104 protein-coding genes and 5 pseudogenes (1 of these 109 only partly in view) are annotated in these 112,626 nt (G+C 70.0%); 41 read left to right on the plus strand and 68 right to left on the minus strand.

What is annotated here, in order from left to right; translation table 11 throughout:
* From IPZ69_RS08570 to IPZ69_RS08580, 3 genes are all read right to left on the minus strand, one after another.
* The coding region (locus IPZ69_RS08570) for an alpha/beta hydrolase (protein ID WP_235453413.1) at nt 1–787 on the minus strand (787 nt) is incomplete at its 3' end.
* Nucleotides 788–987: 200 nt separating this feature from the next.
* Nucleotides 988–1,581 carry a TetR/AcrR family transcriptional regulator gene (locus IPZ69_RS08575; protein ID WP_235453414.1) on the minus strand — a complete coding sequence of 198 codons (594 nt, stop codon included), beginning with the start codon at nt 1,579–1,581 and terminating at the stop codon, nt 988–990.
* A gap of 79 nt (nt 1,582–1,660) precedes the next feature.
* Nucleotides 1,661–3,691: a SpoIIE family protein phosphatase gene (locus IPZ69_RS08580; RefSeq protein WP_235453510.1), complete on the minus strand. Its 2,031-nt coding sequence runs from the start codon at nt 3,689–3,691 to the stop codon at nt 1,661–1,663.
* Between the two features lie 445 nt (nt 3,692–4,136).
* On the opposite strand from IPZ69_RS08580, the gene IPZ69_RS08585 reads away from it, so the two are divergent.
* The gene (locus tag IPZ69_RS08585) at nt 4,137–4,649 is read left to right on the plus strand and encodes a hypothetical protein (protein ID WP_235453415.1); all 513 of its coding nucleotides are present in this window, start codon (nt 4,137–4,139) and stop codon (nt 4,647–4,649) included.
* A gap of 58 nt (nt 4,650–4,707) precedes the next feature.
* On the opposite strand, the gene IPZ69_RS08590 is transcribed toward IPZ69_RS08585, so the two are convergent.
* Nucleotides 4,708–5,664 carry a LysR family transcriptional regulator gene (locus IPZ69_RS08590; protein WP_235453416.1) on the minus strand — a complete coding sequence of 319 codons (957 nt, stop codon included), beginning with the start codon at nt 5,662–5,664 and terminating at the stop codon, nt 4,708–4,710.
* Nucleotides 5,665–5,775: 111 nt separating this feature from the next.
* Here IPZ69_RS08590 and IPZ69_RS08595 point away from each other — a divergent pair, with 111 nt between their 5' ends.
* From IPZ69_RS08595 to IPZ69_RS08605, 3 genes are all read left to right on the plus strand, one after another.
* Complete coding sequence (locus tag IPZ69_RS08595) at nt 5,776–6,819, plus strand: zinc-dependent alcohol dehydrogenase family protein (protein WP_235453417.1); 1,044 nt, start codon at nt 5,776–5,778, stop codon at nt 6,817–6,819.
* A 51-nt stretch (nt 6,820–6,870) separates the two neighbouring features.
* Nucleotides 6,871–7,554: an NAD(P)H-binding protein gene (locus IPZ69_RS08600; RefSeq protein ID WP_235453418.1), complete on the plus strand. Its 684-nt coding sequence runs from the start codon at nt 6,871–6,873 to the stop codon at nt 7,552–7,554.
* A gap of 646 nt (nt 7,555–8,200) precedes the next feature.
* Nucleotides 8,201–9,379, plus strand: coding sequence for a hypothetical protein (locus IPZ69_RS08605; protein WP_235453419.1), 1,179 nt, complete (start codon nt 8,201–8,203; stop codon nt 9,377–9,379).
* A gap of 12 nt (nt 9,380–9,391) precedes the next feature.
* Here the strand turns inward: IPZ69_RS08605 and IPZ69_RS08610 are convergent, their stop codons facing one another.
* On the minus strand, nt 9,392–10,855 hold the full coding sequence (locus IPZ69_RS08610) for an RICIN domain-containing protein (protein ID WP_235453420.1): 1,464 nt from the start codon (nt 10,853–10,855) through the stop codon (nt 9,392–9,394).
* Between the two features lie 320 nt (nt 10,856–11,175).
* Here IPZ69_RS08610 and IPZ69_RS08615 point away from each other — a divergent pair, with 320 nt between their 5' ends.
* The gene (locus tag IPZ69_RS08615) at nt 11,176–14,031 is read left to right on the plus strand and encodes an AAA family ATPase (RefSeq protein ID WP_268834381.1); all 2,856 of its coding nucleotides are present in this window, start codon (nt 11,176–11,178) and stop codon (nt 14,029–14,031) included.
* A 41-nt stretch (nt 14,032–14,072) separates the two neighbouring features.
* Here IPZ69_RS08615 and IPZ69_RS08620 read toward each other — a convergent pair whose 3' ends face one another.
* Genes IPZ69_RS08620 through IPZ69_RS08630 form a run of 3 tightly spaced genes read right to left on the minus strand, consistent with a single transcriptional unit; the run spans nt 14,073 to nt 15,129 of the window.
* Nucleotides 14,073–14,354: a putative quinol monooxygenase gene (locus IPZ69_RS08620; RefSeq protein ID WP_235453421.1), complete on the minus strand. Its 282-nt coding sequence runs from the start codon at nt 14,352–14,354 to the stop codon at nt 14,073–14,075.
* Entirely contained in the window at nt 14,354–14,815 is a 462-nt protein-coding gene (locus tag IPZ69_RS08625) for an SRPBCC domain-containing protein (protein ID WP_235453422.1), read from the minus strand. The genes IPZ69_RS08620 and IPZ69_RS08625 overlap by 1 nt, the downstream gene beginning before the upstream one ends.
* Nucleotides 14,812–15,129 carry an ArsR/SmtB family transcription factor gene (locus IPZ69_RS08630; RefSeq protein ID WP_235453423.1) on the minus strand — a complete coding sequence of 106 codons (318 nt, stop codon included), beginning with the start codon at nt 15,127–15,129 and terminating at the stop codon, nt 14,812–14,814. The genes IPZ69_RS08625 and IPZ69_RS08630 overlap by 4 nt, the downstream gene beginning before the upstream one ends.
* Nucleotides 15,130–15,224: 95 nt before the next feature.
* Here IPZ69_RS08630 and IPZ69_RS08635 point away from each other — a divergent pair, with 95 nt between their 5' ends.
* Nucleotides 15,225–15,425 carry a hypothetical protein gene (locus IPZ69_RS08635; RefSeq protein ID WP_235453424.1) on the plus strand — a complete coding sequence of 67 codons (201 nt, stop codon included), beginning with the start codon at nt 15,225–15,227 and terminating at the stop codon, nt 15,423–15,425.
* Nucleotides 15,426–15,565: 140 nt separating this feature from the next.
* Nucleotides 15,566–18,598, plus strand: a complete 3,033-nt coding sequence (locus IPZ69_RS08640; RefSeq protein WP_235453425.1) for a SpoIIE family protein phosphatase — start codon at nt 15,566–15,568, stop codon at nt 18,596–18,598.
* Nucleotides 18,599–18,673: 75 nt separating this feature from the next.
* Here the strand turns inward: IPZ69_RS08640 and IPZ69_RS08645 are convergent.
* Nucleotides 18,674–18,772: pseudogene (locus tag IPZ69_RS08645) on the minus strand (class F sortase); the annotation flags it as partial.
* Between the two features lie 137 nt (nt 18,773–18,909).
* Nucleotides 18,910–19,305: a hypothetical protein gene (locus tag IPZ69_RS08650; RefSeq protein WP_235453426.1), complete on the minus strand. Its 396-nt coding sequence runs from the start codon at nt 19,303–19,305 to the stop codon at nt 18,910–18,912.
* Between the two features lie 307 nt (nt 19,306–19,612).
* On the opposite strand from IPZ69_RS08650, the gene IPZ69_RS08655 reads away from it, so the two are divergent.
* Nucleotides 19,613–20,062, plus strand: a complete 450-nt coding sequence (locus IPZ69_RS08655; protein WP_235453427.1) for a TetR/AcrR family transcriptional regulator — start codon at nt 19,613–19,615, stop codon at nt 20,060–20,062.
* Between the two features lie 155 nt (nt 20,063–20,217).
* On the opposite strand, the gene IPZ69_RS08665 is transcribed toward IPZ69_RS08655, so the two are convergent.
* The gene (locus IPZ69_RS08665; protein WP_374293022.1) at nt 20,218–21,738 is read right to left on the minus strand and encodes a cellulase family glycosylhydrolase; all 1,521 of its coding nucleotides are present in this window, start codon (nt 21,736–21,738) and stop codon (nt 20,218–20,220) included.
* 163 nt (nt 21,739–21,901) lie between these two features.
* On the minus strand, nt 21,902–22,249 hold the full coding sequence (locus IPZ69_RS08670) for a VOC family protein (RefSeq protein ID WP_235453429.1): 348 nt from the start codon (nt 22,247–22,249) through the stop codon (nt 21,902–21,904).
* A 229-nt stretch (nt 22,250–22,478) separates the two neighbouring features.
* On the opposite strand from IPZ69_RS08670, the gene IPZ69_RS08675 reads away from it, so the two are divergent.
* The gene (locus IPZ69_RS08675) at nt 22,479–23,327 is read left to right on the plus strand and encodes a thermonuclease family protein (RefSeq protein WP_235453430.1); all 849 of its coding nucleotides are present in this window, start codon (nt 22,479–22,481) and stop codon (nt 23,325–23,327) included.
* A gap of 33 nt (nt 23,328–23,360) precedes the next feature.
* Here the strand turns inward: IPZ69_RS08675 and IPZ69_RS08680 are convergent, their stop codons facing one another.
* From IPZ69_RS08680 to IPZ69_RS08715, 8 genes are all read right to left on the minus strand, one after another.
* Entirely contained in the window at nt 23,361–24,623 is a 1,263-nt protein-coding gene (locus tag IPZ69_RS08680; RefSeq protein ID WP_268834383.1) for a DUF418 domain-containing protein, read from the minus strand.
* 129 nt (nt 24,624–24,752) lie between these two features.
* A complete protein-coding gene (locus IPZ69_RS08685) occupies nt 24,753–26,006 on the minus strand; it encodes an MFS transporter (protein ID WP_235453431.1) in 1,254 nt (417 codons plus the stop codon).
* Entirely contained in the window at nt 26,003–27,127 is a 1,125-nt protein-coding gene (locus IPZ69_RS08690) for a PLP-dependent cysteine synthase family protein (RefSeq protein ID WP_268834384.1), read from the minus strand. Before IPZ69_RS08690 ends, IPZ69_RS08685 begins: the two co-directional genes overlap by 4 nt.
* 126 nt (nt 27,128–27,253) lie before the next feature.
* Nucleotides 27,254–27,682: a hypothetical protein gene (locus IPZ69_RS08695; RefSeq protein WP_235453433.1), complete on the minus strand. Its 429-nt coding sequence runs from the start codon at nt 27,680–27,682 to the stop codon at nt 27,254–27,256.
* Nucleotides 27,683–27,756: 74 nt separating this feature from the next.
* Nucleotides 27,757–28,479, minus strand: a complete 723-nt coding sequence (locus IPZ69_RS08700; protein ID WP_235453434.1) for a Type 1 glutamine amidotransferase-like domain-containing protein — start codon at nt 28,477–28,479, stop codon at nt 27,757–27,759.
* 174 nt (nt 28,480–28,653) lie between these two features.
* A complete protein-coding gene (locus tag IPZ69_RS08705; RefSeq protein WP_235453435.1) occupies nt 28,654–29,874 on the minus strand; it encodes an esterase/lipase family protein in 1,221 nt (406 codons plus the stop codon).
* Between the two features lie 735 nt (nt 29,875–30,609).
* A complete protein-coding gene (locus IPZ69_RS08710) occupies nt 30,610–30,960 on the minus strand; it encodes a carboxymuconolactone decarboxylase family protein (protein WP_235453436.1) in 351 nt (116 codons plus the stop codon).
* An 87-nt stretch (nt 30,961–31,047) separates the two neighbouring features.
* Entirely contained in the window at nt 31,048–31,830 is a 783-nt protein-coding gene (locus tag IPZ69_RS08715; RefSeq protein WP_235453437.1) for an SDR family NAD(P)-dependent oxidoreductase, read from the minus strand.
* Between the two features lie 249 nt (nt 31,831–32,079).
* Between IPZ69_RS08715 and IPZ69_RS08720 the strand changes: the two genes are divergently transcribed.
* Together IPZ69_RS08720 and IPZ69_RS08725 are read left to right on the plus strand one after the other, a co-directional pair.
* Nucleotides 32,080–32,454, plus strand: a complete 375-nt coding sequence (locus IPZ69_RS08720; protein WP_235453438.1) for a glyoxalase — start codon at nt 32,080–32,082, stop codon at nt 32,452–32,454.
* 497 nt (nt 32,455–32,951) lie between these two features.
* Nucleotides 32,952–33,938, plus strand: coding sequence for a L,D-transpeptidase (locus IPZ69_RS08725; protein ID WP_235453439.1), 987 nt, complete (start codon nt 32,952–32,954; stop codon nt 33,936–33,938).
* Nucleotides 33,939–34,087: 149 nt separating this feature from the next.
* Here the strand turns inward: IPZ69_RS08725 and IPZ69_RS47705 are convergent, their stop codons facing one another.
* Both IPZ69_RS47705 and IPZ69_RS47710 read right to left on the minus strand, forming a co-directional pair.
* A complete protein-coding gene (locus IPZ69_RS47705) occupies nt 34,088–34,348 on the minus strand; it encodes a hypothetical protein (RefSeq protein ID WP_374293028.1) in 261 nt (86 codons plus the stop codon).
* A 41-nt stretch (nt 34,349–34,389) separates the two neighbouring features.
* Entirely contained in the window at nt 34,390–34,626 is a 237-nt protein-coding gene (locus tag IPZ69_RS47710) for a hypothetical protein (RefSeq protein WP_374293030.1), read from the minus strand.
* Nucleotides 34,627–34,823: 197 nt separating this feature from the next.
* On the opposite strand from IPZ69_RS47710, the gene IPZ69_RS08735 reads away from it, so the two are divergent.
* Nucleotides 34,824–35,729, plus strand: coding sequence for a poly-gamma-glutamate hydrolase family protein (locus IPZ69_RS08735; protein WP_235453440.1), 906 nt, complete (start codon nt 34,824–34,826; stop codon nt 35,727–35,729).
* Nucleotides 35,730–35,914: 185 nt separating this feature from the next.
* Here IPZ69_RS08735 and IPZ69_RS08740 read toward each other — a convergent pair.
* Nucleotides 35,915–36,570 (minus strand): annotated as a pseudogene (locus IPZ69_RS08740) (alpha/beta hydrolase); the annotation flags it as partial.
* A gap of 595 nt (nt 36,571–37,165) precedes the next feature.
* Here IPZ69_RS08740 and IPZ69_RS08745 point away from each other — a divergent pair.
* A complete protein-coding gene (locus IPZ69_RS08745) occupies nt 37,166–37,744 on the plus strand; it encodes a chloramphenicol phosphotransferase CPT family protein (protein WP_235453441.1) in 579 nt (192 codons plus the stop codon).
* Between the two features lie 596 nt (nt 37,745–38,340).
* Nucleotides 38,341–38,709, plus strand: a complete 369-nt coding sequence (locus IPZ69_RS08750; RefSeq protein WP_235453442.1) for a nuclear transport factor 2 family protein — start codon at nt 38,341–38,343, stop codon at nt 38,707–38,709.
* 330 nt (nt 38,710–39,039) lie between these two features.
* Here IPZ69_RS08750 and IPZ69_RS08755 read toward each other — a convergent pair whose 3' ends face one another.
* The 3 genes and pseudogenes from IPZ69_RS08755 to IPZ69_RS46900 all read right to left on the minus strand — a co-directional run.
* Complete coding sequence (locus IPZ69_RS08755) at nt 39,040–39,399, minus strand: hypothetical protein (RefSeq protein WP_235453443.1); 360 nt, start codon at nt 39,397–39,399, stop codon at nt 39,040–39,042.
* A gap of 368 nt (nt 39,400–39,767) precedes the next feature.
* Entirely contained in the window at nt 39,768–40,235 is a 468-nt protein-coding gene (locus IPZ69_RS08760) for an SAM-dependent methyltransferase (protein WP_235453444.1), read from the minus strand.
* 115 nt (nt 40,236–40,350) lie between these two features.
* A pseudogene (locus tag IPZ69_RS46900) lies at nt 40,351–40,578 on the minus strand (IS5/IS1182 family transposase); the annotation flags it as partial.
* A 685-nt stretch (nt 40,579–41,263) separates the two neighbouring features.
* Here IPZ69_RS46900 and IPZ69_RS08770 point away from each other — a divergent pair.
* From IPZ69_RS08770 to IPZ69_RS08795, 7 genes are all read left to right on the plus strand, one after another.
* Entirely contained in the window at nt 41,264–42,313 is a 1,050-nt protein-coding gene (locus IPZ69_RS08770; RefSeq protein WP_235453445.1) for an LLM class flavin-dependent oxidoreductase, read from the plus strand.
* Entirely contained in the window at nt 42,306–43,337 is a 1,032-nt protein-coding gene (locus IPZ69_RS08775; protein ID WP_235453446.1) for an LLM class flavin-dependent oxidoreductase, read from the plus strand. Before IPZ69_RS08770 ends, IPZ69_RS08775 begins: the two co-directional genes overlap by 8 nt.
* A gap of 4 nt (nt 43,338–43,341) precedes the next feature.
* A complete protein-coding gene (locus IPZ69_RS08780; protein WP_235453447.1) occupies nt 43,342–44,079 on the plus strand; it encodes an NADPH-dependent F420 reductase in 738 nt (245 codons plus the stop codon).
* 635 nt (nt 44,080–44,714) lie between these two features.
* Complete coding sequence (locus IPZ69_RS08785; protein ID WP_235453448.1) at nt 44,715–44,879, plus strand: hypothetical protein; 165 nt, start codon at nt 44,715–44,717, stop codon at nt 44,877–44,879.
* An 8-nt stretch (nt 44,880–44,887) separates the two neighbouring features.
* Nucleotides 44,888–45,583 carry a hypothetical protein gene (locus IPZ69_RS08790; protein WP_235453449.1) on the plus strand — a complete coding sequence of 232 codons (696 nt, stop codon included), beginning with the start codon at nt 44,888–44,890 and terminating at the stop codon, nt 45,581–45,583.
* A 280-nt stretch (nt 45,584–45,863) separates the two neighbouring features.
* A complete protein-coding gene (locus IPZ69_RS46905; RefSeq protein ID WP_268834385.1) occupies nt 45,864–45,986 on the plus strand; it encodes a hypothetical protein in 123 nt (40 codons plus the stop codon).
* A 163-nt stretch (nt 45,987–46,149) separates the two neighbouring features.
* Nucleotides 46,150–46,383, plus strand: coding sequence for a hypothetical protein (locus IPZ69_RS08795; protein ID WP_235453450.1), 234 nt, complete (start codon nt 46,150–46,152; stop codon nt 46,381–46,383).
* Between the two features lie 82 nt (nt 46,384–46,465).
* On the opposite strand, the gene IPZ69_RS08800 is transcribed toward IPZ69_RS08795, so the two are convergent.
* Nucleotides 46,466–47,428 carry a DMT family transporter gene (locus IPZ69_RS08800; RefSeq protein WP_235453451.1) on the minus strand — a complete coding sequence of 321 codons (963 nt, stop codon included), beginning with the start codon at nt 47,426–47,428 and terminating at the stop codon, nt 46,466–46,468.
* A gap of 168 nt (nt 47,429–47,596) precedes the next feature.
* On the opposite strand from IPZ69_RS08800, the gene IPZ69_RS08805 reads away from it, so the two are divergent.
* A complete protein-coding gene (locus IPZ69_RS08805) occupies nt 47,597–48,544 on the plus strand; it encodes a LysR family transcriptional regulator (RefSeq protein ID WP_235453452.1) in 948 nt (315 codons plus the stop codon).
* Between the two features lie 44 nt (nt 48,545–48,588).
* Here the strand turns inward: IPZ69_RS08805 and IPZ69_RS08810 are convergent, their stop codons facing one another.
* The 4 genes from IPZ69_RS08810 to IPZ69_RS08825 form a co-directional block, all read right to left on the minus strand.
* On the minus strand, nt 48,589–49,050 hold the full coding sequence (locus tag IPZ69_RS08810; protein WP_235453453.1) for a MarR family winged helix-turn-helix transcriptional regulator: 462 nt from the start codon (nt 49,048–49,050) through the stop codon (nt 48,589–48,591).
* A 75-nt stretch (nt 49,051–49,125) separates the two neighbouring features.
* Nucleotides 49,126–49,908: a DUF899 family protein gene (locus tag IPZ69_RS08815; protein WP_235453454.1), complete on the minus strand. Its 783-nt coding sequence runs from the start codon at nt 49,906–49,908 to the stop codon at nt 49,126–49,128.
* Between the two features lie 320 nt (nt 49,909–50,228).
* Nucleotides 50,229–50,978, minus strand: a complete 750-nt coding sequence (locus IPZ69_RS08820) for an SDR family oxidoreductase (protein WP_235453455.1) — start codon at nt 50,976–50,978, stop codon at nt 50,229–50,231.
* Nucleotides 50,979–51,134: 156 nt separating this feature from the next.
* A complete protein-coding gene (locus IPZ69_RS08825) occupies nt 51,135–52,040 on the minus strand; it encodes an AraC family transcriptional regulator (protein WP_235453513.1) in 906 nt (301 codons plus the stop codon).
* Nucleotides 52,041–52,307: 267 nt separating this feature from the next.
* On the opposite strand from IPZ69_RS08825, the gene IPZ69_RS08830 reads away from it, so the two are divergent.
* Entirely contained in the window at nt 52,308–53,285 is a 978-nt protein-coding gene (locus IPZ69_RS08830; protein ID WP_235453456.1) for an alpha/beta hydrolase, read from the plus strand.
* Nucleotides 53,286–53,430: 145 nt separating this feature from the next.
* On the opposite strand, the gene IPZ69_RS08835 is transcribed toward IPZ69_RS08830, so the two are convergent.
* Complete coding sequence (locus IPZ69_RS08835) at nt 53,431–55,752, minus strand: GH92 family glycosyl hydrolase (protein WP_235453457.1); 2,322 nt, start codon at nt 55,750–55,752, stop codon at nt 53,431–53,433.
* A 123-nt stretch (nt 55,753–55,875) separates the two neighbouring features.
* Nucleotides 55,876–56,667 carry a rhomboid-like protein gene (locus IPZ69_RS08840; protein ID WP_235453458.1) on the minus strand — a complete coding sequence of 264 codons (792 nt, stop codon included), beginning with the start codon at nt 56,665–56,667 and terminating at the stop codon, nt 55,876–55,878.
* A gap of 118 nt (nt 56,668–56,785) precedes the next feature.
* Here IPZ69_RS08840 and IPZ69_RS08845 point away from each other — a divergent pair.
* Nucleotides 56,786–57,322 (plus strand): annotated as a pseudogene (locus tag IPZ69_RS08845) (lipid II flippase MurJ); the annotation flags it as partial.
* Nucleotides 57,323–57,504: 182 nt separating this feature from the next.
* Nucleotides 57,505–58,257, plus strand: a complete 753-nt coding sequence (gene yczE, locus IPZ69_RS08850) for a membrane protein YczE (RefSeq protein ID WP_235453459.1) — start codon at nt 57,505–57,507, stop codon at nt 58,255–58,257.
* Nucleotides 58,258–58,278: 21 nt separating this feature from the next.
* On the opposite strand, the gene IPZ69_RS08855 is transcribed toward yczE, so the two are convergent.
* Nucleotides 58,279–58,680, minus strand: a complete 402-nt coding sequence (locus IPZ69_RS08855) for a DUF2867 domain-containing protein (protein WP_235453460.1) — start codon at nt 58,678–58,680, stop codon at nt 58,279–58,281.
* A 44-nt stretch (nt 58,681–58,724) separates the two neighbouring features.
* Here IPZ69_RS08855 and IPZ69_RS08860 point away from each other — a divergent pair, with 44 nt between their 5' ends.
* The gene (locus tag IPZ69_RS08860) at nt 58,725–59,315 is read left to right on the plus strand and encodes a TetR/AcrR family transcriptional regulator (protein WP_235453461.1); all 591 of its coding nucleotides are present in this window, start codon (nt 58,725–58,727) and stop codon (nt 59,313–59,315) included.
* Nucleotides 59,316–59,385: 70 nt separating this feature from the next.
* On the opposite strand, the gene IPZ69_RS08865 is transcribed toward IPZ69_RS08860, so the two are convergent.
* The 6 genes from IPZ69_RS08865 to IPZ69_RS08890 all read right to left on the minus strand — a co-directional run bounded on the left by IPZ69_RS08865 (nt 59,386) and on the right by IPZ69_RS08890 (nt 65,345).
* A complete protein-coding gene (locus IPZ69_RS08865; protein WP_235453462.1) occupies nt 59,386–59,667 on the minus strand; it encodes a hypothetical protein in 282 nt (93 codons plus the stop codon).
* 243 nt (nt 59,668–59,910) lie between these two features.
* Nucleotides 59,911–60,933, minus strand: coding sequence for a histidinol-phosphate transaminase (locus IPZ69_RS08870; protein WP_235453463.1), 1,023 nt, complete (start codon nt 60,931–60,933; stop codon nt 59,911–59,913).
* 3 nt (nt 60,934–60,936) lie between these two features.
* Entirely contained in the window at nt 60,937–61,956 is a 1,020-nt protein-coding gene (locus IPZ69_RS08875) for a 3-oxoacyl-ACP synthase III family protein (protein WP_235453464.1), read from the minus strand.
* Entirely contained in the window at nt 61,953–62,606 is a 654-nt protein-coding gene (locus IPZ69_RS08880; protein ID WP_235453465.1) for an SRPBCC family protein, read from the minus strand. The genes IPZ69_RS08875 and IPZ69_RS08880 overlap by 4 nt, the downstream gene beginning before the upstream one ends.
* Nucleotides 62,578–64,332 (minus strand): thiamine pyrophosphate-binding protein, encoded by a 1,755-nt coding sequence (locus IPZ69_RS08885; protein ID WP_235453466.1) that lies wholly within the window; start codon nt 64,330–64,332, stop codon nt 62,578–62,580. The genes IPZ69_RS08880 and IPZ69_RS08885 overlap by 29 nt, the downstream gene beginning before the upstream one ends.
* Nucleotides 64,329–65,345: a GlxA family transcriptional regulator gene (locus tag IPZ69_RS08890; RefSeq protein ID WP_235453467.1), complete on the minus strand. Its 1,017-nt coding sequence runs from the start codon at nt 65,343–65,345 to the stop codon at nt 64,329–64,331. Before IPZ69_RS08890 ends, IPZ69_RS08885 begins: the two co-directional genes overlap by 4 nt.
* 312 nt (nt 65,346–65,657) lie before the next feature.
* Here IPZ69_RS08890 and IPZ69_RS08895 point away from each other — a divergent pair, with 312 nt between their 5' ends.
* Nucleotides 65,658–68,321, plus strand: a complete 2,664-nt coding sequence (locus tag IPZ69_RS08895; protein ID WP_235453468.1) for an ATP-binding protein — start codon at nt 65,658–65,660, stop codon at nt 68,319–68,321.
* Here IPZ69_RS08895 and IPZ69_RS08900 read toward each other — a convergent pair.
* Entirely contained in the window at nt 68,283–68,663 is a 381-nt protein-coding gene (locus tag IPZ69_RS08900; protein WP_235453469.1) for a DUF2255 family protein, read from the minus strand. The genes IPZ69_RS08895 and IPZ69_RS08900 overlap by 39 nt on opposite strands.
* Before the next feature lie 107 nt (nt 68,664–68,770).
* Here IPZ69_RS08900 and IPZ69_RS08905 point away from each other — a divergent pair, with 107 nt between their 5' ends.
* Both IPZ69_RS08905 and IPZ69_RS08910 read left to right on the plus strand, forming a co-directional pair.
* Nucleotides 68,771–69,058 carry a hypothetical protein gene (locus IPZ69_RS08905; protein ID WP_235453470.1) on the plus strand — a complete coding sequence of 96 codons (288 nt, stop codon included), beginning with the start codon at nt 68,771–68,773 and terminating at the stop codon, nt 69,056–69,058.
* Between the two features lie 157 nt (nt 69,059–69,215).
* Entirely contained in the window at nt 69,216–70,715 is a 1,500-nt protein-coding gene (locus IPZ69_RS08910; protein ID WP_308407438.1) for an MFS transporter, read from the plus strand.
* Here IPZ69_RS08910 and IPZ69_RS08915 read toward each other — a convergent pair.
* Nucleotides 70,609–71,661, minus strand: coding sequence for an ABC transporter permease (locus tag IPZ69_RS08915; RefSeq protein ID WP_235453471.1), 1,053 nt, complete (start codon nt 71,659–71,661; stop codon nt 70,609–70,611). The genes IPZ69_RS08910 and IPZ69_RS08915 overlap by 107 nt on opposite strands.
* A 346-nt stretch (nt 71,662–72,007) precedes the next feature.
* Between IPZ69_RS08915 and IPZ69_RS46910 the strand changes: the two genes are divergently transcribed.
* Nucleotides 72,008–72,928, plus strand: a complete 921-nt coding sequence (locus IPZ69_RS46910) for a calcium-binding protein (RefSeq protein ID WP_268834387.1) — start codon at nt 72,008–72,010, stop codon at nt 72,926–72,928.
* A 110-nt stretch (nt 72,929–73,038) separates the two neighbouring features.
* On the opposite strand, the gene IPZ69_RS08930 is transcribed toward IPZ69_RS46910, so the two are convergent.
* The 5 genes and pseudogenes from IPZ69_RS08930 to IPZ69_RS08950 form a co-directional block, all read right to left on the minus strand.
* The gene (locus IPZ69_RS08930; RefSeq protein WP_235453472.1) at nt 73,039–74,595 is read right to left on the minus strand and encodes a M4 family metallopeptidase; all 1,557 of its coding nucleotides are present in this window, start codon (nt 74,593–74,595) and stop codon (nt 73,039–73,041) included.
* Nucleotides 74,596–74,896: 301 nt separating this feature from the next.
* On the minus strand, nt 74,897–75,445 hold the full coding sequence (locus tag IPZ69_RS08935; RefSeq protein WP_235453473.1) for a DUF1062 domain-containing protein: 549 nt from the start codon (nt 75,443–75,445) through the stop codon (nt 74,897–74,899).
* Between the two features lie 257 nt (nt 75,446–75,702).
* Nucleotides 75,703–76,446, minus strand: coding sequence for a class I SAM-dependent methyltransferase (locus IPZ69_RS08940; RefSeq protein WP_235453474.1), 744 nt, complete (start codon nt 76,444–76,446; stop codon nt 75,703–75,705).
* Between the two features lie 110 nt (nt 76,447–76,556).
* Nucleotides 76,557–77,076, minus strand: a pseudogene (locus IPZ69_RS08945) (transposase); the annotation flags it as partial.
* Between the two features lie 137 nt (nt 77,077–77,213).
* Nucleotides 77,214–77,807 carry a TetR/AcrR family transcriptional regulator gene (locus IPZ69_RS08950; protein WP_235453475.1) on the minus strand — a complete coding sequence of 198 codons (594 nt, stop codon included), beginning with the start codon at nt 77,805–77,807 and terminating at the stop codon, nt 77,214–77,216.
* Nucleotides 77,808–77,962: 155 nt separating this feature from the next.
* On the opposite strand from IPZ69_RS08950, the gene IPZ69_RS08955 reads away from it, so the two are divergent.
* The 4 genes from IPZ69_RS08955 (at nt 77,963) to IPZ69_RS08970 (ending at nt 80,379) form a co-directional block, all read left to right on the plus strand.
* Nucleotides 77,963–78,871: an NADP-dependent oxidoreductase gene (locus tag IPZ69_RS08955; RefSeq protein ID WP_235453476.1), complete on the plus strand. Its 909-nt coding sequence runs from the start codon at nt 77,963–77,965 to the stop codon at nt 78,869–78,871.
* Between the two features lie 82 nt (nt 78,872–78,953).
* On the plus strand, nt 78,954–79,319 hold the full coding sequence (locus tag IPZ69_RS08960) for a winged helix-turn-helix transcriptional regulator (RefSeq protein WP_235453477.1): 366 nt from the start codon (nt 78,954–78,956) through the stop codon (nt 79,317–79,319).
* A 7-nt stretch (nt 79,320–79,326) separates the two neighbouring features.
* Complete coding sequence (locus IPZ69_RS08965) at nt 79,327–80,118, plus strand: alpha/beta fold hydrolase (RefSeq protein ID WP_235453478.1); 792 nt, start codon at nt 79,327–79,329, stop codon at nt 80,116–80,118.
* A gap of 54 nt (nt 80,119–80,172) precedes the next feature.
* Nucleotides 80,173–80,379 carry an LLM class flavin-dependent oxidoreductase gene (locus IPZ69_RS08970; RefSeq protein WP_235453479.1) on the plus strand — a complete coding sequence of 69 codons (207 nt, stop codon included), beginning with the start codon at nt 80,173–80,175 and terminating at the stop codon, nt 80,377–80,379.
* 178 nt (nt 80,380–80,557) lie between these two features.
* On the opposite strand, the gene IPZ69_RS08975 is transcribed toward IPZ69_RS08970, so the two are convergent.
* Nucleotides 80,558–81,175 (minus strand): TetR/AcrR family transcriptional regulator, encoded by a 618-nt coding sequence (locus IPZ69_RS08975; protein ID WP_235453480.1) that lies wholly within the window; start codon nt 81,173–81,175, stop codon nt 80,558–80,560.
* Between the two features lie 364 nt (nt 81,176–81,539).
* Between IPZ69_RS08975 and IPZ69_RS08980 the strand changes: the two genes are divergently transcribed.
* On the plus strand, nt 81,540–82,976 hold the full coding sequence (locus IPZ69_RS08980; RefSeq protein ID WP_235453481.1) for an aldehyde dehydrogenase: 1,437 nt from the start codon (nt 81,540–81,542) through the stop codon (nt 82,974–82,976).
* A 73-nt stretch (nt 82,977–83,049) separates the two neighbouring features.
* Nucleotides 83,050–84,663 carry a GMC family oxidoreductase gene (locus tag IPZ69_RS08985; RefSeq protein ID WP_235453482.1) on the plus strand — a complete coding sequence of 538 codons (1,614 nt, stop codon included), beginning with the start codon at nt 83,050–83,052 and terminating at the stop codon, nt 84,661–84,663.
* Between the two features lie 43 nt (nt 84,664–84,706).
* Here IPZ69_RS08985 and IPZ69_RS08990 read toward each other — a convergent pair whose 3' ends face one another.
* Nucleotides 84,707–85,384 carry a GntR family transcriptional regulator gene (locus IPZ69_RS08990; protein ID WP_235453483.1) on the minus strand — a complete coding sequence of 226 codons (678 nt, stop codon included), beginning with the start codon at nt 85,382–85,384 and terminating at the stop codon, nt 84,707–84,709.
* Nucleotides 85,385–85,548: 164 nt separating this feature from the next.
* Here IPZ69_RS08990 and IPZ69_RS08995 point away from each other — a divergent pair, with 164 nt between their 5' ends.
* The 3 genes from IPZ69_RS08995 (at nt 85,549) to IPZ69_RS09005 (ending at nt 88,611) form a co-directional block, all read left to right on the plus strand.
* On the plus strand, nt 85,549–86,082 hold the full coding sequence (locus tag IPZ69_RS08995; RefSeq protein ID WP_235453484.1) for a YbhB/YbcL family Raf kinase inhibitor-like protein: 534 nt from the start codon (nt 85,549–85,551) through the stop codon (nt 86,080–86,082).
* 33 nt (nt 86,083–86,115) lie between these two features.
* Nucleotides 86,116–87,000 carry an SCO6745 family protein gene (locus tag IPZ69_RS09000; RefSeq protein WP_235453485.1) on the plus strand — a complete coding sequence of 295 codons (885 nt, stop codon included), beginning with the start codon at nt 86,116–86,118 and terminating at the stop codon, nt 86,998–87,000.
* A 147-nt stretch (nt 87,001–87,147) separates the two neighbouring features.
* Nucleotides 87,148–88,611, plus strand: coding sequence for a membrane-associated oxidoreductase (locus IPZ69_RS09005; protein ID WP_235453486.1), 1,464 nt, complete (start codon nt 87,148–87,150; stop codon nt 88,609–88,611).
* A 1-nt stretch (nt 88,612) separates the two neighbouring features.
* Here IPZ69_RS09005 and IPZ69_RS09010 read toward each other — a convergent pair whose 3' ends face one another.
* Together IPZ69_RS09010 and IPZ69_RS09015 are read right to left on the minus strand one after the other, a co-directional pair.
* Nucleotides 88,613–89,098, minus strand: coding sequence for an SRPBCC family protein (locus tag IPZ69_RS09010; protein WP_235453487.1), 486 nt, complete (start codon nt 89,096–89,098; stop codon nt 88,613–88,615).
* Nucleotides 89,099–89,197: 99 nt separating this feature from the next.
* A complete protein-coding gene (locus tag IPZ69_RS09015; RefSeq protein WP_235453488.1) occupies nt 89,198–89,857 on the minus strand; it encodes a TetR/AcrR family transcriptional regulator in 660 nt (219 codons plus the stop codon).
* A 58-nt stretch (nt 89,858–89,915) separates the two neighbouring features.
* Here IPZ69_RS09015 and IPZ69_RS09020 point away from each other — a divergent pair, with 58 nt between their 5' ends.
* On the plus strand, nt 89,916–91,346 hold the full coding sequence (locus IPZ69_RS09020; protein ID WP_235453489.1) for an aldehyde dehydrogenase family protein: 1,431 nt from the start codon (nt 89,916–89,918) through the stop codon (nt 91,344–91,346).
* 75 nt (nt 91,347–91,421) lie between these two features.
* Here IPZ69_RS09020 and IPZ69_RS09025 read toward each other — a convergent pair whose 3' ends face one another.
* Nucleotides 91,422–92,027, minus strand: coding sequence for a hypothetical protein (locus tag IPZ69_RS09025; RefSeq protein WP_235453490.1), 606 nt, complete (start codon nt 92,025–92,027; stop codon nt 91,422–91,424).
* Nucleotides 92,028–92,448: 421 nt separating this feature from the next.
* On the opposite strand from IPZ69_RS09025, the gene IPZ69_RS09030 reads away from it, so the two are divergent.
* On the plus strand, nt 92,449–93,153 hold the full coding sequence (locus IPZ69_RS09030; RefSeq protein WP_235453491.1) for a phosphatase PAP2 family protein: 705 nt from the start codon (nt 92,449–92,451) through the stop codon (nt 93,151–93,153).
* A 7-nt stretch (nt 93,154–93,160) separates the two neighbouring features.
* On the opposite strand, the gene IPZ69_RS09035 is transcribed toward IPZ69_RS09030, so the two are convergent.
* The 16 genes from IPZ69_RS09035 to asnB form a co-directional block, all read right to left on the minus strand.
* Nucleotides 93,161–94,495 carry a glutamate-1-semialdehyde 2,1-aminomutase gene (locus IPZ69_RS09035; RefSeq protein WP_308407439.1) on the minus strand — a complete coding sequence of 445 codons (1,335 nt, stop codon included), beginning with the start codon at nt 94,493–94,495 and terminating at the stop codon, nt 93,161–93,163.
* A gap of 7 nt (nt 94,496–94,502) precedes the next feature.
* Nucleotides 94,503–95,054, minus strand: a complete 552-nt coding sequence (gene rfbC / locus IPZ69_RS09040) for a dTDP-4-dehydrorhamnose 3,5-epimerase (RefSeq protein WP_235453492.1) — start codon at nt 95,052–95,054, stop codon at nt 94,503–94,505.
* Entirely contained in the window at nt 95,051–96,292 is a 1,242-nt protein-coding gene (locus IPZ69_RS09045; RefSeq protein ID WP_235453493.1) for a polysaccharide pyruvyl transferase family protein, read from the minus strand. Before IPZ69_RS09045 ends, rfbC begins: the two co-directional genes overlap by 4 nt.
* Entirely contained in the window at nt 96,289–97,236 is a 948-nt protein-coding gene (locus IPZ69_RS09050) for a glycosyltransferase family 2 protein (protein ID WP_235453494.1), read from the minus strand. The genes IPZ69_RS09045 and IPZ69_RS09050 overlap by 4 nt, the downstream gene beginning before the upstream one ends.
* Nucleotides 97,233–98,531: a hypothetical protein gene (locus IPZ69_RS09055; RefSeq protein ID WP_235453495.1), complete on the minus strand. Its 1,299-nt coding sequence runs from the start codon at nt 98,529–98,531 to the stop codon at nt 97,233–97,235. The genes IPZ69_RS09050 and IPZ69_RS09055 overlap by 4 nt, the downstream gene beginning before the upstream one ends.
* 5 nt (nt 98,532–98,536) lie before the next feature.
* Nucleotides 98,537–99,811, minus strand: a complete 1,275-nt coding sequence (locus tag IPZ69_RS09060) for a DUF4910 domain-containing protein (RefSeq protein WP_235453496.1) — start codon at nt 99,809–99,811, stop codon at nt 98,537–98,539.
* Nucleotides 99,808–100,833: an NAD-dependent epimerase/dehydratase family protein gene (locus IPZ69_RS09065; protein ID WP_235453497.1), complete on the minus strand. Its 1,026-nt coding sequence runs from the start codon at nt 100,831–100,833 to the stop codon at nt 99,808–99,810. The genes IPZ69_RS09060 and IPZ69_RS09065 overlap by 4 nt, the downstream gene beginning before the upstream one ends.
* Before the next feature lie 3 nt (nt 100,834–100,836).
* Nucleotides 100,837–101,484 (minus strand): PIG-L deacetylase family protein, encoded by a 648-nt coding sequence (locus IPZ69_RS09070; protein WP_235453498.1) that lies wholly within the window; start codon nt 101,482–101,484, stop codon nt 100,837–100,839.
* Entirely contained in the window at nt 101,481–102,302 is an 822-nt protein-coding gene (locus IPZ69_RS09075; RefSeq protein ID WP_235453499.1) for a glucose-1-phosphate cytidylyltransferase, read from the minus strand. The genes IPZ69_RS09070 and IPZ69_RS09075 overlap by 4 nt, the downstream gene beginning before the upstream one ends.
* The gene (locus tag IPZ69_RS09080) at nt 102,299–103,534 is read right to left on the minus strand and encodes a class I SAM-dependent methyltransferase (RefSeq protein ID WP_235453500.1); all 1,236 of its coding nucleotides are present in this window, start codon (nt 103,532–103,534) and stop codon (nt 102,299–102,301) included. The genes IPZ69_RS09075 and IPZ69_RS09080 overlap by 4 nt, the downstream gene beginning before the upstream one ends.
* Nucleotides 103,531–104,772 carry a glycosyltransferase gene (locus tag IPZ69_RS09085; RefSeq protein ID WP_235453501.1) on the minus strand — a complete coding sequence of 414 codons (1,242 nt, stop codon included), beginning with the start codon at nt 104,770–104,772 and terminating at the stop codon, nt 103,531–103,533. The genes IPZ69_RS09080 and IPZ69_RS09085 overlap by 4 nt, the downstream gene beginning before the upstream one ends.
* A gap of 2 nt (nt 104,773–104,774) precedes the next feature.
* A complete protein-coding gene (locus tag IPZ69_RS09090) occupies nt 104,775–106,025 on the minus strand; it encodes an O-antigen ligase domain-containing protein (protein WP_235453502.1) in 1,251 nt (416 codons plus the stop codon).
* Nucleotide 106,026: 1 nt separating this feature from the next.
* The gene (locus IPZ69_RS09095) at nt 106,027–107,547 is read right to left on the minus strand and encodes a right-handed parallel beta-helix repeat-containing protein (protein WP_235453515.1); all 1,521 of its coding nucleotides are present in this window, start codon (nt 107,545–107,547) and stop codon (nt 106,027–106,029) included.
* 172 nt (nt 107,548–107,719) lie between these two features.
* The gene (locus IPZ69_RS09100; RefSeq protein WP_235453503.1) at nt 107,720–109,705 is read right to left on the minus strand and encodes an alginate lyase family protein; all 1,986 of its coding nucleotides are present in this window, start codon (nt 109,703–109,705) and stop codon (nt 107,720–107,722) included.
* Nucleotides 109,702–111,891, minus strand: a complete 2,190-nt coding sequence (locus tag IPZ69_RS09105) for a bi-domain-containing oxidoreductase (protein WP_235453504.1) — start codon at nt 111,889–111,891, stop codon at nt 109,702–109,704. Before IPZ69_RS09105 ends, IPZ69_RS09100 begins: the two co-directional genes overlap by 4 nt.
* A gap of 29 nt (nt 111,892–111,920) precedes the next feature.
* A protein-coding gene (gene asnB / locus IPZ69_RS09110) for an asparagine synthase (glutamine-hydrolyzing) (RefSeq protein ID WP_235453505.1) crosses the window boundary here: on the minus strand, nt 111,921–112,626 show its end. The gene runs 1,229 nt beyond the window's last position; 706 of the gene's 1,935 nt are visible here — the last part of the coding sequence; the start codon falls outside the window, past its right edge; its stop codon occupies nt 111,921–111,923.

A 112,626-nucleotide genomic window follows, 5' to 3' on the forward strand; every position in this document is an offset into this window, starting at 1 on the left:
CGTAGTCGGCGACCTCCTCCCAGCCGTCCTGGCCCACGATGTAGTGGGAGCGGCCGGGAAACTCCCGGTAGGCGGTGACGGCCGTGGACCTGCGGTACAGGCGGACATTCGCCTTGTTCACCTTCGGCGGGACGATCCGGTCGGCTCCGCCGGCGACGAACAGCAGGGGCGCGCGGTCGTTGTTGCGGAAGTCGACGCGGGTGATCGCGCGGGGGTTGAAGTTGGCGAAGGCGCCCTGGAAGAGGACGCGTGCCGAACCCGGGACGTGGTGGCGGTCGTAGACCGCCTGCGACGCGGTGCTGTCCAGGGTGTTGGTGAAGGCGTAGTGGAACTGACGCGGGGTCAACCCCACCGCCTTGTTCCTGTTGGCCGGGTTGCGCAGTACCGGCCACGCCGATCGGAGTGTGGACAGCGGCAGCGGCAGTACGCCCTTGACCGGGGCCGAGTCGATGGCCACGCCCGCTGAGCCCAGGCCCCGGTCCAGCAGCATCTGCACGATCGCGCCGCCGAAGGAATGGCCCATGAGGATCGGGGGCTCGTCCAGGTCGCGGATGAACCGCTCGTAGTGGTCGACGATCTCGCTCAGCCCGACGCCCGCGATCGGGCTCGGGTCCCGCTGGAGCTGTTCGACGTCGCCGTCCACCCCGGGCCAGGCGGGTGCGAACACCCGGTGGCCGGCCGCGGTGTAGCGGTCGATCCACTGCTCCCAGCTGCGCGGAGTCATCCACAGGCCATGGATGAGAACGATGGTGCCGGTGCCGGGCTGCGGCCTCGTTGAAGGGGTCACGGTTCCTCAATCGAGATAGAACGTTCTGTCTACTTGGACGCTAGAGGCGCTTTGGTTGGCCTGTCAACAGAGGGAAGGAACGTTCTGTACGTGCAGACGTATGTCACACGCCGATGCCGGCGCGGCGCTCACCGGCACGCGAGCGGATGGAGTGCGTCGAACCCCGAGGACGACCGGGGAGGCAGCGGTCCGTGCCCAGGTCAGCGGGCTGCGGCCAGCAGTACCTCGGTGCCGCGGGCCAGAGTGTTGCGAGCGGCCTCGGGGTCGCCGAGGTAGCCGGCCACCATGGCGCCGTCACGCAGGGCGACCGCGATGTCCGCGGCCTGCTCGGGGTCGGGATGGCCTTCGGCGCCGAACGCGTCGACGAGGGTCTGGCGGAACCACGCCCGATGGGTGAGGACGGCCTGATGGACCGGGCTGTCCGGGTCGGGGTATTCCGCGGCGGCGTTGATGAAGGGGCAGCCGCGGAACCCCGGGCTGCACACCTCCTGGCCGATGCCCTCCACGAGCAGAGTGAGCAGACCGTGGGAATCGGCGGCCTGCCGGGCGCCGGCCGCGACGCCCGCCCTGATGGCGTTGTCCCTGCCGGTGAGGTATGCGGTGACCAGGTCTTCCTTGCCGGGGAAATGCCGGTAGAAGGTCGCACGGGTCACCTGCGCCTCGGCGATCACCTTGTCGACGCCCACGGCGCGGATGCCCTCGCCGTAGAACAACCGCTCCGCCGTGGCCAGCAGGCGGTCACGCGCCTCGGACGGCCGCGCGGGGTCATTCAGGGCGGAGGGTGTTGCAGGCATGCCTTGAGCATACAGAACGGTCGGTCCACCTCGAAGAAGGTCAGCCCTACGCCGTCGTCGGGCCATCCGGCTTCCCCCGTCACTGTGAGGGTTCGGGTTCCTGGGCGGACGCCAGTGGCTGGGCGCGGGCGACGAGGAGGGCGACGTCGTCGTGGCCGTCAGGGTGCTGGAGCTTGTGGAGGAGTTGGTCGCAGGTCTCCTCCGGGCTGCGGTGCGGGGGTGACAGGAGGCGCAGGAGGTCGGCCAGGCGCTCGTCGATGGGGTCGTTGCGGGTTTCGACCAGTCCGTCGGTGTAGAGGATCAGCTGATCACCGGGCTTCAGGCTGAGTGCGGTGGTCTGGAAGGGGACGCCGCCGACCCCCAAGGGCGTGCCGGTGGGCAGGTCCAGGAGTTCCGGTGGACTGTCGGCCCGTACCAGCACCGGGGGCAGGTGGCCGGCGCAGGCCACCTGCAGCTGGGCGCGGTGCGGGTCGTAGATCGCGTACACGCAGGTGGCGATGTAGGGGTCCAGACCCCGAGTGATCCTGTCGAGGTGGGTGAGGATGCGTGCGGGGTCGAGGTCCAGGTCGGCGAGGGTGGAAGTGGCGGTCCGCAGGCGGCCCATGGTGGTGGCGGCAGGGATCCCGCTGCCCATCACGTCGCCCACCGCCAGGGCGGTCCGGTCGGCGTCGAGGGGGATGACGTCGTACCAGTCGCCGCCGACCTTGCTGAAGGCCTGCGCGGGCCGGTAGCGGGTGGCGACCTCAAGGCCCGGACGGCGGGGCGAGGGCTGTGGCAGCAGACTGCGCTGGAGGGCTTCGGCGGCGCTGCGGATGTGCTGGTGCAGGACGGCGTTGTCGATGCTCAGCGCGGCGGTCGCGGCGAGTTCGCAGGCGAGGGTCAGGTCGTCCTCGTCGAACGGCAGGGGGTTGCGGGCGCGGGCCTGGCCCATGACGCCGATGACTTGTCCGCGGGCGATGAGGGGCACTGCCATGGCGGTGTGGACACCGGCCTGCTCAAGCAGGGCGGCGGCGTCGGAGTCGGCGGCGACGCGGGTGAGGTCGCCGCGCTCCAGGTGAGTGATCATCAGGGGGCGACGGGAGCGGATGCAGTGGGCCGCCGGGTGGTCGCCGTGGTACGTGGTCAGGCTGCCGGGTGGAATGAGCGCTTGAGCGGCGTCGGTGGGGTACGCGGTCTGCACTGCCAGGGCGCGGAACAGCGGCGGGTCCTCGCCGATGTCCGTGCGGCCGGTGCGCAGGACGGAGTCCAGAAGGTCCACCGCGACCATGTCGGCCAGGTCGGGCACGAGCACGTCGGCCAGTTCCTGCGCCGTTCGCTCCACCTCCAGGGTGGTGCCGATACGGGCCGAGCCGTTGGCCACCAGGCGTAGGCGCCGCTGGGCCCGGTCGGCCTTTCTGGCTGCCTCGTAGCGATCGGTCACGTCCACCACGACGTTGGCGATGCCGAGCACGTGCCCGTGGTGGTCCTCCAGCCGGTACAGCGACACGGCCCAGGCGTGGTCGTGCTCCGGGTCGGCGATCGTACGGCCCACCGCCTGCCGGTCCACGACGGGGACGCCGGATGCCAGGACCTCGCGCATCGCTGCTTCCGCACTCGTGAACGGCGCACCGGGCAGGATCTCGCCGAAACGCCGGCCGATGTGGTCGGCCTCGCTGATGCCGTGCATCGCGGCGAGGGCCGGATTGACCGCCACGTACCGCAGGTCGGTGTCCAGGACGGACAGTCCGATGGGGGCCTGGGCGACCAGCCGGGTCGACAGGGCCAGACTGCGCTCCACCTGCCGCACGGTGGAACGGTCGATGGCCAGCCCCAGGGCGTAGTGGTCGCCGATGTTGTCCGTGAGTCGCATGTTGCGGAACTCGACCATTCGGGTCCTGCCGTCCTTGTGCCGGATCGGGAACGCGCCCGCCCAGCCCCGGCCCGTCTCCATCACCTCGGCGAACAGCCCGATCGCGGCCTCCCGGTGCTCGGGGTGCAGGAGCAGCGGCGCCACGTACTGACCGACCGCCTCGTCGCAGGCATAGCCGAACAGCGCCTCGGCCGCAGGGCTCCACATGTCGATCCGGCCGTCGGCCTCCACGAGCACCGCGGCCACACCCAGCAGATCCATCAACCCGCTCGGGTCCGACGCCCGGTCCTGCGGACGTTCCTCCCCGTAGGTCACGAACACTCCTCCCTCTCAGGCCGCCGGCGCGGCATCGAGGTACAACCACCGGGTACCCGGCCTCACGACGACCATGGCGCGGGCCGCGGGCGGCCTCGCCGGCTCACGTCGTCGTGCCACGACAGGGCGATCGATCAGACGGCGCTGTCGAGCGGGCGGGCGGCGCGGCGTCACGTTTCTTGGTTCTGGCGTCGGACGAGACCCGTGCGATCCGGCCCCGGCTCCGGCACCCGCATGCCGTGACGTTGCGTGACGTGACGTGAATCATTCCGCTTTCCGGATGAGCTGCCTACGCTGGTACGTCACGAGCGGGGCAACGCGGCTCCGCGAAACAGCTCGCGGAACCGATCAGCCGGACACAGGCGAGCACGCTCCAGAGGGACCGATCGCCGTGCCCCACACGCTGACACCTGTCATAGCCGCCTCCACTCGCTGGCTCCTGGCCGCCTACCCCGCGCCCACGGGTGCGCTCAGCCACGCGCTGGCCGAGGCCCAGGCCCGGCAGGCCGCGACACTCGCCGCCGTCCTGCGCTACCCCACACCCCTGGATGTGGAGCTGCTTCATCTGCTCGCACCGAGCGGGTCCCACCGGCTGGACTGGCTCGTCGGCAGTGCCCCGTACCCCGAGGACGCCGACTGGCGGACCTGGGTCGACGAAACCGTGGTCAGCTGGGCGGCCTGCTTCCTGGCCGACCCCGCCCTTGCCGCCCGCGCCCACCAGGCCCTCACCGCAACCGAGCACCACGCCGAAGTCGGCAGTCCGCGGCGGCTCATCGATCCCGGCGACCGGGACACCGAAGCCGCCGCCTTGCTCCGCCACCCCGACCTGCTGAAAAGCGTCGCCGACCTGCACCGGCCCCAGCTTGAGGAGCTGCTGAACGCCAACAGCGCGGGGCTGCGATGACGCCTCTACGGTGGCGGCTACGGTGGCGACGGAGCCGGGGCTGAGTGTCGGCAGACGGTCATCCATCGGCACTGCTGTCAGCCGCGCTGGCCGCGATGCCGTCGTCTCGGATGCTTGCGGTCAGGGTCCGCAGCGCTCTGAGACAGGCGGCGATCGGGGGTTCCCGCGTCGCGTTGGGCCGGGCGGCGATCTCGATCGTGCGGGCGAGCGTGTCGTCGGCGACCGGTCGCGTCGTGACCGTGGGCGGTACGTGGGCGGCTGCCATGCGGGGGAGGAGGACAGGGTGGCCACCGCTTGCGGCCAGGGCGATCATGGCGGTGAAGTCGGAGCAGGTATGCCGTATCCGCGGGGTGAATCCCGCCGCCCGGCAGGCCTGAAGGACGGCTGCCCCGCATGCGGTGTGCGCGGGGGCGGTGATCCACGGCGCCTGCGCGAGCTCTCGCAGCTCGACGGGAGATCCGTCCGCGCGAGCCGCTGCGTGGTCGCGTGGCAGTACGGCGACCAGCGGGTCGACGTGCAGGACGCGGGTCTCGACGCCCGGGGGCGGGGGCGTGGCCAGATTCGTGTAGCGGTAGATCAGTGCGAGGTCGGCACGGCGCTGAAGCAGCAGACGCCCGGCGGGTTCGGGTTCGGCTTCGGTGATGTGCAGCCGCAGACCTGGGTGAGCGCGTTCCAGTGCGTTGCTGAGGGGAGCGGCCAGCGGGGCGAGGGCGCTGGGGAAGCAGGCGAGGTGCAGGGGCCCGGCGGGTTCTTCGGTACCGCTGTGCAGGCGACTCTGTGCCTGTTCGAGAGCGGCGAGGACGCGCTCGGTGTCCTCCGCCAGTCGGTGCGCGGCGGCGGTGAGGTGGATGGAACGGCCTGTGCGTTCCAGCAGGCGGGTGCGGGTCTCCTCTTCCAGGAGCCGTAGCTGCTGCGAGACGGCGGAGGGCGTGACGCCGTGCAGTTCGGCCACGGCGGTCACCGTGCCGTGGGAGGCCAGATCGCGCAGGAGGACGAGGCGTCGAACATCGAGCATTAGCTCATCTTAAAAGACGGCTGTAGGTGATGTAGCTGGACGGGAGGGGCCCGCGGCAGGGAGGCTGAGCAGCCCCCACCGCCCGCGTCCAGCAGTGTCAGGAGCTCTTTCGTGCGCGCCACCGTGATCCACGGCCCAAACGACATCCGGATCGAGGAGGTCCCCGATCCCCGAATACAGCACCCCACCGACGCGGTGGTGCGCGTGATCAACGCCTGTATCTGCGGCAGTGATCTCTGGGCCTACCGCGGCGTTGCCTCGCGCGTGCCCGGGCAGCGCATCGGCCATGAGTTCCTCGGGATCGTCGAGGAGACCGGCTCCGCGATCACCGGCTTCGCGCCCGGCGATTTCGTGGTCGCGCCCTTCGTCTGGTCCGACGGTACGTGCGACTACTGCCGGGAGGGCCTGCAGACCTCGTGTCCGCACGGCGGGTTCTGGGGTGAGGTCGGCTCAGACGGCGGCCAGGGCGAGGCCGTCCGCGTGCCGTACGCCGACGGGACTCTGGTGCAGCTGCCCAAGGACGCGGCCACCGACACCAAGCTGCTTCCGGGCCTGCTGGCGCTCTCCGACGTGATGAGCACCGGACACCACGCCGCCGTTTCCGCCGGAGTCCGGCCCGGGGCCACCGTCGCCGTTGTGGGCGACGGCGCGGTCGGCCTGTGCGGCGTGCTCGCCGCCCGCCGCCTTGGCGCCGGCCGGATCATCGCGCTCGGCCGCCACGAGGCCCGCACGGCCATCGCCCGCTCGTTCGGGGCCACCGACGTGGTCGCCGAACGCGGCCAGGCGGCGATCGAGGCGGTCAGGGAACTGACCGGCGGCCAGGGCGCACACGCCGTCCTGGAAGCCGTCGGCACCGAAGAGTCGATGCGTACCGCGATCTCCATCGCCCGCGACGGCGGCGCGGTCGGCTATGTCGGCGTCCCGCACGGCGGCAGCGCCGGCGTGGAGATCAGCCAGATGTTCGATCGCAACATCACGCTCGCCGGTGGCGTCGCCCCGGCCCGCGCCTACATCCCCGAGCTGCTCACCGACGTGCTCGCGGGCGTCATCGACCCGGGACCGGTCTTCGACCGCACCGTCGACCTGGAGGGCGTGCCGGACGGCTACCGCGCGATGGACGACCGATCGGCGCTGAAGGTTCGCATCACCTTCTGAACAGCCCCGAGGACCGAACAGCCAGGACCGAACAGCTCCAAGGAGAAGCCTGTGAGGATCGTCATCGTCGGCGGGCACGGCCAGATCGCTCGACGCCTGGGCCGACTGCTCACCGCCCGGGGCGACAGCGTCGCCGGCCTCATCCGTAACCCGGCCCACAGCGACGACCTGCTGGCCGACGGCATACAGCCGATCGTCTGCGACCTGGAGGCGGCAGCACACGACGACGTCGTCGCGGCCTTGTCCGGGGCGGACGCCGTGGTCTTCGCGGCCGGTGCCGGGCCCGGCAGCGGCGCCGCCCGCAAGCACACCGTCGACCATCGAGCCGCCGTCCTGGTGACCGAGGCCGCCGTGCGCGCCGGGATCCGGCGGTACGTGATGGTCTCCACCCGGGGCGCGGGCAGCCCGACTCCCGCCCACGCCGACGAGGTCTGGGCGGCCTACGTGCGCGCCAAGACCGCCGCCGACGAGCACCTCATGGCGCAGGACCTCGACTGGACCGTCCTGCGCCCGGCGGCCCTCACCAACGAGCCCGGCGCCGGCCTGGTGCGCCTCACCGCGGAGCGGAGCGTCGGGGAGATCACCCGGGACGACGTCGCCCAAGTGCTGCTCGCCCTCCTCGACACGCCCGCCAGCGCGGGACTCGTCCTGGAACTCGCCGCGGGACCCGACCCCGCCGTCGAAGCCGTGGCACGCGCGGCGAGCGCCCGCACAGGCGAGGTGGCCGACGCCTGATGGGTCCGCTCGGCGACGGCGGCCTGGGCGAGACCCCCTCAGGGCCGGTCGACTTACGACTCCGAGCCAAGTCGGCGGGAGAGGGCGCGGTGGGCCAAGGCGAGCCCGCCCACGAACCGGCCGAGCATCCCGTCCACCCGCAGCGGGCGCGCCGCGCTCACCTCGTAGCGGACAGCATCGACGGTGCGCGCTTGCGGGGCGTCGGCCTGGGTTCCGAACGCCTGCCGCGCCCGTACCCGCGCCCGCAGAACGCCCCCCTTCCCGCCGAAGTCGACGCCGCGGACGCCAAAGGGCTACGTGACCGACGCCGCCTACGGCACCAACGCACCCTGCGGGCCGCCCTGTCCGACCGCAGGATCGACCACGTGCCGGCCGTCCGCGCGGATCGCCCCTTCACGGCCCGCCTCCTCCGCCGCCGACACGAAGGCCTGTACCACCCCGAACTCCGAGCCAGGGTCACACATTTGTTCGGCGTGCCGCTCCGTTGTGCACTACGGTCTTGCCCGACGGCCTGCCACTCAGGCGCCCCTCGCCACGCGTGCCCCACGCGGAGCGCCACGGAGTCCCGAATCGACCGTTCGCGTCCTCGCACTGCAGCTCGGATTCCCGGGCGTTCCGCACGAGACAGAACCAGAGGAAGGCACTTGTGAGCAATCAGCATCCCTCGACCCACCGACGTCCGAGGCGCGCCCCGTCCCGGACAAAGGTCCTGCTGGTCGCGCTCCCCGTGGTGGCGGCCACTGCCGGCGGGGCCTATGCGTTCAGCGCGTTCGGCAGCGAGGCTCCCAGCGGCAAGCAGCGCACGGTCGCCGCCGGCGCGGAGTCCACGCCCACCCTCGTACCCTCGACGGCCAAGCCCTCGGCGAAGCCGAGCACCGGCCCGTCCACGGCCGAGCCGCAAGCGACCAGGTCTGCCGCGAGCAAGCCCAAGAGCGCCGCCACGCCGCAGGTGAGCAACGGCGGTTGCGCGGTCGCGCCCGCCGACAGCATCTGGCGCAAGAAGGTGAACTCCCTTCCGGTGCACCCGAAGTCCAGCGCGTACGTGAGGAGCATCGGCGCGAGCAGCCACGTCCACCCGGACTTCGGCTCCGGTGAATGGGACGGCAAGCCCTTCGGTATCCCGATCACCGAGCTGAAGCCGGGCCAGGCCCCGGTGTCGGTCTCCTTCGACTACGCCGACGAGAGCGACAAGGGCCCGTACCCGATCCCGCCGAACGCCAGGATCGAGGGCGGCCCGCGGGGCGACGGTGACCGGCACGTCATCGCGTGGGACAAGTCGGCCTGCAAGGTGTACGAGCTCTACGACGCCCACCGTCGGAGCAACCGTCACTGGACCGCCCAGTCCGGAGCCATCTTCAACCTGCGGTCCGACGAGCTCCGTCCGCAGGGCTGGACGTCGGCGGACGCCGCAGGCCTGCCGATCCTTCCCGGCCTGGCCCGTTACGACGAGGCCGGTACCGGCACGATCAACCACGCCCTGCGCATCACCGTGCCGCGCAGCCAGAGCGCGCACCTGTGGCCGGCCCGTCACGACGCGTCGGACAGCTCCAACAGGTCCCTGCCGCCCATGGGGCTCCGGCTGCGCCTCAAGGCGAGCACGAACATCTCCGGCCTGCCGCCGCAGGCCCGCGCGGTGGCCCAGGCCCTCAAGACGTACGGCGCGATCGTCGCCGACAACGGCTCGGCCTGGTACATCAGCGGTACGCAGGACGCCCGGTGGAACAACGAGCAGCTGAACGCGCTGAAGAACCTCCGCGGTTCGGACTTCGAGGCCGTCGACGTCTCGCGACTCCAGACCTCCCCGAACTCAGGAGCCGCGCGCTAGGCGAGAGTTGTCTCAGGGGTGGACGATCTGCCAGTCCGGTTCCGTCGGGTTGACGATCTGCCACCTCTGGGCCTCGCCGTCCGCACATTCGTGAATCACGAGACGGGCGGGATCGCCGCTCCCGCTGCCGGCCATGTCCAGACACGCGCTGTTGCTGGAGTAGTTGCGGATCCAGTAGGTGTCCCTGTCCTGCGCGTCGAGCCACCACAGCTGGTTGTCGCCGGTGGTGCCGTTGCAGCCGTACGTGGACAGTGCGGTGCCGGCGGGCTTGGCGCCCAACCCCGGCAGGTCGATGCACTGTCTGCCCCTGACCTGACGGATCTGGAACAGGGCGGAGCCACCCGGCCCCATGGTCGGGTTCACCACCTCCAGGTTCCAGCGTTCGTTGTCCTCGGTGCTCGGATTGCAGATGGACGCGTTGGCCGGACCGCCCCGCTGACCCGGGTCGTGGCCCGGGGTGTCGGCGCACTTCCTGACGGCCCTGAGTCTCAGCAGGACGTTGCTCACCGACCGCTGCTCGGGTTTCTTCTTGGCCGTCGGGGGCTTCGCGCCCCCTCCGCCGCCCGAACCCTTCGGAGCCTGTGACGCCTTCGGTTCGGCAGCCGGGTCCGGGGCCGAGGAGGGCACCGCGGCCTCGCTCGGAGCTGTGGCCGCGCTCGGCGCGGCACGCTCGCTCGGACCGGGCTGCGGGAGCGTGCTCGCGGCGGCTTCCTTGAGCTGCTCCGCGGCGGAGCTGCGGACTTGGGGTTTGTACGCGATCCAGAGCATCACGAACGCGATGGTGAGAGCCAGGAGAACGCCGAGTGCGGTGGCGAGCCAGCCGGGCAGGAACCCGCGCTGGATGTACCTGCCGTCGACCTCCAGCGGCGCCACCCCCGACCGTTGCACGGCCAGCTTGTACGGTCGCTGTTGCTTCGCGCCGAACCAGATGATCTCGCGTGGCTTGAGCGTGGTGTTCACGAACGCGGCGCGGCCCGGCTTGATCTGCACGTTGCTCGGAAGGATGTCGTACGACAGCTCGTCGCCGTTGTCGCTGCCACTGACGGACGCCGTGAGCGTGGTGTTGCCGATGTTGTCGATGGCGAGCCTGGGACGTGCGCGGAAGCGGCCCTTGACGGTGGGCGGCACCAACTCCGCGCGTACCTCGCTGAACGGCGTGATGGTGAGGTTGCCCTCGGGAACGGCGACCGCCTCGGGATGCTCGGTCGGCGTGACGCGCACGGCGTACGGGTTCGGGCCGGCTGTCGCGTCGGGCGTACGGGGCGGCGCGAACGTCAGCTCCACCGCCCCCGTGGTCCCCGGATACAGCCGGAGCACGGCCGGTTCCACGGTGGTCCACGGTGCGATGTCGCCGACCGGCTCGATGCGGTACTCGTCGACCACATCAGCGGTGTTGCGCAACCGCAGCCGAACGGTGGTACTGCCACCCGGATCCACGGTCGCGGAGGCAGGTTCCAGAGAAGTCCAAAGGCTCACGCGACGAAGCTACGACGACGCCCTCCTGCCGGTCAGGGCCCCTGGGGCAGGCTTCCCTGCCCGAACGGGTACGGTCCGCGACCGCGTCGGTGTGCGGACGGCCAGGAGTCCCGGCGCGTGGACCACGACCCAATCCGCCGCCCCGGATGCGCCGTTCCCCTGTCTATGTGCCCCCATGTCCACGTACCACCCGCCTTACGGATCCATGACGTACAGACGCGCATCGCCTTTCCGTACCGGTGATACGCCGACAATCGTGTCGAACCACGAGACGCACGACAGGGCCGACCACGGCACAACCACGACAGCAGGAGGCAGTCTTGTCCGGACCGGGACCGATCCACGAGCGTCAGGAGGCCGTGGCGATGGTCGCCGCCGAGGCCGAGCGCGCCCGGTCCGGCTCCGGTGGCCTGGTGCTGCTGAAGGGGGCCACCGGCACCGGCCGCACCGCGCTCTTGGAGGCGGTCGCCGACGACGCCGCGGCGCACGGCATGCGGGTGCTGCGGGTCCGGTGCACTCCCGAGCCTCTCGCGCCGTTGACCGCCGTATGCCAACTCCTCGGCGACAGGCTGGAGTTGGCGTACCCCGTCCTCGGATCACCGGACGACGCCGCGGCCGACTTCGCCTTCCACCGCGACCGTGCCGCACGGCTGTGGCGCGCACTGCTGAAATGGACGTCCGAGGCCCCACTGTTCATGGCGGTGGACGACGTCCACCTCGCGGACAAACCCTCGCGCGGCTGGCTCATCGAGGCAGCCCGGCTGGCGGAACGCCTGCCGGTGCTGCTGGCGGCGACCGAGCGCAGCCAGTACGACGTCGAGCCGCCCGCGTCCGGCCTGGCCCACGCGCTCTCGCCCGGCCTCGTCCGCACCCACACCTTGACCCCGCTCAGCCCGCACGCGGCGGCGGAACTGGTCCGTTCGGTCGTCGGCGCGGCGCCTGCCCAGGCATGGGTCGACGACGTCGTACGTGCCGGCGCGGGCAATCCGTTGCTCCTGAAGGCCCTGCTGGACGATCTGCGCGCACAGGCCCCAGGCCGCACCGGCACCATGACCGTGCCGGACACCTGCGCCGCGCTGTATCCGGGCGCCTACCCGGCCGCCATCTCCTGGTGGCTGGACTGCGCGGGGACCGGCACGGCCGAGGTCGCCCGCGCGTTCGCCGTCGTCAACGGCGGGCGGGACGGCGACGGCGACCACCACCGGGACACCCACGACGACGGTGACGCAGGCCTGCTCGCCGACATGACGGGCACCGATCCCACCCGGGTACACGGCTGGCTCACCGCGATGACCCGTCTCGGGCTGCTGCGCCCAGGCCCGGACGGCCGCCCCCGCTACGCCCATCCGCTACTGCGGGACGCCGTACTGGGCGGCTGGTCCGGTGCCCGGAAGGGCGCCGCCCACGCCAGGGCGGCAGAGGTGATGCTGCGCCGCGGCGAGAGCACCGAGGCCGTGGCCGGACAGCTGCTGCGGGCGCCCGCGCCCAGCGGGGCATGGGCCGTCGACATCCTGCTGGACGCCGCGGCCCGCGCGGTCACGGAGAGCCGTACCGACGACGCCGTCGCCTTCCTGCGCCGCGCGCTGGACGAAGCGTTGACACCGGCCCGCCGGGCGGCGGTCCTCACCGAACTGGGCTCCCTGGAATTCGCCGCCGTCGGGTCGGCGGCCGGCATACCCCGGCTCACCGAGGCCGTACGGCTGGCGGACACGCCCAGGGACCGGGTGCGTTCGGCGATGGCGCTCGGTACGGCGCTGGCCGGACGAGGCGAGCAGCGGGCAGCCGTGGCCGTACTGGACTCCCTGGACGCACAGTTGACGGGCCATCAGGACCTGACCCGCACGCTGCGGACCGCCTCGGTGCTGCTGTCGGACCACGACCAGGCCGCACGGCGCGAGGCGTACGGGCGGCTGCGCGACATGGCCGCGCGCTCGCCCCATCTGGTCGGCACGGCCGGGCTGGCGTTGCTGGTGCGGTACGAGTCGCAAGCCGGTCTGCTCTCGGCCCAGGCGGCGATGGAACGCATCCGGGCCCTGCTGCACGAACCCGCGGACCCACTCGCGGAGCCGATTCTGCTCGGCGCGGCCGCCGCCGTCGCCCAGTGGGCCGACGAACTGGACGAGGCCGCGCGCCTGGTCGAACGGGGCCTGGCCGGGCAGCGCACCTCGCTGCTGCACCCCATGCACGCGGCCCTGCTGAACGTACGGGGGGACATCGCCGCCGCACGCGGCGGCTACGCCGAACTGCTTGCCGAGCCCGACATACGGCAGGCCATCGAGGCGCCCGACGACCGGCGCCCCCCGACGAACACACATGCCCTCGCCGTCGTCGCACTGGTCGAGACGGGCCGTACGCGAGAGGCCGCGACGCTCGTGGACCGCTGCGACCCGCGCGACGCGCCCGACTCCTTGGAGCCGTCCCCCTTCCTCTACGCACGCGGCCATCTGCGCGCCGCGTGCGGCGATCCGGCCGGCGCGCTCGACGACTTCCTGGAGTGCGGGCGGCGCCAGTCGGCACGGGATGTGGTCAGTCCGGTGGTCACTCCCTGGCGGACCGCCGCAGCCGAATGCCGACTGGCCCTTGGCCGGCCGGACGAGGCCCTTGCCCTGGCCCAGGAGGAGCTACGGCTGGCCACGGTCTGGAACACGCCACGGCTGCTGGGGCGTGGCCTGCGCGTCCTGGGCACGGCGACCGGCGGTCTGCGCGGCCTGGAACTGGCCGAGCAGGCCGTACGACTGCTGCGGGACACGCCGGCCGAGACGGAACTGATCCTGGCGCTGACCGCTCAGGGGCGGCAGTTCGCCGCCGCCGGAGAGCGGACCAGGGCCCGCGATCCGCTGCGGGAAGCCGCCGAGCGCGCCGAACGCCTCGGTGCGGTCCGTCTTCGGTCCGTGGCCGAACAGGTTCTGCGGGAGAGCGGCGCCCGCCGCACCGCGAAGCCGTACACCGGACCGGCCGCGCTGACCGACAGCGAGCGCCGCATCGCCGAACTCGCCGCGGGCGGCCGGACGAACGCCGAGATCGGTGAACTCCTGCACCTCGCCCGACGTACCGTCGAGACCCACCTGACCAACGTCTACCGCAAGCTCAGCATCCGCCGCCGCGCGGAACTCCCCACGGCCCTGGACCGACTTCCGGCCGACGGGATATTAGGTGCGTGCCGTTGTGCTCAGTGACGCGGTGGCCCAACAGACCTCCCGGTGCGTGTGGTTGTGGGTCAGGGCTTGGTGAGGTGGAAGACGTCCGGCGGTTGCCGGCACCACTCGTCGAAGGGGTCGCCGGCGACGGCTTGGAAGATCTGGCCGGCGGAGGCTTCGAAGGCTTCCTGCGATTCCCAGAGGGCGAGGCCGACGAGGCGGTCGCTGCGCTGATCGCGCCAGGCACCGATCTGGATCAGGCCGGGGGCGCCCTGGGCGGCGTCGTCGACGCGGTGCATGGAGGCGAGCAGGTCGTCGGCGTGCTCGGGTTTGGGGTGGTGGACGGCAAGGTGCACGAACATCAGCGTGCCCCCGCCTTCTCGGCGTAGAGGCCCAGGAGTTCGGCCCAGCCGTGGCTGTAGCCCTCGGCCATGCCGGTACCCGCGGAGGGGACACGGTCCCAGCCGCCATGCTCCACGGTCACCCGAGTGCCTCCCTCGATGCTCTCGAAGCGGACCTCGACGTCGGTGGTGGCGGATGCGTCCCAGTCGCCCTGCCGCCAGGTGAACACCAGCCGCTGACCGGGCTCCCAGACCAGCACCCGGCCGATCTCGAAGCCCTCGCCGGAATCAAGATCGTGGACTTCGACAAGGCGGCCGCCGACCCGCGGCTCGAAGCGCAGTTCCTGCGCCTTGTCGGGCTCGTTCCAGTAGCGGGTGCCGCGCTTCCACCACCTACCGATGTCGGCGGTGAACACGTCGAAGGCCGTGGCCGGGTCGCAGGCCACCTCGACGGTGGCGGTGGCCGTTGCGGGCGTACTCATGGGGCGGTTCCTTTGTTCATGCGCTCGGCGTGCTCCTTGAACGCACCGAGCTGATCGGTCCAGAACGCCTGCACCTGGTCCAGCCAGGCCTGCAGGCCAATGAATGGTTCGTGCCGCAGCTGATAGACCCGGACCCGGGCGTCGTTCTCCAGGCCGTGCTCGACGACCAGCCCACTGCGCCGCAGTACCCGCAGGTGCCGGCTTATCGCCGGGGCGCTCACCTCGAACGCGGCCACCAGCTCACCGGCCCGCTGCGGCCGCTGACGCAGCAGCTCCACGATCCGCCGCCGAGTCGGGTCTGCCAGAGCCGTCAACGTCGCATCGATATCATTAACCATGCTGTTAATAATTAACAGCCGGTGCACACATGTCAATCGCCGGTGCCGAACGGCACGGGGAGGGGGTGTCAGTGGACGTCGATCACGATCTTGCCTCGGGCGGTGCCCCGGGCCACACCATTCCCGAGGGTGCCGACCGGGCGGTCGCGACCGAGGCGCAGGCGCAGGAACTCATCAGCGCCCGCTTCCCCGTGTCCCGTTACTGCACCTTCCTGGGGCGGCCGGCGGTAGCTAAGCGCGAGTCAATGCTACGTAAAGTGATCATATGTTAAAGGTTACCGATGAGAGATGAAATCGCCTAGGTTGTTCCAATTAAGATGGGTTCCGCGGATGTAGATCGCTGCGGGTCCACATCCGATCGCATGTGGTCCAGCGGGTACCCGAGCGGTGAGGGAGGCGAGGGTCGGCAGTGGTGAACACCAGAGACGGCGATCCGGACAACACCGGCCCGTCCATACCCCACGTCCCCCATCCGCTGCATCAGCCGCAGGGCCTGCGGACCATGCAGGCCGTGCGGCCCATGGAGCGACACCGCATGCGGATGCTGCTGCTCGACGCCGTGGACGAGGACCGGCGTGATGTCGACGTGCTGCTGACCGCGCTCCAGCAGGCGGTGGCCGAGGTGCATGGCCTGGGCGGCATGGTGCATCTGCCGGGCGGCGGCATGAGCGGCATCCTCTACCTCGTCGCCGACAGTGGCCTGCCGGAATCGATGACCCGGCCCTGGCTGATCATCCCGGCACGGGGTACGGCGCCACCCAGCAGGGCCGCCCGCAACGACACCATCACCTGGCAGCCCGACCTGGCTCCGCCCGACCCGGTGCCGGGCCGGGACCCCGCCTCCCTGTGGCCTGCCGAGCTCCCCGCCGGCATCGGTCACCTGTCCGTCCCCATTGCGAGCAGCGGCTGGCGACGCGGCGCGCTCTCCGTCCTCTTCGCCCCGGGCACCGAGCCCGGCGCGGCGGAGCTCGCGTTTCTGAACGAGGTGGCGGCCTGGATGTCCGGGAGGCTCAGGTCGTCCGGGATCCTCAATCCGTCGCCCACCCTGCTGCGCGCCCTGGACAACGGTCCGGGACCGCAGGAAGCCGGCTCACCGTGGGACGCGGAGGGGGGGCCCGCGATCACGTACACCTGGGACCTGCGCACCGGCGAGCTGACCTCCGACCTGCCCGTCGAGGAGGTACTGGCCGGCATCGATCCGGAGGTGATGAGCGGCGGTATCGAGGCGTGGGCGGAGCTGATCCACCCGGACGACCTGCCGGGGGCGGTGGCCGGCTTCGACACGGGCATCCAGCTGCGCGGCGGCTTCGAGAACGAGTACCGGATCCGGCGCCAGGACGGCACGTACGTCTGGATCGAGGCCAGCGCCCGGACGATCACGGACGAAGAGGGAACGCCGATGAAGGTGATCGGCACCCTCCGGGACAGTAGCGAAACGCATGCCGCCGCCGAGTCGGTGGGGCGGGCCCTGCAGCACATGAGCGACGGCTTCGTCTCCCTGGACAAGGACTGGCGCATCGGATTTCTCAACCAGGCCGCCGAGCGGCTCCTCGGCGCCGCGGGCGACGTGGCCGGAACCCTGCTCTGGAACATTCCCGCCGTACGTGCCGTACCGGGCCTGGAGGAGCGGTGCCGGGCCACGGTGGCCGAGGGCCGGCCGGGCGGATTCGACGTGCCGGGGCCGGACGGGACGTCGTGGTACCACCTGCGGCTGGTGCCGGTGCCGGAAGGCCTCACGCTCTACATCACCGACACCACCGAGCGGCATCTGCGAGAGGCCGAGCGGGCCGCCGCGGAGCGGGCGGGCGCGGAGCGGGCAGCCCTGGTGCAGCGGATCACGCGGGAGCTGGCCGAGGCCGTCACGGCCCAGGACGTGATGACGGCGGTGGCGGACGGCGTGATGACGCCCCTCGGGGCCACCGGACTCATCATGGTCGGCGTGGTCGGCGACCGGATGACCGTGCTCGGCTCCAGGGGACATTCGGAGCACTTCACCCGACTCCTGAACGCGCAGTGGACCGCGGGGGACACCGCGGACCCGGTGGGGGACGCCCTGAACACCCGCGCTCCCCTCTACATCTCCTCGCCGGAGGAGTTCCTGAAGCGTTACCCCGAGACCGAGATCGTGGTCCGAGAGAGCGGCACGCAGGCGTGGGCCATTCTGCCGCTGGCGGTATCGGGGCGCGGTATCGGCGCGGCCGTGATCTGCTTCGGCCGACCGCGGGTGCTGGACGATGACGAACGAACGCTGCTGACCGCGCTCAGCGGACTGATCGCACAGGCCCTGGAGCGGGCCGGACTCTACGACGAGGCGACGACCCGGGCCCGTACCCTCCAGCGCAGCCTGCTGCCGCAGGCGCTGCCCAAGCTGCCCGAGGTGACGGCGGCGGCGCGCTACCAGCCGGCCAAGCAGGGAGCCGACGTCGGCGGCGACTGGTACGACGTGATCCCGCTCTCCGCGGCCCGGGTGGCGTTCGTGATCGGCGACGTCATGGGTCACGGCATGGCCGAGGCCGCCACCATGGGCGCGCTCCGTACGGCCGTCCGCACCCTCTCGGAGCTGGAACTCCCGCCCGACGAGATCCTCGGCCACCTCAACGACATCGTCGGCGAGCTGGGCACCGATGCCTTCGCCACCTGTCTGTACGGCATCTACGACCCGGTGACCCGGCGCCTGTCGTACGCGAGCGCCGGTCAGCCGCCCCCGGCGGTCGCCCATCCCGACGGGACCGTCACCTTCCTGTCCATGACCCCGGACCCGCCACTGGGGGTGGCCGCGCCGCCCTTCGAGACCCGCGAGACCCTGCTGCCCGCCGAGAGCCTGCTCGCTCTCTACAGCGACGGCCTGGTCGAGAGCAAGGACAGGGATGTCACCACCGGCATGAACCGCCTCGCCGAGCTGCTCTTCGAGTCCGTGAACGCCATGCCGACCTCACCGGCGGACGCGTCCGACCTGGACGCCCTCTGTGCCGGCCTCACCTCCGCTCTCCTCCCCGACTACGGCGAACTGGTGGACGACGCCGCCCTGTTGCTGGTCCGCACCCACCCGCTGGACGCGGAGAACGTCGCCGAGTGGCCGTTGCCGGAGGACCCGGTGGCGGCAGGCCAGGCCCGCGAGCTGGTCCGCGCCCAGCTCACCGACTGGGACCTGGCCGACGAGGACCTGATGATGACCACCGAACTCCTGGTCAGTGAGCTGGTCGGAAACGTCGTCCGGCACGCCGTCGGCCCGATGCGGCTGCGCATGCTCCGCAGTCGCGCACTGATCTGCGAGGTCTCCGACGCCAGCCTGACCACGCCGCACATCCGCCACACCTCCGCCACCGACGAGGGCGGTCGCGGCCTGCAGCTCATCTCCGCACTCTGCCAGCGCTGGGGCACCCGGCACACCCGCACCGGCAAGGCCATCTGGACGGAACAGCCCTTGCCCAGCGCCCCAGTTTGATCCTCGACCTCGCAGGTCCGGTGCCGGGTGCCGGGTCAAGAGCGGCCCCGTTGCGCGCCGCTGCCTGCTCCGATGTCAGCCGATGAGGTCCCCGTAGACGATGATGTTGTCGGGGTGGTGACCGTTCTCGACCGGCCCACCACAGGTGATCAGCCTCAACTCGGGCCGCGTGGTGCGGAAGGGTGAGTTCCCCGTCACTGCCGTGTCACAGGCCACACCTGAACAGCCTTGTTCTCGGCGCGCGTTGGGATGCATGCGGGGGTACGCGTCCCAGTCGAGATCTCACCCGGACTGAGCCTCCACACGACGCATCAGTCACTAGTGGTGGAACAGTCCTCCGGCTTCGTGCCGGTGAGATCACACAGGGCGGCGTCGGCTTGGCCCTCCGAAGGGTATTCATGAAGCAGGGTGGCTGCCGCACGAGCGCCGACGTCGAAGCATGTGGGGTTCTGTTGCACGATCAGGCCGAGGATCTTCGCTCGCGATGCGTCGATGGTGGTCTGGTGGGAGTCGATCTCCTCCGCTTGGGACCCTCGACGCAGTTGCTCGCGGATCTGATCGGCTCGTCGATCAAACTCGTGCTTGGTCTGTTCACACGCAGCGGACCGCTCGGATGCGCCGTCCTGTTGCCCAGCCCCGACGGCGTAGCCGCCCGTGGCGAGAGCGATTGCCGCTGCGCCGGCCAGCGCGATCAACGAAGGTCTCATGGCGAGGGATGTTATCTGCCCAGGTCAGGAAGCCAGTAGGCGGGTCCGCATCACGGATATCGCCACAGCATGGGCCCCGGGTGCTGTCACCACATCCCGGGGTCATGCATCCACTTCCTTGACCACGCGGTTCAACGACTGGCAGGGGCAAGGGTTACGCCCAAGGTCCCACCCACGCACAGCGCTCCCTCGTTGAACTCGACGGGCAGACTCACCTGTTTAGGAACGATCGTTCTTGACTGGTCGTTCTTTTACTCCGTAGGGTCGGGGCATGGGACGACCACGCGCCTTTGACACGGATCAGGCTGTGACGACAGCGGCCGCCCTCTTCGCCGCTCGCGGCTATGAGGGCACCTCGGTGGACGACCTGGTCACTGCCACCGGCATCCACCGGGGCAGCCTGTACAAGGTCTTCGGCTCCAAGCGGAGCCTGCACCTGACGGCCCTGCGCAATCACCTCGACCGCGAGATCCTCCCGACCACCGCCGCCGTCGCCACCCTCACCGACCCCACGCAGGCCCTGACCGCGGCCATCGCCTCGTACGACAACGGCCCGGCCGCAGGCCTCCTGCTCATGGCCGCGGTCGAACGGGCGCCCCACGACCCGGAGGTCGCCACGCTGGTCACGAACGCGATCACCGCACTCGAAGACGCCCTGCGCCCCTCCCACGGCGAGGCCGCCCCTCATATCGCCTCCACCGTCCTCGGCGCCCGACTGCGCCTGCGCGCCCAGCCCAGCACCCCCAAGGAGCACTGACATGGCCCGGATCTCCATCGATCGTGAACACGGCCTCCTGGACGCCGAATTCCAGGGCCTGGACAAGCTCTGGACCTTCAAGAGCCGCCTGGAAGTCCCCCTTGTCCACGTGCGAGGCGCCACCCACGACCCCGGCATCGCCCGCGAGCCGAGACCTACGACCGCCTCGTCATCGAGGTCGACGATCCGCGCGCCGCTGTCGCCCTCATCGAGCAATCCATCGCCCAGAGCTGATGATTCAGGGGATCTCGGGTGCCGGCGCAGGCCACTCCGGCCTTGGGTGTCACAACCACCGTCACATCGCGGTCGGCAGCGGCGCTTGTGGTGAGTCGGACCGTTGCCGCCTTCCCTGCAGGTACCGCGGAGGGTTGGGCAGTGGCTGGGCCGTCGACGGCGATCCGCCAGCCCGCCGGGCTTGGGGGCAAGGACAGTTCGGTCGTTCCGCCGCGCCGCGGTTCGTAGCTGAGCCGGTAGGTTCGTGTGGCCGGGGTGTAGCTGTCGACGTGGACCGAGCCCGCGACAGCTCGGGCGTACGGCCGTACGGTCCGCTCTTTGTTGGGGCGCAGCTGACCGTTCGCGTCCACCGCGCAGTAGCCGCCGCCATAGCACCACTCCCAGCCTGCCCAGCCGCCGCTGTAGCGGTCCATGGATGTCAGGGCGTCGTCGTAGAAATGGTGCATGTTGGGCAGGTCGCCGTTCAGCGGCCCCCACTCACCCACGACGACCGGGGTGCCGTACCGGCGCGGATAGCCGACCACGGCGGCCTCGTACGCCTCCAGCCAGCCTCCGTCCGGGTCGTAGTCTCCGCCCGCCTCCATCACGGCGTTGTACAGGTGAGGGGCGTACACCACCTTGGGGTCGTCGATCCGGCCCAGACCGGTCGGCACTCCCTCGCCCACGATCGGGGTCGGCTCGACGAACAGCCAGTTGTCCGAGCCGACCTGCCGGACGGCGTGGGCAATCCGGTTGTACATGGGAGTGAGCTGCTGGGCTTCGATTCGCCCCGCGGCGGTCGGCAGGTCCTCGCCCGCGTTGATGCGGCCCATCGGCTCGTTGATGAGGTCGTAGCCGAGAACGGCGGGGTGCCGGCCGAACCGTGCGGCAAGCAGTCGCCACATGCGTCCCTGCGCCCTTCTCAGATCGGCGTCCTGGTAGAGGTGCTGGAACGCGGCCTGCACCGCCGGCTCGAAGTACTCGGAGAACCAGTCGTCCGGGTGAGGTGTGAACGGCAGACCGTCCGTGCGCGTCGCCCACTCGGGGATGCCGCGGTGTCCGAACCGGGGGCCGAATACGTCCTGGTGGGCATCGATCACCACATGGATCCGGTAGCGGTGGGCCCAGTCCAGGATCCGCTCGATCTTGCCCAGATATCGTTGGCTGTAGTGGCCGGGTTGCGGCTCCAGGTCGTCCCAGAAGACCAGTAGCCGGGCGAAGTCGAAACCCTGGGTCGACAGGTCACGGAAGTGCCGCTCCGTGATCGCGGACAGCGCGTCGGCACCGCGGTGCGCCTTGTCTCCCACGTTCCAGCCCCGCAGGGTGAGTGCCCGGCCTCGGTCATCGGTGACAGGGTGCCCGGCAGCGGCAGGCTCGACGGCACCCGCATACGCGGGACCGGGATGCACCAGGGCCGCGAGGATTGCCAAAGCGGCCATGGCGGCGACCGCGCACCTGCGCATCAACACCTCCGGGTCATGGCGCGAACTCGCGCCGAGTTCGCAACCACTCGACTGCGCAGCGAGCTAACCGGGTCGCCCGGCTCTCCACAAAGGCGAGAACCGGACGACGTCAGGTGCGGGTCGGCGTCGGTCAGCTTCGGGCGGGCGCGTGCTCGCCCCAAGTTCAGCGGTGGCTCAGAACGTTGACCACGCGGCCGTTGGGGTCGCGGACGAAGAACCGCCGTACGCCCCAGTCCTCGTCCTGCAAAGGGTGAACGATCTCCGCGCCGCTGTCCCGCATGACCGCATAAGCCGCATCCACGTCGTCGACTTCGACGCTCATTTCGGGGGTGATCGGAGCGGTCTTGTCGCCGGTCATCACGCTCACCTGGGCCGACGGACTGGACGGCGAAGCAAGGGTCATGATCCAGCCGTGGTTCATGACTTCTTCAAAGCCCAGCAGGCCATAGAACTCCCGGCTCTCTGTCGCGGCCTCTGACTGGATGACGGGCATGACACGGCGAACGGCCATCGATGACTCCTCAAGAGCACGAACGGATCCAGGACGGTCCAGGGGTACCACGGTCCGTCCGCCGCCACCGGTTGACGGCGTCCAGGCTCAATCCGCGCGCCTCACGGACAAACTCCCCATTCGACCCCTACTTTGGTCACTACGCGCAAATTGTCCGTATGTTCGAGTTGCATCCGTGTGTGCGTACGGCGGTGCTACCCATCCTCCTTCGTTCCCCCTAGGAGTCGCCATGCCTCTGCTGCTGGTCCAAGGCACGTTCCATCTGAAGAACACTCAGCCGGACGGCGATACCGTCCACTTCGTCGCGGACAACGCGAGTGACTGGAAGCTGGTCAAGGGCAGGAACCCGGTGCAACTCACCGGCACGGGTGAAGCCAAACTCCGGCTGGAGGGCATCGACGCGCTGGAGACGCACTACCACGACGAACACCAGCCGCTGCAGTTCGGCCATGCCGCTGCCGCCGAACTCCTCACCTGGCTCGGCTTCAACGACGTACAGCGTCGGCCGGACGAGACTGTCACCGCCTCGACCCCCGAGAGCACGCCCGGGTACGTCCTCACCGGGGGCGCCGACCTGTACGGCCGCGTCGTTTCCCTCGTCGGCCGGGGCACTCCGCCCGCGGCCAGTGGCGCGGCCGTCACCGTCGACGTGCCGCTGCTGCGGCAGACCGCCAACCATTACCTGGCCGCACAGGGGCTGGTCTATCCGACCTTCTACGCCGGCCTCTTCCGCGACCTGCGAGAGGAACTCACCACCGTCGCGCAGAGCGCCCGGGCGGCCGGTCAGGGGCTGTGGCCCCAGGACGTGACCACCACCGGATTCAAGGTCACCGGGCCGTCCACCATCACCGACGACGTCGTGATCCTGCCCAAGGTGTTCCGGCGACTGATGGACCACTTCCACGCCGGCATGTCGATCTCCTGCTTCCCCGCCTACCTCGCGGGCAAGGAGGACAAGTTCACAGTCCTGTCCACCAACGAGCGCTTCGCGGGTCTGCAACACGTCGTCACCGTCACCAACAGCGGAACCGTCCGCGTAACCCGCCCGGTCGACGACCTGATCTTCGACGAGGAGTGAGAAGCCGGGCCGCGTGTGCGCACTGCGTCCGCTCTATTTGACGATCCGTGCCGACCGGGTCGCCGTGTGGAGGAGTTGTTCCAGGGGGCCTCGCCGAAACAGTCGCGTCCAGACGGTCGCCAAGAGCATGGCTCCTGCGATGAAGGCGAGCAGCACCGGTAGAGCGGAGAGGCCGTCCCCGTCGACCGCGGCCACGTACCAGACATCGCTGAAGAACCACAGCGCCACGATGTGCAGGACGTACACGGTCAACGCTGTCATGCCGACCGCGGCGACGGGTGTGGCCAGGCGCGTGAGGCGCGGCATCCGTTCGGCAACGGTCAGGCACGCGGCGACCACGGCAAGGGCAACTCCGGTGTTCCCGACGATCGAAAAGGTCGTCTGGCTGTGCGGTGCCGCCACCAGCAGCCAGGCGAGCGGGGTTCGGCCCTCGGGCGTGCCGACGGTGTCGGACCACCAGGCGGACGATGCCGAGCCGCCGTCCGTGGCGGAGGCGACGGCGGACAGGGCGTGGGGGACCAGGCGCAGGGCCAGCCAGGAGCCGCCGTAGCCCAGCAGGGCGAGCGCCCCGCCGATGAGCGCGAGCCGGGATCTGATGCCTGGCCGAGTGAGGTCCAGCCGGGCCACTGCCATGCCCGCGATCAGGAAGGGGATCCAGGTGAGCACGGGATACTCGCCGGTGAACAAAAGTTCGACGATGCCGTCCGTGCCACTGAGCAGGGCCAACGGGTCATGGCTGGTGATGGCGTCTGCCCAGTTCCCGTCCTCGATGGATCTTCTGATCACGTACAGGACCTGGGGCAGGACCAGCGCACTCGCGGCAGCGACGAGGACGAGCGTCCCCGCCCGCAATCGGCGCAGCGGGAGGACGGTCAGGAAGAGCAGCCCGTAGAAGCTGAGGATCACGTCGACGTCGGTGTCCAAGGCGGTCAACGCGTAACCGAGCGCCAGCAGGACGACGGCCCGGATCACTATCCTGACCGTCGCCTGACGGCCTGCGCGCCCGGTATGGGGGTCCGGGCGCCCGGTGATGATCACCAGCGAGAAGCCGGCGAGCAGGGCGAAGAGGGCGGAGGAGCGGCCACGTGCCGTCTCCAGCAGGAATCCCATCGGGCCGCCGACCGTCACATCGGGCCCGACGTGGGCGGAGTACATGCCGAGGACCGCGAGTCCGCGAGCCAGGTCGATGCCGATCAGCCGCCCCGTCGAGGGCCGTTCGGCGGCAATGGGGGAACGGTCGTCCAAGAGCGAGGGGGACACGTCTGCCGACTCGACCGAGGGCGCATTCTGGGTCATACCTCAAGGATTCACCACCCGAGCGCCCGAGACACCCCGGCAGCCTTCCGGAAACACCCCGCCGACCGGCCGACGTCATGTCTCCGATCGGCGGGTGCTCCGTGCCCGTCGCCGGGAGGACGGCCCACCTCATCCGGTCACCGGCACCGGTACGGGCGCGAGGTGCCCGGTGCGGTGCAGACGTGCCACCAGTCCGGCGCACAGGAATCCGGTGGCGGCCAGCGCCGCCCAGGGCAGCCAGCGCACGCCCGTGTCGAACAGCGCCCCGACCACGAGGTTCCCGAGCGAGATCGCGATGCCGGAGACGGTGTTGTAGGCGCCGTAGTAGGTCGCGATGAGCCGGTCGCTGGAGAGGCGGACCACGGTGTCCATCTCGAAGGGGTAGAGCAGGGCCCCGCCCCAGGCCAGCAGCGCGGCGCAGAGCAGGAGCGCGAGGACGCCGGCCGCGAGGCCGACGGCTCCGTCGTAGGGGCCGGGCAGGACCAGCAGGAACGCGGCCCCCATCATCGCCAGCCCGTAGGCGATGGCCCGCGGCCCAGGCAGAGTTCGCTTCGCCCAGGCGGTCAGCTTCAGCTGTCCCGACAGCGCGGCGAGCGCGGAGACGGCGAAGACCGCCCCGGTCACCAACCCTGTCCGGTCACCGAAGAGTTCCCGGGCACGGAGAGGGAGAGCGAGATAGACCTGGAAACCCAGGACGTACGAGCCCGTCATGGCGGCGGTGAACAGCAGGAAGGGCCGGTTGGCGGCGACGGTGCGCCAGTCCGCGGCCACGGCGCGCCAAGCCGGTTCCGCGCTCCGGTCGGCCGGGGGGCGGGCCGACAGGGCGCGGGCCTGGAGGACGGCCAGGACGGCGAAGATGAGCGCCGCGACCGTACACACCGCGCCGAAGTCCCAGGTCAGCAGGGCGAGTCCCATCAGTGGGCCGATCAGGATTCCGGCCTGGTAGAAGACGTTGAAGGCGGCGAAGGCCTCGACCCGGCGTTCCTCGCCCGCGTCGGCGGCCAGATAGGCCCGCACGGCCGGGTTGAACAGCGCACCCGCCAGCCCGGTCAGAGCAGAGGCCATCAGCAGCGCGGGCAGCGTGTCCGCCAGCGCGAGCAGTCCGAAGGCGATCGTCCGCAGCGTGCATCCGATGAGAATCATCGGCTTGCAGCCGTAGCGGTCGGCGAGGGTGCCGCCGACGAGGAACATGCCCTGCTGGGAGAGGTTGCGCACGCCGAGAACCAGGCCCACCGTCCAGGCCGCGAGGCCGAGACCGTGGGCGAGGTGATCGGCCAGGTAGGGCATGAGCATGTAGAAGCCGAGATTGATGGCGAACTGGTTGACCATCAGCAGCCGCGCCGGCCGGTCGAAGGAGGCCACCTGGGTCCGCAGCCCCCTCATCGGGCGGCCGCCTCGGCGCGCTGCGCGGTCGTGCGACCGAGTGGATCGCGGACCTTGCCGCACCTGGTCCAGCCGGTCACCTCACGCTCGTCGGGCTCGGCGATCTCATCGGGTTCCGGCGGTGGTTCCTGCACCAGCAGTTGCTGGTCGCGGCACCATGCGTCGTTGTAGACGGTGTCCAGGTAGCGGTGCGGGCCGTCGGGGAAGACCGCCGCGATCCGGGTGCCGGACGGATGCGTCCGGGCGACCCATCCCGCGACGAGCGCGACGGCCCCGACGCTCCAGCCACCTGTCGCGTAGTGGCGCCGGCCCAGCTGGCGGCAGGCCCACACGGCCTCGACCGGCGCCACCCAGTGCACCTCGGCGAAGGCCCCGTAGTCGACGTTGCCCGGGTGGATGCTGGAGCCCAGGCCGCGCATGAGTCTCCGCCGGGCGGGCTGCCCGAAGATCGTGGAGCCGACCGAGTCCACGCCGATCGTGGTCAGCGTGGGGAAGGACTCGCGCAGTACGCGGGAGATGCCGGCGGAGTGGCCTCCGGTGCCCACCGACACCACGAGGACGTCAATATGGCCGAGTTGCGCGATCAGCTCCGTGGCCAACGGCCCATAGGCGGCCGCACTGTCGGGATTGTGGTACTGGTCCGGGCAGTACGCGCCCGGCGTGCGCGCCAGCAGTTCCGCGACGCGCTCGCGGCGGGCCTGCTGCCAGCCGCCGTCCGCATACGGGGCGGCGACCTGGTCGACGTGCGCGCCGAGTGTGGTCAGCAGCCGCAGCACCGACGGCTCCATACCGGGATCGGTCACGACGGTGACCGGATGCTCGAAGGTCAGCCCGGCCAGCGCGAGCCCCAGGGCGAAGGTGCCGCTGGAGGACTCGACGATGGGAGTACCCGGCGCGAGCTCCCCGCGCCGACGGGCCTCATGGATCATGTGGAGACCGGGACGGTCCTTGATGCCGCCGGGGTTCGCGCCTTCGAGTTTGGCGTAGAAGCCGCGGCCGGGTGGGGCGAAGGGTTCGTCGACCCACAGGACCGGCGTGCTGCCGACCAGTTGCGAGGGGCGGCGGGCAACCAGGGGGAGCGGTGCGTGGGCTCCGAGGGCTTGAGGCAGGGGGAAGTTCATGCGCGTTCGGCTCCTTCGCACCGCGCATACCGGGGCGCGGTGCGGTCGTCATGGGTCGGGGGTCATAGGCGCGCGGGCACGCCCCTGCCGCGGAATGCGGGCGGGGTCGGGGCGTGCGGGCGGCGCTCAAAGACGCCAGACGCAATGGAGCGCGAGGATCCGGGGGCTGTCGCTGGTGGGAACGGCGGTGTCGGACCGCCGGCACCGGACGGCGAGCATGAGTGCGCCGTCGGCCGATCCGGACGAGCCGGCCGCCGGTTCGGCCTGGTCGGACTCGGTGACCGCTTCGCCCGCCGTGGTCCTGGGGCGGTCGGCCGCGTGATCGATGTGGCCCCCGGAACTGTGCCGGTGTTCGGGGGCCGGCTCGTGATCGTGCCCGGTCTCGGCCGGCGGGCGAGGAACTGCGGCCGTCTCTACGGCCACATGCGGCCCGGTGAAGGAGGAGGCATGGACGGCACCGGCGAGGTGGGCGGCGATCAGGAGGACGAGGCCCAGGAAGAACCCCACGCGACCGGGCCGCATCGAGGCCCGCCGCACCATCCACACTCTGCTCACATACACAGCGTATTCGGCAGATTACGGACGGCGCGGGAAGCGGGGTGCCGGGGCGAGCCGCAGCCCCGGACGGTTCAGGGGAGAGGAATGGACTCGCCGGCCGCATGGGACCGTACGAGAACGGCGTCCCCTTCCGCGGGCCGTACGACATGGGCGCGCCCGAGCCCCGAGACCCGGGCGTGCCCGTCGTCCCCGAGCCCCACGAGGGTGTTCTCGTCGATGGCGATGCCGTACGGGACGTACCCGCGGGCGACGGCAGCGGCGAGCCGCGGGAGTGTGCCCCACTGCGCGGCGTGCACGTCCACCCCGAAGGGAACGAGCCCGAGTCCGGGCCGTACGTCGATCTCCGCCAGGTCCTCCGCGCTGTCCTCCGGACACACCGGGACCGCGTCCAGGAGCCATCCGCCGACCACGGCCTGCCGTGCGGCCACGGCGGCGCCCGCGGAGAACCCGGCATACGGGATCCCGCGTTCGGCGAGCAGACGCGGCAGCACTTCGAGGCACTCCGTGAACGCCTCCTGGTACGCGGGCGTCAGCCCGCCGCACACCAGCACCCCGTCGACGTCCGCCGCCCGCTCCGCCTCGAACCGTGTGCCGAGCGGCACCAGCAGGGGTACGGGCACGCAGTCCCCGGCCTTGCGCAACGCCCCTTCGTACCGGGCGAATTGTTCCTCGCCGTCGCCCTCGTCCGCGATCACACATCCGATGCGCGGAGCGTCCCCGGCCGCCCTCAGAAACGGCGCGTAGACCTCGGCGGTGTCCCATCCTCCGCCGATCAGAAACGTACGGCTGCCCATCCTGGTCCCTCCCGTGCTGTGAAGGGCGAATGTAGGAGGTGGGCAGGGGAACGGTCGACCGGATTACCGTGCGGGCCCCGGGCCCGAGGCGAATCGACACGATGCCCGCCGTGGGCAGGCGCGCCGGCGGCGGCCTGCCCACGGCGGGCATGCTCTGGCTGTGCCAGGGGGAGATCAGTCGGGCAGGCGGTCCAGCAGCCAGCTGCCCAGTTCCTCCGTGATGGCGGTGTGCGCCGTCGTGGTGGAGGAGCAGACGAAGTCGTCGACGTCGCTCTCGGACGGGTCGAGTTCGTCGATGTTCACGTACAGGTCCTTCTGCGCGTCGATGTCGCGGATCGAGACGGCGCTGATCGAGGGGACGAAGCAGACCTCCTCGTGCCGCAGGTCGACCTGGGCGCCGAACTTCTTCAGCATGTCGGCGAGGATCCCGTAGGAGCGGAGGGTGCCGCCGGGGGCGCCGTCCAGCTCCGGGAAGCCGGAGGTCTTGATGATCTTCTCGGCCTTGGGGAACCGGCGCTTCAGCTCGGCGACGATGACGTCCTTGCCCTGCGCCTGGGTGTAGAAGGTGGTGCCCGGGTAGATCCGGTCGACCTTCAGTGCGGTCTCGCCCGGCGTGATGGGCAGGCCGGTGCCGTCGCCGCGGCCGTTGGCGAGTGCGAGGATGCGGGGGATGCGCGGCCAGTTGCCGACGTCCGCCAGCCTCTGCAGGAACTCGGTGCGCTCCGGTGCGATCCCGATCTCGCCGCTCTTGGGGTCGTAGTGCCGCCAGAGCATCTGCCGGGCGGCCGGGCTGTTCATCTGCCGGGCGAAGTCGTTGGCGACCGGGATGAAGTGGGAGAACGCCTGCAGGCCGACGGGGATGACGGCGCCGCGGTGCGGGCTGTCGTAGGAGAAGTACAGGCGGGTGCGGTGGTCCATCCGCTGCGTCTCCATCTGGGCGAGGGCATAGCGGGTGACCATGCCGCCCATGCTGAAGCCGCCCACCGTCATCCCGGCGTCGCCGAGCTGCTCGGACAGCGTCCGCATGATGCACGCGTACGCCGCCTGGGCGTTGTCCAGGATGGAGGCGCTGCGCTCCTCGAACCCGAGCAGGATGACGTCACGGCCGCGGCGGCGCAGCTCGCTCAGGAAGGGGTAGTCACGGTCGAGGCCGGCGTAGAGCCACTTCAGGTCGCTCCTGCCGAGGTTGAAGCCGTCGGCCATGATCACCGGCCGGACGATGCCCTGGTTGCGTTCGCCGTAGTAGACGTGGGCGTAGCCGTTCGGCAGCTGCCACTGCTCGTCCGGCTCCGGCACGGGGTAGGGCAGTTGGACCGGGGGCGTGGAGCTCAACGGGGTGGGGAGAGTGAATTCTCCGACGCTCTGCTCGGCCTTCTCGTCCTGCTGTTCGGACACAGCCGGTCTCCTTCCGGATCCGCGCAGGGCGCAGCAGCCCGGTGGCACCGGGCTGGACGGCTACGGACGGCGCGAAGATCACGACCATCTTCAGCACACGCTTCCGCGGCATCCTGGATGCCGCTCGCTGTGTCCTTCGTATTAATGCAAGGCGTGGAGCCTGTGTTTGAAGCGGCCGTCTCACCCGTACGGCACAGGATCCTCATGGAGCCGGCGCAGAGCGGCCGGCTCACGCGAGAGCGGCGGCCGCACGCTCTGCCTCGTAACAGGGTTCGCACGTCAGGCGTCTGGCTTCGGGCCCCGGCGTCGCGGAGCCGGGCGGGCCGGGGAGCGGGTGATTGGTCACGTGCGCATGCCTGCCACAGATCCCCGCTCCGCACCGGGCGCAAACGGCTGCGGCAACGGCCGGGCTTGGGGTGACGGTCGAAGCACGACTCTCAAGAAGGCAGTCAAAGCAGTTCATGGCGACGTGCCTTTCTGGGTTTCGAAGCTTTGCCGGTCCCAATATAGTATGCCCGGCCCCATTAGGGCGCGCCGTAGCCCTATCTCCGGGAATCGCGGATTGTTGTCCGGCTGCGGAAGACCTGAGGTGGGGCCATTTGAATAAAGTCCGCCGAAGAAGTCCGGAATGCAAGTCCTGGCCTCTCGTGTGCATTACCCGCAGCATGACCGGTTCACCGGCCTTATTGAGGCAGTCCTCGCGCGCCACCTGCTCCCATCATGGTGGCAGGGGGCTCACTGGGCGTCGTTCTGCTCGGCCTGGTCGAAGAACTTCATGGCCATGAAGCCGTGTGCGTAGCCACCGCCCGCGCGCAGTGCCGCCGCGGTCATGACGGTCTCCGCCAGTTCCTGCTGAGTGGCGCCCTCGGAGTGCGCGGCCTTGGTGTGCGCCTCGATGCAGTACGCGCACTGGGTGGTCAACGCCACGGCCACCGCCATGAGTTCGGTGTACTTGCGCGGGATGACGTTGTTGCTGCCGCGCAGGACCTGTGCGTCCCAGGCCATGAACGCCTTGAAGGCATCGGGGGCGCCGGCGCGTATGTGCTTCGCGTACTGGTGGTCGGTGTGCTCGTGGTAGGACACCATGTGCTCCTGTGCTGTCGGCTGAGGAGTGCGGGACGTGGTGTCGTCCCGCAGTCGGCTGGCTGTACGGGGAGGGGGAGTGGCGGTTGGTCAGGTTCGCCCGGCCCGAACGCCGCCGTCGACGTCCCAGATGGCGCCGGTGATCCAGTCGGCCTGGTCGGACAGGAGGAAGGCCACGGGGGCGGCGACGTCCTCGGGGTATCCGATACGGCCGAGAGGGTGGAGGTCGATGAACGTCTCAAGCGTGGAGTCGATTTCGTCCTTGGGGACGAACGCCTCGTAGATGGGGGTGTGGACCACGGCGGGAGCGACGGCGTTGACCCGGATGCCGTGCGGGGCGAGTTCCAGGGCCAGGTGCTGGGTGAGGGAGTGCAGGCCGGCCTTGGCCACCGAGTAGGCCGAGGAAGGTGTCGCGGCCATGGCCTGATGCACCAGCATGCCGCCGATGTTGACGATGGCTCCCTTGTTGCCGCGGGCGATCATGTTGCGGGCGACGGTCTGGGTCACGAGGTAGAAGGCCCGGGTGATGGCCTGGTAGCGGTCGTAGTCCTCCGCGGTGTGGTCCAGGAAGGACTTGGGCTCGAAGACGCCGGCGGCGTTGACGAGCAGGGTGGCGTCGCCGTGCCGCTCGGTCAGCTCGTCGCGCAGGCGATCCACGGCGGAGCGGTCGAACAGGTCGGCGGCCAGGCCGACGGCGTCTCCGAATTCGGACAGCTCGGCCGCGGCCTTGTCGGCGCTGGCCTGGGTCCGGCCGGTGACGACGGCACTGCCGCCGCCCTTAAGGACCTGGCGGGCGGAAGACAGCCCGATACCGCTGGTACCGCCGATGACGATGACTTTCTGGCCGGTGAAGTGGAGAGCGTTGGTGGTCATGTGTGTGCTCCTGGATGCGTGTTCTGGGGTGCGTGTTCTGGGGTGCATGCACTGCGGTGCGTGTTCTGCGAGGGTTCGCAGGGAGCCGTAGGGGCTCACTTTTGTTTCTTATCTGGATAAAAGGGACTATGTGGATATGGCCTGAGCAGGGGTGGGCGTGGGTGGGTGCCGGTCCCGAGCGCAGGAGACGTGCGCCTTGCACGTAATTCGCGAGCAAGGCGTCGAGGGTGGCCGAGCCGCTCGCCCCTCATGCTCAGTGACGACTACCGGTTGGTGCACTTCACGCCGCCCGGCTCGGCGTGCTCGATCATCTTCGGCAAGGGAATGATCTCCGCCGAACCCGGCTCGGCCCAGGGCCTGTATCTCATCGTGTCGGACGTCGAACAGGCGCGCGCGGAACTCGTCGGGCGCGGCATCAAGGTGAGCGAGGTGTTCCACGACGCCGGCGGGCTCCTCCACCATGGCCACGAGGGCGGAGACGCCGTCCACCGCGACGCGGGCCAGGAACGGATCGCCGGCCCCGACCCCGACCGCACCTCCTATGCCTCCTACGCCACCTTCAGCGACCCGGACGGCAACGGCTGGCTGCTTCAGGAGATCACGCAACGCCAGCCTGGCCGGTGACACTTCGCTCGGCGGGGCCGCAGTACGTCGTTGCCTGCGGGTGTCTCTGGCGCCGCGTTGGTAAGTCGGCGCGAGCGGCTCCTCGCGCATAAGCCGTCGGCGGTGAAGTCGTACAGAGCCTGAAGCGGGGGCGTGCGGACGGCGGGATGGAACGGCCGTGCACGTCGTAACGGGACCACGCGCGCCCCTGCGCGGACGCCACGGCCGTGATCGAGCGAAGCCAACAGGCAGAAGACCTGTGTTCGAGGCGCCGCTCCGGACGCCGGCTGATGTCACCGACCGCTGGCCAACGCGGTGCTGCCCAACCCCGTCCACCCCGACGCGCTCCGAAGGTGGAAGGCGACGATGTCGCGCCTCTGATCGACCCCGACCCCGACGTGCGCACCGAGTTTTGAGACACGCTTTACACGACACGTGCAACTGCGGCCCACGTCCTGACTGTCTGACAGGGAGTCGGGCCCGTCGGGGGGCCGAAGAGCGAGAGATCGGGGCACGTCGTGGTACGGCGCAAGGGCAGCATAGGGATCGCACTCGTCACGGGTGCCGTGCTGGTGGGCGTCAGTGCCTGCGGCGGGGGCGGCAGCGACAAGGCGAGCGGGGACGACGGAAAGGCGTCGGGCAAGCCGAATGCGAGCGCCTCGCCGTCACCGACGAAGCCCGCGGGCCCGCCGATGCTGCTGGAGACGATCACCCCGCAGACGGGAACCACGGTCGGCGTGGCCATGCCGGTCTCGGTCGTCTTCACGAACCCGGTGGCGAAGAAGGCGCGGGCCGCGGTGGAGAAGCACATGAAGGTGAGTGCCTCGCAGCCGGTGGCAGGCGCCTGGCACTGGCTCACCGACAAGCGCGCCGACTGGCGTCCGAAGGAGTACTGGCCCTCCGGTACGACGGTGAAGATCGACGCTGACATGAAGGGCATCAGCAACGGCAACGGACGCTACGGAGTGCGCAATTACACGCACACCTTCAAGATCGGCGACGACGTGCGCGCCGATGTCTCGGTGACCGGCCACACCATGAAGGTGACCCGGAACGGCAAGGCGGTGCGCACCCTGTCGATCAACGCCGGCAGCGCTCAGTATCCGACGTGGAACGGCACGATGGCCGTCATCGACAAGCAGGAGAAGGTTCACATGAACTCCTGCACCGTCGGTATCAGCTGCGACAAGGGCAGCCCCAACTACTACGACCTGACGCTGCCGTGGGACGTCCACCTGACCCAGTCCGGCACGTACGTGCATTACTCGACCGGCGACCCGTATCCGGGCAGCGGCAGCGCCCGTGGCTCGCACGGCTGCGTCCATCTGTCCAAGTCGGACGCCAAGTGGTTCTACGGCCAGGTCAAGCAGGGCGACCCCGTCACCATCACCGGTTCTACCCGTGCCAAGGCCTCGCCCGAGAACGGCTACGCCGACTTCAGCCTGGGATGGGACGAGTGGCTCGCGGGCAGTGCGTCCGGGGAGGGGACGACCGCGACGTTGTGATGCACGGCGGTGGCGGCGTGAGTCAGCGCATCGATGATGCTGACCGCGAGGCCACCGCATTACTCGCTCTTCGGGCTGACCGGAAACGGGCCGGCCGGCACACGCCAAGTCCCGGCCGAGCGGCGGCTGATGGCAGGCCACCACCACGATCAGGCGCGGGCCCCGACCCGGGCCAGCATGCGGTCGGCAAGCTCCCGTGGGGGCAACTCGCCGTCCAGGAACACCGTGTCGCCGGGCAGGGCATCGGCCGCGGCCACGCACGCTTCGATCCTGTCCTTGCACCAGCGCCTGACACGCTCGTCCTGCTCGGGGTCGTCAGGCGTGAAGCTTCGGCCGTCGATCCGCTCTTCCAGGACCTCTCGGGAGACCTTGAGGAAGAAGTGGTGCACGTCGATGCCCGTGTCCTTCAACGCGCCGAAGATCTCACCGACATACCTGGGGTTGACCAGGGTCAGGGGACCAGGACCGGGCGGTCGTACTCCTCGATCAGTGCCACCGCCAGGTCGGCGACCTGGCGACGCCACAGGCGAAGGTCCTGGAAGTCGCCGGTCGGCACCTCCACGATCTCCCGCAGCACATAGCCGACCAACTCCGGGTCATAGGCCAGCGCCTCGGGCCAGCGCGGACGCAACTCGTCCACGAGCGTGCTCTTGCCGCTGCCGAACGCACCGTTCACCCAGACGATCAACGCATTCCTCCCCGGTCGCTGTCATGCCCGTGCGTCGGGCGGGATCAGCATGTCACTGCGTACGCCGCCCTGATCGGCGCAAGTGCCGCGCGTTTTCGCGCTCTCCGGCCCGCACAGTGGCCAAATGGCGCCCAGGGTAGTCATGTTCAACGGGTCCTGTCGGCAGGAGTCTTGAGGCCGTGATGCAAGATCGTCCCATGAACAACACCAGCAGACGCACCGTCCTGGCCTCGGTCGCCGCCGTTGCCGCCAGCCTGCCCACCCTCAATGCCGTGATGGGCAGCGGCGCCACGCCGGCCGCGGCAGCAGACCAGTACGGGTCCAACACCGAGCTGTACACCCGTACCGCCGCCAAGGAGGGCACCGACTGGGTGCGCCGTTTCCGCATCGGCGCGCCGGTGCAGGTCACGGACAATGCCCGCAGCACGAGCAGCCCCGTCAACAGCACGGCGGTGATCGCGCCGCACGGTGGTGGGATCGAGGCGGGTACGAGTGAACTGTGCATGGCCGTCGCCGGTTACACGCCCTTCGAATCCAACACCGACCCGGCGACCGCGGCGGTGCCGGGAGAGCCGCAGCGGGACTACTGGATCTTCGAGGCTCTGGCCAACTCAGCCGCGCAGCACGTCACTTCCACCCACTGCGACGACCCGGCCGCCCTCGCCGCCTGCGGCAACAACCTGTACGCCGTCTCCCTGCACGGCTTCGACGACACGTCCGTGAAGAAGATCATCATCGGCGGTCGGGACGAGCGGCTCAAGCGCAACCTGCTGGCGGCCTTCAGGAAGTACGATCTGACCTCCCCCGCGAGCAAGGCCGAATGGAACGTGACCGTGGTCCTCGCGGGTGCCGACGACCCCATCAACGGCGACGACCCGGCCAACATCGTCAACCGCACCCGCACCGGCGGCGGCGCCCAGATGGAGCTGTCCACGGCGCTGCGCGCGGCGATGTTCGGTGACTTCTCCGGCGCGGCCAAGCGCAGGACGACGGCCGGCGTGCCGAGCACCGGCAGCCCCGACGCCGACCACTTCTGGAACGGTTTCGTCAGCGCCGTCCGCGAGGCGATCAAGAACCACGAACTCGGCCTCGATTCCCTCTAGGCCTGCTGCTGGGGCACGTTGGTGACAGCACTGTGCTCTCACTGTGCTCTGGCATGGGTGAGGGTCCTCTGGATCCGGTGGGGATTGCGATCTCTACCGCCGGCCTCAGGAGGCCCTCATCCGACAGCCCGCAGCACGCCGACCAGACCGTTGCCCGCACCCGCGATCTCGCCCCCACGCCGGATTCAGGGGTGCAGTGCGCGTTGCAGTGCCTCGATGGCGAGTGTGCGGGCGACTGTTGTCGCCTTGGAGTCGCGGAGGCTGTCGAGCATCAGGAAGTCGTGGACCATTCCCAGGACTCGGACCGCGGTGACGTCCACTCCTGCCTCGCGGAGCTTGGCCGCGTAGGCCTCGCCCTCGTCACGCAGTACGTCGGCCTCGTCGGTGATGACCAAAGTGGTGGGAAGACCACGGAGTTGCTCGATGCCGGCGCGCAGCGGCGAGGCATAGATTTCGGTGCGCTGCTTGGGGTCCGAGGTGTAGGCGTCCCAGAACCACTTCATCCCGTCGCGAGTGAGGTAGTAGCCGTCGGCGAACTGCTGGTAGGACGGGGTGTCGAAGCCGGCGTCGGTGACGGGGTACAGGAGTACCTGGGCGGACAGTCGCACATCTCCGCGTTCCTTGGCCATCAGCGCGAAGACCGCCGACATGTTGCCGCCCACCGAATCGCCGCAGATCGCTATCCGAGAGGCATCGAGGTTCTGTTCCCCGCCGTTTTGGAGGATCCACTTTCCGACCGCGTAGTTCTGCTCGATCTGAGTCGGGTACTTCGCCTCGGGGCCCTGTCGTAGACGGGGAAGACCACCGCGGCGCCCGCTCCGACCGCCAGTTCGCGGACCAGCCACTACGAGTGACCGTGCCCCCGGCGTGCCCGATGAGGGGGGCAAGTGGCGGAGAACAGGCGGACGTCGGCCCGCGCCCGGAGAGCGTGCAGGTCAGCGGTCCTCCAGGTATGCGCCCGTCCGCACGTGCGATCTTCCAAACTGGTGGGGTTCCGGGATCGCAACCGCACTTGATTGGATAGTTGAGACTCCGCCGACACCAGCGGCACGCGCCCATGTCTTGTCCGTCTTCAGGACTCGTCGCAGGCGTCACGTTGACGCTGAAGGCTTACCTCATGCTCAGCAATCCACTCAGGCGGTGCTTCGAGTCCCAAGGCCACCGTCAACCTGTCTGGATCGTGTACCGAGATGGAGAGCTAGCCGTCTTCGTGTGGGTGAAAGTACAGCTCCAGCCCTCGGGTTGAACGCGGCCAGCCGGCGTCTTCACCAGCACTGAGGCGCTTCAGCGCTTGCTCCCACTCCTCTTGGCCGATCATGCATCCAGAGGCTCTCCTGAGCTCGATCACACTCCATACTTGGCCCTGCGAGTCTCCCGGGCCGTCGGGATCCAGTGGAGATCCGAACGCGGTGCCGACGACATGTGATCATGACGCCATGTCATCTGGCCGGATCATCTTCCTCAACGGCACCTCCAGCTCAGGGAAGTCGAGCATCGCCCGGGAGCTGCTGGACATCCTGGACGATGGCGTCTTCTTTCACTTGGCGGTCGACGGCTTCAACGCGATGCGCACCAAGCGGGTGCTGGAAGCGGACGAACTCGACGCCGCACTGCGGCGGACCAGGATGGGCTTCCACCGCTCGATCGCGGCCATGGCCGAGGCCGGCAACGACGTGGTGGTCGACCACGTGCTGAGCGAACCGTGGCGGTTGCTCGATTGCCTGACGGTGCTGCAGCCCGAGAATGTGCTGTTCGTGGGCGTGCACTGCCCGCTGGACGAGCTGGCCCGCCGCGAGCTGGCCCGCGGCGACCGCCCGCCGGGGCTCGCGGCGCACCAGTACGACCTGGTTCACAGCCACGGTGACTACGACCTGGAGTGCGACACAGGCGCCGCAAGCCCACGCGCATGCGCGCAGCAGATCAAGGAGTTCCTCCCATGCCGCCCCAGTCCCACCGCCTTCACTCGCCTCCGCCGAGACTACCTGGCGGGTAGTCAGGAATCGGTAACGGCGTGAGGCGCACATGTTCCGACGTGCCGGTCTGGTCGCGGCTGACCTCAGAGCCCCGAGCCTGATCCGTGCGGGCTGGGCATTGAAGACTCGCATCTACGGTTGGAATGTCCGCTGCGGGAAGCGCGGGCCGTGGGGGCAGGCGCCGCGGGACGGACCGTTGGGTGCCGCCACGCATCACGCTGTGGCCGCTCCACCATCGGCCAGACCAGGCAGGAGCACGGCGTGGCGGGACAGCTCCGGCATCGACGTGTCGTCCCCCGGGCTGTGCCGCCACGGCTGGCGCGCCCCAGTCGACGGGCTGGGGCAGCCGAGGCACGGCGGCGGAGCCCTCCGGGCCGGCGGCCGAGTCAGCAGACCGCGGCCCTGGCTTCGGCACGGCAGAAGTGAACACTGGGCCGCGCCGCAGTCCTCGGCGCCTCACCATATCCGGAGTTGGTGGGCCGTCTTGTCGGCAAGGCTCTCATTACCTGGGCGGTAATCGCGTGGCTGGGCAGGGCGCGGCATGGTGAGGTCATCGGGTTTCGGGCCGGCGCACTCCGACTCGCACCCGCGCCAACTGACCTGAATAGCAGGCCACTTCACTGGATGGAGAGTCCGTCATGTCGATCTACGCTGCTGCTGTTGCCCGTTACTTCGAGGCGTGGAACGCCACCAGCGCCGACGCGCTCGCCAAGGCGGTTGCCGCGGCGTGGTCCGAGGACGGTACCTACACCGACCCGTTGGCCGACGTGCGTGGCCACGAGCAGATCGCCTCGGTCATCGCGGCCGCGCACGAGCAGTTCCCCGGCTTCGAGTTCAAGCTGGCTGGTGACGTCGAGGGCAACCATCTCATCGCCCGTTTCAGCTGGGAGCTCGTGTCCACCGCCGATGGCTCTGCGCCGGTCGCCGGCTCGGACGTGGTCACCCTTGCCGAAGACGGCCGGATCACCTCCGTCCTCGGTTTCCTCGACCGGCTCCCTGAGGCATGAATCTTCGCCCGAGCGGAGATCGACAAGGGCCCGCCCTCCGGTCGCCCATGGTAGCCCCGGGACCGGGAGGACCGGCGCCTGATTGACCAGCAGCCACACATCGCGCAGGGCGGGCAACCGACTATCCGGCGGCCCGCCCCATGGCGTTTGGCCACGCTGCCCACTCCAACCCGAGGTCGGTGAGCTGCTGAAGCTTGTCGGCGGCGAACTCGGCACGGCTCTTGGCTTTCGGTAGGAACACCAAGGACCGCCTTCGCGGGCTCTGGGGGCCTTCACGGAGACCGTGCCGGACCCTGCGCACCAAGAGCTGTGCAGCCCAGGGGCGCCCGATTACGGCCTGTTGAAGGTCAGGCAGTTCAAGTGGTTGCGCAGGTCGTCCAGGCAGATGTACAGGAAGTCCGCCCCGCCGACGACGTCTGCGGGGACGGCCACGGAGATGGCAATCGACTTGCCGCACACGGGCTTGGTAGTACGTTCGCTCAGCCGGGTGGTGTTGGGGCCACCGTCGGATCGGTAGGCCGCGACATAGGTCAGGCGGCAGCTTGATGTACTGACCGACTTTTGCTCCCCGGTGAGCTGAACCGACCTGTTGTACCAGGTCAGGGTCCCCTTGGTGTAGGTCTGGCCGAAGGGGACCGCGTACTCACTCGTCGGGTAGGTGGCGGCATTCGAGTGCCCGACGGGCAACAAGGATAGGACCGCGGTTGCCAGTCCCAGAGAGGCGACGCGTCTTGTGGCAGAAAAGGCCATGAGTACTCCGTGAGTTGAGAAAGAGCCCGGCCGGGCTCGGACCCAGTGTTCCTGTTGACGGACCTGTGTTGCGGGCGTCTGAGGGAAGATCTGCCGATGGTCGATGAACTCCTCGTCCAGGGTGGGCAGTTCACTGGCGTGGAAGGCCTGCGCGTGGTCCCGGTCCACGCGTACGGCAGGCGGGACGCCGGCTGCGGGAGATCTTCCAGGACGTGGCGCCGGAGCCGCCGGTGCGGGTACAAGGCGGCGGTCGGCGGCGGTGTGATGACCGCGCTGTGCTGTGCAGCGATCACCTTTGTCGCCACGTCTTACGGCTGGAAGTACTCCGACATCAGGCGGCTGACCCATTCGGGCTGCTTGATGTTCACCGGGCGGAACTCCTCCATCGTCGGCTTCAGGTCGATGACCGGGGTCCCCGAGACGGCGTCGAGGCCCATCACCGTCAGTTCGCGGCCGTGGACGGACTCGATGGCGCAGGACGTTACCCCGATGCGGTTCGGCCTACGGGGGCCGCGGCCGGCGAAGACGCCAACGGGCGGGAGGTCGGAGCGGCCGCGGTAGGGGCGGGGTTCGCGGTAGTCGTCGCGTTCCGGAAACTGGTCGAAGATGAAGAGCACCTCCACGTGGGAGAAGCCCTCCAGACCCTGGAGGCAGGCCTCGCCGAAGCGCTCGTCGATGGTGATCGTGCTGCGGACGGCACCCCAGTTGTCGGTGTGCTGGACGTCCGTCCGGTTGTTCCGGACCGTGCCTATCGGTGTGATCTCGAAGCTCGGCATGGCCAGAGGTTATCCCCGCCGCACCCTGTCGGCATCGAGGCGATCGGCTCCGCCGTAGACCAGGTCCTGACCCGTCGGCAGGCCCGCGTCCAACAAGGATGGTGCACCGGCGATCTCAGATGAGGCTGATGGCGATGGAGATAGCGACGGCGATAACGGCGGCGATAACGACGGAGGCGAGGAAGCGCTCGTAGCGGCGGTGCAGTCGGCGGCAGCCGTTCAGCCAGGACACGGTGCGATCGACTACCCAGCGCTGTCGGCCCAGGCTGCCCGAGTTCTCCAAGCCGTGCCCGGCGATGCTCGGAACGATCTGTCGCGTGCACAGCCAGCTGCGCAGATGTCGGTCCCGTCAGGTGCCCCCTCGGTGGCAGCTACCGGCAGGCACAGCCCCACGCGGCCGTGAAGGTGATCGCTGTCGGCACAGCTCGGCCATCGCACCGCCACCAGCGGCCACTGCCACCGCCACCTCGTACTCGCCTCCACGGGCGGCTCCGGCGCCACGCTCTGGAAGATCACCCGCAACCCGTCCGGCACCGACCGCTCAACGAGTGCCGCATCTGATACGGCAACCACGACCATCCACCTCGCGCGCTGTGCGGCCGCCGATTCCGTCGATGCCGCCGATTCCGGCGGTCGAAACCCCGCCGAGATCCGCCCGGATGCCGTGCCACGACCTCGTCCGGCAGGCTTCCGCACCCCCGGCCGTGAGATCTACCTCCCCGGTCCCTCGACGGACCCTCGGCCCGTGACGCCTACCTCGTGCCACGCCAGTGCTAGCTCCGCGCATACCGTGATCTGCTGCGCGAGCCGCCGGCTGAGCTGCCAACCGATGCGGGCCCCCGGTCCGGAGGGTTCGGAGGCGCGCCCTCGCCCCCGCTGCGCACAGCGCCAGGAGCGCGGCGTGTTTGCCCGGTAACAGGGAGCCACCCCCCTTAGTTGACACGTCAATCTCCCTGGCGTAACTATTTGACGCGTCAATCAAAATGCGGGCGCGGTACCGGACGTCCCGGGTGCCAGAGGAGGAGTCCATGACGGCCACAACGTTCGAATTGGGGCTGAACTCGTTCGGAGAGGTCGCCACCGACGGCGGCCGGACGCTGAGCGATGCCGAGACCGTCCGTCTGTTGATCGAGGAAGCCAAGCTCGCCGAAGCCGTGGGGCTCGACACGTTCAGCGTCGGCGAGCACTACCGTGCGGGCCACAACGACAGCGCCACCCCCGTCCTGCTCGCCGCGATCGCCACCGCGACGGAACGCATCCGGCTCGGCACCTCCGTGACCGTGCTGAGCACCAACGACCCCGTGCGGCTCTACCACGAGTTCTCCACGCTGGACGCCGCCTCGAACGGCCGCGCCCAGCTCGTACTGGGGCGGGCATCGGCCACTGAGTCGTTCCCGCTGTTCGGCTACGACCTCGCCGACTACGAGGAACTGTTCGAGGAGAAGCTCGACCTGTTCATGCGCCTCCAGCGCGAGGAGACGGTGACCTGGTCGGGACGCTTCCGGCCGCCGCTCGTCGAGCGGCGGCTGCGTCCCCGGATGCCGGTCGGCGGCATACCCACCTGGATCGGCGTGGGCGGCAGCCCGAACTCCGTGGTCCGCGCCGCCCGTTACGGCCTGCCGCTCATGCTGGCCATCATCGGTGGACGCCCCGAGCGCTTCGCCGGCCACGTCGAGCTCTACCACCGGACGCTCGAACAGTTCGGGCACGCGAGGCAACCCGTCGCCCAGCACTCGCTGGGGCTCATCGCCGAAAGCGACGAGGAGGCGATCGAGACCTGGTGGCGGTACTGGCAACCGGTCGTCGCCGCTCTCGCGGAGGAGCGCGGGTTCTACAAGCCGACCCGCGAGCGCTACCTGTCCGAAGTGGGCAAGGGCGCGCTGTTCGTCGGCTCCCCGGAGACCGTCGCGCGCAAGATCGCGACGGTGGCCCGCGATCTGCACCTCACTCGCTTCGACCTCAAGTACGACGTCATGAACCTCCCCCGCGACGCCCGGGCCCGCACGATCGAGTTGCTGGGCCGCGAAGTCGCCCCGCGGGTGAGGGAACTGCTCGCGAAGGAGCCGGCCCATGTCTGATCTCGTCTTCGGTCTCGACACGTTCGGCGATGTCCCGCAGGACGACGCGGGCAACCTGGTCTCCGACGCACGGGCCATCCGGCAGGTGCTCGAAGAGGCCGTTCTCGCGGAGCAGATCGGTGTCGACGTCCTTGCCCTCGGCGAACACCACCGCCCGGAGTTCGCGATCTCCAGTCCGGAGACCGTCCTCGCCGGCATTGCCACGCGCACCAGCCGCATCCGGCTCTCGTCCGGTGTGACCGTGCTGAGCTCGGACGATCCGGTCCGCGTGTTCCAGCGGTTCTCGACGGTGGACGCGCTCTCGAACGGCCGGGCCGAGGTCATCCTCGGGCGCGGCTCCTTCACCGAGTCGTTCCCGCTCTTCGGATACGACCTGGCCGACTACGACGTGCTGTTCGAGGAGAAGATCGAGCTCTTCGCCAAGCTGCTGGAGGAGAAGCCCGTCACCTGGAGCGGCACCAAGCGGGCGCCGCTCGACGACGCCGACGTCTTCCCCAAGACCGAGTCCGGGCACCTGAGCACCTGGGTCGGTGTGGGCGGCTCACCCCAGTCGGTCATCCGCACCGCGTACTACGGGTTCCCTCTCATGATCGCCATCATCGGCGGCAGCCCGGAGCGCTTCGCGCCCTACATCGACCTCTACCAGCGAGCCACCGACAAGTTCGGCACGACCGCTCACCCGGTCGGAATGCACTCGCCCGGCTTCATCGCCCCCACGGACGAGGAGGCCCGGGAACTGCACTGGCCGCACTACAAGGTCATCCGTGACCGCATCGGCGCGTTGCGGGGCTGGCCGCCGGTCAGTAAGGACGAGTACGAGGCCGAGATCGAGCACGGCTCGCTCTACATCGGCTCGCCCGCGACGGTCGCCCGCAAGATGGCCCGCGTCATCAAGGCGCTCGGCGTCGGCCGTTTCGACCTCATCTACACCACGGGGGCACAGTCGATCAGCGCCCGCCTGCGCGCTGTCGAGCTGTACGGCACCAAGGTGCTCCCGATGGTCCGCGACATCCTCGCAGGCTGACGCCATGAACGGAGCAGAAATGGACATCACCGCCGCCGCTACCGTGCGCACGGTCGGCATCTTGGGTGCGGGGAAGGTCGGCACCGTGCTGGCGCGTCTGGCCCTGGCGGCCGGCAATCGCGTGGTCATCGCCGGATCGGGCGAGCCCGCCAAGATCGCACTCACCATCGACGTCCTCACGCCCGGCGCCGTCCCGGTGACCGCAGCGGAGGCCGCGGAGGCCGATGTCGTCGTCCTGGCGCTCCCGCTCGGCAAGTACCGCACGATTCCGGCCGAGGCGCTACGGGGCAAGCTCGTCATCGACGCCATGAACTACTGGTGGGAGGTCGACGGCATCCGCGATGACCTGACCGACCCACTCACCTCTTCGAGCGAGATCGTGCAGGCGTATCTGTCCGGGGCGCGGGTGGTCAAGGCGTTCAACCACATGGGCTACCACGATCTTGAGGACGGCGCCGAGCCCGCGGGGGCATCGGGACGCAAGGCGATCGCGATCGCCGGTGACGACCCGGACGACCTCGCCACCGTCGCGCGCCTCGTCAACGCGTTCGGCTTCGACCCCGTCATGGCAGGTCCCCTCGCCGAAGGAGTACGGCTCGAACCGGGCACCGAGCCTTTCGGCGCCAATGTCAGCGCCGGGGAGCTGCGCGCGATGCTCCTCCGCTTCCCGGAATCGGCGCGCGGACGGGCCGTGATCAGCGCGAGGGCCGCCGCCTCGGGGCCCAGCGACCAAGCAGCCTGACCGACCAACCCTGCGCTTGGCTGTCGGCAGGCGGCCGAAGGCCCGCGGGCTCAGCCCGGCGAACGAGGCTGTCCAGAACGCTTCCACGCCGTGACCACATCAGCTATGAGCAGGATCGTCCCACTGCAAGTGACAACAGGAGGCCGGGAGTTCAGGCGACCGATGCCCGGAAGGGGTCGGTGGGGAGGATCTCCGCCTCGTCGAAGATCTGCTTGCATCACTCACCGCGCGATCGTCCCAGACCGCGATCGACCACCCCTACCGGGAAAGCGCGACGTCGCCGATGTCCACGGCCCTTCTTCCCGAGCCATAGGTACCCGTTGTACCCGCATTACTCGCGACCCTCTACCGGAGCCGCGCGGAGCCGCTTACGGTCGGTGGGTCGGGCGGACGCGCCCCGTGCTGTCGCATGCCCCTCGCCTCGCCTCGCTGAGGCCTCGTCATGGCTGCGGCAATGCCGTTGGGCCGAGGCCCGTCAGCGCACCGAGACCAGGTGGCGACGCCGGTCACTGTCCGCAGGACCACCTGCACGAGACGACCACCCGGAATTGCTTGACGCGTCAAGCATTAGCTATTGTTCAGTCATCAACTACATGGTTGATCGTTAAATTACGATGTCGATCGAGGTGTTCCCCATGGGAACTGACACCGCTGCCGCGACGGACACCGGCTTCACGTCGGCGGCCCCGGGCGTCGGACGACTCCTGGTGCCGCCAGTACGGCAGCGCCTGACCCCGTGCGCCGACCACAGCCGAACCGGCAACCACCGCACCGCCGTTGAACTCGGGCGGAACCGGTGAAGTCCGCGATGCACGCCTCAGGCACGTGGTCGATCGCCATGAAGCGGACGTTGCGCCACGCAGGCACGGGAGCGGCGGCGCTCGCCCTCCTCCACGCGGCCCTTGTGGCGCTCTTCCCGGGCGACCGCAACCACCTCGGCCTGCTGGAGACGGCGCATGCCTTCTCAAAGATCCACGGCATCGCCCCGTTGGCCCTGATGGCACCGACCCTGCTCTGGCTGGCCCACCGGCAGCCCGCGGCCTACGCTCGCGCGGCCATCGCGTTGCTGCTGTCCGTTACGGCCGGCCTCGTCTTCGCCAAATCCGCGGCCATGCGCGGGCTGCCCTCGCCCGAGGGGTCTGTCGTTCATGACTACGTCGCGCTGCCAGGAGCCCTCACGGGTTGGTACCTGCTGATGGCGCTGGCCTTGGCCGCCGCCCTCTCGGCCGTGCGGGCGGGCATCGCCGTGCTGGTGGTCGCCGTGTCCGCTGTCGCGACGTCCGTGCTGACCGCCGACGACCCTGTGTACGGCGCGGTGTGGGCCGCGGGTGTGCCTCTGGTGGCGTGGTACGCCGCTGGACGCGTCCAGCGGCCCAGGACACGTGGTCGCGGGGGTGCGGATGCCTGGGAGCCGGAGGGCCGGGTCGTGCCGTTCCCGCATGGTGACCGGGTGACGCGGCAACGGCCGGCCACCGCCTCCGTATCGCTGCGGAAGACGGGCTGACGACCGTGCACATCGATGGCTTCATCGAGGCGGCCGGCTGGTGGTCCTACGCCGTTGTGTTCGCCGCGACGGCCGGCGAGACCAGCGCCTTTATCTGGCTGTTGGTCCCCGGGGAGTCCGTCATCCTCCTCGCGTCCGCCATCGCGGGCCGAGGTGGGTCTTCGAAGTCGCGGCCCGCGGTGAGCAGCACTCACAAGTCGTTCAGCTCGCCGCCAACGACCTCTGGGAGACCTGCCGCCGCTCCACGGCCGTCCGGAACGACAAGGCCGGCCTCCAGCGGATGGGAGACCGCCGCTTCGCCGGCGTCGTCAGCCCCGCGCTGCCCCCGCACGACGTGATGCGTCTGCGTGGCTGCATCGAGGACGCGAACACATACCGCACGAGCGCGGTGGTTCTGGACTGACCCGTCGCCGCGACATGCGACGCCGTTGCCCTGCCGATGTCTTGGCCCCGGAACGGCCGACGGACCGGGCGCCTCGCCGACGTCGGCATTCCTCACACGACCTCACGACCCGTCCGAACTCCCCTGCATGAGCAGTGAACAACCCACCCTGGGAAGGGAAGCCATGACTACCTCCATCACCGACAGCCAGACCGACGACTTCTGGTCGGCGAGTTCCCTTGCCGACCCCGGCACCGGCCGGCACCGTGGCCGCATCGCCGAGGACGATCGCTGCCCGCGCGCGAACGAACCCTTCGTGGGGCATGGCCGGCACCGTGGAATCACTCTCATTCCCGCCGTTGAGCTCGCACCCGTCGAGACTTTCCCGCGGCCCGAGGAAGTACCGGACGGGCGGTGATCGACTCCTCCCGCGTCCGGTCGGCCGGGCGGGGCCTGATGGCTGGCCGGGCCCTGCCGACCGCGCGGCAAGCACCGCGGCCTCAAGGGTGAGGCAGTCGTCGGGGCACGCTGCTGCCTTCGACAACACGCTCCTGGGGCCGCGGCGTGGCCTGCGAGCGGTCCTCGCGGGGGGTGGCCGCGCGTGAGCCGTGGTTGATCAGCAGTACACCGCTGATGATGACCGCGCCGCCGGTCACTTCGAGCAGATGGGGAACCTCGGACAGCCACACGAACGAGACGACGAGTGCGACCGGCGGCACCAGGTACAGGGCGGCGGTGGAGACGGCGAGCGGCAGCCGCGCCACGGCATAGCCCCAGATCACGAATCCCACGGCGGAGGGCAGCAGGCCGAGGTACGCCACTGAGACGAGCGCTTCCGACGGGGCACCGGCGACCACCTCCAGCGTCGCTGGAAGCAGCGGCAGCGCGAAGACCATCCCTGCCACCATCGCGTACGTCGCGACCTCGACGCCGCTGTAATGGCGCAGGAGGGGTTTGGACACGCTGTGGTACACGCCCTGCACCACAGCGGCTGCCAGGACCACGAGCGCGCCGGGTGAGAATCCGGTGGAGCCGCCTCCGAGCGCGACGACCACGCACCCTCCGAGGGCCACACCGCTGCCGATGATCACGCGACGCGTCAGCGCTTCCGACAGGAACGCCCTGCCCAGCAGAAGGCTGAAGACGGGGGCGATGGCGATGAGCATGCTGGCGGTGCCGGCGGACACATGCACCTCGCCCCAGTTGAGCAGGACCTGGTAGGCGGTCATGCCGGTGGCCCCGGCGAGGGCGATCAACGGCAGGTCCCCGCGCCGCGGGCACCGGACGCCGAGGAAGGGCGCCACCGCTGTCAGGGCCACGGCGGCGATGGCCAGCCGGAGGAAGGACAACGCGGCCACGCCCAGGCCCTCGTCCGCGACACGGATGGCCGGAAAGGCCGAGGCCCAGAGGACGACGACCCCTGCCAGGGCGAGGAAGTTGCGAGTGCCGGTGCCTGAGCTCATGACAATCACGATGCTCAGCAAGATGACAAAGGTCCAGTTATTTGTTCTTGCGTGACAAGGAAGGGGTCCTTATGTATTTGATGAGGGAGTGACCTGGCCATCGACACGGCTGATCGTCGAAGCGTGGCTATGCTTGAATCGTCCAGGGGAAATGCGTAAGGAACGCTCATGCTTGATGTGAGGCGACTGCGAGTACTGCAGTACCTGGCCACCCACGGAACCGTCGCGGCCGCGGCGGAGGCGCTGTTTCTGACCGCACCCGCCATTTCCCAGCAGCTGGCCGCGCTGGAACGGGAGGTGGGGCTGCCCGTCGTGGAGCGGCGCGGGCGCACCCTGCATCTGACCCCTGTCGGTGAGTTGCTGGTGTCCCATGCCGAGATCGTGCTGAGCAACCTGGCAGCCGCGGAATCGGATCTGGAGGCCATTCGCGGGGGTGGCCGCGGCCTCGTACGCGTCACCGCCTTCGCGTCCGCGGCCCGCGCTCTGATCGCTCCGGTGTGGAAACAGATGCTGGATGCGGAGGAGGAAACCGCAGGCTCGTTGACGCTGGAATTCGTCGAGCAGGAGCCCGAGGCCGCCTTGGAGGCCCTGCGTCGGCGAGACGTCGACCTGGCCGTCGTCCACGGGTACACGGTCTTGCCGCGGGACTTTCCGAGTGGATGTGAGCAGACCAAGCTGCTTGAGGAGCCCGTCCTGCTCGCGCTGCATCCCGAACACGCCTCGCGCATGGGGTTGAAGCCGGGCGAATCCGTGGACCTGGCGCGCCTTTCCGACAGTGTCTGGCTCACGCCCGCACCGGAGACGTCCTGCTACGAGATGATCCAGCGCGCCTGCGGCGCGGCCGGTTTCGTGCCGACCGTCCGCTCCCGCAGCAGCGACTTCTCCGTGCTCGCGTCGCTGGTTGCCGCGGGCGCCGGAGCGGCCCTCCTTCCCCGGATGACCCTCCCGGACACGCTGCCCGGGCCGATCAGCCTGCACCGTCTCCTTCACCCGGTGACCCGCACGGTCTACTCGGTCACCCCGAGCGGCACGTCCCGGCGACCCGACATCCGTCACCTCCAGGAACTGCTGCACCAGGCTGCCGAGACGGCCGTCCTGCGGACGCAGCCGATCTGAGGGCGCCCGACGAAGGACTCCACGCCGTAACGTGCGCCTCGGCCTCAGCATGCCTTCGCGATGTTCCGCAGCGCGGCGGTGAGTTGGGTGAGGTCATGACCGGCGAGGTCGTCCAGCATGCGCCGCCGCACGCTGGCCAGGTGGGCGGGCCAGGCTTCGCGGAGGCGGGCGAGCCCGCTGTCGGTGAGGACCGCGTTCCAGCCGCGCAGATCCTCGGTGCACCGGACGCGCTCGACGTACCCCTCCTTCTCAAGGCGGATGACGACTCGGGTCATCCCGCTGAGCGTGAGGGTGCAGGCCTCCGCGAGTTCACTCATCCGCATCTGACGGTCGGGCGCCTCTGACAGGAACATCAGGGGGGTGTACTCGGAGAGCCGCAACCCTCCGTCACGGATCATGTCCGCGTCGACCGCGCGCGGCAGCGCCATCATGACTTCGCCCAGCGCACGCACGAGCGCCTCTTCGGTGGCGTCCAAGGGGCGGAGGCCCTGCTCTGGAAGGTGCATGCCTCACACTCTATCTCCTTGATGCGTCAATCAAATAGTCGTTCTCTTGAGGAGCGCTTGCGTCAACAAGGCGAATCAGTGGTGGTGGCCGCTCCGGCCGAGGGTCTCCACGGGGGTCGCGCCGGGGCGGGTCCACTGCGGTACGGGGCGGCTGGTCGGGCCCCAGGTGGCGTTCCCGTCCGCGTCCGAGCGCCAGGACCAGCACGCGTTGCGCCCCTCGGGCCAGCCCTCGGGGCTGTCCTCCCACGCCTCGCCGCGGCCGTACGGCGTCATGTCGAGCAGTCCGAGGGATCCGTTGACCCGCTCATTGCCACGCCCTGTCGTGGAGTAGGTGAGGAACGCGCGGTCGCCGTCGCGCAGGAAGCAGGTGATGTGACCCATGTGGCCGCCGACCGGCGCGTCCACGTCGCGTACCGAGTACCAGGGCTGGGTGTAGCCCATGAACTCGACGTAGGAAGCCACCTCGTCCCAACGGCCCGTGGTCAGGAAGGCGAACGAGACACCCCGGGCGTTGAGGTAGACCGCGTCCTTCAGGTGCCAGGCCGTGGTGGTGCAGCCCTCGCACTGCCCCTGGTGCGGCGCGCCGTCGTGCCACATGTGCTTGTAGACCACGAGTTCGTCGCGGCCCTGGAACAGGTCCAGGAACGGGACCGGGCCGTCAGGCCCGACGACCTCGACCGTCCCGTCGAACTCCACCATCGGCAGCCGGCGGCGGGCCGCGGCGAGGGCGTCGCCCTCGCGGGTGTGCGCCTTCTCGCGGACCAGAAGCTCGTCACGGGCCGCCTGCCAGGTGGCCAGGTCGACGACAGGCGGGCGGCCGGGCAGCGCGGTGGTCGGATCGTGCGGCGTGGTCGTCATGGTGTCCTCCGTGGCGTCTCGTGTCGGTCAGCGTCCTACACCGTCCTACGACGGTCACCAGAACAGACTCGCGACCCGCCCGGAACTCATCGCGGCAGCGGGCGCCCCGGCCGAGCCCGCACGGACCATGTCGGGCTGACAAGTTCACGGACGGCACCCCGGCACCGGCGGGGACGAGGACGATTCAAGCGGCGCCTGCCCGCATCGCCCCAGGTGTGGAATCAGGGTTGTCGGACGTCATCGGACAGCGAGTCGGCCCCGCGCATGTACGCGGGGCCGGCTGTTGGCGTCGGTACGGCGTCATCTCGCCCGCTGATGGGTCACTTCGCCTGAGCGAGCCAGACCGCGTCGGCGCCGGCCGGGAACCGCAGCTGGCCGGTCGTGTCGTGCACGGCTCGCCACACCGCCTCGGCCACGTCGCTTTCCCTGGTGTACAGCTCCTGGCCCATGAAGTCGTCCATGGCCCTGCTCGCCCACGGCACGTAGGGCGCCGGGACCAGCTCGTCCAGCGAGGCGCCGTTCGTCGCCCTGGCCGCGAAGTTCGTCGTCAGGCAGGCGCCCGGCTCGACCGTCTTGGCCCGCACACCGAACGGAGCGAGTTCGAGCGCGAGGGACGCGGTGAAGCCCTCGACGGCCATCTTGCTCGCCTTGTACACGGCCGAGAGCGGCATGTGTCCCAGCACCACGCTGGAGGTCACGTTGACCACCACGCCGCTGCCGCGCTCGCGGAACTGGGGGAGTACCGCCTGGGTCGTCGCCATCACGCCGAAGGTGTTGGTGTCGAAGACCTCCCGTACCCGGGCCATGGGGGTGCCCTCGAACACGCTGATCGAGGGCACGCCCGCGTTGTTGACCAGGGCGTCGACGGGGCCGGCCGCATCGACTGCGGCGGTGATGCTCTCCGGGTCGGTCACGTCGAGTCCGACGACGCGCAGCCGGTCCGAGGCGGGCAGGACGTCCGGACGCGGGGTGCGCATCGTGGCGATGACGTTCCACCCCTGCGCGTGGAAGTGAAGCGCTGTCGCCCGCCCGTATCCGGATGACGTACCGGTGATCAGAACTGTCTTCATAGTGATCCTCGCGATGTGGTGGGATCCACGGAACGGACAGACATTTTCCTGCTCCGTGGAGGAATCAGTGATCCCAGTAAATCGCCCTGACCTGCTGAAATAGTAGAACTATCCTCGCTCCTTCTTGCACGATCCTCCAACGCGCTCCGGGCTTGTTCAGGGCAAGACCGTCACGGGGGCCGGGGTGGCGCCGCGCAGGCGGGCAGCGTCCCGGCTCGGCGGCGCGCCGAACTGGCGGCGGTACTCCCGGCTGAACTGCGAGGGATTGTCATAGCCGACGCGCTGGCCGACCCCGGTGACGTCGCCGGGGTGGGTGGCGAGCAGCAGCCGGGCCTCCTGCAGCCGGATCTGCTTCTGGAACTGGATGGGGCTCATCGCGGTCACCGCCTGGAAGTTGCGGTAGAAGGCGGAGACGCTCATGCCGGACATGCGTGCCACGTCCTCGACGCGGAAGGACTGCGCGTAGTGCTCGCGGATCCACCGCACGGCCCGGGACACGTGGCTGAGGCCGCTGTCGGCCAGGCCGAGCTCGCGTACCGTCGCACCCTGCTCGCCGGTGATCAGGCGCCACAGGATCTCGCGCTTGACCAGCGGCGCGAGCACGGCCCGGTCGCGGGGTTCGTCGAGCAGACGCAGCAGCCGGACCACCGCGTCGAGCAGCGCGGTCGAAGCGTCGCTGACGGCGATCCCCGACGGAACGCCTCCGCCGACACGGGGGAGGTCGCCGGGACCGGCCTGCAGCAGCAGTTCGGCGACGGCGGACGGTTCCAGGGTGAGACCGAAGCCGAGAGCCGGCTGCTCGGGATCGGCCTGGGTGAACTGCCCCGTGACGGGCAGGTCGACGGAGGCGACCAGGTACTGGCCGGGCCCGTACTCGTAGACCCTCTCGCCCAGAGCGAGGCGTTTGGCGCCCTGGGCGATGACCGCCAGCACCGTGCCCGACATGGAGGGCGCCGGCGGATCCGGGCGGTCCACCTTCGAGATGAGGACGCCATCGATCGCGGTGGTCCAGTCGGGCCGGGCATGCCGGTCCAGCAGGGTGCGGAGCTCTTCGAGGCACATGCCGTTCATTGCAGCACCCTTCCCTGGCTGGGCTCCCACGACAGAGAGGATCGTGCAAGTACGGGCGAGCATCATTCTAACGTTTTCGCAGGTCAGGCCGCTTGAATGGAATCACTTCCCGACCCCGACCCCGACTACGTCCCGGTCCGCGGCAACGCCGCCTTCTGAACCTCGATTCGATCCGCGCCCTTCTGTCGTCCTCGGCGTCGGCCGACACCCCCGTCCTCGCCCCACCGTCCAGCAGCACCCCATGAAAGGACCGCGACCATGACCACGGCCCGCCCCGCCCTGGACCCACAACTGCGTGAACTGCTGGCGGACATGCCCCTCATGTCCCAGCTCACCCCGGAAGTACTCGCCCACCTGCGTCAACTCCCCTCGACGCCCGTCGAGCCACCACTCGCACAGCGGCAGGTCGACCGGCGCGAGTTCACCGTTCCGACCAAGGACGGTGCGCAGCTCCGCCTCTCGGTCTTCAGTCCCGCGTGCACCGACCGCACCACCACAGCCGCTGCCGCACCCTGCATCTACTGGATCCACGGCGGGGGGATGGTCATGGGAGACCGCTTCTCGCAGATCGACATCCCGCTGGAGTGGCTCGACGAGTTCGGCGCGGTCGTCGTCTCCGTGGACTACCGGCTCGCACCGGAGGCCACCGGCACCACCCTCGTCGACGACTGCTACCAAGGTCTCCTCTGGACCGCCGAACACGCCGCCGAACTGGGCATCGACCCCGCCCGGATCATCGCCGCCGGCGCCAGCGCGGGCGGCGGACTCGCCGCCGGCCTCACCCTGCTGGCACGCGACCTCGGCACCCCGGCGATTGCCGCACAGATGCTGATCTGCCCCATGCTCGACCACCGCAACACCAGCACCTCCAGCCGCCAGTACGCCGACGCGCCCGGCGTGTGGACCGGCGAGATGAACGCGTTCGGATGGCGCGCCGTCCTCGGCGACCTCACCGACGAGCAGATACCCCCGTACGTCTCACCCGCACTGGCCGCCGACCTCTCGGGCCTGCCGACCACCTACATCGACACCGGCTCCGCCGAAGTCTTCCGCGACGAGGACACCGACTACGCCACCCGCATCTGGGCGGTCGGCGGCCAGGCCGAACTCCACGTCTGGGCAGGCGGCTTCCACGGCTTCGACGCCCTGTTCCCGCGGGCGCCCATCTCGGCAACAGCCCGCCGAACCCGCACCGACTGGCTGGCCCGACTTCTGCTCCAGAACCGCGCCGCGTAATGCGGGCGACGGCGCAGGCGGCGAGCACACTGACTCGCCGCCTTGCCGGCGACCGGAGCCGGGAAGCGCAGTCGGACAACGGACACCAGCACGCTATGGCAATCGCTCACCCCTTGCAGGGACCGGAGCACACCTGGTGGCAGCGTCAGCGCAGTGGGGGCGGCCCGTCCTCGGCCCCCGTTCCCCATCCAGATGGATCGGTGCCCACCGTGAACGCGAGGGACTGTATATGCCGCAGCGCATCTGTCGTCAGATACGTTCGGCCGTACGGCGCGTTGTCGACCCGCGCCGACTGGATGTAGCGGCGGGCGTCCGAGGTGCCGGGTGCCGTCACCGTGAGCGCCCCGCGGGGGTAGTAGCGGCGGTCCAGCCGCAGGTCGACGCGTTCGAAGACGGGTGTGGACAGGCCCCAGGTGTCGTAGCCGGGCTGCACCGGGAAGATGCCGATCGAGGACAGCACGTTCCAGGCGGACATGGTGCCCAGGTCGTCGTTGCCGGTCATGCCGGTCGGGGCGTCCGTGAAGAGGGTCAGCGCGGCGTGCACGACATCGGTGGTCTTCCACGGCTGGCCGGTCGAGAGGTAGGTGTACGGGGCGATGAGGTCGGGCTCGTTCTGCGGGTTGTACTTGTCCGCGTTGTAGTAGTCGTACGGGCCGTTCACCCATACCTCGCGAGCCGTCTTCGCGGGGTCCCGCACCAACTGGTCGTAGGCGAAGAAGGAGTCCAGCCGGTCGTTGGCCGACTGCTTGCCGCCGATCAAACCGACCATCCCCGGCAGGTCCTGCGGTACGAGCCACTGGTACTGCCAGGCCGTGCCCTCGTGGAATCCCTCGCTGCGCGCCGGGTCCGCCGGGCCCGTGAAGGCGCCGGAGGCGTCGCGTGCGCGGAAGAAGCCGGTCGAGGTGTCAAAGATCTTCCGGTAGTTCTGGGCCCGGGCGGCGTAGCGTGACGCGTCGGCGTCGTGGCCGAGGTCGCCGGCCATCTGGGCGAGCATTGCGTCCGACAGCGCATACTCCAGAGTCGCGGACGCACCGTGGTCGTAGTCGGAGTCACCGGGTTTCACGTGCGGGCGGCCCTTGATGTAGGGCGCGAAGCCTCCCCCGATGTATTCATCGTTGGCCTCGCGGCCCACGGCCGGCGAGTCGGCGGGCGGCACTCCGTCGGCGTTTGTCTTCAGCGCGCGGTAGGCCCGTTCCTCGTAGCCCTTGAGCAGACCCTGCTGGTAGGCGTTGGTGAGGAACGGGGTCACCGGGTCGCCGGTCATGATGTTCGTCTCGACCGTGCCGTAGCCCCACTTCGGCAGCCAGCCGCTCTCCTCGTCGATCTTGATGACGGAGATCGCCATGTCCCGCGCCTCACGCGGTGCGAGCAGGGACAGGAGCTGGGACTGGGTGCGGTAGGTGTCCCACAGGGACCAGTTCTGGTAGTACGTGAAGCCCCGGGCGCGGTGGATCCTCTGGTCCCAGCCGGTGTATCGGCCGTCGGCGTCGCTCCCGATGTTGGGTGCCAGGAACGACCGGTACAGGGACGAGTAGAAGGTGCGGCGGAGCGTGTCGCTGCCACCCTGCGCACGTACGGTTTCGAGTCGGTCCTCCCAGGCGAGCCGCGCGGCGTCGCGAACCTGGTCGAAGGAACGGCCGCCCTCGGTGAGGAGGTTGACGGCCGCGCCGTGCGCGTCGACGTACGAGAGGGCCGTCGTCGCCTCGACGGTCCGGTCCTTGGTCGTGTCGAAGCGGACGTAGGCGCCGTCCCGGCCGGTGTCCGAGCCGTCGGTGACCGTGGAGCCGTTCCACGTGCCGTGGGCGGTGAACGGACGGTCGAAGCGGGTGATGGTGTAGACGGTGTACGGCTTGGTGTCCTGGCAGAAGCCGCTGCCGGTGATCGTGGTGCGCACGGTCCGGTTGTCGAGCACCTCGACCTTGGTGGAGACGTTGCGATGCAGTGACTGGCCGGCGTTCAGCAGGACGTTGGCCTTGTCGGTGGCCGGGAAGGTGTAGCGCTGCACGCCGGTGCGCGCGGTGGCCGTCAGTTCCGCGTCGATGCCGGTCTTCAACCCGACCTTGTAGTAGCCGGGGCTTGCCTTTTCCGTGTCGTGACTGAACTCGGCCTGGTACTTGGCGTAATCCGTCTGCGTGACCTCGCCGGTGGTCGGCAGCACCGGCAGGTCGCCGCCCAGGCCGCAGCCGACACCGGAGAGATGCACGAGGGAGAAGCCGCGGATGTGGTTCTGGGAGTAGTCGTAACCGGTGTTGTGTCCGGTGTCCGGCGAGAACTGCACCATCCCGAAGGGCACCGCCGCGCCGGGGTAGGTGTTCCCCTCGTTCTCGGTGCCGATGAACGGGTTGACGAGATCGGTGAGTTCGCCGTCCTCGGCGGCAGCCGCCTGGGACGCCACGGGCGCGATGAGTGCGGCGCCGAGGACCGCGAATGTCGCGAGCGCACTGCGTATGCGCTGAGTCCATCTCATGAGCGTCAGCTCCCTCTTGTAGACAACGTTGTCATGACGGTCGCTCATCCTTCAGGTCGCATGAGTGGCCGTCAAGAGGTTCATTGCCAAGGGGAGTTGGCAGAGCTTCGTGGTCGCTGGGGCTCAGTCGGCCGAGACCGTCTCCGCTTCGGCTGCCGGCGAAGTCGATTTCGAGGCACGGCCAGGGTCCTGCCCGATGCCGCGAGGAGTGGTGGGCGACCCGGAAGCCTGACCGCGTGGCCGCCTGAATGGGGGGACGGCCACCAGTCCGAAGCCGAGGAGCGCCGCGATCAGGTGGCCGACCGTGGTGAAGTCCGGCAGGGGCCCGGGCCACTCGGCACCGCCCAGGGGCCAGGCGAGCACGAAGGCCGCCCAGGGGAGGCGGGCACGCCGGGGCAGGGCGAGTGTGCCGACCGCCATCACGGCCTGGGCGCCGTAGCTGACCCCGTAGTCCGAAGCCTGCCGGACGGCCGCCGGATACCAGCCGTGCTGAAGTGCGACGGTGGCGACGACAGCGGTGAGCAGGGTGGCTGCGACATGCCCGCCGAGGAACACGGCCACGGCGCGCGGCTTGCCCCACCGGCTCTCCACCCAGGCCAGGAAGCAGCAGACGCCTAGGCCCAGAGTGATGAAGGTCCCTACGAATTCGAGTGAGGCGACATCCGTGAGCGTACCGTCGAAGAACAGCAGGCTGCCGAGCAGTGAGGCCGCTGGATGGTCATGCAGGTTGTCCAGGTTGGTGCTGACGTGGTTCAACAGGGTGGCCGCCCGCTCGGCCGACAGCCCGTAGCTGACCCAGGCGTGGCTGACGAGGAGTAGACAGACATAGGCGAGGGTCAGCGGCGCACGGCGCGGGTACGCACGGGCGGTACGGAGCAGGCGGCCCAAGTGGTCCCACGGGGACTGAGAGTTCATGCTGTGAGATTGTCCCGGTCGACCGACGCTGAGGAGTGGCAGGGTGCCGGTAGTCCGGCGTGTCGCAATCTGAGTCCAGCGATCACCGGTCCTGCGCTTGCAGGCGTATGCACACCTCGAACTGCGCGCCGACCTGTCCCGCGCGCTGCGGGTCAGCGGCGTCGTCATCGTCCCGGCCGCCGTCTTCTTCCTCGCCTTCGGCCCGCAGATCGCCCAGCTGCTGTTCGCGCACGGCGCCCCCAAGGCCCCCGCCACCGTGCCCCTGGGCCGCATGCTGCAAGCCTTCGGCCTGGGACTGATCCCGTTCTCCGCCCAATACCTCCTGCTGCGCGGTTTCTACGCCTACGACGACACCCGCACGCCGTTCCGCATGGCTCTGTGGATCAGCGGCATCAACATCGCTCTCGCCGCGGCCTGCCACCTCCTGTTCTCCCCGCGCTGGGCGGTCACGGGGATGGCCGCCGCCTACGCCCTGTCCTACGCGATCGGCCTGCTGCTGACCGCCCTGCGGCTGCGACGGCGCACGGAGGGGCTGCTGGACGGCCGACGGATCTGTCGCACCTACGCCAAGTTGACCGCAGCCGCCACTGCTGCCGGAGGCGTGGCGCGGATCCTGCGGATCGGCGAACTGCGTAGCCTGCCGGGGATGGGCTGAATCCGGCGCCAGTGGTCACGCTGGTGACCTGAGTCGCAGATGTGTCATACGGGCGATCGCCCGTCGCTCAGCTCTGCTGATGCATCAGTGGATCGATCAGGCGAGTTTTGTGCATTGGACGGATCGGTTCCGGGGTTCGTACGTTCCACGGCAAGCCGCCAACACCGCCCCGGAGGTCCGCCGTGAGCACCGACACCTCGCACCCTCATGGCCGCCCACCGGAAGCCATGACGGCCGCGGCGGCACCTGCCCCGCCCGTGCCGCTTCTCGCCTACGTCCCCCTTCGCGAGCGTCCGCTCAGACGCCTTCCCCAACTGATCGCCGGCCTCGCCCTCTACGGATTCAGCCTCTCGGTCATGGTTCGGGCCTCGCTGGGCGTCAACCCCTGGAGCGTTCTCAACGAGGGGGTGGAGAACCACACGCCCCTCAGCTTCGGCATGGTCAGCGCCGTCGTCGGAGCCTTCGTGCTCCTGCTGTGGATCCCGCTCCGGCAGCGACCGACACTCGGCACCGTCGCCAACGTGATCGTCCTGGCCTGCTCGTCGGATCTCGGCCTCGCACTGATCCCTCAGCACCTCGGGCTCCCGGTCCGGGCGTGTCTCCTGGCCGGAGGCATTCTCCTCAACGGGTTCTCCATCGCCGTCTACGTCGGCGCACGCTTCGGACCGGGCCCCCGAGACGGACTGATGACCGGAGTGTCCAGTGTCACCAAGGGCTCCATACGTGTCATCCGCACCTTGATCGAGATCGCCGTGCTCGTGGTGGGCCGGCTGCTCGGCGGAAGCGTGGGCGTGGGCACAGTGGTGTACGCACTGAGCGTCGGTGCCATCACCCAGTTCTTCCTGCCCCGGTTCGCCTACCGCAAAGACACCGACCCCGGGGCGCCCGGAACGCGCCGCGCTCCGCGCACGGATCCCGCCCAGGGTCTGCTGTGAAAGTGGATCGCGCTGCCCGTTCTACGCAGCCTTCTCCGCGGCGAGAGCGAGCCGGCGGTGGGTGCGTGCCATCATGGCGCGGGCCATGAAGGGGTGGATCCTTTTCACGACGCCCCAATAGAGCCTGGAGCGCAACGCGTTCGTCTGCACCGAGCTGCACAGGGTGACGTACTCGTCGTCGACGACGATCGAGGCCCAGGCGTCGAGGCCGGCCGTGCTCACCTCCATGAGCGCCTCGCCGTCCTGCTGCGCCGCGATGGGAAAGGCGTCACGCAGGATGCCCGTCCAGGCCGCCGGATCGCGTGGCATTCCGGGCCGCAGCTGCATCGCGTACGCGTCCTGGTAGTCGGGCCGGTCCACGGCTGTCCTGATCAGTCGGGCGCCCTCGGGAAACCCCACTGCTACGGGCCAGTTCTTGCCCATCGTGCACCTCCATACGCTGGCGTATGGAAACCGTACGGTAGCGTATGGTCATGGTGCAACGGCAGCAGAACAAGAAGGCCAGGCTCAGTGCCCGTGACTGGGCGGACGCCGCGCTCGCCGCCATTCGCGAAGGCGGCCTCGCGGCGGTGGCGGTCGAGCCGCTCGCTGCCCGCCTCGGTACCACGAAGGGCAGCTTCTACTGGCACTTCGGCAACCGCGAAGCACTGATCGAGGCCGCGCTCGCCCGCTGGATCGAGGCGGACACCGAAGAGATCATCGCTGCCGTGGAGACCGAGCCGGACCCGGAGCAGCGACTGCGCAGACTGTTCACCAAGGTCACCAAGCCCGCGGTCGCCGATCCGACCGAGCTCTCGCTGCTGGCCAGCATCGACCGTCCCCAGGTCGCCGCCGCGCTGCGGCAGGTCACCGAACGCCGGATCGGCTACCTGGCCGGGCTGTTCACGGAGCTCGGCTTCGCCGAGGACGAGGCACGGCGGCGCGGACTGATGGCGTACAGCTTCTATCTGGGACACACCCAGCTCGGCCACGCCGTTCCGTCGGTACTCCCGTCGTCCGAGGGCTTCCTTACGTACCTGGAGGCGACGATGGACGCGCTGCTCCGCCCGAAGTCCTGAGCTGCCGGTGGGGGAGTGGTCCGTGCCGGAGGCGCACTCGGCACGGACCGCCGGCACATCGTTTGGGCCGTCAGGGCGTCAGCGAGTTGGACGGCGGTCCCGACGGAAGCCCGTCGTCCGGGGGCGGCGTGTACCGCCACATGTCCGTCGGTGTGCTCAGCGGCGCGGGAGCGGGATCTGTGGGGTAGGCGAACGGCCCGGCATGGTTGTACATGAGCAGGAGCATGACTCCGACGAAGACGATGGTGATGATGATCAGGGCGAAGCCGATGGGGTTCTGCGGGTTGTACTGGTAGCGGTTCGTCCCCCACTCGCTTCGCTTGAATATCGGTTCGTTGTCATCGAAGCGCACACACGGGACCCTATGCGCCGGCACACCTTGTGCGAAGCCGTCGTCACCACCACCGCCCGCGGCCTTTCTCCTGGGTGCCGGAGGGCATCGTCCAGGGCTGCGCGGAAGGTCCGCTGGTCGTTTTCCGGTAGCGGCCCGTCCTTCGGGTGGAAGAAGCCCGTGGAGCCCCGCGGCAGTGTGAACGCTGCGTCCTTGTCTTCGGCCATGTTGCTCATTCTGCCGGGGGGAAACCCAGTCGGCGTCTCACCACGTCCGCGACGTGCTCAGGTGTGCGCACAGCCCCGCCAACGCCGTCAGCACGGTGTCGTTGGCATTCCGGTTGCCGACGGTGAGACGGAGTCCCTCGCCGGGGTAGTGGCGTGCCTGGACACCGGCGTTGGTGAGTGCTGCGGCGCCCTCGTCGATCGGATCGGGTGCGGCGAGCCAGACGGAATTGGCATGGCCGGGGCGTACCTGCCAGCCGAGGGACATGAGTTCACGCCGGAGCCGTTCGCGTTCGGCGACGACGGTGTCCACGCGTAGGCGCAGCTCGCCTTCGGCCTGTAGGGAGGCCTTTACCGCCGCCGTTGCCACCGCGTTGATCCCGAAGGGCAACTGTTGCCGACGGATCCGCTCCACCAGGTCAGGAGCGCCGAGTCCGAAACCGACCCGCAGGGCGGCGAGGCCGTAGGCCTTCGAGAAGGTGCGCAGGACCAGCAGGTTGGGATGTGCGTCCAGGAGCGCGGACGTATCCGGCAGGCGCGTGTCGCGGGCGAACTCCACGTACGCCTCGTCGAGGAGCACGGTGACGCGTCGGGGGACCTGACGCAGGAACACCGACAGTGCGTCGGCGGTGACGAGGCTCCCGGTGGGGTTGTGCGGATTGCACAGCACCACGACGCGGGTGCGCTGGTCGATTGCAGCGAGCAGGGCGTCCAGATCCTGGTGTCCGTCCGGCGACAGCGGGATGGGGACAGGTTGAGCGCCGACCATGGCGGCCAGCAGGGGATAGGCGTCGAAGGTGCGCCAGGCGTAGGCCACCGTGTCGCCGGGCTGGACCACCGCCCGGAGCAACTGCAGGGCCACGCCGACCGATCCGCTGCCGACCGCGACGCGGTCGGAGGTCACCCGGCACCACGTGGCGATCTGCTCGGTGAGGTCGTCGGGGTGGAACTGCGGGTACCGGTGGGCCTGTGCGACGGCCCGTTGCATCGCCTCGCGTACCGAGGGCAGTGGGGGATACGGGCTCTCGTTCAGGGCAAGTCGGTGCAGCACCGGGATGTCCATGCCTCAGTCCCGTCCGCCGTGCCAGCGAACGGCCACGGCACCGGCGAAGTCGCCTGCGTGGGCGAAGCCCCCGAGCACCATGAGGTCGCCGTCCTCCACCTGCCGGGAGCCGATCGCGCGGTCCAAGGTGATCGGGATGGCCGCGCCGAACAGATTCCCGTACTCGTCGAAGGTGTTCAGGTGCCGTTCGGCCGGCAGTTGCAGCGCCTCGCGCCAGTTCCGCAGGAACGTACGGTTGGGCTGGTTGGTGATGAGGACGTCGATGTCGGTGCTCGCCACGCCGAGCCGCCGGCACAGGTCCATGACCACCTCGGGGACGAGGCGGTTCCCGCGTGCCAGGACCTTGGCCACGCTTGCGTCGGTGAACCCGATCCGCAGCTGGGACTCTCCCGGCTCCCAGTACTTGCGACCGTCCTCGACCGCCACGGTCATGTCGCCGGCGTACTCGCCGATGTGCCGGGTCTCCACGTCGAGGACCGGTGACTGGGCCGACGTCGTCACGAACGCCACACCGCACCCGTCGCCCGGGATCGCCGCTTGGGCGAGTTTGCGCACCTCGGACTGGGTGAAGCACTGCCCCGCGGCGCTTTGCGCGTTGCAGATCAGCGCGGTCTTCGCGTCAGTGGTGGTGAGGATCTGCCGGGCCATCTTCACCATGTACACAAAGGACGCGCAGCCCGCGTTGGCCACGTCGACGAGCCACTCCGGGTTCAGTCCCAGCCGACGCGCCACCTCGGTTCCGGCGCCCACGAACGGCAGGTCCGGCAACTGGCTGTGCACCAACAGCACGTCGACGGCTCGGATCTCCGCCCCGCCGTGCCGTTCGATCAGGGGTTGTACGGCCCGTTCGATCATGTCCGCGTTCGTCTCGTCCGCGGCCACATGGTGCCGTGACGGTGGGACCTTGAACATGGGGTGGTTGCGGAGCTTGTCCTCGGCTCCGGGGTACTCGGTGTAGAACTCCGCGGGGACCGGCTTGCCGGGAAGATAGCTCGCCACGTCGGTGAGGCTGACCGTCGTCACCGCGCCACCGCCCTGGCCGGAGCCACGCTGACCGGCAGGCCGCCCCGGTGCCGATGTTCCAGGATCGCCTTGAGATTGTTCATCTCCAAGGTGTGCCCCGCGTAGAAGAGGTCCCAGTAGTCGCCCACCCAGGGCCGGTCCGGGCGCGGCGCCTTCTCGGGATGCGGGTTGGTGTCGTAGTAGGGGTGCCGGCAGTTGGTCCAGGTGATCACCGAACCCGGCTTGTCGAGCACCAGGCGGGCCGGGACGACACGCATCAGGTAGATCATCCACAGCTTCTCGCCCTGGTCCCACGAGCAGTGGTAGTCCACGGTCATGGCCTCGGGGTTGGCGACCACCTCGCAGTAGATCCTGGTGTCGTCCTCCAGTCGGTCGTGACCGACCCACAGCCCCGGGGTGCCGCTGGGCGCGAAGTCCCGCAGGCTGCAGGTCCATTCCTCCAGATGGTGCCCCTGGCGCAGGTAGTCGTAGGCCTGCTCAGGGGGGCAGTCGACGTACTCGTGGATGGTGCAGTACTGCCCGTAGACCTGGTGGTGGGGGTAGACCGCGTGGGTGAGCTCCATGCAGTGGGCGGTCAGTTCCTGCTTGTCGGCGTTCTCGATCCGGATCAGACCGGGGATGTCAGCCAACGTGGACGACTCCTCGCTCATCTGAACCCTCCTTGCTCTTGTTGGCTTCGGTGAAGGACTGGAAGGGAAGGAACGGGGGGATCTCCCGCGGGTCGCAGGGCACCACGACGAACGCCGGGCCGCCGCCCGCGTTGCCGCGCAGCAGGGCCGTGCGCAGCTGTGCCGCGTCGTCGGCTCCCGTGGCCTCCAACGACGGGAAGGCGGCGGCCACTCCGGCGGCTATGTCGGTCGGGGCGAACAGATCGTCGCTGCGGACGCCGCCCTGGAGGAACTCCTCGCGCAGCGCGCACATGGCGTGGGCGTTGTTGTTGAAGATCACGAACGTCACGGGTGCGTCGTACTCCACGGCGGTGTGCACCTCCATCCCGTGCATGAAGAAGGCCCCGTCGCCGGCGATGACGTAGGTGCGTCGGCCGGTGGCGAGCGCGGCACCGATGCCGGCACCGAAGGTGTAGCCCATGCCGCCCATGCCGAGCGCCACCACGAAGCGGCCGTGGCGCGGTGCCGGCAGGAGATGGATCGCGCTGGCGCCCGTGTTGCCGGCGTCCACGAAGACGTGGGCGTCCTGGGGGAGTGCCGCCTCCACCGCGGCGACCGCCTGGTCATGGGGGACGGTTCGTTCTCGGTCCCCAAAGAGCGGACCCGGTGTGGGCGCGGGAAGGGGGCCGGCGTGCGGCGGGCAAGGACGTGGGTGCGGTGGCAGCCGTACGGTCACCGCGCGCAGCGCGTCGCGCAGATTGCCACCCAGTGCGATGCCTGCCACGAACGGTGGTTCGGGGCCGAGACAGACGACGTCGGTGGCGGCCAGGGCCTGGTCGAGGCCACCGCGTGCCAGGAGCGGCAGTCGGGTACCGACCAGCAGGCACAGGTCGGCCCGCCGCAGACAGTCTTCGACGTTGGCGTGGCCCATCACCCCGGCTACGCCCGCGAATCGGGGATCACGGTTGTCGAAGACGTCCTTGGCGTCCGGGGTGACCGCCACCCATGCCCCGAGGCACTGGGCCAGTTCGGCCAGTTCCCCGCGCGCGTCGTCGGCGGCAACACCCTCACCGGCGATGACGAGGACGCGACCGGCCTCGTGAAGGGCGTCCGACACGGCGCCGACGGCAGCTGTGTCGAGCCGCGCCGCGGATGCCGTCGCGGGGCCGCCCGGTGATGTCGGGGCCATGTCGTGGGCGGGTACCTGGATGCGCGCCTGCTGCACGTCCTTGGGCAGCAACAGCACGGCCGGCCCGCGCGGTTCGGCCTGCGCCGCCGCGACTGCCAGGGGCAGCAACTCCGTGAGCGAGGACGCGTCATCGACCCGGGCGCAGAACCGGGAGACGGGCGCGAAGACCTCCCGTGCGTCGAAGGAGCCCGCCTTGCCGCTGGAGTCCTGGAACGCCCCGTGCCCTTCCTGGCCGGTCGGAGGCTGACCCACCAGGGCCAGCACGGGCACCCGGGACGCGTACGCCTCCGCCAGACCCGGTACGAGATTCATCGCCCCACCGCCCGAGGTGGCGGCAACAACGCCGAGGCGCCCGGTGACACGCGCGTATCCGTCGGCCATGGTGACGGCGGAGAACTCGTGTTTGGCGACGACGCCGCGGACGGCGCCGCCGCGGTGCACCGCGTCATACAGGTCCTCGATGTTCGCGCCGCCGACGCCGAACATGTGGGTGACGCCGGCCCTGGCGAGTTCCCCGGCCAGGTAGTCGACCGTCCGTACCGTTCCTGCCTCGCGTAACTCCGAGGTCGCGGTGGTCATACGGGGCTCCCCTCCCTCTCGTGGTGCCGGTCGATGAGGCCGGATGGCGAGATGACCTGAAAACGGTGCCGGTATTCCTTGGGGGTGAGTCCCAGGGTTCGTCCGAAGGAGCGGAAGAACGTCTCGGTGGCGGCGAAGCCGCAGCGGCCGGCTATCTGGCCGATCGTCAGGTCCGTCGTCTCCAGCAGTTCGCGAGCACGGGCGATACGCGTCCGCTCGACGTACTGGCCGGGTGTCGTGCCCACCTCGCGCCGGAAGACCCGGGCGAAGTTGCGCTGACTCATGTTGGCCTGCCGCGCGATCTCGGCCACGGGCAGCGGGTTGTCCAGGTTGTCGAGAATCCACTCCTGTGCCGCCCGGATCGGCGGGTGGTCGGCCAACTGGGCGTCGAGGACGGCGCTGTACTGGGACTGCCCTCCGTGCCGCTTGAGGAACAGCACCAGAAACCGTGCCGTCTCCAGCGCGAGCGCGGACCCGTGATCCGCCTCCACGAGGGCCAGCGCCATGTCGATGCCCGTCGACACGCCCGCGGAGGTCACGAAGGGACCGTCCCAGACGAAGATCGGCTCGGCGTCCACCGTCACATCCGGATAGCGGCACGCCAACGCCTCGCTGTACGCCCAGTGAGTGGTGGCGCGTCTGCCGTCGAGAAGGCCCGCCTCGGCCAGCAGGAAGGATCCGCCGCAAACGGAGGCGACCCTGCGCGACCGGGCCGCTGCCTCACCGATCCAGGACACGAGCGCCTGGTCCTGGAGCGCGTTGCCGACACTCCAGCCGCCCGGCACGAGAAGCGTGTCGATCGGGCCCTGCCCCGCTTCCAGCGGCGAGGCCCCGACCACCACCCCCGAACTCATGCGCACCAGCGGTGCGTCGGCGGACACGAAGTCGGTCCGGTAGGGCGTGCCCGCGGGGCCCAGGAGCCGGTTCGCGGTATCGAACACTTCAATCGGTCCGGTGACGTCCAGGGCCATCGCGCCCGTGTACACCACCACAACAACACGTCGCTCCAACACAGTCACACCCTGTATCGAACGCCGTACTGGCTGCAATGACAGATTACTGACGTATCCGGCCAACAAACGGCGTGGAACGCGTACGACCGGCGCTGGCAAGGCAGTTCGTGCGCCGAGCAGGCAGCGCTGGGTGAGACAGTTCACAGGGCGTCGGCGCGGGTGCGCGCCGCATTGGTTCGGGTCGGAGTGTGCGTGAGGCTTGCACACCCACGCCGCCGGACGCCCGTGAGCCGGTCGGTACGAGCGGGGGGTGACCCTGGCCGACCGAGGTCCTGGATTCCCCTGCGGCGTCGGACCGCATAGGTTTCGGGCATGCCCGAGACATACACGGATGCGCTGATCGGCCGTCAGGACGAGATGCGGCGTCTCGACGCCCTGCTCCAAGCGGCACGGGAGAGCCGGGGCGGCGCCCTGGTCCTGCGTGGTGAGCCGGGCATCGGCAAGAGCGCGCTCCTGCGGCACGTGGACGAGGCCGCGACCGGATTCTTCGTCATACGGGCGTCCGGCGCGGAGTTCGAGATGGAGCTGCCGTTCGCCGCGCTGCACCAACTGCTCGCGCCCGTCACCGGCCGGCTCACGGCGTTGCCCGCGCCGCACCGCAAGGCGCTGGAGATCGCTTTCGGCCTCGACACCGGCACACCCGATCCGTTCCTGGTCGGTGCCGCGTCGCTGGGCCTGTTGGCGGAGACCGTACAAGAACGCCCGCTCCTGTGCGTCGTCGACGACGCACAGTGGCTGGACCAGGCGTCGGCCAAGGCGCTGGCCTTCCTGGCCCGCCGTATCTCGGCCGAGTCGGTCGCCCTCGTGTTCGCGGCGCGCGAGCCGAGCCGCCTGCCCGAGCTGGACGAGCTGCCCGGCCTTCGGCTTCAGGGGCTCGGCGCATCGGATGCCCGCGCACTGCTCGCCGTGGCGAGCCGCGCCCCGCTGGACGAGCGGGTGCGCGACCGCATCCTGGCCGAGTCGCGCGGCAACCCCCTCGCGCTGGTGGAGCTTCCCAGGACCGCCGGACTCGCCGGAATGGCGGGCGGGTTCGCCCAGCCCGACTCGGTACCCGGCGTGATCGAGCAGAGCTTCAGGTCCCGGCTGGAGCTCCTGGCGCCGGAGGCCCGGCTGCTGGTGACCGTCGCCGCCGCCGACCCGACCGGCGACCCCGGCCTGCTGTGGCGTGCGGCCGAACGCCTGGGCATCGACGCGAGTGCCGCCGCCCAGTGTGCCCCGTTGGTCGAGTTCGGCACCCGGATCCGGTTCAGCCACCCCCTTGCCCGCTCGGCCGCCTACCGCGCGGCGACACCGCAGGAGCGGGCGAGGGCGCACGAGGCGCTGGCCGCGGTGACCGACCCGGTCGCCGACCCCGACCGGCGCGCATGGCACCGCGCCCAGGCCAGCGCCGGCCCCGACGAGGAGGTCGCCGCCGAGCTCGAAGCCTCCGCCACCCGCGCCCGGGAACGTGGCGGTGTCGCGGCGGCGGCGGCCTTCCTCGAACGCTCGGCCGCGCTCACGATCAGCCCGGTCCAGCGCGCCGAACGGGTCCTCGCCGCGGTCCGGGCCAAGCTCTCGGTGGGCGACTTCGACAAGGCGGCCGAACTGCTCACCACGGTCCCGGCCGACGATCCGGGCCAGGCCGCCAGGGCCGACCTGCTGCGCGGCAAGCTGTCGTTCGTCCGCCGCCGGGGAGACGAGGGCCCCACGGCGTATCTCCTGCGTGCCGCCGCCCGGCTTGCGGCCACCGACCCCGCCTGGTCGCGGGAGTGCTATCTGGACGCCGTCGAGATGGGCCTTCTGCTCGGCGGCCTCGACCACGTGGTGGAGGCCGCGCGGAACGCCCCGCCGGCGGGCGAGCCGGTGTCCGGCGCCGCGGCGGTCCTGACCGGCCTGATCAACCTGGTCGGCGACGGGCATCCCGCGGCGGGGGAGATCCTCGGGCCGATCGTCGCCGACGCCGACGCCGAGGTGTGGGCCAGGCGGCCGTCACTGGGCTTCATGCTGGCCACCGAGCTGTGGAACATCGACGCCATGCAGGGCATCGCCATCCGTGCCGTCGCGGCCGGCCGCGAGTCGGGCTCCTTCCACGCGCTGCCCATAGGACTGGCCATGCAGGCCGCCGTGACCGCGCACACCGGCGACTTCGGTGCCGCGATGGAGCTGATCTCCGAGGAGGAGGCGATCGCCGACGCCACCGGCGCGGCGCCGCTCGTCTATCCGCGCCTCCACCTGGCCGCGCTGCGCGGGCGGCGCAAGGAAGCCGCCGAGCTGTTCGCCTCGGTGGACCACCGGATGAGCCTGAGCGCCCAGTGGGCGACGGCCGTGCTCGGCAACGGCCTGGCCGACTACCCGGCCGCGCTGAAGGCGGCGAAGCAAGCGGTCGAGTACGGCGCCGTCGGCACGGCCGGCCTTGCCCTGCCCGAGCTGGTCGAGGCGGCCATGCGCTGCGGCGAGACCGAGGCCGCCGCAACGGCACTCGCGTCCCTCCAAGAGCGCACCCAGGTGGGCCGGCAGCCGTGGGGTCTCGGCGTCGAAGCCTATGCGCGGGCCCTGGTGACCGAGGACGAGTCCGCCTATCAGGAGGCGATCGCCCTGCTCGACGACAGCGCAGTGGTCGTCTACCGCGCCCGGGCACAACTGCTGTACGGAGAGTGGCTGCGCCGCCAGGGCCGGCGCCGTGACGCCCGCTCCGCGCTGCGCCTGGCGCACGAGCCGCTGTCCGACCTCGGTGTGGAGGCGTTCGCCGAACGTGCCGCCGGCGAGTTGCGCGCCACCGGCGAACAGGCCCGCAGCCGCACGTCGAAGGCATCGGACCAGCTGACGATGCAGGAGGTGCACATCGCACGCCTGGTCGCCGACGGCGCCACCTCCAAGGAAGTGGCGGCGAAGCTGTTCCTCAGCCCGCGGACGGTCGACGCGCATCTGCGCAACATCTTCCGCAAGCTCGGCCTCACTTCACGCAGACAGCTGCGCGACCTGCCCGACATCCGTTAGCCGCATGGTGGTGGCCGCGGCCTCGGGACCGTTCATCGACTCCACGGGGCCGGGCCAGCTCGACCCGTACTTGGCCCGGTAGGCACCGGAGACACGTCGGACCAGCTCGGGGTCGTCCACCGGTCGCAGGGCGACGGACAACCGGACCCCGGGCACCTCCACCTCCACTTCCGTGTCCGTATGCCGTAGAACCCGGCGGTACCAGGCACTGCGCCGGCCGAAGGCCGAGCGCACATACGCCTCCCCGTCGAGCACCACCACCCAGACCGTCCTGGCCGACCACCGGCCGTCCGCATGCCGAACCCACAAGACGATCTCCGCACGATCCATGTCAGCGCTCATGGACCAACTTTCACCGCGGCTGCACTACCTACGCGTCGGCGGTCTTCACCTAGATAGGCGGGCTTCACCGACGCGAGAGCGGTGCTCTCGCAACGAAGCTGAGTGCCATGACGAACATCGACATGAAGCCCGAAACCGCGAACGACACCGACACCGACATCGACTTCGCCGCCGAGACCGACACGTACACCGCGGAGGCGACCCCCGGCGCACAGGCGCCTCACCACAAGGACTCGAAGAAGAACAAGGGCACGAAGAAGAACAAGGCCCGGCGCCGCACCGCCAAGGCACTGGCGTACTTCGCCCTGATCTTCAGCGCACTCCTGGTCCTGGCCGAGCCGTGGCTGCTGCTCCCGGTCGCCGCCCTGCTCCTGGCGATCTCCCTCTGGGACTGACGGCGGCCGCCGAGATGACGCCCCGCCGCGATCCCATGCTTCCGCTGCCAGGACGGCCCGCGACCGGGGCCTGTCGAACAGGCGTGGACAGGAGTGGACAGTCCGGGCTCCTGGCAGGCCTGGAATGTGCACACCGGCTCGTACGACGGTGTGCGCTGTGAACCTCAAGCGCACACCACCGGCTCCGGTACCGCCCGCCTCTCGTTCGGGAGCCGTGCTCGCGGCGCTCGCCGCAAGCCAGTTCATCATCATGGTCGCGACCTCGATCGTGAACGTGGCGCTGCCCCACATCCGCGCCGGCGTGGGTCTGTCGGACGGCGGGACCACCTGGGTGGTCAACGCCTACAGCCTCGTTTTCGGGGCGCTGCTGCTGGCGGGCGGCCGGGCGGCCGATCTGCTGGGCCGCCGCCGGGTGTTGACCGCCGGTCTCGCGCTCTTCGCGGTGGCCTCGCTGGCCGCGGGACTGGCCTCCTCCTCCAACGTGCTGATCGCCGCCCGAACTGTTCAAGGTGTCGGCGCCGCCGCCATCGCCCCGGCCGCGCTCGCCCTGGCCATGGAGCTGTTCCCGTCCGGTCCCGCACGGGGCAGAGCGCTGGCGGTGTGGGGAGCGGTCTCGGGCGCGGGAGGAGCGTCCGGTGTCCTGCTGGGCGGAGTCCTCACGCAGGCGTGGGGCTGGCCCTGGATCTTCTACTTCGTCGCGTTCGGGACGGCACTGGTGCTGGCCGCCGTGACGCTCCTCGTCCCGCGCACGGCCGCCCGCAAGGCCGGGCGGTTCGATTGGCTGGGCACCGCCACGGTCAGCCTCGCCCTGACCTGCCTGGTCTGGGGCCTGACCACCGCACGCGCCGCCGGCTGGACGGACACCCGGGTGCAGGGTGCCCTCCTCGGCGCCTGCGTGTTGCTCGCGGCCTTCGTCGTGATCGAACGTCGCCGGCCGGACGCGCTGGTACCGCGGAGGCTGTTCACCACTGGTCGCGTGGCCGCGGGCAACCTGCTGATGGCGCTGCAGGGTTCGGTGTGGATCGCGCTGTTCTTCTTCCTGTCGCTCTACCAGCAACAGGTCCTGGGAATGCCGCCCCTGGCCACGGGTGCGGGCCAACTCCCCTTCGCCCTGGCCAATATGCTCGGCTCCACGCTGGCACCGCGCCTCTCCCGGCGGATCGGCGCCCGGGCGACCGTGACCGCGGCCCTGTGCACCGAGGCCGGCGGAATGCTGTGGCTGTCCCGGATCAGTGTCCACGGCAGTTACTTCGCGGACGTCCTCGGTCCCAGCATCCTGATCGGCCTGGGACTGAGCATCACCTTCGTCCAACTGACCGCACTGGCCGTGGACGGTGTCCCGGGACAGGACGCGGGCCTCGCCGGTGGACTGGTCAACACCACCCGCCAGGTCGGCGGCGTGATCGGCCTTGCCGCCCTCACCACCCTGGCCGGCTCCGTCACCGCCGCCGGCCATCAGACCCACCTCGAAGCCGTCACCGCCGGCTACCGCACCGCGTTCGCCGCCTCCGCCGCGCTCCTCACGGCCACCGCACTCCTCGCCATGGCGCTCACCCGCCGGACCCGCCGCAACGACGGTGCCCTCGCACACACGACGGCCACGCCCACAACGCCCGCTCAACAGGAACAGAACTCGCGCAGCGCACCCGCAACTTGACCGCCCGGCCGCTCCACCTGGCAACCAATTGCCGCAACACCGCCGCCCCGGCCGCCGCCGACTCCGGATCGACGGACCTCACCGCACACCGGGCCTGGCGGGCTGCGCGGTGCACTGCAGCATTGCGCTGGGCATTCACCGATGCGCCCGGCGGCAGGAACCGTCCCAGAAAGCCCAGGACCGGAGGGAGCAGCGGCCAGGCGACCGCGCCCCCGGACGAGGGGTTGCCGAGGATGACCAGCAGCAGCCACGTGGGCAGTACTGCCCAGCGGCCCAGGAAGGTGTGGAACGCGGTGAAGATCATGCCTGCCGTGAACATGGTGAGTGCGCAGATGCCCCATGACTGGGCGAATGGCAGCCGCACCACCCCGAGTACCCAGTCGGTCATGACACAGATCCACAGGCCGCCCAGCACGGAATAGCCGACGGTGGTGGCAATCCGCTCGGCGGGGCGCAGCGCCTGCGCATGCACTCCGAGCTGGATGGCGCCGACCAGACCGAGGATGGTCGACCCCAGCGTGATGTAGAAGAGAGCGAGCCTCTGAGAGTCGGTGGCCGGAAGCGGTTTGACGTCCCTGACCTGGACCGGGATGCCGAGCGCCCGGCCCACGGCCGGGGCGCTTCGAGCGAGGACCCGAGCGACCGACGCACCCGCCGCGCTCGCCACATCGACCTCCACTCCGGCCGGTTGACGCTGCTGGATCGCGAACTCCTGCTGCTCATCGACCGCGGCGAGCGCCCTGCCGTAGTCGGGATACGGATGGAGGACCAGCGACGTACCGAGCGTGGCCTCCAGCGCGTCGGTGAACCGGTCGCCCTTGACCGACCTTCCCGTCACCGCGACGGGGATGGCATGCGGTACCGGATCGGCCATCGCCCAGCAGTAGGCGCCGAGGAAGAGTCCGGCAAGGGCCGCGATAATGAGCGAGATCACCACCGCGGGCACGAAGCGAGACGACGTCAGCCGCGACCATCCGTCCTGACCGGGCCACCGACGTGGTTCCGCTGTAGTCCGACGCTCGCCCATGTTCATGATCGTATGCGGGGCCCAGGGCGACGCCCGGCCGCCTTCACCGACTCACCGCGCCATGAATTCCTGACGAAGCCTGTCCGGCAGGCAGATGTCAGGCCGGGCCCGGACAGTTCGATCGTCGCTGGTCAGCGGCTGGTTGTACTCGCCTTCGCGGGGACAGCGACAACATGTCGCCGTACTACTCGGGGCACAACCTCCTGCACGTGCCGTGAGTCACCAGTGGTTGTCGAATCCGCATGTTTCTCACGGAGGTTGTGCCATGTCCTCTCCTTTCGTCAGGCACAGGACGCGTCGCTCGGCATCGGCCCTGGCCCTGGCCGTCGGCGCGGGACTGACCGCGTCCATCGCCCTGCCCGTCACGGCCGACGCCGCGGCCGCGGCCGCCAGGGTGGAGCGAGGTGACGGCGGCCGGTCGATCATTTACACGGCGGCGTCCGGTCAGACCAACAAGGTGAGCGTCACCGCGACGTCCACCGACGGCTCGGCGCACATCACCTATGTCATCGATGACGTGGTCCCGATCGACATCGCCCCGACGGAACAGAATTGCTCTTATCCCGACAACGCGGACCGCACCAAGGTCTCCTGCACGCAGACCACCATGGCGAGCCAGGTGTCGTACGGCACGCTGTCCATGACGCTCGGCGACGGCGACGACACCATCACGTACAACAACGCCACCGGCCAGGCCCACTACATAGCCGCGATCGACCTGGGCGACGGAAAGGACAGGTCGACCCACATCGGCAGCGTCGACGGCAACGAGGTCGAGGGCGGACCCGGCGACGACACCATCAGGCTGGGCACCTACGGGATGGCCTTCGCCGAAGCCGGCAACGACACGATCTACACCGCGGACAGGGCTGTCGCGACGGGCCAGAGTGGTGTCGACACGATCTATGCCAACGGAGACGAGACCGACGCCGACGGGGGCACGGGCAACGACTTCATCTACGGCGGCCCGGGCCGACAGCGCCTGAACGGCGGGGACGGCAACGACACGGTGCGCGGCGGCACCGGCAACGACATCGTGTACGGCAGCCCGGGCGCCGACATCCTCTACGGCAACAGCGGCAACGACACGTTGTATGGGAACAGTGGCAACGACAGGCTGTACGGCGGCCCGGGCAAGGACACGCTCTCGGGCGGGCCCGGCGCGGACGTCCTGCGTCAGGACTGAGCTGCCTCGCCGGCTGAGGTGCGCTTCCTCGTAGCCAAGAAGAATCAGGGGTTCCGGATCACTGGGAGTGATTCGGAACCCCTGAGCGCAGGCCGGAGCCTACGGTGTGGCTAGGCCACGTTGACCGCGCTCCAGGCGGCCGCCACGGTCTTCGCCTCCGCGCCGTCCGCGCCGTACAGGTCGCCGGCCGCCTTCAGGGTCGCCTCACGAGCGGCCTTGTAGTCGGTCGTCGACGTCATGTAGGTGGTGAGCGCCTTGTACCAGATCTTGTACGCCTTGTCCCGGCCGATCCCCGTGACCGTCGAACCGTCCGACGTCGGAGAGTCGTACTCGACACCGTTGATCGTCTTCTTGCCGCTGCCCTCGGACAGCAGGTAGAAGAAGTGGTTCGCGATGCCGGAGGAGTAGTGGACGTCGAGGTCCCCGGCGCCCTGCTTCCAGGCGTCCAGGGAGTTGCCGTCCTTGCTGGGCTTGTCCATGTAGCGCAGCGGCGTGCCGTTGCCGTTGATGTCGAGCTTCTCGCCGATGAGGTAGTCGCCGACGTCTTCCTTGTTGTTGGCGAAGAACTCGACCGAGGTACCGAGGATGTCGCTGGTCGCCTCGTTGAGCCCGCCCGACTCACCGCTGTACTCCAGCTTGGCGGTGCGCGAGGTCAGACCGTGGCTCATCTCGTGGCCGGCCACATCGAGAGAGGTCAGGGGCTTCTTGTTCCCCTCACCGTCGCCGTACGACATGCAGAAGCAGCTGTCGTCCCAGAATGCGTTGACGTACGCGTTGCCGTAGTGAACCCGGGAGTACGCGGCCTTGCCGTCGCCGCCGATGCCGTCGCGGCCGAGCTCCTTCTTGTAGAAGTCCCAGGTCATCGCGGCGCCGTAGGCGGCGTCCACGGCAGCGGTCTGCGGGTCGTCGCTCTTGCCGGTGCCCCACTTGTCGTCGTCGTCCTTGACGATGTCGCCGGTGCCACTCTCGCCCTGGTGCAGGTCGTAGGTCTTGTGGCCGCCGCGCTCGGCGTCGGTGAGCTCGAAGCCGGAATCCGTCTTGGTGCTGGAGATCGGGACCTCGCCGCTGTACTGGCTGGTGCCGGTGCCGGTCTCGATGGCCTCGTACTGGTACAGCTTCTTGCCCGTGGTGGCGTCGGTGACGACGTGCAGCCGGCTGGGGGTGCCGTCCTTCTGGACACCCGTCTTGACGGTCTCGAAGGCGAGCACCGGGTCGCCCTTGCCTCCGGCCCAGATCACCTTGCGGGCGCCGGCCGCCGCCTTGAGGGCCGCGGTGGTGGTCGCCACTGATATACGGGCGTTGTTGGCCTTGGTGACGCCCTTGAGCTTGCCGTTCTTGGCGGTGTGGGTGACGAGGTCACCGCCGAGTACGGGCAGCCCGGCGTAGGTGCGGTCGTACCGTGTGTGCACCGTGCCGTCGGCGTCCTTGATGACGTCACGCACGATCAGCTTTTCCTTGGCGCCGAGCCCGAGAGTCCGGGCGGCCGACGCCGCTTCGGTCTGCGCCGCCTTGACTGCCGCGACGCGGTCGAACGTCCGGTGGCCCTGGGTGGTGGCCGCGGCTCGTTCGGGGGTGGCCTGCGCCGCACCGGTCTGTGCCGCGATCACAGCTGCGGCAGCCAGGGCTACAAGGGCAGCGGTAGGCCGGGTGTTTGCATGGAGGGTCATGCGGTCTCCATCGTTCGATCCTGTGGGGGGATGCGAAGAGCCTGTCACCTGGTGTGAGGAGTTGACAGGACACGGACACATGTCTCACAACTCCTCGACGTTTTCTGTCCGCTTATGGCGGTGGAGTGTTCGATAGTCGGCTGAGTTTGACTGAGCATCAGCCGAGCCCAGGCGGGTTCAGGTTGGCGGAGCATGGACTCAGCGGGGCTTTTCCAGCTCCACAAGAACCCTTGGGCGTGGGTGAGTTGGCGCTGGGCTTCCCACAGCGCCGGTCAACGCGGCGTCCTGACGGTGGACTTGCTCAGCGCTTGAGCGTGAAAGTGAAGTCGCTGGATAGCTTGCCGCTCAGCCGGACTGCCGAGACGAGTTTCCCCTCCGTGATCAGTCGCTCGACCTCGGCCCGCGAAAGACCGCAACCTTCGGCGATCAGGCGCACCGGTCGGACAGGTATCCGCGCCGCGAAGCGGACCGAAACGTCGATCACCTCGCGTTCCAGGTGATCCGATCCGCCGGTGTCGAGACGCCAGGCGTTGTCCCAGTCGAGGGCGATGCGATTACGGCGCCGCACGACCGGATCCTGGAGCAACTCGGCTGTCAGGCCAGGGTCGTTGTCATGCAGCCGGTCCAGCAGCTCAGGTCGTACGGAGCGCACGTTCACCCGCTCCAGGACCGTGAGCTTTGCGGTTTCCCCGCAAGCGGTACAGAGCACGAGGAGCCAGGCGTCGATGAGCTTGTGGTTCGCGTTGACGCGAAACTTACCGCTCGCCCGGAAGCGCTCGGACGCGCACGCGTGGCAACGGCGGAGAACGAGCGGCAGGCAGGTGGGCACGATCACCCAGTGATTGAGCACAGAAGTACACCGGTTTCAGTGAGAAATCCGCAGCAAGAAGCAGCGCGGCGCACATGCGCGACGCGCGACGAATCAGCTCTCGGGAGGTCTCACAGGGTGTACAACGGCACGTCCTTGCCTGGACGACTTGGTGCGGCAGCACGGTAATGGCGCCCAGCGGCGCCGCTCCACTGGTTTTCGCGTTGGTCGGAGCGACGGGGAGCGTTGAGAAATCCGCGGGGTCGGCGGGTGCGTAGGTCGGCGGTCGACGACGAGGCTCAGCGGTCGGCGACGAGTAGCCGGTATCCGACGTCGATGGTTTCGAGCGTGAGCACATCGGCGTGTTGTGCGTGCCAGTGGCCGGATGCCAGGTCGTCCGCGAGTCGGGCCAGGCCAGGCGCGATGACGTCTTCTCCGGGCTGGGCAAGCAGGGAGATGCCCGCGCGCACCTTGGGATCGAGGTACGCCCCGGGGCGGCGCCAGAATGCTGCGGCGAATCCGTCCACACAGTCATGGGGGATCTGGACGGGTACCTCACGTGCTCCGCCGAGCAGGTGCACCAACTGGTCTGTCGGCGTGGCGCGGGTGTCATCGAACGCGGCTGCCTCCGGGAGGTAGTCCCGGACGAGCCAGAACCGTTCACGGAAGATGTGCTGGTCCCACGTCAGGATGACAATGCGGCGGCGGGCGACCCTGCGCAGTTCGTGGATGCCGCCCGCGAGGTCGGCCCAGTGGTGGACGGTCAGCAGGGCCATCACGGCGTCAGCGGCGTTGTCACGCAGCGGGAGGTGTTCCGCGACCGCCTGAACGGCGGGCGCGGATCCGGATGGACGTTGGGCGATCATGACCTGGCTGGGTTCGACCGCGAGGGCCGTCTGCGGCGGTTCGTACGAGCCAGTACCCGCTCCGACGTTGATCACGTCGGTGACGTCACCGAGTGCAGCGTTGATCTGTGCGGCGATGCGTGGATCAGGCTGTCGCGTCCGGGCGTACGTAGCGCCGATTGAGTCATAGGTGGCCATGCCAGTCAGTATGCGAAGCACGGGCGGTTGCATGGGCGCTCATGTCTGAAGTCGCCTTACGGGGGCCAACACGATGCGTTGAGTTGTCGGTGGGTGATCGGGCAACAGGTTCCGCGACGGGCGATGGCGGGCACGATGCCGCGGGCCTGGACCTGGTCGCGGTGGACGTCGTGGTCGTAGCCGCGGTCGGCGAACAGGGAGTCCGGTCCGCGGTGGGGCCGTCCGACCCGGTCCCGGACCGGCGGGATCGTGTCGAGCAGGGGCAGCAACCGCGTGACGTCGCTGCGGCTGCCGCCGGTCAACGAGACAGTGAGTGGGATGCCGCGGCCGTCGGTGATCACATGGTGCTTCGAGCCGGCCCGGCCCCGGTCGACCGGCGGCGGGCCCGTGTGGAACCCCTTTCGGCGCCCTGACGTGGGACCAGTCGACCACACACCGGGACCGGTCCAGCCGCGCTGCAGCGTTGAGCTCGGCGAGCAGCACCTCGTGCACTTACAAGATCCCGCACAGCAACTCCCGGTCCGGCAACGGCTTCCGCCCCGGGTACCTGAACCGGCGCTGCCGCTGGGGCAGCAGCGGTTCCAAGCAGTCCCACAACTCGTCCGGCACGATCCACGGCGACGCTCCCACGTCATGTCGAACGCTCAACTCACGCCCAGGAAACGGCTGTCAGAGGTGACGAACCTCGTTGTGCCAGCCCCTGGAAGGCCGATCAGAAGCCGGATCACGCATCGCTGCTGATGGTCCATGCGTGGATGGGCCGTGCCTCAGGACCCCGCGGGCGTGTGGCCGATGGTGGTGAGCCACTGGGTGACGATGGTGTCGATGAACTCGTCGGTGGCTTCGGCCCGGTCGAAGAAGAGGCGGGCGAGGAGGGGGCCGTAGAGCAGGGTGTACTGCTCGGAGGTGATCTGTCGGCCGGAGGGCTCCAGGAGCTTGTTCAGTGCGGCGAGGCGGTCCTCCATGATCCGGGCCATGGCCTGGGCGCTGTCGGCGTCGTGGTCGGCTTCGGCGGCTATGGCCAGCGCGGCGGTGCGGGTGGCGGGGACGGTGATACCGGCGCGGAGGCTGATCATCCAGGCGGTGGCGACGGCGCGTACGTCGGTACCGGGTTCGGGGTAGCCGACGTCGGGGCCTTGCAGAGTGACGTCGGAGAGCAGGGCTGCGCGGTTGGGCCAGTGCCGGTACAGGGTCTGGCGGGTCACACCGGCCCGTTCGGCCAGGAGCGCGGTACTCAGCCCGGTCAGCCCGACCTCGGGCAGCAGCTCACGAGCGACGGCCAGGATGCGGGCGCGGGTGCGCTGCACGCGGGGGTTGCTCGGATTCGGCTGACGGCGATGGACGGGCGGCATGGACGGCATGGGACCCATCCTACCCAGAAATCACACATGGCGTGTGACGCACGTTACCTCGCATCGACTTCGTATTTCACACGAGCTGTGTGATACACCAGAGAGGCAATCACACGAACTGAGTGATTCAGTGTGTGCCCTCTCCTTCTTTCCTGGAGTTCTCGATGTCCACCGCGATCACCTACTCCCGCTACGGCAGCCCGGACGTTCTCACCCTGACCGAGGTCGACACCCCAGAGCCGGGTCCGGGCCAGGTCCGGATCAAGGTCCGGGCGGTCGCCGTCAACTTGATCGACCTGAAGATCCGCTCCGGGATGATGGACGGTGTCTTCCCGGCCGAGTTCCCGGTGCTGCCGGGCTGGGACGTCGCCGGCGTCGTCGACAAGGTCGGCGAGGGTGCCACCGCTTCGGTCGGCGACGAGGTCTTCGGCGCTGCCTCCGTCGGCGGCTACAGCGAATACGCCCTGCTGGACCAACCGCTCGCCAAGCCCAAGGAGATCTCCTTCGACATCGCCGCCGCCCTGGTCACTGTGGGGGAGACCGCCTACCGCGGCCTGCATCACCTGGGCGCCGGGGAAGGCGACACTCTGCTGATCCACGGTGCGGGCGGCAGTGTCGGCACCATCGCCGTCCAACTGGCCGTCTCCCGGGGCATCACTGTGGTCGGCACCGCCGGCGAGGACGACATCGAGCGCCTCACCACGCTCGGTGCCACTGCCGTGGCATATGGCGGGGGCTGGGTGGAGCGGGTCCGGGCCGCCGCCCCGCAGGGTGTGGACCACGTCTTCGACGCCTCCGGCGCCGGTGTGCTGCCGGACTCGATAGCTCTGGTCGGCGACGCGGTCCGGGTGATCACGATTGCCGACATGTCCGCCGCGCAGCACGGGGTGCGTTTCACCGGCGCGGATTCGACCGACCGGTTCTGGCAGGCCCTGCCGCGACTGGCCGATCTCATCGCCGTCGGCAGGCTCGATGTCCCCGTCCGGCGGACCTACCCGCTGGCCGAGGCCGCCCAGGCGCACGCCGACATCGAAGCCCGCCGCGCACGGGGCAAGGTCATCCTCCTGCCCTGACGTCCGGACCGCCGCGGCCCCGCCCGGAAGTCTGCAGCCACGCGTGCCCGTACCGGTACGTCACGAGACGGAGCCGAAACCGATGGCACTCGTCACCATCCCCGCGCTGACGGCGGATGCGGACCTGGCCGCCGCGTTCGCGGTGCTGGGCCGGAAATGGAACGGGATCATCCTGCACACCCTGGCCGCCCGCCCGGCCCGGTACGGCGAACTGCTCGCGGCCATCGGCTCCATCAGCACCAAGATGCTCAGCGACCGGCTGCGGGACCTGGTCGACGCGGGCCTGGTCACCCACGCCCAACTCCCGCCCGGCCCCGCCACCTACACCCTCACCGGCGACGGTCAGGGCCTCATGCCCGCGCTGGAACGGATACGCGCCTGGCAACAGCAGCGCAATCTGCCCAACGCGTCCCCACCCGAATTGATCACAATACTCGCGAAGGAATGACCCACTGATGTCCGCACACGCCCTGCCCGAAGCCACCTTCGCCCGCACCGTCCTGGGCTCCGGCCCCGGCCTCGCCCTCGCCCACGGCGCCGGCAGCAGCATCGACAACACCTATGGCCCGATCCTTCAGGGCCTGGCCGCCCAGCACACCGTGGTCGGCGTCGACTACCCCGGCAGCGGCGAAACCCCCCGCTCCACCGCGCCGCTGTCGCTGGACGACCTGGCCGACCAGCTCGTCGCCGCCGCCGTCACCGAGGGCCTGGAGACCTTCGCCGTCTCCGGCTACTCCCTCGGCGGCCTCGTCGCCATGCGCGCCGCCGCCCGCCACCCCGAGCGCGTCACCGCCCTCGTCCTGACCGCGACCCTCCCCTACCGGGACAACCGGCTCGCTCTGGCCACGTCGATCTGGCGCAAGCTGGCCGAGTCGGGCGACCGTGAACTGCTGGCCGAGTTCATGGTGATGATGGCCATGGGCGCCGACGCACTGGAGGCGACGCCGGACGAGCAGCTCCAGCAGACCATCGGCTTCACGGCCGCCACCGTCGCCGACGGCACCCCCGAGCACGCTGAACTCGCCGGCCGGACCGACGTCCGCGACGACCTGGCGCGCATCCAGGCGCCCACCCTGGTCATCTCCACCACCCAGGACTGGTTCACCTCCACCCGCCTGCACCACCAGATCGCCGATGGCATCCCCGGAGCCCAGCTCGTGGAGATACCCACCGGTCACCTGCCCATGGTCGAGCGCCCCGAGGAATGGCAGAAGCTCATCACCACCTTCCTCGCTCAGCACCCGTAGGACGCATGGGCATCACACCATCCTGACGCCCCATCCGCCCGGCCGACCGGGCGGATGGCACGGCAGACCGCACCCCACCCCCACCAGAAGGCGTTCTGCGACACCTGGGCACTCATCTCGTACCTGGCCGCCCAGACCCGCACCGTCACCTTCGATCCCACCGTCGCCAGCCTCGACGTCCTCACCAGCGGCCGCCTCCAACTCGGCCTGGGAGCAGGAGCCTTCTGGGCATGTGGAGCACGCAACGGTCCCTCCGCATAACCGGCCGCCACCACCACGTCGAGGGCCTCCACCCCGGCCCCGCCCCCAGCCCCAACCTGGGTATCTGGCTGGGCTCCCCTGGGCCCCGGACCCTCGTCCGCCAGGCCCTCCCGTCACCGAACCGACCTCGCGCGCGCCACCGCGGCTGGGGCGCAAGGCCGGTGGATGCGGCTGGCTGTCAGTCTCGTGATGTTGCCGAAGTGTGCTCGGTGATGGCCTCGAACAGGAGGAGGCCCTGGTCCACCAGTTCCTCCCTTGAGATCCCCAGCTCTCCGTTGAACCAGCTCAGCAGCATCTCGCTGACCGCGCCCACGACGGCCACGGACAGGGTGGTGGGGTCGATCCGGGGATCATGCAGCCCTTCTTTCAGGAGGGAGTTCACGAGGCCGCTCATGCGCTGCAGGCCCAGACGCCGTTCGCGCGCCGTGAGAGGACCGGCCCCCAGGGACTCCGCGAGTTTGACGCGCCCTTTTCTCGGGTCTTCCAGAGAAAGCCCGACGACGGCGTCGATCACGTCTCGAGCCCGGTCGCGCAGCGGCCGGTCCGTGGCGATCGCGTCGGCGCACCGGGTGATCTGTTCCTCGTAGATGTCTCTCATGAGTGCTGCCATGAGATCGTCGAGGGAAGTGAAGCTCTCCGCGAAGTACCTGTCCTTCAGTCCGGCGTGGCGGAGTACCGCCCGGATGGAGGTGTGGGCGTATCCCCGGCTGGAGAAGAGTTCAAGTCCGCTTTCCATGAGGCGCCGACGGCGGAGCGAAGCGCGCTCTTCCGCCGTGGCTCCGCCATATGTCCTCATGAGGTGTCACCTCTCCTTGAGGCGTCCTGCTCATGGTGCGAGGTCACGCACCGGGGCTGGGCGGCAGCCGTGGCATTTCCATTCCCATTCTGCCCATCTGGTGACAGGTTACCCCAGATGGGTGTAATGTCGCATTTATTCAGTTCTGAACGGTGAAAGCGCTCCTTAGGGCCGGTACCAGGCGCAAGGGGCGTCGCAGATGTGGCCCACCCGCAGGTTCGGCGCGCCGGGCCACTGCGCAGGAAAGCCATGACCGGCAGCGGTCTGTGTGCCGCGCTGAGGACCCCCGTGCCCGCTGGTCATCCACGTATCGAACACCACGGAGTGTCGTGGCCCCAAGGCCATGCCGTGGGGAGAGTTCACCATGGATCCCAACCATCTGTTCATCGGCGGACGCTGGGTGCACACGTCCGGCGACCGTGTCATCACCGTCGCATCCGCGAGTACCGGCGATCAACTCGGTACCGTGCCGGACGGTTCCCAGGGCGACATCGACCGGGCGGTCGGAGCCGCTCGTATCGCATTCGACGCACCGACCGGCTGGGCCTCCTGGGGCCCTGACCACCGCGCGGCCGCCATGATCCGTCTCGCGGATGCGCTCGACGCCAGGACGGAGGCGACCTCCGCAGCCGTCAGTGCGCAGAACGGCATGCCGATCACTGTCGCCCGGTCCTTCGAAGGTGTGGTGCCGTCAGCCCTGCTTCGCTACTACGCGGGTCTGGCCGACAGCATGACGTCCGAGGAATTGCGCACCGGACTGCCCCGTGGCACCACCCTGGTCCGCAGGGAACCCGCAGGCGTCGTAGCCGCCATCATGACCTGGAACTTCCCTCAGACCATCGCCTTCTTCAAGGTGGCCCCGGCTCTGGCAGCCGGTTGCACGGTCGTTCTCAAGCCGGCTCAGGAGACGGTTCTCGACTCGGTGCTGCTGGCGGAGGCGGTCGAGGAAGCGGGCATCCCCGAGGGCGTGATCAACATCGTTCCGGGCGGCCGCGACACCGGCGCGTATCTGGTCTCCCATCCTGGTGTCGACAAGGTGTCGTTCACCGGATCGACCAGAGCCGGGCGCCAAGTGGCTGCCGCATGCGCCGAGTTGCTGCGGCCGGTGACCCTGGAACTGGGAGGCAAGTCCGCCGCCGTCGTTCTCGACGACGCCGACCTCGCCGCGAACGCAGAGCAGTTCTTCATGGCCAGTCTGCTGAACAACGGTCAGACCTGTTACGCGAGTACCCGGATCCTGGCCCCCCGCAGCAGGTATCGGGAAGTGGTCGCGTTCTGTACGGCGATGGCCCATGACGCCGTTGTCGGTGATGCGCTCGCCCCCGACACCCAGATCGGCCCCCTCGTCAGCCAGCGCCAGCGCGAACGGGTCCTGCGTTACATCAAGACCGGCCTCAACGAAGGGGCTCGGCTCACCACCGGAGGAGGCCGGCCACCCGGCCTCGATCGAGGCTGGTTCGTCGAACCCACCGTTTTCGCCGACGTCGGGAACGCATCGACCATCGCGCAGGAAGAGATCTTCGGCCCGGTCCTCACGATCACGCCCTACGGCGGTGAGGAGGAGGCCGTGCGCCTGGCGAATGAGTCGGCCTACGGCCTCGCCGGCACCGTATGGACCTCCGACCTGGACCATGGTGCCCAGGTGGCCCGCCGTGTGCGGACCGGCACCGTCGGGCTCAACGGCTATCTTCCCGACCTCACCTCCCCCTATGGGGGCAGGAAGGCCAGCGGACTGGGCAGCGAACTGGGGCCCGAGGGGCTTCTCGCATACCAGCAACTCCAGTCGATCTACCACCCCTGATGCAACAGCCGGCCTCCGTCGCCCGGCTCGGGCGAGTCCGGGCGACGGATGCTTGCCGGGCGAGGGAACCAGCATGAATTCCACCGGAACCGAAGGATTCGACTACGTCATCGTGGGCGCCGGCAGCGCCGGTTGCGTACTCGCGGACCGCCTGAGCCGCGACGAACGCGTCCGCGTGCTGCTCCTCGAAGCGGGCGGCCCCGACACCGACGAACTCATCCACATCCCAGCCGCGCTCGGAATGCTCTTCGGGTCGCATGCCGACTGGAGCTACCGGACGGTCGAGCAGCCCCAGCCGGGGCGCACCTTCTCCTGGCCCCGGGGCAAGACACTGGGCGGCTCATCATCCACCAACGTCATGATCTACATCCGGGGCAACCGGCACGACTACGACAGCTGGCGCGACGAGCACGGAGCGAAAGGCTGGGGCTACGACGACGTCCTGCCCTATTTCATGAAGTCCGAGTCGAACCGCCGCCTCGGCGAGCCCTACCACGGTTCGGACGGACCCCTGCACGTCGAGGACCGTGTCTACACCCACGAACTCTCACAGTCCTGGCTGGACGCCGCCGTGGAATGGGGACTGGACCGCAACGACGACTTCGCGGGTGCGTCTCCTATCGGCGCCGGCCTGTACCAGGTGACATGCCATCACGGGCGACGGTGGTCCACGGCCGACGCCTATCTGCGCCCGGCCCTCGGCCGACCCAATCTCACGGTACGCACGAGCGCCCTGGGAACAAGGATCACCCTCAACGGATCACGCGCGACCGGCGTCACCTATCGCCGGGACGGACAGGAGTGGACGGCCCACGCCGACAGGGAGATTCTGCTCTGTGGTGGATCCATCAACTCGCCCCAGCTGCTGCTCCTGTCGGGCATAGGCGATCCCGACGAGCTGCACGATGTGGGGATAGATGTGCGAGTTCCCCTGCCCGGGGTCGGGCACAACCTACAGGACCACTTGATGACTCCCGTGGTGTGGGAGACCCGGAACTCCACTGACATCGTCCGGGACCTGCTCACCGAGGGCAACCTCGAACGGTGGCGCGCCCACGGCGACGGGCCCTTCGCCTCCAACTACGGCGAGGTCGGCGCGTTCCTCAACGTCACGGACGGCCAAGGCCGTCCTGACGTCCAGCTGGTGGGCGGGGCCACGGCACTCATTCTCAGCGGTGAGGAAGCACCTGACCGGCCGGTGTTCACGATGAACTGCGTCCCCCTGCACCCGCAGACTCGCGGCACCGTCCGTCTCGCGTCGGCTGATCCCATGGCCCCACCGCTCATCGATCCCCGGTACTTCGACGTGCCCGCGGATGCGTCGGTCATGGTCGCCGGACTCAGAGCGGTCATGGGCATCGCCCACTGCGCACCGTTCGCCGTATACCTGGCGCGGTCGTACCTGCCGACCGGTCACGACCTGGACTGTCTCGACGGCCTGAGCGACGCGGCTTTCGAAGAGCACGTCCGCAGATGGAGCGCCACGGCGTACCACCCAGTGGGCACCTGTGCCATGGGAACCGGACACGACTCCGTCGTCAATTCGGATCTGGAGGTCTACGGGGTCGAGCGACTCCGTGTCGTCGACGCCTCGGTCATGCCGACTGTCACCAGCGGAAACACCAACGCGCCCACGATCATGATCGCCGAAAAGGCCGCCGAGATGATCGGGGAGCGGCCCTGCTGAACTCGACGTTACTGAAGCCCTGTCTCGCGGACGATGCCTGACCTCAATCGTCAGCCAGAGCAGTTGCGGTCAGGGTGAGGTGCCGCGTCAGGAGCGCGGCTGCGGTGTCGGCGTCGCGGGCCAGCGCCGCCTCTTCCAGTTGGCGGTGTTCCGTCGCGCCGTCCCGGCCGGGGTTGCGGCGGGACGACCAGCGGCGGGCCAGCTCGCTCGCGGTCCACAACCGGTCGAAGGTCTCCAGCAGGGCCGGGTTGCCGCACCCCTCCAGCAGCGTGCGGTGGAAGTCCCTGTGGGCCTCGGACCAAGCGCCGCTGTAGTACTCGCCCTCGTCCGGTACGTACGCCGGGGTGCGCATCAGACGATGGTGGGCGGCCCGCACGCGGGCCTCCCAGTCGACGTCGCCGCGCTCGATGGACATGCGCAGTACGACCGGTTCGATGGTCCGGCGGGCCTCCGCGATCTCCTGCCAGCGGCGGTCGGAGAAGGACGGGACCGCGAATCCGCGGTTGGGCAGCCGGTCGGCGAGCCCCTCGCCGACCAGCCGCACGAGTGCCTCACGCATGACGGCCAGGCTCACGCCCTGTTCCCTGGCGAGGTCCTGGGGTTTGAGGGCGTCGCCCGGGGCGTGGTCCCCGCGCATGATCGCGTCCCACAGGTGTGCGTAGACCTGCTCGGAGAGCATCTGCTTCCCGGAGGGGGCCGGGTTGTGAGGCGTGCCAGTCATGGTCGCAGCATAGACGATCTCCTAGATAATCGATTATTTGTGTTACTGTCGATTAAGCGGTGGGTGAGAGTCGTCGACGCTGCTGTTCCGTCGACTCCGCGGCCGATCACCGGCCGCACCACCGCCCCCGCCCCCTCGCGCGCAGCCCTGAGAGGAACATCGCCGTGCACGCCACCGACCCCTTCGCCCGCCTCCCCGAGGCGGCGTCCTTCACCGTCGTCAGCGCCACCGTCACCGACGGAGCCGCCTGGCCGCCCGAGCAGCACGCCTCCGGCCTGCCCGGCGGGAAGGACATGTCCCCGCAGCTGTCCTGGAGCGGCGCCCCGAACGGCACCGAGAGCTACGCCGTCACCGTCTATGACCCCGACGCTCCCACCGGGTCCGGGTTCTGGCACTGGGCGGTCGCCGACATCCCGGCCACGGTCACCGAGTTGCCCGAGGGCGCCGGCGACGACACCGGCTCGGGGCTGCCCGAGGGCGCCTACCAGTTGCCCAACGACGCCCGCATGGCCCGCTACATCGGCGCCGCCCCGCCGTCCGGGCACGGCCCGCACCGCTACTTCATCGTGGTGCACGCCCTCGACGTCGCCTCCGTCGGCGTCCCCGCCGACGCCACCCCGGCCGTCCTCGGCTTCACCATGGCCGGCCACACCCTCGGCCGCGCGGTACTGATCGCCACCGCCGAAACCCCCGCCTGACGGCACTGCCAACTCCCGGGAGAAAACACCGCGATGCACCTCGACGAACTCCCCGACTCCGTCCGCCCCGGCGACGGCCCGATGGACCTGAATGCCGTCCGCGAAGTCAGTCGCGCCGTCAGCGCGGCCCACCTGTTCATCTATCTCGCCCCCGAAAGCGCCCAGGAGGCGGCCAAACTCGGCGTGACCGACCGCGGACCGGCGTACCTCGCCTTCCGGTCGGCCGCGATGGGCGCGGTTCCGTGGCAGGTCACGCTCGCCGCCTTCTACAACTTCAGCCCGCGGGCAGTGCGGGCCATGGCGGACGTGTGGGACGCCGCGCCGCCCGAGCAGTGGCAGGCCGCCCGCTTCCTGGCCGCCGGGCGGGCGATGCGGCGCGTCCGCGTGCACCTCACGGATGACCAACTGTCCGAGGCGCGATCGCTGATCGACCCGGTCCTCGCCGGTGCCGACTACGCCGGCAAGGTGCTGGCCGCCGCCAACGCGTCGGTCGCGCTTCCGGCCGATCCGCTCCTCGCGCTGTGGCAGCAGATCACAGTGGCGCGCGAGTGGCGGGGCGACGCGCATCTCGTCGTACTCGCCGACAACGGTCTCGGGCCGTGCGACTGCCTCGTTCTGCACACCACTACGGGCCGCCTCCCGACGGCCCTCGCGCGGGCCACCCGCCAGTGGGACGACGAGGAGTGGACCGCGGCGACGGCGCGTCTCGCCGCGCGCGGCTGGCTCGACTCCAACGCCACGGTCACCGACGCCGGCAGCGCGGCGCGCGAGCGGATCGAGGTGGAGACGGACGAGCACTGCGCTGCGCTGTGGGCGCCGATCGGCGCCGCGGGTGCCCGCCGTCTCGCCTCGCTCATCGCGCCGATCACCGACGCGTTCACCGCGGCGGGGACGTTTCCGGCCGTGCTTTCGGCTTAGAAGTCCTCACGAGATGAGCTATGCCCTGTGGTCACAACGGACCGAAGGCTCAACTCCCTGCCCCGGACATGGCAACCATGTGTTGGACGAAATGGAGTGCCCCGTCGCGCAGTTGACAGCTCGAACGCGGCACGTCAGAGTCCCGGCGTGAGCGAGATCAACGAGCTGTCGCCGGCGGAGCTGCGTGTGTGGCGGGCCTTTCCGCGAGGCGAGTCCGTGGACTTCCGTGCCGAGAACGAGGATCCGGCACCGGGCGACACCTGGGGCGCCGAGCGGACCGTACGGGCGAGTGTGCTGCGGGCGTTGCTGCTCAAGTCTCCGCACGAGGAGGGCGAGATTGCCGCGCTCAAGATCACCGGGGCGCGGATCACCGGTGTGCTGGACCTGAAGTACGCCACGATCGACGCCGCCGTCCGGCTGAGTCACTGCCACTTCGACAGCGTTCCCGACCTCTACGGCGCCGAGCTGCGTCAGCTCAACCTGAGCAACTCCGCGCTGCCGGGCCTGGATTCGGCGACCCTGCGGGTCGAGCGGGTGCTGCGCATGACGGACTGCCGAATGCGGGGGCCGGTACGGCTCGGCGGGGCGCAGATCTCCGGGGCGCTGTTCATGGAGCGGGCGGAGTTCACGGCGCCGGACGACTCCGCGCCGGTGCTGCAGCTCAACCAGGCATCAATTGGAGACGACTTGTGGGCGCCGGAGATGCGCGCGCACGGACAGGTGCGCCTCACCGGCGCCTCGGTCACCGGGCGCATCAACGTTCAGGACGCCGAGTTCGACAATCCCGGCGGCACCGCGCTGGACGCTCAGAACCTCAACGTGGGAGGCCACATACGGGCGCGGTGCATACGTGCGAAAGGGCGGGTCGAGCTCCGAGGCTCGCGCATAGCGGGCCGTCTCGACCTGCTCCATGCTCACCTGTCGCACCGGGGCGACACGGCGCTGCGGGCGAGTAGTTGTGTCATCGGTGAACTCTGGCTGCGCGGCGGTGATCGGATCGAGGGCGCCCTGAATCTGCGGCGTTCTCAGATAGAAATCCTGACCCTTGAACCCGAGATGCTCCCGGAGCAGGTGCATCTCAGCAACCTCCGGTACACCGTTCTCACCCCGCACGAGCCCGCCGAGCGCCGCCTTCCGATGCTGGAGCGAGACGGCGGCCGGTACGAACCCGATTCCTACGAGCAGTTGATGGCGGCGTATCGCCATGTCGGCGACGACGACGCGGCCCGGCTCGTTCAGCTCGCCAAACAACGTCGCCGACGCACCACGCTCGCCTGGTACGGACGGTTGTGGGGGTACGTTCAGGACGCCACCGTCGGCTACGGCTTCCGCCCGGTGCGCGCGGCCGTTTGGCTGTTGTCCCTCATGGCCATCGGATCGATCGCGTACGGCCTGCACCACCCTCGCCCCGTCAAGGTGGGCGAGGCCCCGGACTTCAACCCGGTCTTCTACACCCTCGACCTGCTCCTGCCGATCATCGACTTCGGCCAGGAGTCGGCCTTCGCCCCTGCGGGCTGGTACCAGTGGCTGTCGTACGCCCTGATCATCACCGGCTGGATTCTGGCGACGACGATCGTCACGGGTGTGACCCGTTCGGTCAGCCGCCAATGACTCAAGCCGCGCCGAAGTGCCGCTTCGTGCTGTTGACCAGTTGCTTCATGAAGGCCCTGCCCGGGAAGTCGGTCAGTGCCGCGGGGCGCGCGAGCACGGGGCTCGGCTCGAAGGCGAAGGTCCAGGTGAAGCGGGTGCCGTTCGCGACGGGCTCGACGACGTAGTCCTCGCCGAAGCGCCGGAACAGGGGCAGGCTGGCCTGCGTGACGCAGAACGAGTGCCGCGTCCCCTCCTCCCACCGCACGAACTCCTCGCGCAGGTGCAGGACACGGAGTGCGGTGATCTCGCGCGTCGTTCCGACGCCGTGGGGCGCGGGTGAGGTGTAGCGGCCGGCGTTCAGGCCACGGCACCAGGACAGCGGCGTGTCGCCGGCGAGGCCCGCCCATACGGCTTGCGGCGCCACGGGCAGGTCCATGGGGAACGAGTGCCGGTGCGGAGCGGTGTCGAAGAAGGAGACGTCGAACGGTTCGAGCGTGGACCAGGCCATCGGATTTCCTCCTGTGACGGGCTTCGCGACCGTCCGGCCGCGCTGTGGTCGTTCGGGACTGCTGCCGGAGCCTGGTGGACGTATGCGGACGGATCTCGTTCAGGCGGGCTGCTCGCCACCGCCGCCCACGGCACGCAGGGCGAAGGGCAGGAACCGGTCCGCCGCCGCCTGCGCGGCGGCCGCGTCGACCTGCTCCGGCAGTCGGGGGGTGAGGAAGAACCTGCTCATCACGGGGCCGACCACCACCTCTCCGAGCAGATCGGGATCCTCGACCGGCGGGATCTCTCCCCGCTCGACGGCGCACTGCACGACCTCGGCCACCCGCCGGTACACCGGCTCCAGAAAGGCCGTCGTGAGCGCCTCGGCCAGGACGGTGTTGCGCGCCGCCTCGCCGATCAGGGCGCGCATCAGCCGACCGCTCTCACCGGTGAGGGCCGCGGCCTTGTCCCGGAGTACGACCCGCAGGTCACCTTCGAGGCTGCCGGTCGCCGGCGGCGCGTAGGGATCCTCGGTGACGGTGGCGGCGGCCGCGACCACCAGGTCCTCCTTGGAGGACCAGCGACGGTAGAGGGTCGCGGTGGAGACCCCTGCCCGGGCGGCCACGGCGGCGGTGGTCAGCCCGCTGTATCCGCTCTCGGTCAGCACAGCCAGCGTGGCGTCCAGCAGGGCCCGGTCCCGGGCGGCGTCGCGGGGGCGGCCCCGTCGGGGCGTGGGCTTGGTCTCGGCGGGCTCCGGGTCGGGGGGTGTGGTGCGGGTCATGCCACGACCTTAACATGAAACGAAACGAAAACATTTCGTTTCGTTTATGCTCGCCGGTATGAGCGCTTCCACGGAAACCACCGAGACCGTGTCCACCTCGACGACCGACGCGGTGGCCGCCGACGCGGCAGCCACCGTCGCCCGCTTGAACGCCACCTTCGCCACGGGCCGAACCAAGCCGCCGGCCTGGCGCAAGGCCCAGCTGCGCGCCCTGCGACGCCTGCTGGTCGAACAGGAGGACGCCTTCGCCGCCGCGCTGCACGCCGACCTCGGCAAGAACGCCACCGAGGCGTACACCACCGAGATCGGGTTCACGATCAACGAGATCGACCACACCCTGCGTCACCTCGACCGCTGGCTGCGCCCGCGGCGCGTCCCGGTGCCCCTGGGGCTTCGGCCGGCCCGGGCCCGCAAGGTGCGCGAGCCGCTCGGCACGGTCCTGGTGATCAGCCCCTGGAACTACCCGCTGCAGCTGGCCCTGGCGCCGCTGGTCGGTGCGATCGCCGCGGGCAACAGCGTGGTGGTCAAGCCCAGCGAACTCGCCCCGGCGACTTCGGCGGCGCTCGCCCACTGGCTGCCCCGCGCGCTGGACCCGCAGGCCGTGGCCGTGATCGAGGGCGGCGTACCGGAGACCACGGCCCTGCTGGAGCAGCGCTTCGACCACGTCTTCTACACCGGCAACGGCACGGTCGGCCGCATCGTCATGGCCGCCGCGGCCCGCCACCTCACCCCGGTCACCCTGGAACTGGGCGGGAAGAGCCCGGCCGTCGTGGAGCCGGGCACCGACCTCGCGACAGCCGCCCGCCGCATCGTCTGGGGCAAGTTCATGAACGCCGGCCAGACCTGCGTCGCCCCCGACTACGTCCTCGCCATCGGCGAGGCCGCAACCGCGATCGAGCCGCACCTGACCACCGCGATCCGTGAGATGTACGGCACCGACCCGGCACAGAGCGCCGACTACGGCCGCATCGTCAACGAGCGCCACTACGACCGACTGACGGCACTCCTGTCGGACGGCCGGATCGTCACCGGCGGCGACCTCGACCGGGCCGACCGCTACCTGGCCCCGACCGTCCTCGCCGACGTGGACCCGGACGCGCCGGTGATGCGCGAGGAGATCTTCGGCCCCATCCTGCCGATCGTTCCCGTCCCCGACCTGGACGCCGCGATCGCCTTCATCACGGCCCGCGACAAGCCTCTGGCCCTGTACGCCTTCACCGCCTCCCTCGCCACCAAGCGCCGCCTCACGACCGAGACCTCCTCGGGCGCCCTCTCCTTCGGCGCTCCCAACGCCCATCTCGCCATCCCCGGCCTGCCCTTCGGCGGCGTCGGTGAGAGCGGCATCGGCGGCTACCACGGTGAGCACTCCATCGACACCTTCAGCCACACCAAGTCCGTCCTCGACAAGCCCCTCCTCGCCGACCCCCTCCGCCTCGCCTACCCGCCCTTCACCACCCGCAAGTCCCGGCTCCTGCGCCGCTTCCTCTGATGGCGCTTCAGCTTCGTTGCCGAGGCCGGTCATGGGGGAGCCGGGGCAGGCGGGGAGGCCGTGTCCGGCACAGGCTCAGGGCCGCAGGCCCGCCCGCTTGAGTGCGACGCTGGACAAGTCGGAGATGACCTGCTGGTCCCCGCGGCGCCAGGCGTCTGCGAGGCCGCCCACCGGGACGGGGACCGTGACGAGGTCGCGCTGCGGTCCGGTGAGGGTGCGCAGGGCGAGCAGGTCGGCGCCGCCGATGTCGTCGAAGAGGTGTCGGGTGGTGGCGCTGCGCCTGATCCAGCGCAGGCGTGCCGGGAGCCACAACACCAGTACGAAGGCCACGGGCAGGATGATCAGGGCGAGTGCGGTCAGGGTGGCCACCTGTCCCACCACGTGCTGCAGCGACCGGCCGGCATCGGAGAGACCGGTGCCGGCGCCGGCGGCGGACTGGAGCGGCTTCTTGAGCGTGCCCCCGATGAACGGCACTTTCGAAGCGGCTTCGGCGGCGTCGTCGAGCCCGGAGGCGAGGTTGTCACCCGCGTTCTGCGCCTGCCGTCCCGGCTCGGCCAGCCGCATGATCGCGTCGTGGACGGTCAGGGCGAACTTCACCGCGGCCGCGATCAGGGCCACGGCGATCAGGTCCGCGCACACCTGACGGCTCCGACGTGCCGGTGTCTGGGCGTAAAGGCGCATGGTCGTGCTCCTGCTCCGGTGATGGCATCGGAGATGGCCGGCTTCGGCCGGGTGAGGTGTGTCGGTCGTGGTGCGGGGCTTGGCCGGTCGTTCGACGGTATGTGGGACTCGACTCTTTCACCGGACTCCAGCGGTGGACGTCCTCGACACGGTGCCGGGTCGGTCGGCGCAGTGGCGCGGTGGGTGGGCGGAGAGGGCGTCATATGGGCCGCCGGGCCTCAGCTCGTTGTGCCGCGGCGCCAACTTTCCGACGGCGGCTCGCCGCGACCGCATTGTTGGTTAGGGTGGCCTTGTTTGATTCATGGCTGCCCACCGGTCGTATGAAGGGCCACACCCTCACCGTGCCTCAAGAAGCCAAGATCCGGAACACCAGCCACCGATCACGGCACAGCACGTCAGGTCGACCGGACGCGGTGGGCGTGTGACCGGCCGGTCGGAGCCCGCGGTGCTGCCCCCAACGCTGCGCATGCGGCTCGGGCTGATGGCGGCTCTCGCCGCGCTGGTGGTCGTCGTGCTCGGGGTCCTGTACGCCGACGACAGCAAGCCCGGCACGGTGGACGCGCGGATCGGGGCGGCGGTGGACGGTCTGGGGCCGCCATGGCGGCACGTCGCTCTGGCCATGGACTTCTTGGGGGAGCCCGTGGGATCGGCGGCGCTGGTCGTGGCCATCGTGACGGGCTGCCTGCTGCTCGGGCGTCCTCGCGCGGCGGTACTCGTCGTTGCCGGCGCCGCTATGACCGTGGGGACGGCGACGCTGCTCAAGTCCCTGGTGGGACGCACCATCCACGGCGAGAACCTGTCCTACCCGAGCGGGCACACTGCCTTCGCCACCGCGCTCGCCCTCGTGGTGGCGCTGACCGCGACCGGCCGGCTCGGCCTCGGCAGGACGGCCGGCATGTCACTCGTACTTGCTGCGGCGCTGGTCGCCGGCGCCGCCATGGGCTGGGCACAGGTCGCCCTCGGTGCGCACTACCCGACCGACGTCCTCGGCGGCTGGTGCACCGCGCTGGCGGTGATACCGGCGACCGCTTGGCTGGTCGACCGGATCGCCGACCGGATCGCCGACAGGATGGCAGACCGGCCGGCCGATCGGACGGCCGACGCCGGTCGCCAGGAGCGTCGCTGACGTCACCTCACGCCAAGCGGCGGAACACGGGTTTCACCGGTCGTCCGCCCAGCCAGGGGGTGGGGTCACCGGCGTCCAGCGCCTTCCGGTACACCGCGCATGCCTGGGCCACCACGTCGACGGTGTGATCGATGTCCGCGTCGTCGAGCGCACTGCTCACCACGAACGACGGGGCCAGCACTCCGCCCGCGAGGAGCCGGCGCAGGAACAGGGTGCGGTACTCCTGCGACGGCTGCCCGTTCTCGTCGAGGGTGGCGAAGACCAGGTTGCTGGCCCGGCCCCGGACGACGATGTGGTCGCCGACGCCCATGCCGGCCGCGGCGTCGCGGACACCGGCGGCCAACCGCTCGCCGAGGGCGTGCAGCCGCGCGGTGATGCCCTCTTCGACGTAGGTGGTGAGCACGGCCATCGCGGCTGCCAGGGAGTGCGTTTCCGCACCGTGCGTGGTGGACAGCAGGAACACCCGGTCGTCGGGGTGACGCAGCCCGCCCAGCTCCATCAGATCGCGGCGCCCGGCCAGCGCCGAGACGGCGAATCCGTTGCCCAGCGCCTTGCCGAACGTGGACAGGTCGGGGACGACGCCGTACAGGCCCTGGGCGCCCGCCTCGGACCAGCGGAAGCCGGTGATCATCTCGTCGAAGACCAGTACGCAGCCGTGCCGGTCGGCCAGTTCACGCAGGCCGGCGAGGTACCCGGGCGGGGGCTCGGTGTGGGTGGCGGGTTCGAGGATCAGGCAGGCGATTTCGTCCTGGTACCGAGTGAGCAGTTCCTCCGTGGCGGCCAGGTCCCCGTACGGGAACGCCACGGTGAGTTCCGTGGTCGCCGCCGGGATACCGGTGGACATCGGCGTGGTGCCGATGAACCAGTCGTCGACGGAGAAGAACGGATGGTCGGCGCAGATGGCCACCCGCGGGCGTCCGGTGGCGGCGCGGGCGAGGCGCACCGCGGCGGTGGTGGCGTCGGAGCCGTTCTTCGCGAACTTCACCATCTCGGCGGTCGGCACCGTGGCCAGGAAGCGCTCCGCGGCTTCGACCTCCAGGATGGACGGCCGGACGAAGTTGCTGCCGCGGTCGAGTTCCTGCCGCACCGCCTCGATCACGCGAGGGTGGGCGTGGCCGAGGCTGACCGACCGCAGCCCGGAGCCGTACTCGATGTAGCGGTTGCCGTCGATGTCCCACACGTGGGCACCACGGCCGTGGCTGATGACCGGGGCCAGGTTCTCGGGGTACTGGTCGTCGCCCTTGGCGTAGGTGTGCGCGCCCCCTGGGATCATGGCGTGCAGCCGCTCGTTCGCCGTCCGCGACCGGGGCAGGAGGAGCTCTTGGGTGTGTTCGGTGTCCACGCCCACCTCAACTTTCTCTGTGCTTCAGGACGTCGGCGAGGCTCGGCGCCTCCCGGTCCCGCTGGGACATCGATGTGGCCGGCAGCGGCCAGGGAATGGCGAGCTCCGGGTCGTCGAAAGCGATGGTCACGTCCTCGGCCGGATCGTGCGGGCGGTCGATCCGGTACGAGGTGTCGGCGGTTTCGGTCAGCGCCTGGAAGCCGTGCGCGCATCCCGCCGGGATGTACAGGGTCGCCTGCGTGTCGCCGGACAGCTCGAAGGAGGCCACGTTGCGGTAGGTCGGCGAGTCCGTCCGCAGGTCCACGACGACGTCGAAGATCCTGCCGTACGAGCATCGCACCAGCTTGGCCTCGCCGGCGCCGGAGCGCAGGTGCAGGCCGCGCAGCACGCCCCGGACCGAGCGGGACACGCTGTCCTGGACGAAGGCGTTCGGGTCGAGGCCCACGGAGCGGACCACGTCGGCGTCGAAGGTGCGGCAGAAGAAGCCGCGCTCGTCGGCGTACGGCGTCGGCTCGAAGAGGTACGCGCCGGTGATCTCAGGGACTTCGGTGGCCTTCATGGAGCCTTCCGCACGGTGTGGGCCTGGTCGGTCGCCGGGAACAGAGCCGCGGTCAAGGAGTCGAATTGATGCTTGAGTTGCCGGGCGGCGGCCAGGTTCCGCTCGGTGAGGGTCTGCCGCAGCTCGGCCGAATGCTTCTCCAACGCACGGAACTGCTGGAGCAGTCGGTCGGCGTCGACCTCGCGCGCCGGGTGGCAGTACGCGCCGAGGCCCATCTCCGTCATGAGCGCGTCGCTCTTGGCGGCATAGCAGAGGGCGAGCACCGGCGTACCGGTCTTCAGCGCGCAGATCAGGTTGTGGTAGCGGATCGCCACCACGGTGTCGGCGGCCGCCATCTCCTTCATCAGGTCGGCCAGTGAGGACGGTTCGGCAGCGGTGACCAGCGGCGAGTCCACCGCGTCGAGGATCGCGGCGACCACCGACGCGTCGCACTCGTCACCGGTGAGCAGCCGGACGGGCCTGCCCTCCTCGACCAGCGTGCGGACGAACCGGATCGTCCCGTCGAGGTAGCGCCGGTGGATCTCCTCCGCCCGGGCGCGATCGTCGTTGCCGCCGTGGAAGTCCATGACGCCGAGGCAGACCGGGCCCGGCGAGGCCGACGGGTCCGAGGGCACACTCGCCTGCGGCGTCGGCAGGGCGAACGCGAGGTCCGGGTAGACCTCGTCGTGCCTGGTGTCCACGCCCATCGCCCGCATCGCGTCGCGGGACTGCGCGTCCCGGTACGACCGGTAGGCGGCCAGCCGCCCCGACCAGCGCACCAGTGCCCGGGTCGGACGGTTGGCGATCGTCGCGGCGCCGACGCTGACCAGCGCCACCCGGGTGCGCAGCAGCCGGCCACTCGCGCAGAGCAGGAACAGCGCGTACGGGAAGCCCCACGGCCGCAGTGGCAGCGTGGCCTCCAGGACGCCCATGCCCGGGACGATCACCACGTCGTGCCGGCGCACCCAGGCGGCGGTGCGGAAGACGTCGACGAGTTTGCCCAGCCCCTTCCCCGCGATCGCGCCCGCACGCGACGCGGTCCGGTACTCCCCGCGGTACCAGTGCAGCCGCGTCGCGGGGATTCCGAACCGGGCCGTGACGGCCTCGGGTCCGCCGCACAGTGCGTCCACCTCCGCCTCCGGGTGCTCGGCGCGCAGGTACCCGAGCACCGCCTCCAGCGACCCGTCGTTGCCGAGGTTGCCGGAGCCGAGCAGGCCGAACACCCCGACGCGCACCGGAGTCCCGTTCGCGGGCGTCATGCCTGCCTCCCCTCACGGCCGGCGACCAGGGCGTCGACGGAGACGCTGAGCCGCTCCGGGTCGACCGGCGCGCGGTCCTCGACCCGCTCGCCGGCACCCGGCCGGACCCGGCTGGTCATCCACGCGGCCAGGTGGCGGTAGCACGCGCGCCGGTCGGCCGGGGACAACGGCGCCCGCCGGATCGCCGCGACGAAGCCCCACATGTACTCGGCGAGCAGCCGGGGCGTCGGGTGCAGCGGGCCCGCCCGGCGCGGGTCCAGGTTGACGCACCGGGAGCGCTTGCTGGGGTTCGCCCGCTCGGCGCGGTTGGGGTGGTCGCGGCGGAAGTACAGCAGCTCCGGCACCTGGTGGAAGGGCCCGTGCAGGGTGATCTCGGCGACGAACGTGCGGTCCGCGTGGTGGTAGCTGTCGAGTGGCTTCACCCGGCGCAGCATGTCGGCCCGCATCACCCCGTAGAAGTCGTCGCCACCGGGCTCGAACAGCAGACTGCGGAAGCGCTCCGGCGCGTGCGGCGAGCCGGTGGCGAGCGTGTACTCGTAGGGCACCTTCACCTGGCCGTCGCCGTCGATGACCGCCTGGTCGGCGTGCGCGAGGATCATGTCCGGCCGCTCGTCCAGCGCCTCCACACAGCGCCGCAGGAGGTCCCGGCCGTACAGGTCGTCGTGCGAGGCCCACTTGAACAACTCGCCGTGGGACTCGTCGAACACATGGTTGTGGTTCGGTGTGGCGCCGATGTTCCGGGGCAGCCGGAGGTACCGGATCCGCGAGTCCCGCGCGGCGTACTTGCGGCAGATGTCCTGGGTCCCGTCGGTCGAGGCGTTGTCGGAGATGACCAGCTCGAAGTCCTCGTAGGTCTGGCCGAGCAGGGCGTCGAGCGACTCGGCCAGGTACTCCTCGCCGTTGTACACGGGCAGGCCGATGCTCAGCCTGGGGTGGGCGGTCATGAGGTCCTCACTTCGGGAATGGGATCGCGGTGGCGCTCGCGCAGGGCGGAGCGCAGCTGCAGCCACCACACGGCCGAGCCGCTGACGGTTGCGGCGGCGACGCCCCAGGCCGAGCCGACCGTGCCGGCGGCGGCCGCTCCGCCGAGCCCGCCGCTGACATAGCAGGCGGAGGCGAACAGCTGGCAGCGCAGGCTGCGCCGGGCCGCGCCGAGCGCGCGCAGCCCGGCCGCCGCGCCGGTGCCGAGGCCCGCGCCCGCGACGCCGAGGGTGATCGGCACGATGAGCTCCGAGGCGGAGTGCCAGACGTCACCGAGCGCCAACTCGCCGAGCCGGTTCGGCACCAGCAGCAGCGCCGCGCCCCAGAACAGCGCGCCGGCGGCCTGGCCCCCGCCCAGCATGAGGCAGAACCTGCCGAGCCGGTGCGGTGCCTGCCGCAGCACCCGTGCCGCCTCCGGGACGGTGACCAGGGACAGTCCCATGAGCACCGCCAGGAACGGGCCTTGCAGGAGCTCGGCGCCCCGCACCGCACCCACCGCGCCGACCCCGACGATCGCGCCGAGCCCGTACGCCCGCAGCTGGCTCGCGCCACTGAGGCTGACGTTCTCGACCAGGTACCGGTAGCCGAGATCGCGCTGCTCGCGAAGCCACCCGCGTGCCTCGGTCGTCCGGGGTCGGATGCCGGACTGGATGTAGCCGTACGCCGCCGCCACCGTGGCGGACGCGCCCCAGGCGAGCACGAAGGCGGCGACGCTGCCCACACGGGCCGCCACCACCATGGCCGGAACGAGCGCGACACCCCACACGACGTCGTTCACGAACGCCTTGCGCCCGGCGCCGGCGGCGAAGAACGAGAACCGCCAGGCGTCCTGGAGCAGCAGCCCCGGCAACATGACACCGAGGGCGGCGAACGCGGGCCCCACGCGGCCGCCGAGGCCGAGCCCGGCCACCAGACACGCCACGCCGATGGCCGCACCGACGCCGAGTGCGGTACCCGTCGACCGGGCCACCGCCCCCCGCCAGGACGCGTCCGGCACGCCGCTGAAGCGCACCACGAGCGGATCGGTGGCCAGCCCGCGGGAGACGTTCAGCACCACGCCGTACGTCACCCAGGCGAGGCTGAACACGCCGAACGCGGTCACCCCCAGCGAGCGGGCCACGTAGATACCCACCACGAAGTTGCTCACGCTGGAGGCCGCCTGGTCGGCCAGTCCCCAGGACAGCCGACCGACGAGGGCCCGCCTGGCGGATCCGGCCGGTGGCGCCGTTGTCTGCGGATTCTCCTCCTCGGTGGTCATGGGCGTCACGCTTTGATCAGTTCGGCGCCGTGCAGGGCGTCGGCCGCGGCGGCGACGGTGTCGAACGGCAGCCCGGACCGCTCGGCGACGTCCAGCAGACTGTGCTCGCCGTCGGAGAGGCTGAGCACCCAAAGCATGGCCATCTGCGCCTGCTTCGCGTCGCTGCGGCCGCCGAGCGAGTCGTACAACCCACGCCGGCCCAGCTGGGGTTCGCCGTAGGGGCTGAGGTTGACGTACCGCCGGTTGCGGTCGAGCACGGCGAATGCCTCGCGGCAGACGGCGAGCGTGTCCGCCATCGCCTCCGGGGAGACGAAGTCCAGGTTGTCCGCCGAGGTGTGGTACTCGGGGTAGCCGGCGTACGGGGTCCGGCTGAGCGAGCCCACGCCGAGGTCGAACCCGGGCGAACAGTACTGCCGCTCGTCGTAGCCGTACGGAGTGAACTCGGCGACGTGGTGCGGGCGTTCGGAAGCGGCCAGCACATGCCGCAGCACCCGGTCGATCTCCGCGTCGCCGCGCCTGCTCTGTTTGTACGTCAGTTGGCCCGAGTCGCCGGCGCAGGCCAGCACCAGCCCGTGCTTGACCTGTTCCACCCGCTCCGCGTTGCGGGCCAGCCAGGTGATGGCCCCGATGGTGCCGGGCGCGAAGATGAACCGGTAGGTGTAGTACGGCGTTTGTTCCGCCAGCGCCCGCGCAAGGTACGTCGCCACCGCGATGCCGGCCAGGTTGTCGTTGGCCAGCGACGGGTGGCAGACGTGGCAGGAGACGATCACCTCGTCGGCGACCTGCCCGGGGACCACGTGCTCGGCGTAGGTGAGGTGGCCGTCGGCGAGTGTGGAGTCGATGCGCACCTCGTACTCGCCGTCCGGCAGCGCATCCAAGGTCTCCTGGGCCAGGCAGAACCCCCATTCCGGCTTGTAGTAGCTGGTGCGGTACGGCACCCAGGAGGGATGGTCCGGCAGGGTGTGCAGGTGTCCCCGCAGCTCGGCCAGCGGCATGGTCGCCGACACCGGCACGCTGTAGCCGAGCACATGCAGGCTGGACTCGGCGAAGTCGACGACCCGCTTGCCTGCGGAGTCGGCGATGTACGCGTCCCGGATGTTCCACTCCTGCGGCACCGTCCAGTCGAGCACCTGAGTCCCGGTCGGCACCTCGTGCACCTGCAACGGGACGTACTCGCCGACGATCTCCAGGGTGGCGCGCACACCGTCGCCGGTGATGCTCCGGCACAGCGGGTACAACCGCTCCACCAGCGCGTACATCTCCTCGCCTGCCGCGGTCATCGGCGCCACCGCAGGGTGTCGTCGACGGTGCCGGCGTCGGACGCCGCGCGCAGCACGGCCAGCCGGGTGAAGCGCCGCTCGAAGTCCTCCCGGGTCAGCCCGTGTTTCCGGTAGGCGTCGGCGAGTTCGAGCGCGCCCTGCTTCACCGTCCACTCGCAGTCGAAGCCGGGTATCGCCGTGCGGAACCGGGAGAAGTCCACGCGGTACGACCGCGGATCGGCACCGTTCTCCCCGGTGATCACCACGCGCGAGTCGCCCACCGCCTCGGCGACCTGCTCGGCGATCTCGGCGACCGTGACGTTGTTGATCTCGCTGCCGATGTTGAACGCCCGGTCGTGCACCGCTTCCCGCGGCGCGACCAGCGCGGCCGCGAAGGCCCGCGCGATGTCGGCGGCGTGCACCAGCGGGCGCCAGGGGGTGCCGTCGGAGAGCACCAGGACTTCGCCGGACAACAGGGCGTGCCCCACCAGGTTGTTCAGCACGATGTCGGCGCGCAGCCGGGGCGAGTAGCCGAAGGCGGTGGCGTTGCGCATGAACACCGGGCTGAAGTCGCCGTCGGCCAGCGCGTGCAGGTCGTCCTCCACCCGCACCTTGGACTCCGCGTACGGTGTCACCGGCCGCAGCGGGGCCTCCTCGGCCACTAGGTCGTCGCCGCCGGCGGCGCCGTAGACCGAGCAGGTCGACGCGTACAGGAAGCGCCGCACTCCGGCGTCGCGGGCCAGTTGGGCGAGGCGCACGGACGCGTGGTGGTTGATGTCGTAGGTGAGCTCCGGCGCGAGCGACCCCAGCGGGTCGTTGGACAGCGCGGCCAGGTGGATCACCGCGTCGACTCCGGCCACGTGTTCGGCCGTGACGTCGCGCAGGTCCACCCGGTGCCCCGACGGGTCCGCGGGCGTCGGGCCAAGGACGCAGTCGGCGAACAGCCCGGCGTCCAGGCCGACGACCTCGTGCCCGGCGGCCGCGAGGACGGGGGCCATCACGGTGCCCAGGTAGCCCTGGTGTCCGGTGAGCAGTACGCGCAAGGTTCATTCCCCCAGGTCGAGAGTGAGTTTGGTGACGGCGAACGCCTCGGCGTAGCGCGCGTTGCTTTCGATGCCGCGGATCCGGGCCAGCCCGAGGAAGGCCTCGCGGTCGTACCAGGGCCGGTGCCGCTGCGAGGGGTAGTGCTCCTGCAGCAGGCTCACCTTGCGTTCGGCGGTCTCCTCCGACAGTGGCTGGTACACCGCCGGACGGCCGAGGTCGCCGTCCCACTTGACGATCTCGTAGCCGAGTACGAGGTGGTCGCGGAACGCGGTGGTCATCAGCTGCGCCAGGCCGCGGTGGTCCTGGTGCGCGTCGTCGGTGCGCGGGGCCAGGACGAGGTCCGGCTCGGTCTGCGCGCGCAACTCCTCGACCGCGCCCTTGGCCTCGTCCCAGTGCGCGGGCAGTCGTCCGTCGGGCAGTTTGTGCACGGTGAGGCGCAGGTCGGCGCCCGGGCAGAAGGCGGCGAGCGCGGCCTGCTCCTCCTGCTCGCGCTCGCTGCCACCGCCGGAGAGCACCAGTGCGTCGACGCGCAGACCGGGCCGCGCGAGGCACATCGTCAGGAGTGTGCCGCCGGCGCCGATGGCGATGTCGTCGCAGTGCGCGCCCACCGCCACGATCCGGTCCAGGCGCTCGGGCCCGAGCCGGATCACGCCCTCGCTCCGAAGCCGCTGCCGGTCGCGCCCGCCCCTGCGCCGTCCCGCTCCCACACGGCCCACGGGCGGTCGCCCCGGGCGTACGCCTCGTCGAGCGCGGCGCGCTCCTTCACGGTGTCGGTCGGCTTCCAGAAGCCGCGGTGCTGGTGCGCCACCAGCCGTCCACGCTTGGCCAGTTGGGCGCATCCGTCGGCGACCAGGTCCCCGTTCTCCGGGATGTGGTCGAAGACCTCCTGGCGGAGCACGAAGTAGCCGCCGTTCTCCCACAGCGGCAGTTCGCTCACCGGGGTGATGCCTCCCACCAGGCCGTCCTCGCCCAGGTCCACGCAGTGGAACGAGGACTGCGGCGGCACCACCATCATCGAGGCACCGGCGTCGCGCTCGGTGAACCGGTCGATCATCTCCGGCAGCGGGGCGTCGGTCAGCACGTCGGCGTAGTTGGCGAGGAACATCTCGTCCCCGTCCAGGTGCTGCCGCACCCGGCGCAGCCGTTCCCCGATCGGTGACTCGATACCGGTCTGCGCGAACGTGATCGTCCAGTCCGAGATGTCGGTGGACAGCAGCTCGGTCCGACCGCCGCGCAGCACGAAGTCGTTGGACGTTGTCTCCTCGTAACTGAGGAAGAAGTCCTTGATGTGATGCGCGCCGTATCCGAGGCACAGGATGAACTCCGTGTGCCCGAAGTGCGCGTAGTAGCGCATGACATGCCAGATCAGCGGTCGCGGGCCGACCATCGCCATGGGCTTGGGGACGTCGTCGGAGGCACCGTTGCGCATCCGCATCCCGTAACCGCCGCAGAACAGAACGACCTTCATGACCCCACCTCGACGATGCTCAGTTCCGGGATGGGAAAGACCAGTCGGCCGCCCCAGTCGTGCACGAAGGACAGTTGCTCGACCAGCTCGGCCCGGAGGTTCCACGGGAGGACGAGGACGTAGTCCGGCCGGTCGGCGGCTATCTGATCGGGCGGCAGGATTGGGATACGGGTGCCCGGGGTGAATCTGCCGTGCTTGTAGGGGTTGCGGTCGACCGTGTAGGGGAGCAGGTCGGGGCGGATGCCGCAGTGGTTGAGCAGGGTGTTGCCCTTGCCCGGGGCGCCGTAGCCGACGACCGTCTCGCCGCGCTCGGCCGCCTCGATGAGGAACCGCAGCAGGTCCCGGCGCACCTTGGCCACCCGGGCGGAGAACTCGGTGTACCCGGACAACTCCTGCAGCCCGGCGGCCTTCTCCCGGGCCAGCACGTCGGCCACCGCCTGCGTCGGCTCGCCGGCCACCTCGGTCGGCCGGGCCCACAGCCGGATCGAGCCACCGTGCGTGGGCAGCAACTCGACGTCCACGAGCGCGAGTCCGCCGCTCGCCAGCGCCCGGATCGCGGACGCGACCGTGTAGTACTGGAAGTGCTCGTGGTAGATCGTGTCGTACTGGTTCTCCTCGATCAGGGTCAGCAGGTGCTGCACCTCGATGGAGACCCAGCCGTCGTCGGCGACCAGGGCGCGCAGCCCCTGCGTGAACCCGACCACGTCGGGTATGTGCGCGTACACGTTGTTGGCCGCGACCAGGTCCGCCGGGCCGTGCTCGGCGCGGACGTCGGCGCCGGTGGCCGGATCCAGGAACTTGGTGAGCGTGGGCACACCCGCGTCCCGCGCCGCGGCGCCGACATTCACCGACGGCTCGATGCCGAGGCAGCGGATCCCCCGGTCCACCACGTGCCGCAGCAGGTACCCGTCGTTGCTCGCGACCTCGACCACGAAGGCGTCGGGGCCGAGACCCACCCGCTCCACGGCGTCGGCGACGAACGTGCGCGCGTGCTCCACCCAGGAGGTCGAGTAGGAGGAGAAGTACGCGTACTGCGTGAACGTCTCCTCCGGCGTGATCAGCGGAGGAATCTGCGCGAGCCAGCAGTCGGTGCAGACCCGCAGGTGCAGCGGGTACGCCGGTTCCGGCTGGTCCAGTTGGTCCGCGGCGAGAAAGCTCTCACACGGTGGCGTCGCCCCAAGGTCGACGACGCTCGCCATCGCTTTCGAGCCGCACAGTCGGCATCGTGTCATCTACTGTCCCCATCCCCCCTGCTCGCGCGGGTGTCCCCGCCGCGAGCCAGTGCTGACCGACCCGCGATCGCGGTTCGGTACTCATCCACCAGGCGCTCAAGGCCGACGGCCGGGCTGAAACCCTGCTCGTATCGGCGCCGGGCCGCCTGGCCCATCTCCCGGTTGCGGACCGGCTCTCCCGCGATCCGGCGTATGCGGGACGCGAGCGAGGCAGGCTCGCCCGGCCGGTGCAGCAGCCCGGTCACCCCCTCCTCGACGAGTTCGACGAAGGCGCCGTGACCGGCGGCGACGACCGGGACCCCCGCCGCCATCGCCTCCACGACCACCAGACCGAACGCCTCCAGCCACGTCGAGGGAGCCACCACGGCGACCGACCGCGCGATGGCCTGCCGGCACTGAGCCGTGTCGTACAGGCCGACGTACCGCACGTCGTCCCGGCCCGCCGCCCAGGCGGTCACCTCAGGCTCCAGCGGTCCCGCGCCGGCGATCACGAGCGGCACACCCACACCGCCGCTCGCGGCGATCTCGTCCCACGCGGCCATGAGCAGCCGCACGCCCTTGGCCTCCGCGAGCCGGCCGAGGTAGAGCACATGCTCGCCGGCGCCCGACCGGCGGGCGTCCGGGTCGGGCACGAAGTTGTGCTTCACCGCCAGCCGTTCGGCCGGCATGCCGGCCCGCACCAGGACGTCGCGCTGCGCCGCGGAGATGCAGAAGAACCGCTCCACACCGGACCACCAGCGCCGCCGGTTGACCGACATGCTGACCGCGAGCGGCACCGTCGCAAGCCGGGAACTCCGATAGCAGCCGTGCCGGACGGCGGGCAGCGGCGTGGATCCGACGCACTCGGTGCACGGCCCGCCGTCCCGCTGCAGCGTGCCGGGCGGGCAGACCTGGGTGTAGTTGTGCAGCGTGGCGACGGCGGGCACGCCGGCGTCGGCGCAGGCGGCCAGCACCGCCGGCGACAGGAGCGGGAAGACGTTGTGGACATGCACCACGTCCGGCCGCTCGGCGCGCAGTCGGGCGGCGAGCTCCTTGCGGACCGCCGGGTTCCACGGCACCAGCAGCGGTACCGCGACCTTGCCCGGCAGGGACCGGGCGGCGATGTCGTCGCTGCGCCGCTCGAACACCTCGACCCGGTGACCGGCCCCGCGCAGCAGCGCCACCTCCTGGTCGACGACCTTGTTCTCCCCGCTCGGCTGCGCCGAGGCGTAGCGGTTGTGCACCACGAGAACGTGCATGCTCAGGTCACCTCCGATCGCTGGGCCCAGCGCGGTCTGCGTTGTCGAGGGACGTGGGGCGTCGAGAGGGGAGTGGCCTGGGCCGGTGTCGCCAGCAGCGAGGCGGCCACGGCCAGATGCAGCAGATACGGCGAGGCGTCGCCCAGCCCGGCCTCGGTGTATGACGCGATCGCGCAGTAGCTGATCAGGAAGATCGCGCAGGCCCTCGACAGCGACGGTGGCCGCAGCAACGCGACACCGCCCAACACGATGATGACCGCCGCCACCAGGCCGATGCCGATCATGCCCTGCTCGTTGTAGACGGCCAGCCAGCTGTTGTCGATCGGCAGCCCCCCGAACGACTTGTCGCCCAGGCCCACGCCGAACAGGTACTCCGAGGTCGTCCGGGGTGCTGTCAGCAGGGCGTGCCACACCTTGGCCCGACCGGTGAGACTGCTGAAGTTCTCCTGGCTCTGTCCGCGCAGGAACCACGCCTGCAGCGCGGAGGCGAACCCCACCGCGGCCACCGTGGCGCACAGCACCGCCCAGACGAAGAACCGGCGGGCGGCGGCGCTGGTCAGGATGAGCGAGCCGATCGCCAGCGCCAGCCCGAGGAGCAGGCCGAGCGTGGCTGTGCGGGTATGGGTCAACGCGAGCAGGACGAGGGACGGCACGATGACCACCGCCGCGCTGGTCCTGTCGGTCCGGTGGTCCAGTACGAGCAGCACGGTGAGCCCGATGATCACCGCGGCGTACTGTCCGATCTGCGGCGGAGTGAGCGGCCACAACGCGCCGACCAGCCGCCCGCCGTAGAGGTCGGGCATGGCCGCGCCCGGTGAGGCGAGCGCGCCGGCGGCCACCGACCCGAGCACCAGGAAGTACATCCGGATGTGGTGCCGGACGAACGTCTGGCTGCCGTCCCACCAGCGGCTGAGCAGCCACAGCGTGCCGACGAAGAGGGCCAGTCGGAAGCAGCGGAACAGCGCGCCGAACCCGGACTCCAGGTTCGCGCTGGAGATCACGCTCTCCACCAGCAGCAGGGTGAGCAGGAAGACGTAGGCGCTGGCCCGGATGCGCAGCCGGAGGTTGACCATGAGCGCCAGCGCGAACGCGGCGACCAGGGCGCCCATGGTGACCATCTGGATGAGGGAGCGGGGGAGCGGGACGATGGTCTTCGCCCCGGCGGAGCCGAGCGTGTTGAGGACGAGCAGCCCCCAGACCGTCCCGACGATCTTCGGCGTGTGGGACGTGTGGGCCGTGTGGTCGGCGTTCATCTCAACCACCGTCCTGTGCGCGGAAGGTGCTGCCCGCGTCCTGCTGGTACGGCGTGCCCTGCCACTGCCCGGAGTCGACCATCCGGCTCGGGTCGTGGGCGACGAACACCCATGGTCCGACGTAGACGTTGTCGTGCCAGCGGTTGTGCTGCTTGAGGGTGATCGCCTGGGCCACCCGGTCGCCCTGGTAGGGCGACCAGTCCGGATAGGTGCCGTAGTTGGCCAGCACCGCCATGCGGTCGCACTTCACCGTGCAGTCGACGACGGACTTGTCCAGCACGAAGCGGTTGTTGTGGATGTCCACCCGCTGGGTCTTCCACCGGCAGTCGGCGTAGAGCGGTGCGGTGGCGATCGCCGGTTGTGCGCAGCGCTTGGTGTTCTTCACCAGCAACGTGCAGTCGCCGGAGGAGGTGTTGGCCGGGCTGTTGCAGAACCGGTCGGCGTTCTCCCACAGGGTGATCCCGGACCAGTTGTTCTCCAGCACGTTCCGGTAGATCTCGATCTTGTTCGTGCGGGCGCGGATCCGTGGTTCGCCGCCGGACTCGGACAGGTAGATGGTCGCGAACGGGAAGTTGTCGCCGCGGTCGGCGTACTTGCGGCCCTCGACCCAGTTGTTCCGCCGGATCGTGTTCTTACGGATGACCGCGTTGTAGCTGGTCTCGTAGATCAGCGCGGCACCGTCGTTGGCCTCCAGTAGGTTGTCCTCGATGCGGAAGTCGTTGTTGTTGGTGTCCGCCCACAACCCGGTTCCGCGGTTGTCGTGCACCCAGTTGCCGCGTATGTCGGCGCCGTTGACGGCCCAGAACTTGACGCCTCCGGTGCAGCCGCAGCCCGGCCGCCGCCGCTCCCAGTCGTCCGTGTTGTTGCCCACGATCTCGTTGCCCTCGACCACCAGACCGCTGAGACGGCCGCCGGCCTTGTACGCGTTCATGCCGTACTGACCGTTGTCGCGCAGGCAGCTGGCGCGGACCCGCTGGTGGGCGCCGGCCATCAGCCCGGCGCCGGAGTTGTGCTGGATCGTCGCGTGCTCGATCACCCACCCGTCGGCCGAGTCATGGTTGACCACGCCCTCGTTCTGCGGGGCGACGAAACGCTGCACGGTCAGGTGGCGGATGGTGACGTTGCGGGCCGTGCCGCCGAACGCGTACTGGTTGGTCTTCCGGCCGTCGAGCACCGCGCCCGGCGCGCCGACGTAGGTGTCCCCTTGCTTGGGGATGACCTGGGCGTAGCGGTCCGCCTCAAGCCTGTGCTTGCCCGGTCGGAGCCAGAACGTGGTGTGCGGGGGGCTGCTCTTGGTCTTCGCGGCCAGGTCACCGGCGACGGCAGGGTCGACCGTCACCGCGCCCGCCGGCGCCTTCGCCGGCCCGGCGGCGCGCTCGGCGCACACCCGGGCCACGGACGTGGCCGGCGCGGCGGTCGGCTTCGGCCGCGCGCCCGCCGTGCCCTCGCAGCCGGTCGCCGCCAGCAGGGCCAGCGCCAGCGGTGCCGCCGGCCACGCCCAGTGCCGCCACTTGATCCCCAGGAGTCCGCCCCTGGGCGCCTTCTGACGGCTCTCCGCGGCGCCGCGACGCCCGGTGCGTTCTCCTACTGCCTCAAGGGCGTGGGAGATACCCCCACTTGCCGCACCGGCCGAGAGCCCACGTACGCCCCCGCCGCGGGCGCTCCTTCCTCCACGGAGATCCATCAGACGCCCCCTAGCCGTGGAACCTGAGCACGGTGGTGAACCCCTCCGTGCCGTCGGCGAAGCCGGTGCCGACCAGTGTGGTGGCGGGTTCCTTGCGCCCGAAACCGGCGGAGTACCAGCCCAGCGGCGGGTCACTCTCGCCACGATGCGCCCGCCAGCTCAGTCGCCCGGGCAGGTCGAGCGCCGCGGAACGGTCCTCGCCGTCCCGGGTCCAGGTGAGCTGTGCCCGGTTCCCCACCAGGTCCGCGGAGATCGCCGGGCCGAGGTGGAACGCCAGCCGCACCGCCCGGCGCGGGCCGCGCACCTCGTCGACCACCGTCAGCTCCTGGCTCGCGGCCGTCAGCTCCACCCGGCGGCGGTGCACGGAGCCCTGGTAACCGTCGTGCTCGGCGCACCAGCGGGCCGTGACCCCGTCGGAGGCGCCGGAGGTGTCGGATGTGTCTGCGAACAGGACACGGCTGCGGGCATGCCGGGTCCACAGGAACGGTCCACCGGAGAGGGACTGGTCACCGCCGTCCAGTTGCAGGGTGTTGTGGCCGAGGGTCGACCGGAAGTACTGCCGCCACGCGGGCTGCCCGTGATAGCAGAACGTCCCCGGGTCGGCGAGCACGTCGACCCCGTCGTGCCGGACCTCCACGGACAGCGCGTCCGCGTGCGCATGCGCGGCGATGGACAGGAATCCGTGCGGGCCACCGTCGCAGCGGCACCAGATCTCTTGCGGACCGCGCAGGATCGTCATACCCGCGTCGGCGAAATGGGCCGGCCGGCTTGCCGGACGCGTCACGGCCGGGGCGTTTCCGATTTTCGAGTACGGCCGGATGAGCGCGGCCAGCAGCGGGGTGCGCACATCGGTGCCGGTCACCGTCGGCCACCAGGCGAGCCGACCGAACACGGCGTCCCCGGTGGCCAGCAGCGAGGCCCAGCGGTCGGTGCCCGCGCCGTCCACGACCAGACCGTGTCCGTCGTCCGCATCTCCCTGGCGCGGCGGCCGTAGCCGGCCGTCCACGACGGCCGCGAGCGCGTCGGTCATCCGCAGCAGCACCAGCCGGATCGACGCGGGGACCGGCACGTCGGCGGCATCGGCCTCGGCCACCGCGGCCAGGCCGAGCTCCAGCACCAGTCCGTGGTACTCGGTGGCCAGCTCGCGGTTGAGGCCGGAGTCGAAGGTGTTGCTGCGCAGCTGCCGCTCCAGCGACCGCAGCGCGTCGGCCCGCCAACGCGCCGAGGAGGGGAACCACCCGAACGCGCAGGCCGCGGCGAACTGCCCGGCGGCCTCGGCGATGACGTGGTTGTTCGCGGAGGACCCCCGGCTGGGGAAGGCGGCCAGCCAGCGCTGGTGGTGCCAGATCTGGTTCAGCGCCACCGGGTTGCCCTCGAACAGCCCGGCCACGCCCGGCCAGCCGTCGAGCAGCCGCCGGATCCACACCCAGGACAGCAGCCGGATCCCCAGCTCGATGCCGCTGGTCCAGTGCACTCCGCGCAGCGGCGCGTTGCCCGCCCACCACGACCGCAGGTGCTCGGCCACCCGCTCGGCGTACCGCACGTCTCCGGTGATCGCGTAGGCGGCGGCGAGCTGGGTGAGGTACTGATGCCGGGACAGCTCCCAGATCTGCTTGATGTCCCCGACCGCGTCCTCGTTCCGGTACGGCACGTCGAAGGCGTAGCCCCACGGAGCCCGGCGCCCGGTCTTCGGGTCGTACCACCAGTCCGGGTCGGCCAGGTCGTCGCGGTCCACCCCGAAGTACTCGGCGTGCCCGGCCATCAGCCGGTCCGCCTCGGCGATGAGACGTTTCGCGGCGGCCGGTGGCACCGCGGCGATCGTCCCTGCGGGCAGTACGGCGGTGAACCGGGCGCCGGTCACGCTCGGGCCGTCCGGCCGCGCCGACCGCCACCGCCGCCTGCGCACCGTGTCGCCGACCCGGCCGCCGACCTCCCGCGGCCCCATCCGGGACAGTCGCCGGATGTACCAGCCCGCACTCCCCGACTTCACGGTCATCGCGGCCCCGCCAACGTCACCGGCGCGCCGCCGGCCAGACCGGCCTGCACGGCGAAGGTGGCCGCCGTGGTGGCGACCAGGGACTCCAGCGGCACCGGCATCGGACCGCCGGTCCGCACGGCCTTGATGAACGCGGCCAGTTCGGCGGACTGGCCCTTGTCCCGCGCCTTGGGCAGCCGCGAACTGACCCACCGCTTACTGGAGTACACCGAGGCACGGACGAAGTCGTCGAGCCGCAGTACCTTGCCGTCCGCGACGAGGTCCAGCGTCTCCTTGGGGAAGCCGGGCGCGCCGGTGGTGACGTAGCTGATGGTGGCCGTGGACCCGTCCGGGTAGCGCAGCACGACCTGGAGGTCCTCGTTGCCGGACGTGGCGACCGCGTACACCGAGACCGGATCGGCCCCGAGCAGCCAGCTCGCCGTGTCGATGAAGTGTCCGCCCTCGCCGGCGAACCGCGAGCCCTCGGTGCCCTGTTGGAGGTACCAGCTGCCGTTCGCCAGTCGGCCCGCGTTGACCAGGTAGCGCAGGCTCGCCGGACCGGTCCGGGCGCCGAACCGCTTCCTGGCCTCCTGCAGCAGCGGCGCGAACCGGCGGTTGAAGCCCACCTGCAGCCGGTCGTTGCCGGACTCCTCCACCGCCGCGAGTACGCCGGCCAGTTCGTCCTCGGTGAGCGCCAACGGCTTCTCCACGAACACGGACTTGCCGGCCAGCAGAGCCTTCCGGGTCAGTTCGGCGTGCGAGCTGTGCCGGGTGACCACGAACACCGCGTCGATGGACGTGTCGCCGAGCACGGCGTCGAGATCCGTGGTCGCCTCGGTGAAGCCGAACTTCCGCTGCGCGTTGGCCGCGGACAGTGCCGTCGTGGTGACGACGGTCGACAGCTCGACGCCCTCGCGCTGCGCCAGGTGGGGCAGGAGCATCGACGTCGCGTAGTTGCCCGCGCCGACGAACGCCAGCCGTACCGGCGTCTTGGCGGCCCGGACCGAGGTGGGCACCGCGCCGCCGCGACGCACCGCGGGCACGGCCACCGCCGGGGCCTGGGCCTCGGCGCTGGCCTCGGCGGTTTCGGGGTACCGGAACAGCACGGCCACGGCCTTCAGGTCGCCGTCCTTCAGGCTCCGGTACGTCTCGACGGCGTCGTCGAAGTCGGCGATGTGGGAGACCAAGGGCTCCACGTCGACCCGGCCGCGGGCGACGAGGTCGAGGAAGCAGGCCAGGTTACGGCGCTCGGTCCAGCGCACGTAGCCGATCGGGTAGTCCCGTCCCTCCAGTTCGTACTCCGGGTCGTAGCGCCCGGGGCCGTAACTGCGGGAGAACCGGACGTCGAGTTCCTTCTCGTAGTACGCGTTCCACGGCAGGTCCAGGCGGCACTTGCCGATGTCGACGACCCGGCCGCGGTCCCGGCAGAGCCGGGCGGCCAGCTCGACGGGTTGGTTGCTGCCGCCGCCGGCGGCCAGGTACACCTGGTCCACGCCGTGACCGTCGGTGAGTTCGGCGACGGCGGTTTCCACGGCCGCGGACGCGGGATCGCCGCAGGCCGCGGCGCCCAGCCGCTCGGCCAGCTCGCAGCGCGCCGGGTCGGGGTCGACCCCGACGACGCGGACTCCCGAGGCGGTCAGCAGCTGCGCCACCAGCTGCCCGATCAGCCCGAGGCCGATGACCAGCGCCACTTCGCCGAGCCGTGGCTCACCTTGGCGGACGCCCTGCATGGCGATCGACCCGACGGTGCCGAAGGCCGCGTGCCGCGGCGCGAGGCCCTCCGGTACCCGGGCGTAGAGGTTCTTCGGCACCCAGTTCAGCTCGGCGTGCAACGCGTGCTCATTGCCGGCGCAGGCCACGAGGTCGCCGACCTTCACGTCGTCGATCCCGGTACCGACCTGCTCGACGACCCCGCACAGCGAGTAGCCCAGCGGCGTGTAGGAGTCCAGCTTGCCCATCACCTTGCGGTAGGTGGCGGGCACCCCGTTGGTGGCCACGCTCTGCATGACCTTGGCCACCTGGTCCGGCCGGGAGCGGGCCTTGCCCACCATCGACATGCCGGCCTCGGACACCTTCATGAGCTCGGTCCCGGTGGAGATCAGCGAGTAGGCGCTCCGGACCAGCACACCGCCCGGCTTGCACCCCGGCACCGGCACGTCGAGCAGTGCCAGTTCGCCGCTCTTGTAGTTCTGTACGACCTGCTTCACCCGAAGTCCCCTTGTTTCTACGCCGTCTTCTATGCCGCCGAGCGAGCGTTCTGGCCGGACCCGGAGGTCGCGTCGCGGTACCAGTACTCGAGGGTCAGCACATGCCACAGATGCTTGGAGAAGTCCCGCTGCCCGGCGGCGTCCTCGGCGACCATGCGCGCCAGGGCGTCGCGGCGCAGCAGCCCTGACCGCACGAGCACGCCGTCGTGCACCACCTCGCGCACCAGCGGTGCCAGATCCCGGCTCATCCAGGCGCGCAGCGGGGCGCTGAACAGGCCCTTCGGCCGATACACGATTTCCCGGGGCAGGATCGAGGTGGCCGCCTCCTTGAGGACGGCCTTGCCCTGCCGTCCGACGATCTTGCGATCGCCGGGCACGGCGAACGCCGCCTTGACCACCTCGACGTCCACGTACGGCACCCGCACCTCGGTCGAAGCGGCCATGCTCGACCGGTCGGTGTACGTGAGGTTCAGGCCCGGCAGGAACATCCGGGCGTCGCCCAGGCACATGCGGTTGACGAAGTCGTCGAGGTCGTTGTCCTGGTAGACGTCCGCATGCTCGGTCAGCACGTCCTCGACCGCCGGGGCCAGGTCCGGATCGACGAGGGCGAGCAGCTCGTCCTGGTCGTACATGGTGTAGCTGCGCCGGAACGCGGTCTCCTCCGGCAGGTCGGCGAAGGAGAGGAACCGCTTCGCGAAGCGCACCGACCGGTACCCCCGGCGGGCCGTGGCGACC

The organism is Streptomyces olivochromogenes, from assembly GCF_021538895.1.
Taxonomy (GTDB): domain Bacteria; phylum Actinomycetota; class Actinomycetes; order Streptomycetales; family Streptomycetaceae; genus Streptomyces; species Streptomyces olivochromogenes_A.

Bases quoted from the DNA above. Each gene is read 5' to 3' on its own strand.
- IPZ69_RS08575 (WP_235453414.1), bottom strand. From the start codon at position 1,581: ATGCCTGCAACACCCTCCGCCCTGAATGACCCCGCGCGGCCGTCCGAG.
- IPZ69_RS08580 (WP_235453510.1), bottom strand. From the start codon at position 3,691: ATGGATCTGCTGGGTGTGGCCGCGGTGCTCGTGGAGGCCGACGGCCGG.
- IPZ69_RS08590 (WP_235453416.1), bottom strand. From the start codon at position 5,664: ATGCTCGATGTTCGACGCCTCGTCCTCCTGCGCGATCTGGCCTCCCAC.
- IPZ69_RS08620 (WP_235453421.1), bottom strand. From the start codon at position 14,354: ATGTTCGTGCACCTTGCCGTCCACCACCCCAAACCCGAGCACGCCGAC.
- IPZ69_RS08625 (WP_235453422.1), bottom strand. From the start codon at position 14,815: ATGAGTACGCCCGCAACGGCCACCGCCACCGTCGAGGTGGCCTGCGAC.
- IPZ69_RS08650 (WP_235453426.1), bottom strand. From the start codon at position 19,305: ATGAGACCTTCGTTGATCGCGCTGGCCGGCGCAGCGGCAATCGCTCTC.
- IPZ69_RS08665 (WP_374293022.1), bottom strand. From the start codon at position 21,738: ATGCGCAGGTGCGCGGTCGCCGCCATGGCCGCTTTGGCAATCCTCGCG.
- IPZ69_RS08670 (WP_235453429.1), bottom strand. From the start codon at position 22,249: ATGGCCGTTCGCCGTGTCATGCCCGTCATCCAGTCAGAGGCCGCGACA.
- IPZ69_RS08675 (WP_235453430.1), top strand. From the start codon at position 22,479: ATGCCTCTGCTGCTGGTCCAAGGCACGTTCCATCTGAAGAACACTCAG.
- IPZ69_RS08680 (WP_268834383.1), bottom strand. From the start codon at position 24,623: ATGACCCAGAATGCGCCCTCGGTCGAGTCGGCAGACGTGTCCCCCTCG.
- IPZ69_RS08685 (WP_235453431.1), bottom strand. From the start codon at position 26,006: ATGAGGGGGCTGCGGACCCAGGTGGCCTCCTTCGACCGGCCGGCGCGG.
- IPZ69_RS08690 (WP_268834384.1), bottom strand. From the start codon at position 27,127: ATGAACTTCCCCCTGCCTCAAGCCCTCGGAGCCCACGCACCGCTCCCC.
- IPZ69_RS08700 (WP_235453434.1), bottom strand. From the start codon at position 28,479: ATGGGCAGCCGTACGTTTCTGATCGGCGGAGGATGGGACACCGCCGAG.
- IPZ69_RS08710 (WP_235453436.1), bottom strand. From the start codon at position 30,960: ATGGTGTCCTACCACGAGCACACCGACCACCAGTACGCGAAGCACATA.
- IPZ69_RS08715 (WP_235453437.1), bottom strand. From the start codon at position 31,830: ATGACCACCAACGCTCTCCACTTCACCGGCCAGAAAGTCATCGTCATC.
- IPZ69_RS08720 (WP_235453438.1), top strand. From the start codon at position 32,080: ATGCTCAGTGACGACTACCGGTTGGTGCACTTCACGCCGCCCGGCTCG.
- IPZ69_RS08735 (WP_235453440.1), top strand. From the start codon at position 34,824: ATGAACAACACCAGCAGACGCACCGTCCTGGCCTCGGTCGCCGCCGTT.
- IPZ69_RS08745 (WP_235453441.1), top strand. From the start codon at position 37,166: ATGTCATCTGGCCGGATCATCTTCCTCAACGGCACCTCCAGCTCAGGG.
- IPZ69_RS08750 (WP_235453442.1), top strand. From the start codon at position 38,341: ATGTCGATCTACGCTGCTGCTGTTGCCCGTTACTTCGAGGCGTGGAAC.
- IPZ69_RS08760 (WP_235453444.1), bottom strand. From the start codon at position 40,235: ATGCCGAGCTTCGAGATCACACCGATAGGCACGGTCCGGAACAACCGG.
- IPZ69_RS08770 (WP_235453445.1), top strand. From the start codon at position 41,264: ATGACGGCCACAACGTTCGAATTGGGGCTGAACTCGTTCGGAGAGGTC.
- IPZ69_RS08775 (WP_235453446.1), top strand. From the start codon at position 42,306: ATGTCTGATCTCGTCTTCGGTCTCGACACGTTCGGCGATGTCCCGCAG.
- IPZ69_RS08780 (WP_235453447.1), top strand. From the start codon at position 43,342: ATGAACGGAGCAGAAATGGACATCACCGCCGCCGCTACCGTGCGCACG.
- IPZ69_RS08785 (WP_235453448.1), top strand. From the start codon at position 44,715: ATGGGAACTGACACCGCTGCCGCGACGGACACCGGCTTCACGTCGGCG.
- IPZ69_RS08790 (WP_235453449.1), top strand. From the start codon at position 44,888: ATGCACGCCTCAGGCACGTGGTCGATCGCCATGAAGCGGACGTTGCGC.
- IPZ69_RS46905 (WP_268834385.1), top strand. From the start codon at position 45,864: ATGGGAGACCGCCGCTTCGCCGGCGTCGTCAGCCCCGCGCTGCCCCCG.
- IPZ69_RS08795 (WP_235453450.1), top strand. From the start codon at position 46,150: ATGACTACCTCCATCACCGACAGCCAGACCGACGACTTCTGGTCGGCG.
- IPZ69_RS08800 (WP_235453451.1), bottom strand. From the start codon at position 47,428: ATGAGCTCAGGCACCGGCACTCGCAACTTCCTCGCCCTGGCAGGGGTC.
- IPZ69_RS08805 (WP_235453452.1), top strand. From the start codon at position 47,597: ATGCTTGATGTGAGGCGACTGCGAGTACTGCAGTACCTGGCCACCCAC.
- IPZ69_RS08810 (WP_235453453.1), bottom strand. From the start codon at position 49,050: ATGCACCTTCCAGAGCAGGGCCTCCGCCCCTTGGACGCCACCGAAGAG.
- IPZ69_RS08815 (WP_235453454.1), bottom strand. From the start codon at position 49,908: ATGACGACCACGCCGCACGATCCGACCACCGCGCTGCCCGGCCGCCCG.
- IPZ69_RS08820 (WP_235453455.1), bottom strand. From the start codon at position 50,978: ATGAAGACAGTTCTGATCACCGGTACGTCATCCGGATACGGGCGGGCG.
- IPZ69_RS08825 (WP_235453513.1), bottom strand. From the start codon at position 52,040: ATGTGCCTCGAAGAGCTCCGCACCCTGCTGGACCGGCATGCCCGGCCC.
- IPZ69_RS08830 (WP_235453456.1), top strand. From the start codon at position 52,308: ATGACCACGGCCCGCCCCGCCCTGGACCCACAACTGCGTGAACTGCTG.
- IPZ69_RS08835 (WP_235453457.1), bottom strand. From the start codon at position 55,752: ATGAGATGGACTCAGCGCATACGCAGTGCGCTCGCGACATTCGCGGTC.
- IPZ69_RS08840 (WP_235453458.1), bottom strand. From the start codon at position 56,667: ATGAACTCTCAGTCCCCGTGGGACCACTTGGGCCGCCTGCTCCGTACC.
- IPZ69_RS08855 (WP_235453460.1), bottom strand. From the start codon at position 58,680: ATGGGCAAGAACTGGCCCGTAGCAGTGGGGTTTCCCGAGGGCGCCCGA.
- IPZ69_RS08860 (WP_235453461.1), top strand. From the start codon at position 58,725: ATGGTCATGGTGCAACGGCAGCAGAACAAGAAGGCCAGGCTCAGTGCC.
- IPZ69_RS08870 (WP_235453463.1), bottom strand. From the start codon at position 60,933: ATGGACATCCCGGTGCTGCACCGACTTGCCCTGAACGAGAGCCCGTAT.
- IPZ69_RS08880 (WP_235453465.1), bottom strand. From the start codon at position 62,606: ATGAGCGAGGAGTCGTCCACGTTGGCTGACATCCCCGGTCTGATCCGG.
- IPZ69_RS08885 (WP_235453466.1), bottom strand. From the start codon at position 64,332: ATGACCACCGCGACCTCGGAGTTACGCGAGGCAGGAACGGTACGGACG.
- IPZ69_RS08895 (WP_235453468.1), top strand. From the start codon at position 65,658: ATGCCCGAGACATACACGGATGCGCTGATCGGCCGTCAGGACGAGATG.
- IPZ69_RS08900 (WP_235453469.1), bottom strand. From the start codon at position 68,663: ATGAGCGCTGACATGGATCGTGCGGAGATCGTCTTGTGGGTTCGGCAT.
- IPZ69_RS08905 (WP_235453470.1), top strand. From the start codon at position 68,771: ATGACGAACATCGACATGAAGCCCGAAACCGCGAACGACACCGACACC.
- IPZ69_RS46910 (WP_268834387.1), top strand. From the start codon at position 72,008: ATGTCCTCTCCTTTCGTCAGGCACAGGACGCGTCGCTCGGCATCGGCC.
- IPZ69_RS08930 (WP_235453472.1), bottom strand. From the start codon at position 74,595: ATGACCCTCCATGCAAACACCCGGCCTACCGCTGCCCTTGTAGCCCTG.
- IPZ69_RS08940 (WP_235453474.1), bottom strand. From the start codon at position 76,446: ATGGCCACCTATGACTCAATCGGCGCTACGTACGCCCGGACGCGACAG.
- IPZ69_RS08950 (WP_235453475.1), bottom strand. From the start codon at position 77,807: ATGCCGTCCATGCCGCCCGTCCATCGCCGTCAGCCGAATCCGAGCAAC.
- IPZ69_RS08955 (WP_235453476.1), top strand. From the start codon at position 77,963: ATGTCCACCGCGATCACCTACTCCCGCTACGGCAGCCCGGACGTTCTC.
- IPZ69_RS08960 (WP_235453477.1), top strand. From the start codon at position 78,954: ATGGCACTCGTCACCATCCCCGCGCTGACGGCGGATGCGGACCTGGCC.
- IPZ69_RS08965 (WP_235453478.1), top strand. From the start codon at position 79,327: ATGTCCGCACACGCCCTGCCCGAAGCCACCTTCGCCCGCACCGTCCTG.
- IPZ69_RS08970 (WP_235453479.1), top strand. From the start codon at position 80,173: ATGGCACGGCAGACCGCACCCCACCCCCACCAGAAGGCGTTCTGCGAC.
- IPZ69_RS08975 (WP_235453480.1), bottom strand. From the start codon at position 81,175: ATGAGGACATATGGCGGAGCCACGGCGGAAGAGCGCGCTTCGCTCCGC.
- IPZ69_RS08980 (WP_235453481.1), top strand. From the start codon at position 81,540: ATGGATCCCAACCATCTGTTCATCGGCGGACGCTGGGTGCACACGTCC.
- IPZ69_RS08985 (WP_235453482.1), top strand. From the start codon at position 83,050: ATGAATTCCACCGGAACCGAAGGATTCGACTACGTCATCGTGGGCGCC.
- IPZ69_RS08990 (WP_235453483.1), bottom strand. From the start codon at position 85,384: ATGACTGGCACGCCTCACAACCCGGCCCCCTCCGGGAAGCAGATGCTC.
- IPZ69_RS09000 (WP_235453485.1), top strand. From the start codon at position 86,116: ATGCACCTCGACGAACTCCCCGACTCCGTCCGCCCCGGCGACGGCCCG.
- IPZ69_RS09010 (WP_235453487.1), bottom strand. From the start codon at position 89,098: ATGGCCTGGTCCACGCTCGAACCGTTCGACGTCTCCTTCTTCGACACC.
- IPZ69_RS09015 (WP_235453488.1), bottom strand. From the start codon at position 89,857: ATGACCCGCACCACACCCCCCGACCCGGAGCCCGCCGAGACCAAGCCC.
- IPZ69_RS09020 (WP_235453489.1), top strand. From the start codon at position 89,916: ATGAGCGCTTCCACGGAAACCACCGAGACCGTGTCCACCTCGACGACC.
- IPZ69_RS09025 (WP_235453490.1), bottom strand. From the start codon at position 92,027: ATGCGCCTTTACGCCCAGACACCGGCACGTCGGAGCCGTCAGGTGTGC.
- rfbC (WP_235453492.1), bottom strand. From the start codon at position 95,054: ATGAAGGCCACCGAAGTCCCTGAGATCACCGGCGCGTACCTCTTCGAG.
- IPZ69_RS09045 (WP_235453493.1), bottom strand. From the start codon at position 96,292: ATGACGCCCGCGAACGGGACTCCGGTGCGCGTCGGGGTGTTCGGCCTG.
- IPZ69_RS09050 (WP_235453494.1), bottom strand. From the start codon at position 97,236: ATGACCGCCCACCCCAGGCTGAGCATCGGCCTGCCCGTGTACAACGGC.
- IPZ69_RS09055 (WP_235453495.1), bottom strand. From the start codon at position 98,531: ATGACCACCGAGGAGGAGAATCCGCAGACAACGGCGCCACCGGCCGGA.
- IPZ69_RS09060 (WP_235453496.1), bottom strand. From the start codon at position 99,811: ATGACCGCGGCAGGCGAGGAGATGTACGCGCTGGTGGAGCGGTTGTAC.
- IPZ69_RS09075 (WP_235453499.1), bottom strand. From the start codon at position 102,302: ATGAAGGTCGTTCTGTTCTGCGGCGGTTACGGGATGCGGATGCGCAAC.
- IPZ69_RS09080 (WP_235453500.1), bottom strand. From the start codon at position 103,534: ATGACACGATGCCGACTGTGCGGCTCGAAAGCGATGGCGAGCGTCGTC.
- IPZ69_RS09085 (WP_235453501.1), bottom strand. From the start codon at position 104,772: ATGCACGTTCTCGTGGTGCACAACCGCTACGCCTCGGCGCAGCCGAGC.
- IPZ69_RS09090 (WP_235453502.1), bottom strand. From the start codon at position 106,025: ATGAACGCCGACCACACGGCCCACACGTCCCACACGCCGAAGATCGTC.
- IPZ69_RS09100 (WP_235453503.1), bottom strand. From the start codon at position 109,705: ATGACCGTGAAGTCGGGGAGTGCGGGCTGGTACATCCGGCGACTGTCC.